Source organism: Actinoplanes flavus (genome assembly GCF_017592555.1).
Taxonomy (GTDB): Bacteria; Actinomycetota; Actinomycetes; order Mycobacteriales; family Micromonosporaceae; genus Actinoplanes; species Actinoplanes flavus.
The window spans coordinates 1-96,105 of the sequence record NZ_JAGFNS010000035.1; the positions used below are offsets into that span (position 1 = coordinate 1).

General features: G+C 71.9%; 78 protein-coding genes. 41 read left to right on the forward strand and 37 right to left on the reverse strand.

What is annotated here, in order from left to right; translation table 11 throughout:
• Positions 1 to 139: 139 nt before the first annotated feature.
• Positions 140 to 856 carry an SDR family NAD(P)-dependent oxidoreductase gene (locus tag J5X75_RS37145; RefSeq protein WP_208472293.1) on the reverse strand — a complete coding sequence of 239 codons (717 nt, stop codon included), beginning with the start codon at positions 854 to 856 and terminating at the stop codon, positions 140 to 142.
• A 160-nt stretch (positions 857 to 1,016) separates the two neighbouring features.
• On the opposite strand from J5X75_RS37145, the gene J5X75_RS37150 reads away from it, so the two are divergent.
• Together J5X75_RS37150 and J5X75_RS37155 are read left to right on the forward strand one after the other, a co-directional pair.
• Positions 1,017 to 2,393 (forward strand): serine/threonine-protein kinase, encoded by a 1,377-nt coding sequence (locus tag J5X75_RS37150; RefSeq protein ID WP_208472294.1) that lies wholly within the window; start codon positions 1,017 to 1,019, stop codon positions 2,391 to 2,393.
• Between the two features lie 123 nt (positions 2,394 to 2,516).
• On the forward strand, positions 2,517 to 4,094 hold the full coding sequence (locus J5X75_RS37155; RefSeq protein ID WP_208472295.1) for an MFS transporter: 1,578 nt from the start codon (positions 2,517 to 2,519) through the stop codon (positions 4,092 to 4,094).
• Positions 4,095 to 4,144: 50 nt separating this feature from the next.
• Here J5X75_RS37155 and J5X75_RS37160 read toward each other — a convergent pair whose 3' ends face one another.
• From J5X75_RS37160 to efeU, 4 genes are read right to left on the reverse strand one after another with little or no spacing between them, the layout of a single operon-like run.
• On the reverse strand, positions 4,145 to 5,554 hold the full coding sequence (locus tag J5X75_RS37160) for an MFS transporter (protein ID WP_208472296.1): 1,410 nt from the start codon (positions 5,552 to 5,554) through the stop codon (positions 4,145 to 4,147).
• Positions 5,555 to 5,607: 53 nt separating this feature from the next.
• Positions 5,608 to 6,855 carry an iron uptake transporter deferrochelatase/peroxidase subunit gene (gene efeB / locus J5X75_RS37165; protein WP_208472297.1) on the reverse strand — a complete coding sequence of 416 codons (1,248 nt, stop codon included), beginning with the start codon at positions 6,853 to 6,855 and terminating at the stop codon, positions 5,608 to 5,610.
• A complete protein-coding gene (gene efeO / locus J5X75_RS37170; protein ID WP_372451009.1) occupies positions 6,852 to 7,985 on the reverse strand; it encodes an iron uptake system protein EfeO in 1,134 nt (377 codons plus the stop codon). Before efeO ends, efeB begins: the two co-directional genes overlap by 4 nt.
• Positions 7,986 to 7,993: 8 nt before the next feature.
• Complete coding sequence (efeU, locus tag J5X75_RS37175) at positions 7,994 to 8,821, reverse strand: iron uptake transporter permease EfeU (RefSeq protein WP_208472298.1); 828 nt, start codon at positions 8,819 to 8,821, stop codon at positions 7,994 to 7,996.
• Positions 8,822 to 8,953: 132 nt separating this feature from the next.
• Here efeU and J5X75_RS37180 point away from each other — a divergent pair, with 132 nt between their 5' ends.
• The gene (locus J5X75_RS37180) at positions 8,954 to 9,880 is read left to right on the forward strand and encodes a M48 family metalloprotease (RefSeq protein ID WP_208472299.1); all 927 of its coding nucleotides are present in this window, start codon (positions 8,954 to 8,956) and stop codon (positions 9,878 to 9,880) included.
• Here the strand turns inward: J5X75_RS37180 and J5X75_RS37185 are convergent.
• Complete coding sequence (locus J5X75_RS37185; RefSeq protein WP_208472300.1) at positions 9,857 to 10,225, reverse strand: BlaI/MecI/CopY family transcriptional regulator; 369 nt, start codon at positions 10,223 to 10,225, stop codon at positions 9,857 to 9,859. The genes J5X75_RS37180 and J5X75_RS37185 overlap by 24 nt on opposite strands.
• A gap of 80 nt (positions 10,226 to 10,305) precedes the next feature.
• On the opposite strand from J5X75_RS37185, the gene J5X75_RS37190 reads away from it, so the two are divergent.
• From J5X75_RS37190 to J5X75_RS37205, 4 genes are all read left to right on the forward strand, one after another.
• Positions 10,306 to 10,860 carry a hypothetical protein gene (locus J5X75_RS37190; protein ID WP_208472301.1) on the forward strand — a complete coding sequence of 185 codons (555 nt, stop codon included), beginning with the start codon at positions 10,306 to 10,308 and terminating at the stop codon, positions 10,858 to 10,860.
• A 66-nt stretch (positions 10,861 to 10,926) separates the two neighbouring features.
• Positions 10,927 to 11,961, forward strand: coding sequence for an AraC family transcriptional regulator (locus tag J5X75_RS37195; protein WP_208472302.1), 1,035 nt, complete (start codon positions 10,927 to 10,929; stop codon positions 11,959 to 11,961).
• Positions 11,962 to 11,979: 18 nt separating this feature from the next.
• Positions 11,980 to 13,440 carry a flavin-containing monooxygenase gene (locus tag J5X75_RS37200; RefSeq protein WP_208472303.1) on the forward strand — a complete coding sequence of 487 codons (1,461 nt, stop codon included), beginning with the start codon at positions 11,980 to 11,982 and terminating at the stop codon, positions 13,438 to 13,440.
• Positions 13,437 to 14,591, forward strand: coding sequence for a zinc-binding dehydrogenase (locus J5X75_RS37205; RefSeq protein ID WP_208472304.1), 1,155 nt, complete (start codon positions 13,437 to 13,439; stop codon positions 14,589 to 14,591). The genes J5X75_RS37200 and J5X75_RS37205 overlap by 4 nt, the downstream gene beginning before the upstream one ends.
• An 85-nt stretch (positions 14,592 to 14,676) precedes the next feature.
• On the opposite strand, the gene J5X75_RS37210 is transcribed toward J5X75_RS37205, so the two are convergent.
• From J5X75_RS37210 to J5X75_RS37225, 4 genes are read right to left on the reverse strand one after another with little or no spacing between them, the layout of a single operon-like run.
• Positions 14,677 to 15,282 carry a hypothetical protein gene (locus J5X75_RS37210; protein WP_208472306.1) on the reverse strand — a complete coding sequence of 202 codons (606 nt, stop codon included), beginning with the start codon at positions 15,280 to 15,282 and terminating at the stop codon, positions 14,677 to 14,679.
• 45 nt (positions 15,283 to 15,327) lie between these two features.
• Entirely contained in the window at positions 15,328 to 15,687 is a 360-nt protein-coding gene (locus J5X75_RS37215; RefSeq protein ID WP_208472308.1) for a hypothetical protein, read from the reverse strand.
• 37 nt (positions 15,688 to 15,724) lie between these two features.
• On the reverse strand, positions 15,725 to 16,348 hold the full coding sequence (locus J5X75_RS37220; RefSeq protein WP_208472309.1) for a PadR family transcriptional regulator: 624 nt from the start codon (positions 16,346 to 16,348) through the stop codon (positions 15,725 to 15,727).
• A gap of 12 nt (positions 16,349 to 16,360) precedes the next feature.
• Entirely contained in the window at positions 16,361 to 16,522 is a 162-nt protein-coding gene (locus J5X75_RS37225) for a hypothetical protein (protein ID WP_208472310.1), read from the reverse strand.
• A 70-nt stretch (positions 16,523 to 16,592) separates the two neighbouring features.
• Here J5X75_RS37225 and fxsT (J5X75_RS37230) point away from each other — a divergent pair, with 70 nt between their 5' ends.
• From fxsT (J5X75_RS37230) to J5X75_RS37245, 4 genes are all read left to right on the forward strand, one after another.
• Positions 16,593 to 19,325, forward strand: coding sequence for an FxSxx-COOH system tetratricopeptide repeat protein (gene fxsT / locus J5X75_RS37230; protein ID WP_208472311.1), 2,733 nt, complete (start codon positions 16,593 to 16,595; stop codon positions 19,323 to 19,325).
• Between the two features lie 192 nt (positions 19,326 to 19,517).
• Entirely contained in the window at positions 19,518 to 19,712 is a 195-nt protein-coding gene (locus J5X75_RS37235) for an FxSxx-COOH-like cyclophane-containing RiPP peptide (protein ID WP_208472312.1), read from the forward strand.
• Between the two features lie 5 nt (positions 19,713 to 19,717).
• Entirely contained in the window at positions 19,718 to 20,923 is a 1,206-nt protein-coding gene (locus J5X75_RS37240) for an FxsB family cyclophane-forming radical SAM/SPASM peptide maturase (protein ID WP_307798505.1), read from the forward strand.
• Positions 20,920 to 22,164 carry an HEXXH motif domain-containing protein gene (locus J5X75_RS37245; RefSeq protein ID WP_208472313.1) on the forward strand — a complete coding sequence of 415 codons (1,245 nt, stop codon included), beginning with the start codon at positions 20,920 to 20,922 and terminating at the stop codon, positions 22,162 to 22,164. The genes J5X75_RS37240 and J5X75_RS37245 overlap by 4 nt, the downstream gene beginning before the upstream one ends.
• Positions 22,165 to 22,182: 18 nt before the next feature.
• On the opposite strand, the gene fxsT (J5X75_RS37250) is transcribed toward J5X75_RS37245, so the two are convergent.
• From fxsT (J5X75_RS37250) to J5X75_RS37270, 5 genes are all read right to left on the reverse strand, one after another.
• A complete protein-coding gene (fxsT, locus tag J5X75_RS37250) occupies positions 22,183 to 25,074 on the reverse strand; it encodes an FxSxx-COOH system tetratricopeptide repeat protein (protein ID WP_307798507.1) in 2,892 nt (963 codons plus the stop codon).
• Between the two features lie 137 nt (positions 25,075 to 25,211).
• Positions 25,212 to 25,700: a cupin domain-containing protein gene (locus tag J5X75_RS37255; protein ID WP_208472315.1), complete on the reverse strand. Its 489-nt coding sequence runs from the start codon at positions 25,698 to 25,700 to the stop codon at positions 25,212 to 25,214.
• A 10-nt stretch (positions 25,701 to 25,710) separates the two neighbouring features.
• Positions 25,711 to 26,751, reverse strand: a complete 1,041-nt coding sequence (locus J5X75_RS37260) for an NAD(P)-dependent alcohol dehydrogenase (protein ID WP_208472316.1) — start codon at positions 26,749 to 26,751, stop codon at positions 25,711 to 25,713.
• A 3-nt stretch (positions 26,752 to 26,754) separates the two neighbouring features.
• Positions 26,755 to 27,222: a DUF4334 domain-containing protein gene (locus J5X75_RS37265; RefSeq protein ID WP_208472318.1), complete on the reverse strand. Its 468-nt coding sequence runs from the start codon at positions 27,220 to 27,222 to the stop codon at positions 26,755 to 26,757.
• Positions 27,223 to 27,423: 201 nt separating this feature from the next.
• Positions 27,424 to 28,410: an ABC transporter permease gene (locus J5X75_RS37270; protein WP_208472320.1), complete on the reverse strand. Its 987-nt coding sequence runs from the start codon at positions 28,408 to 28,410 to the stop codon at positions 27,424 to 27,426.
• Positions 28,411 to 28,507: 97 nt separating this feature from the next.
• Between J5X75_RS37270 and J5X75_RS37275 the strand changes: the two genes are divergently transcribed.
• From J5X75_RS37275 to J5X75_RS37285, 3 genes are all read left to right on the forward strand, one after another.
• Positions 28,508 to 29,116 (forward strand): TetR/AcrR family transcriptional regulator, encoded by a 609-nt coding sequence (locus J5X75_RS37275; protein WP_208472322.1) that lies wholly within the window; start codon positions 28,508 to 28,510, stop codon positions 29,114 to 29,116.
• Positions 29,117 to 29,269: 153 nt separating this feature from the next.
• A complete protein-coding gene (gene ligA, locus J5X75_RS37280; RefSeq protein WP_208472324.1) occupies positions 29,270 to 31,282 on the forward strand; it encodes an NAD-dependent DNA ligase LigA in 2,013 nt (670 codons plus the stop codon).
• A 43-nt stretch (positions 31,283 to 31,325) separates the two neighbouring features.
• Complete coding sequence (locus J5X75_RS37285; RefSeq protein ID WP_208472326.1) at positions 31,326 to 33,167, forward strand: hypothetical protein; 1,842 nt, start codon at positions 31,326 to 31,328, stop codon at positions 33,165 to 33,167.
• 1 nt (position 33,168) lies between these two features.
• Here J5X75_RS37285 and J5X75_RS37290 read toward each other — a convergent pair whose 3' ends face one another.
• Entirely contained in the window at positions 33,169 to 35,424 is a 2,256-nt protein-coding gene (locus tag J5X75_RS37290) for an NB-ARC domain-containing protein (RefSeq protein WP_208472328.1), read from the reverse strand.
• Positions 35,421 to 37,658 carry an AAA family ATPase gene (locus J5X75_RS37295; protein ID WP_208472329.1) on the reverse strand — a complete coding sequence of 746 codons (2,238 nt, stop codon included), beginning with the start codon at positions 37,656 to 37,658 and terminating at the stop codon, positions 35,421 to 35,423. The genes J5X75_RS37290 and J5X75_RS37295 overlap by 4 nt, the downstream gene beginning before the upstream one ends.
• Before the next feature lie 317 nt (positions 37,659 to 37,975).
• Between J5X75_RS37295 and J5X75_RS37300 the strand changes: the two genes are divergently transcribed.
• Genes J5X75_RS37300 through J5X75_RS37315 form a run of 4 tightly spaced genes read left to right on the forward strand, consistent with a single transcriptional unit; the run spans position 37,976 to position 47,481 of the window.
• The gene (locus tag J5X75_RS37300) at positions 37,976 to 39,310 is read left to right on the forward strand and encodes a hypothetical protein (protein WP_208472330.1); all 1,335 of its coding nucleotides are present in this window, start codon (positions 37,976 to 37,978) and stop codon (positions 39,308 to 39,310) included.
• A gap of 53 nt (positions 39,311 to 39,363) precedes the next feature.
• On the forward strand, positions 39,364 to 41,538 hold the full coding sequence (locus tag J5X75_RS37305; RefSeq protein ID WP_208472331.1) for a CHAT domain-containing protein: 2,175 nt from the start codon (positions 39,364 to 39,366) through the stop codon (positions 41,536 to 41,538).
• Positions 41,535 to 46,475, forward strand: coding sequence for a hypothetical protein (locus J5X75_RS37310; protein WP_208472333.1), 4,941 nt, complete (start codon positions 41,535 to 41,537; stop codon positions 46,473 to 46,475). The genes J5X75_RS37305 and J5X75_RS37310 overlap by 4 nt, the downstream gene beginning before the upstream one ends.
• Positions 46,459 to 47,481, forward strand: coding sequence for a hypothetical protein (locus J5X75_RS37315; RefSeq protein WP_208472335.1), 1,023 nt, complete (start codon positions 46,459 to 46,461; stop codon positions 47,479 to 47,481). The genes J5X75_RS37310 and J5X75_RS37315 overlap by 17 nt, the downstream gene beginning before the upstream one ends.
• A gap of 6 nt (positions 47,482 to 47,487) precedes the next feature.
• Here the strand turns inward: J5X75_RS37315 and J5X75_RS37320 are convergent, their stop codons facing one another.
• Positions 47,488 to 48,417: an aldo/keto reductase gene (locus tag J5X75_RS37320; RefSeq protein ID WP_238490631.1), complete on the reverse strand. Its 930-nt coding sequence runs from the start codon at positions 48,415 to 48,417 to the stop codon at positions 47,488 to 47,490.
• Positions 48,418 to 48,581: 164 nt separating this feature from the next.
• On the opposite strand from J5X75_RS37320, the gene J5X75_RS37325 reads away from it, so the two are divergent.
• On the forward strand, positions 48,582 to 49,427 hold the full coding sequence (locus J5X75_RS37325; RefSeq protein WP_208472338.1) for a helix-turn-helix transcriptional regulator: 846 nt from the start codon (positions 48,582 to 48,584) through the stop codon (positions 49,425 to 49,427).
• Positions 49,428 to 50,173: 746 nt separating this feature from the next.
• On the opposite strand, the gene J5X75_RS37330 is transcribed toward J5X75_RS37325, so the two are convergent.
• Complete coding sequence (locus J5X75_RS37330; RefSeq protein WP_208472340.1) at positions 50,174 to 51,145, reverse strand: NAD(P)H-binding protein; 972 nt, start codon at positions 51,143 to 51,145, stop codon at positions 50,174 to 50,176.
• A 94-nt stretch (positions 51,146 to 51,239) separates the two neighbouring features.
• On the opposite strand from J5X75_RS37330, the gene J5X75_RS37335 reads away from it, so the two are divergent.
• A complete protein-coding gene (locus J5X75_RS37335; RefSeq protein WP_238490632.1) occupies positions 51,240 to 51,623 on the forward strand; it encodes a winged helix-turn-helix transcriptional regulator in 384 nt (127 codons plus the stop codon).
• Positions 51,624 to 51,942: 319 nt separating this feature from the next.
• Here J5X75_RS37335 and J5X75_RS37340 read toward each other — a convergent pair whose 3' ends face one another.
• The 3 genes from J5X75_RS37340 to J5X75_RS37350 form a co-directional block, all read right to left on the reverse strand.
• Entirely contained in the window at positions 51,943 to 52,578 is a 636-nt protein-coding gene (locus J5X75_RS37340) for a class I SAM-dependent methyltransferase (RefSeq protein WP_208472342.1), read from the reverse strand.
• A gap of 29 nt (positions 52,579 to 52,607) precedes the next feature.
• A complete protein-coding gene (locus J5X75_RS37345) occupies positions 52,608 to 54,830 on the reverse strand; it encodes a putative bifunctional diguanylate cyclase/phosphodiesterase (RefSeq protein ID WP_307798509.1) in 2,223 nt (740 codons plus the stop codon).
• 76 nt (positions 54,831 to 54,906) lie between these two features.
• Positions 54,907 to 55,731: an NmrA family NAD(P)-binding protein gene (locus tag J5X75_RS37350; protein ID WP_208472344.1), complete on the reverse strand. Its 825-nt coding sequence runs from the start codon at positions 55,729 to 55,731 to the stop codon at positions 54,907 to 54,909.
• 102 nt (positions 55,732 to 55,833) lie between these two features.
• Here J5X75_RS37350 and J5X75_RS37355 point away from each other — a divergent pair, with 102 nt between their 5' ends.
• Positions 55,834 to 56,766 (forward strand): AraC family transcriptional regulator, encoded by a 933-nt coding sequence (locus J5X75_RS37355; RefSeq protein ID WP_208472346.1) that lies wholly within the window; start codon positions 55,834 to 55,836, stop codon positions 56,764 to 56,766.
• A 190-nt stretch (positions 56,767 to 56,956) separates the two neighbouring features.
• Here J5X75_RS37355 and J5X75_RS37360 read toward each other — a convergent pair whose 3' ends face one another.
• On the reverse strand, positions 56,957 to 57,592 hold the full coding sequence (locus J5X75_RS37360) for a nuclear transport factor 2 family protein (protein WP_188125421.1): 636 nt from the start codon (positions 57,590 to 57,592) through the stop codon (positions 56,957 to 56,959).
• A gap of 282 nt (positions 57,593 to 57,874) precedes the next feature.
• Between J5X75_RS37360 and J5X75_RS37365 the strand changes: the two genes are divergently transcribed.
• Both J5X75_RS37365 and J5X75_RS37370 read left to right on the forward strand, forming a co-directional pair.
• Positions 57,875 to 59,251: an FAD/NAD(P)-binding protein gene (locus tag J5X75_RS37365; RefSeq protein ID WP_208472348.1), complete on the forward strand. Its 1,377-nt coding sequence runs from the start codon at positions 57,875 to 57,877 to the stop codon at positions 59,249 to 59,251.
• A gap of 132 nt (positions 59,252 to 59,383) precedes the next feature.
• On the forward strand, positions 59,384 to 59,521 hold the full coding sequence (locus J5X75_RS37370) for an SEC-C metal-binding domain-containing protein (RefSeq protein ID WP_208472350.1): 138 nt from the start codon (positions 59,384 to 59,386) through the stop codon (positions 59,519 to 59,521).
• 41 nt (positions 59,522 to 59,562) lie between these two features.
• Here the strand turns inward: J5X75_RS37370 and J5X75_RS37375 are convergent, their stop codons facing one another.
• Together J5X75_RS37375 and J5X75_RS37380 are read right to left on the reverse strand one after the other, a co-directional pair.
• Entirely contained in the window at positions 59,563 to 60,483 is a 921-nt protein-coding gene (locus tag J5X75_RS37375) for a hypothetical protein (protein ID WP_208472352.1), read from the reverse strand.
• A gap of 12 nt (positions 60,484 to 60,495) precedes the next feature.
• A complete protein-coding gene (locus J5X75_RS37380) occupies positions 60,496 to 61,263 on the reverse strand; it encodes an enoyl-CoA hydratase/isomerase family protein (RefSeq protein ID WP_208472354.1) in 768 nt (255 codons plus the stop codon).
• 192 nt (positions 61,264 to 61,455) lie between these two features.
• Between J5X75_RS37380 and J5X75_RS37385 the strand changes: the two genes are divergently transcribed.
• A complete protein-coding gene (locus tag J5X75_RS37385) occupies positions 61,456 to 63,408 on the forward strand; it encodes a GMC family oxidoreductase N-terminal domain-containing protein (RefSeq protein WP_208472356.1) in 1,953 nt (650 codons plus the stop codon).
• Positions 63,405 to 64,820, forward strand: coding sequence for an aldehyde dehydrogenase family protein (locus tag J5X75_RS37390; protein ID WP_208472357.1), 1,416 nt, complete (start codon positions 63,405 to 63,407; stop codon positions 64,818 to 64,820). The genes J5X75_RS37385 and J5X75_RS37390 overlap by 4 nt, the downstream gene beginning before the upstream one ends.
• Here J5X75_RS37390 and J5X75_RS46240 read toward each other — a convergent pair.
• Both J5X75_RS46240 and J5X75_RS37400 read right to left on the reverse strand, forming a co-directional pair.
• Positions 64,792 to 65,811: an OmpA family protein gene (locus J5X75_RS46240; protein ID WP_208472359.1), complete on the reverse strand. Its 1,020-nt coding sequence runs from the start codon at positions 65,809 to 65,811 to the stop codon at positions 64,792 to 64,794. The two genes, J5X75_RS37390 and J5X75_RS46240, sit on opposite strands and share 29 nt — an antisense overlap.
• Positions 65,808 to 66,167 (reverse strand): helix-hairpin-helix domain-containing protein, encoded by a 360-nt coding sequence (locus J5X75_RS37400; protein WP_208472361.1) that lies wholly within the window; start codon positions 66,165 to 66,167, stop codon positions 65,808 to 65,810. The genes J5X75_RS46240 and J5X75_RS37400 overlap by 4 nt, the downstream gene beginning before the upstream one ends.
• A gap of 430 nt (positions 66,168 to 66,597) precedes the next feature.
• Between J5X75_RS37400 and J5X75_RS46245 the strand changes: the two genes are divergently transcribed.
• On the forward strand, positions 66,598 to 69,195 hold the full coding sequence (locus J5X75_RS46245; protein ID WP_208472363.1) for a winged helix-turn-helix domain-containing protein: 2,598 nt from the start codon (positions 66,598 to 66,600) through the stop codon (positions 69,193 to 69,195).
• Positions 69,196 to 69,386: 191 nt separating this feature from the next.
• Here J5X75_RS46245 and J5X75_RS37410 read toward each other — a convergent pair whose 3' ends face one another.
• Both J5X75_RS37410 and rox read right to left on the reverse strand, forming a co-directional pair.
• Complete coding sequence (locus J5X75_RS37410; protein ID WP_208472364.1) at positions 69,387 to 70,094, reverse strand: DUF6193 family natural product biosynthesis protein; 708 nt, start codon at positions 70,092 to 70,094, stop codon at positions 69,387 to 69,389.
• A 73-nt stretch (positions 70,095 to 70,167) separates the two neighbouring features.
• Positions 70,168 to 71,595 (reverse strand): rifampin monooxygenase, encoded by a 1,428-nt coding sequence (gene rox, locus J5X75_RS37415; RefSeq protein ID WP_208472366.1) that lies wholly within the window; start codon positions 71,593 to 71,595, stop codon positions 70,168 to 70,170.
• 349 nt (positions 71,596 to 71,944) lie between these two features.
• Between rox and J5X75_RS37420 the strand changes: the two genes are divergently transcribed.
• A complete protein-coding gene (locus J5X75_RS37420; protein ID WP_208472368.1) occupies positions 71,945 to 72,388 on the forward strand; it encodes a recombinase family protein in 444 nt (147 codons plus the stop codon).
• 53 nt (positions 72,389 to 72,441) lie between these two features.
• Here the strand turns inward: J5X75_RS37420 and J5X75_RS37425 are convergent, their stop codons facing one another.
• Complete coding sequence (locus tag J5X75_RS37425) at positions 72,442 to 74,214, reverse strand: hypothetical protein (protein WP_208472370.1); 1,773 nt, start codon at positions 74,212 to 74,214, stop codon at positions 72,442 to 72,444.
• A gap of 97 nt (positions 74,215 to 74,311) precedes the next feature.
• Positions 74,312 to 75,163, reverse strand: a complete 852-nt coding sequence (locus tag J5X75_RS37430; RefSeq protein WP_208472371.1) for a YhgE/Pip family protein — start codon at positions 75,161 to 75,163, stop codon at positions 74,312 to 74,314.
• Between the two features lie 134 nt (positions 75,164 to 75,297).
• Between J5X75_RS37430 and J5X75_RS37435 the strand changes: the two genes are divergently transcribed.
• The gene (locus J5X75_RS37435; RefSeq protein ID WP_208472372.1) at positions 75,298 to 76,296 is read left to right on the forward strand and encodes a GNAT family N-acetyltransferase; all 999 of its coding nucleotides are present in this window, start codon (positions 75,298 to 75,300) and stop codon (positions 76,294 to 76,296) included.
• Positions 76,297 to 76,390: 94 nt separating this feature from the next.
• A complete protein-coding gene (locus J5X75_RS37440; RefSeq protein WP_208472373.1) occupies positions 76,391 to 76,717 on the forward strand; it encodes a hypothetical protein in 327 nt (108 codons plus the stop codon).
• Here the strand turns inward: J5X75_RS37440 and J5X75_RS37445 are convergent.
• Positions 76,705 to 77,580, reverse strand: a complete 876-nt coding sequence (locus tag J5X75_RS37445) for a UbiA prenyltransferase family protein (protein WP_208472375.1) — start codon at positions 77,578 to 77,580, stop codon at positions 76,705 to 76,707. The genes J5X75_RS37440 and J5X75_RS37445 overlap by 13 nt on opposite strands.
• A gap of 424 nt (positions 77,581 to 78,004) precedes the next feature.
• Between J5X75_RS37445 and J5X75_RS37450 the strand changes: the two genes are divergently transcribed.
• Positions 78,005 to 79,726, forward strand: coding sequence for a serine/threonine-protein kinase (locus J5X75_RS37450; RefSeq protein WP_208472377.1), 1,722 nt, complete (start codon positions 78,005 to 78,007; stop codon positions 79,724 to 79,726).
• Between the two features lie 74 nt (positions 79,727 to 79,800).
• Here J5X75_RS37450 and J5X75_RS37455 read toward each other — a convergent pair whose 3' ends face one another.
• Positions 79,801 to 80,550 carry an SDR family NAD(P)-dependent oxidoreductase gene (locus J5X75_RS37455; protein ID WP_208472378.1) on the reverse strand — a complete coding sequence of 250 codons (750 nt, stop codon included), beginning with the start codon at positions 80,548 to 80,550 and terminating at the stop codon, positions 79,801 to 79,803.
• Between the two features lie 101 nt (positions 80,551 to 80,651).
• Here J5X75_RS37455 and J5X75_RS37460 point away from each other — a divergent pair, with 101 nt between their 5' ends.
• Positions 80,652 to 81,497 (forward strand): helix-turn-helix transcriptional regulator, encoded by an 846-nt coding sequence (locus J5X75_RS37460; protein WP_208472379.1) that lies wholly within the window; start codon positions 80,652 to 80,654, stop codon positions 81,495 to 81,497.
• 333 nt (positions 81,498 to 81,830) lie between these two features.
• On the opposite strand, the gene J5X75_RS37465 is transcribed toward J5X75_RS37460, so the two are convergent.
• A complete protein-coding gene (locus tag J5X75_RS37465; RefSeq protein ID WP_208472404.1) occupies positions 81,831 to 82,061 on the reverse strand; it encodes a DoxX family protein in 231 nt (76 codons plus the stop codon).
• 26 nt (positions 82,062 to 82,087) lie between these two features.
• Here J5X75_RS37465 and J5X75_RS37470 point away from each other — a divergent pair, with 26 nt between their 5' ends.
• Complete coding sequence (locus tag J5X75_RS37470; protein ID WP_307798511.1) at positions 82,088 to 82,438, forward strand: MarR family winged helix-turn-helix transcriptional regulator; 351 nt, start codon at positions 82,088 to 82,090, stop codon at positions 82,436 to 82,438.
• A 208-nt stretch (positions 82,439 to 82,646) separates the two neighbouring features.
• On the opposite strand, the gene J5X75_RS37475 is transcribed toward J5X75_RS37470, so the two are convergent.
• The gene (locus J5X75_RS37475) at positions 82,647 to 83,588 is read right to left on the reverse strand and encodes a helix-turn-helix domain-containing protein (RefSeq protein WP_208472381.1); all 942 of its coding nucleotides are present in this window, start codon (positions 83,586 to 83,588) and stop codon (positions 82,647 to 82,649) included.
• A 71-nt stretch (positions 83,589 to 83,659) separates the two neighbouring features.
• On the opposite strand from J5X75_RS37475, the gene J5X75_RS37480 reads away from it, so the two are divergent.
• Positions 83,660 to 84,706: a saccharopine dehydrogenase family protein gene (locus J5X75_RS37480; protein ID WP_238490633.1), complete on the forward strand. Its 1,047-nt coding sequence runs from the start codon at positions 83,660 to 83,662 to the stop codon at positions 84,704 to 84,706.
• 39 nt (positions 84,707 to 84,745) lie between these two features.
• Here the strand turns inward: J5X75_RS37480 and J5X75_RS37485 are convergent, their stop codons facing one another.
• Positions 84,746 to 85,714 carry a hypothetical protein gene (locus tag J5X75_RS37485; protein ID WP_208472382.1) on the reverse strand — a complete coding sequence of 323 codons (969 nt, stop codon included), beginning with the start codon at positions 85,712 to 85,714 and terminating at the stop codon, positions 84,746 to 84,748.
• A gap of 77 nt (positions 85,715 to 85,791) precedes the next feature.
• On the opposite strand from J5X75_RS37485, the gene J5X75_RS37490 reads away from it, so the two are divergent.
• From J5X75_RS37490 to J5X75_RS37505, 4 genes are all read left to right on the forward strand, one after another.
• Entirely contained in the window at positions 85,792 to 86,319 is a 528-nt protein-coding gene (locus tag J5X75_RS37490; protein WP_208472384.1) for a PadR family transcriptional regulator, read from the forward strand.
• The gene (locus tag J5X75_RS37495; RefSeq protein ID WP_372451010.1) at positions 86,316 to 86,525 is read left to right on the forward strand and encodes an ATP-binding cassette domain-containing protein; all 210 of its coding nucleotides are present in this window, start codon (positions 86,316 to 86,318) and stop codon (positions 86,523 to 86,525) included. Before J5X75_RS37490 ends, J5X75_RS37495 begins: the two co-directional genes overlap by 4 nt.
• A gap of 78 nt (positions 86,526 to 86,603) precedes the next feature.
• Positions 86,604 to 87,698 carry a hypothetical protein gene (locus J5X75_RS37500; RefSeq protein WP_208472388.1) on the forward strand — a complete coding sequence of 365 codons (1,095 nt, stop codon included), beginning with the start codon at positions 86,604 to 86,606 and terminating at the stop codon, positions 87,696 to 87,698.
• Between the two features lie 26 nt (positions 87,699 to 87,724).
• Complete coding sequence (locus J5X75_RS37505; RefSeq protein WP_208472389.1) at positions 87,725 to 88,084, forward strand: hypothetical protein; 360 nt, start codon at positions 87,725 to 87,727, stop codon at positions 88,082 to 88,084.
• 160 nt (positions 88,085 to 88,244) lie between these two features.
• Here the strand turns inward: J5X75_RS37505 and J5X75_RS37510 are convergent, their stop codons facing one another.
• On the reverse strand, positions 88,245 to 89,762 hold the full coding sequence (locus tag J5X75_RS37510) for a plasmid pRiA4b ORF-3 family protein (RefSeq protein WP_208472391.1): 1,518 nt from the start codon (positions 89,760 to 89,762) through the stop codon (positions 88,245 to 88,247).
• A 426-nt stretch (positions 89,763 to 90,188) separates the two neighbouring features.
• Here J5X75_RS37510 and J5X75_RS46250 point away from each other — a divergent pair, with 426 nt between their 5' ends.
• From J5X75_RS46250 to J5X75_RS37530, 4 genes are all read left to right on the forward strand, one after another.
• Positions 90,189 to 91,613, forward strand: coding sequence for an LLM class flavin-dependent oxidoreductase (locus J5X75_RS46250; protein WP_307798513.1), 1,425 nt, complete (start codon positions 90,189 to 90,191; stop codon positions 91,611 to 91,613).
• 143 nt (positions 91,614 to 91,756) lie between these two features.
• Positions 91,757 to 92,008: a cobalamin-dependent protein gene (locus J5X75_RS37520; protein ID WP_238490634.1), complete on the forward strand. Its 252-nt coding sequence runs from the start codon at positions 91,757 to 91,759 to the stop codon at positions 92,006 to 92,008.
• Positions 92,009 to 92,237: 229 nt separating this feature from the next.
• Positions 92,238 to 93,719, forward strand: coding sequence for an McrB family protein (locus J5X75_RS37525; protein WP_208472392.1), 1,482 nt, complete (start codon positions 92,238 to 92,240; stop codon positions 93,717 to 93,719).
• A 116-nt stretch (positions 93,720 to 93,835) separates the two neighbouring features.
• Positions 93,836 to 95,935 (forward strand): DUF2357 domain-containing protein, encoded by a 2,100-nt coding sequence (locus J5X75_RS37530; RefSeq protein WP_208472393.1) that lies wholly within the window; start codon positions 93,836 to 93,838, stop codon positions 95,933 to 95,935.
• The last annotated feature ends 170 nt before the right edge of the window (positions 95,936 to 96,105 follow it).

Sequence of the window (96,105 nt, forward strand, 5' to 3'; positions counted from 1 at the left end):
CCAAGCCTTGATCGCCCTGGCCCGCCGCCTGATCGACGTCATCTGGGCCCTGCTGCGAGACGGCCGTGAGTTCCATCCCTCACCGCCGATCACGCCGTACGCGGCTTGACATGGTCATTGAAACTCCTTCTCGTCGTCCTCAACGGAGATTCAGGCCGCCGTCGAGCAGAATCACCTCGCCGGTCAGGTACCGGTGCCCGATCAGCATGGCGATCAGATCCGCCACGTCGGCGGGCTGCGCGGCCCGGCCCATCGGGCTCGACGACTTCCACAGTTCCTGCGCGGCCGTCCAGTCGGCGGTGAGCGGCGTGTCGACCAGCCCCGGCGCCACGGCGTTCACCCGGACCCGCGGGCCGAGGGCGGCGGCCAGCAGCTTCGTCACGTGGTTGAGGGCGGCCTTGCTCGCCGCGTACGCGATCGAACTGCCCTTGGGTCGCACCCCCGCGTGGCTGGTCACGTTGACGACGCAGCCGTCGGCGGCCCGCAGGTGCGGCAGCGCCGCGGTGCACAGCACCCACGGGGCGATCAGGTTGACGTCCAGCAGCTTGCGCCAGTCGGCGGGGGTCAGCCCGGCCAGGTCCGCGTGTGGCACCGGCCAGGAGATCCCGGCGTTGTTGACCAGCACGTCGAGCCGCCCGTGCCGCTCGACGACCGCCGGCACCAGACCGGCGGCCGCGTCGTCGTCGGAGAGATCGGCCTGGTGATACGTCCCGCCCAGCTCCGCGGCCAGCGCCACCCCGGCGTCCCGGCTGGCCCGCGAGTGCACCGCCACCACGAACCCGTCCGCCGTGAGCCGCCGCGCCGTAGCCTCCCCGATCCCCGAAACCGACCCGGTAACCAGTGCCACCCCACGCATCACCACAGCCTAGGCGAGGCGGCGCGGCCTCTCGGCGACCATGCCGTACCTCCGAAATGGATCCGTTCGGAGTCAGGCCTTTGGTGCAGGTCGGCACCATCCGGCCGGTCGATGCCCGAGGATTGGCCGGGACCGTGACGGGAGCCCTAAGCTGTCCGCCGTGTCGGCTGACGTGTTGCGGGCTGGGGTCCGGCTGAGCGATCGGTACCGTCTCCATCGGCGGCTCGGCGCCGGCGGGATGGGCGAGGTGTGGCTCGCCGTCGACGAGGTGCTGCAACGCTACGTGGCGGTGAAGGCCATGCTGCCGGGCCTGGACGCCGACCCGGATTTCGGGCGGCGCTTCACGGCCGAGGCCACCTCGATGGCCCGGATCAACCATCCGGCGGTCGCCTCCGTGCACGACTTCGGCCACAGCCTCGGTGTCGCCTTTCTGGTGATGGAGTTCGTCGACGGCGAGTCGCTCGCCGAGCGGCTGAAGCGCGGCCGTCTCGGGCCGGCGGAGACGATGCTCCTCATCGCGCAGGTCGCCGACGGGCTCCAGGCCGTCCACGGGCAGGGCCTGGTGCATCGCGACATCAAACCCGCCAACCTGTTGGTACGCCCGGACGGCACCGTGGTCATCACGGACTTCGGCATCGCGCGCCACGAGGACGCCGGCCGGCTGACGGTGTCCGGCGCGGTTCTCGGCACTCCCACGTACCTGTCGCCGGAGCAGGTCCGGGGCGAGCCGGCCGGACCGCGCAGCGACCTCTACTCGCTGGGCCTGGTCGCCTACGAGTGCCTGGCGGGGGAGAAGCCCTTCGTCGGCGACAACCCGTACGCCGTGGCGCTCCAGCGGCTCCAGTCCGGCCCCCGCACGATGAAGGTGCGACTGCCGATCCCGGTTCAGGCCGTGGTCGAGCGGGCTCTCGCCGTCGACCCGAAGGACCGCTGGCAGTCGGCGGCCGAACTGGCGGCCGCCGCCCGGGCCGCGGTGGCGGACCGTGCGCCGGTGACCGCTCCCGCCGTACGCCGCTCCCTGCTGCCGTTGGTGCTCTCCGCTGTCGCCGTGATGGCGCTGGCCGTCGCCGGTCTGGTGGTCCGGGGCAGCCGGCCGGACACGAACCCGGCCGTCACCCCGACCACCCTCGAGGAGGGGCTCACCCAGGAGCGGCTGCCGGTGCGTTTCACCACCTGCGCCGGCGGCTTCTGCCCGGTCGAGCCGATGTGCTGGGCCGGTCTGAACGTCAGTTCCGGGGTGCCCGAGTCGCCCCGGCGGCTGGACTGCGCGGCCGAGCACGTCTGGGAGACGTACGCCGCGGTCGACGTCCCGCCCGGCGGTGTCGTGATCGACGACGACGATCCGCTGATCGAGAAGTCGGAGATCGCCGTCGCCTGTGGCGAGGAGTTCATGGCGGCCCGCAGCCACCATCCGGACCGGACCCGCGGCTGGGTGCGTGAGGCCTGGCCGATCAAGGTCGGCGAGGACACGCTGCTGCACTGCATCGCCCGTCCGGTCGGCGGCGAGGCGACCGGAGCCTTCTTCAAGAGCGCATAGTGCCGACGGTCACATCGACGGCAAGCTGCTCCTCGAGGGGTTGCGGCCCGAAGGTCTCCTGGCTCTGATCCGGCCGGGGCGTTGTGCGAGATTACGGCCCCGGCCAGGGGTAATGATCGGGGCATGACCTCCACGTGGGCGCCGCTGCGGATCGGCGTGTTCCGGATGCTCTGGTTCGCCGTCCTCGGCAGTCAGATCGGCACCTGGATGCAGACCGTCGGCGCCCAGTGGCTGCTGCTCGGTGAGCCGAACGCGGGCACCCTGGTCTCGCTCGTGCAGACCGCCGCCACCCTGCCCGTACTGCTGCTGGCCCTGCCGTCCGGGGTGCTCGCCGACTCGTTCGACCGGCGGCGTCTGCTGATCTACGTGCAGCTCTTCCAGCTCGGGACCGGGGTGATGCTGACCGCGCTCACCATGGCCGGCGAGATGATCCCGCCGCTGCTGCTGCTCCTGACGTTCGCGCTGGGCTGCGGCACGGCGATGACGAGCCCGGCGTACCAGGCGGTGATCCCGGAACTCGTGCCCCGCCCGCTGATCCCGTCGGCCGCGGCGCTCGGTGCGATCAGCATGAACCTGGCCCGCGCCATCGGCCCGGCCATCGCCGGGGTGCTGGTCGCCCAGGCCGGGCCGGCCGCCGTCTTCGCGATCAACGCGGTCTCGTTCCTGGTCTTCGCGATCGCCCTGCTGCTCTGGCGGCGCGACCCGCAGGACGGCGTCGCCGAGCCGTTCCTCGCCGCGCTGCGCGCCGGCGGCCGTTACGTGCGCTATGCGCCGATCATGCGACGGCTGCTGCTGCGCAGCGTCGTCTTCGTGGTACCGGCGATGGCCCTCTGGGCGCTGCTCCCGCTGGTCGCCAGCCGCCGGCTCGGTCTCGACGCGAGCGGGTACGGCCTCCTGCTGGCCGCCCTGGGCGTGGGCGCCGTCCTCGGGGCGCTGATCCTGCCCCGGCTGCGGGCGGTCCTGTCCGGCACCGGCATGCTGGCCGTCGCGAGCGTCACCTACGCCGTCGTCCTGGCCGTCCTGGCCGTCGTCCGGGAGCCGGCGATCGCCGTGATCGCCCTGGTCCCGGCCGGCGCCGCCTGGATGAGCGTGCTGTCCAGCCTGAACGCCGAGGTGCAACTCCTGCTGCCCGGCTGGGTCCGCGCCCGGGGGCTGGCCGGCTACCAGACCGCGTTCTTCGGCAGCCAGGCCCTCGGCTCGCTGGCGTGGGGCGTGGCCGCCGACCGGATCGGCCTGGCCCCGACGTTCCTGATCGCCGCCGGCCTGACCGCGGCCGGTGCGGCCAGCCTGCCGTTCGCGCCGCTGATCCCGTCCGGCCACCTGAACCGGGACCCGGCCACCCCGTGGCCCGAACCCCGGCTCACCCACGAGCCGGACCCCGGCGCCGGGCCGGTGGTGGTCGAGGTCGCGTACACGATCCCACCGGACCGGGAGGCCGAGTTCCTGGAGGCGATGAGCGACGTCCGCCGGTCCCGCCTGCGTACCGGCGCGGTCCAGTGGGGCGTCTTCCGTGCCGGTGAGACCTCCGGCCGGATGGTCGAGCTCTACGTCGTCTCCAGCTGGGACGAACACCTGCGCCAGCACGACGGCCGTCTCACCGGCGCCGACGCCGCCTACGACGAGCGCGCCCGCGCCCTCTCGACCACCTCACCCGAGGTGGTGCACATGCTGCACGCGCCGGTCCGCCACCGCCGCCGCTGAGACCCGGCCCTTTCCCGGTACGGGTGACCCGTTCGAGACAGCGGCGCCTCTCAGCGGATCTCGGCGACGGGGACCGGAGGAGCGGTGGGCCGCGGCGCCGTCCGTGGGGTGCGGAGGTCGAGGGCCGCGCACGCCGCCGAGGCGGTCATCATGGTGAGGCAGATGGTCAGGGCCGCGGTGACGTCGTGGGCGGCCACCATGATGCCGGTGACGGCGGCCATCGCCAGGGTCGCCGAGATCCGCTGGGAGACCTGGAGGAAGGCGCCCGCCAGGCCGGCCGCTCCGGCCGGCGCGTGGGCCAGGGTGAGGGCCTGGTTGGGGGAGAGGACCAGGCCGCCGGCGACCCCGGCCGCGAACTGGGTGCACATCAGCGCGGCGCTCAGCCCGGACTCGGGAACCGTGTGCAGCACGGTGATCGTCGCCCCGACCGCCGTCACCGCGCCGGCCAGCGCGCCGACCACCGCGGACCGGCCGAAGCGGGCCACCAGCCGCCAGCTCTGCGAAGAGGCCGCCGCGAAGCCGATCGCGCCGGGGATCAGGGGGAGCGCCGCGTCCAGCGCCGACCAGCCGAGGCTCTCCTGGAGGTGGAGGACCAGCACCAGGTTCGCCGACAGCGACGCCCCGAACTGGAACATCGCGGTCAGTGTGCCCAGGCTGAACCCGCGCGAGCGGACCAGCTCCGGCATCAGCACCGGGGTCCGGCCGGAACGCGCGTAGCGGCGCTCCCACCAGCCCAGCCCGGCGAGCGCCACCACCGCGACCAGCGGCCACACCGCCACCGGCGGGCCGGATCCGCCGGGCAGCACGAACGGCAGCAGCAGGCACAGCGTCACCGTGCCGAGCAGCGCGAGCCCCGGCAGGTCGAGTGTGGTCCGGTGGGCGTGGTCCGGACGGCCGGCGGGCAGGAACATGATCGCCAGCGGCACGGTGAGCAGCCCGAACGGCACCCCCATCAGCAGCACGAGCCGCCACCCGTGGTCGTCGCCGAACGCGCCGAGCGCCAGCCCGCCGGTGAGCGGCCCGAGCACCGCCGCGATCCCGCCCACGGTCGAGTACGCCCCCAGCGCCCGGGCCCGGTCCCGGCCGGTGAACAGGTCCTGGATGATGCCGTACACCTGGGGGTTGACGATGCCCGCGCCGGCGCCCTGGGTGAGCCGCGCGACGGCCACCACCCACGCCTCGCTCGCGGTCCCGGCGACGGCGCCCGCCACGGCGAACACCGCCATGCCGCCGACGAAGAACCATCTGCGCCCGTGCGCGTCGCCGAGCCGCCCGGCCGGGACCATCGCCAGCCCGAAGGTCAGCGAATACCCCGCGATGATCCATTGCAGGGTGGCCGGGCCGGCGCCGAGCGACTCCCGCAACGCCGGCACCGCCGTGTTGAGACTGGCCTGGTCGACCAGGGTGGTGAACGCGGCGGCGAGACAGACGGCGAGGGCGAGGGCGTTCCGGCGGGGCACCCACCGAATCTATCGAGTACGGCCCATGCCCGGGTGGTGGCCGTTACCACTCCTCAGGTGAACAGGCCGCTGCCCCAGAAGTCGCCGGAGCCGGTGACGCCCGGCGGGCAGGCGAACAGACCGCTGGACACGTGCCGGATGTACTCGTTCATCTCGTCCTGGGCGGCCAGGCTGCGCTGCACCGGGATGAACGCCTTCGCCGGATCGCGCTGGTACGCGATGAAGAACAGTCCCGCGTTGAGCCGCCCCAGCCCGTCCGACCCGTCGACGAAGTTGTAGCCGCGCCGCAGCATCCGCGCCCCGTTGTTGGTGTCCGGGTGGGCCAGCCGCACGTGCGCGATCTTCGGCATGATCGGTTCGCCGTCGTCGCCGACCGAGGTGAGGTCGGGTTCGTCGAACTCGCCGGCCAGCCCGATCGGCGCGCCGCTGCCCTTGTGCCGCCCGACGATGGCCTCCTGCTCGACGAGCGGGGACCGGTCCCACGTCTCGACCAGCATCCGGATCTTGCGGGTGACCAGGTAGGACCCGCCGGCCATCCAGTCCGGCCCGTCGCCGGGCTGCACCCACAGGTGCTCGCGCAGCAGGTCGTCCTGTTCGGCCTTGAGGTTGCGGGTGCCGTCCTTGAACCCGAACAGGTTGCGGGGCGTGGCCTGCCCGGTGGAGGTGGACGACGTACGCCCGAAGCCCAGCTGCGACCACCGCACACTGACCACGCCCATGCCGATGCGGGCCAGGTTGCGGATGGCGTGCACCGCCACCTGCGGGTCGTTGGCGCACGCCTGGATGCCGATGTCGCCGTCGGACAGTGCCGCGTCGAGGGTGTCGCCGGTGAACCGGGGGAGCGGCGCGAGCGCCCCGGGCTGCCTGCCCGCCAGCCCGAAGCGGTCGCGCCCGTCCGCGGTCCGGAACAGGGTCGGCCCGAACCCGATGGTGAGCGTCAGCTGGGACGCCGGGAGGCCGATGGCCTCGCCGGTGTCGTCCGGCGGCGCCTCGGGGAGGCCGGCCACCGCCCCGACCTCGCCGGCGTCCTTTCCGGCGGTCATCCGGGTGGCCGCGACCGTCCAGTCCTTCAGCAGCTGGATCAGCCGGTCGCGGTCCTTGGTGACGACGTCGAAGGCGACGAAGTGCAGCCGGTCCTGGGCGGGCGTGACGATGCCGGCCTGGTGGGGGCCGTGGAAGGCGACCGCGTCGGAGAACGAGGCCGCCGGTTCGCCGCCGGAGAGGAGGGCGGCCGTGGCGCCGGCCGCACCGGCGGCGCCCAGGCCGCCGATGACCAGCGCCCGCCGGGAGACCGGGCTCACGACTGCTTGGCGACCACGGCCGCCACCCGGCTGATCGGCTCGGCCAGCGCGTTGATCGCGTCGGTCAGCTCCTTGAGGTCGGCCTGCGACAGCTCGTTGTGCAGCTTCCAGCCGTCCCCGTCGCGGTGCTTGCCGAGGGCCGCGTCCACGTTGGCGAACTCCGCGTCCAGCGTCTTGACCAGGGCCGCGTCCCGCTCCTCGAGGACCGGCCGCAGCGACGCGATCGCCGCCTTGGACCCGTCGATGTTGGCGTTGAAGTCCCACAGGTCGGTGTGCGAGTAGCGGTCCTCCTCGCCGGTGATCTTGCCGGAGGCGACCTCGTCGAGCAGGGCCTTGGCGCCGTTGGCGAGCTGCAGCGGGGACAGCTTCTCGGCGTTGGCCTTCCGCACGATCTCCTTGACGTCGGTGAGGAGCTGGTCGGCGACCGGGCCGGACTGGGAGATGTCGTTCTTCTGCCACAGATCCTGCTCGATCTTGTGGAAGCCGCCGAACTTCAGGCCCTCCTCGGTGACCTCCTCGCGGCCGTCGATGCGCGGGTCGAGGTCGCCGAAGATCTCGGCCACCGGCTCGATCCGCTCCCAGTACGTGCGGGCCACCGGGAACAGCGCCTTGGCCTTGGCCGCGTCGCCGTCCTTGACCGCCGTCACGAACTCGGTGGTCTTCACCTCCAGGGCGGCGGTCTGCGACTTCACGTACCGCGAGTAGCTGTCGGTGGCGGCGAGCAGGGCGGCGTCCTCGGTCAGCGGCGCGGCCGAGCCGGAGACGGTGAGCTGCCCGCGGATGCCCTTGCCGATCATGCCGGGCTTGCAGGCCGTCTCGTAGCTGCCGGCGGGCAGTTCGACGTGCAGGTCACGGGAGAGCCCGGGGGCGATGTTCTCGACCTCGGCCATCACCCGGTCGCCCGCGGCGTACACGTAGAACTCGGTGACCTTCTGCCCGCCGTTGGTGATGGCGAAGACGCTGGTCCCGGCGTCGACCTGGGTGCGGGCGACCTCGCAGGAGGTGTCGGTGGCCTTGACGGTGATCGGCCCGCCCGCGGCGTCGGGGGTGGTGTCGCCGCCGGAGGAGGAGCATCCGGCCAGGACGACGACGGCCGCCGTGAGGGCGAGTGGGCTATAGCGGTGGCGCACGATGTCTCCTAGTGCTGGGGGGCGGGAACCGCGGTCGTAGCGGGGCGAAGGAAGAGCACGAGCACGGGTACGGCGTACGCGATCCAGGCGACCGCCTCCAGGACACTGGCCGTCGGCGTCACGTTGACCATGCCGGTGAGCAGGGCCGTGTACCACGCGGACGGGTCGAGGGCGGCGCTCACGTCGTACGCCAGGGTGTTGAGCCCCGGGAGGACGCCGGACTCCTGGAGGTCGTGGACGCCGTACTTGAGGATGCCGGCGGCGACCAGGATGAGCAGGACCCCGGTGACGGTGAAGAAGACCGTCAGGTTGATCCGGACGGCGGTCGCGTACATCAGCCAGCCGATCGCGACGGCCGTGAGGATGCCGCCGGTGAGCGCGTAGAGCGGCTTGCCGTCGAGGTCGGCGCCCTGCACCGCGGAGTAGAAGATCAGCGACGTCTCCAGGCCCTCGCGGACCACGGCGAGGAACGCCATCACGGCGACCGCGACCGATCCGAGGGCGAGCGCGTCGGTGAGTTTCCCGCGCAGCTCACCGCTGATCGACCGGGCGGCCCGGCGCATCCAGAAGATCATCCAGGTGACGAAGCAGACGGCCAGGATCGACGTGATCGCCTCGAACAGCTCCCGCTGGTCGTAGTCGCGCAGCAGGGTGGTGGAGGTGTAGCTGAGCAGTGCCCCGAACCCGATGGACAGCGCCACGGCGGCGGCGACGCCGGCCCACACCTGGGGGAGGCGGTCGGTGCGCCCGGACTTGACCAGGAACGCGATCAGGATGCTGACCACCAGGGTGGCCTCCAGCCCTTCACGCAGGCCGATGAGGTAGGTGGCGAGCATGACCCTCTTCTCTGATAAGGATTGCCTTACCTTCGTTCTACAGACTGTAGATTAGGTTTGGCTGGCCTCACTGTCCAGGGTCACCGTCACCACGTGCGACACTCCGCATCGAGTCGGTGTAGGGGAGTCGCGGTGTTCGATCATTTCGTGTGGGAGATCCTGATCTGCCCGGTTCTGGTGGTGGTGGCGATCCGCTACCTGGCCGACCGGCTGCGCCCCGAGGCCGCCGCGTTCCTGCTGGTCACCTCACTGACCGCGGCCGCGGCCGGCTGCCTGGTGACGCTCGGCGCCTTCGCCCTCAAGGCCGTCGCGGAGCTTCCGCTCACCGCGTCCCTGCTGCACCTTTCCGACGCGTACGTCCGTGCCGACACCGACAGCGAACCCTGGGTGTCCTGGCTCTCCCTGGCGCTGCTGCTGGCCGCGCTCACCGGCGTCGCCCGGGTCTGGCGCACCCACCGCCGGGACACCGCCTACGCCCGCCGCTACATCGGCCTGCCCACCGTGGACGGTCAGGTCGTGGTCCTCGACGACGACCGCGCCGAGGCGTTCGCGGTCCCCGGCGGCGACGGCCGGATCGTCGTCACCACCGGCATGCGCGACGCCCTCGACGACGTCCAGTACGCCGCCCTGCTCGCCCACGAACGCGCCCACCTGCGTTCCCGGCACCACCGGCTGGTCCTGCTCGCCCACCTGTCGGCCGCCGTGCACCCGGTGTTTCGCCTGCTCACCCGGCACATCGACCACCTGGTGGAACGGGCCGCCGACGAGCGGGCCGCCGCCGAGCTAGGCGACCGCCGCGGGATGGCCCGGGCCATCGCCACGGCCGCCCTGGTCAGCGACAGCACCCATCGCGTCGGCAGTCTCCGGATGGCGCCGCCCTCACCCGACCTGAGCCGCGCGGGCGCCGTACCCCGTCGTGTCGCCTCGCTGATCACCCCGCGCCGCAACCATCCGCTCCCGGCCCTGGCCGTGCCGGCGGCGATAGCCGTCTTCTCCCTGGCCTGGACCGTCGAATGCGTCATCGACCTGGGCGAGCTACTGATCGCCGCCCGGCTCTAGCAACCGGCGCAGCAGCTCCTCGTCCCCCGGCTCCAGACCGGCCACGAACCGGCGCAGCACGGTGGCCCGGTCGGTGCCGGCGCCCAGGGCCGCGCTCATCCGCTCGGCCGCGACCGACGCCTCGTCGGTGAGCGGCGCGTACCGGAACGACCGCCCGTCGCGGAAACGGGCCGCCCGCCCCTTCTCGTGCATCCGGGTCAGGATCGTCACCACGGTGCTGTACGACAACGGCGCACCCAGCCGCGCCTGCACCTCCCGCGGCATCAACGGCTCGCTCGCGGCGACCAGGACACGCAGGATCTCGGATTCCAGGGCGCCGGCGGGGCGGCGTGCATCGGGCGGCACGCACGCAGCCTACTGATCGTTCCGGTTGCGAACCGAGGCTAGAGTGCCGACATCCATGATGATCGTTTCGAGAGGCTCGCATGCGCGGCGTTCTGATCCCCAGCCTTGTCCTCACGGCCCTGCTGCCGACGGCGTCCTGTGGATCCTCGCCGGACTCCGCCCCACCCCCACCTCCACCCGCACCCCCATCGGCGCCGGTCACCTCGTCGCCCGTCCCCGGTGGATCCGCCCCGGCACCGGTGCACAACCCGGCCCTGGCGGGGCTGTTCACGTCGGCGCAGGCGTGTGAGGTGGCGGACGGCGCCTACAGCACTCTGGACACCGAGCCGCAGCGGCACATCCGCGACGGCGTGGCGGCCGAGCGGCGCGGTGACAAGGCCGCCGTGGCCCGATCCCTGGAGGCGCTCCGCCCGCTGTTCTACGGCCTCGCGGCGACCTTCTCCGACGCGGCGGCCAAGGTCACCGACCCGGCCCTGCAGGCTGCCCTGGACGAGCTCGCCGCGGCGGCGGAGAAGGAGACGACGTTCACCACCTTCGCCGAGTTCGACCAGATGCAAGGGCTGACCGCGCCCGCCGAGGCGGTACTGAAGCTCCAGTGCTCCCGGGCCGGCTACACGCTGAAGAACCTCACCTGAGCACTGCCACCGCAACGGCGGCCGGAAAGTGTTGACGGGCCCCGCCCGGGTCCCGAGACTGCTGCCATGGCGACCGTCCGCGCAGCCGGGATCCGGGGCTTCGCCGGGGTCGTGCGCGGTCTCGGCGCCGACCCGGCGCCGCTGGTGCGCGCCGCCGGCCTGGACACCGCCGTCCTCGACCACGACGACGTGCCGATCGCCGACTGGCGGCTGGCCGCCCTCCTGCAACACTCGGCCGAGCGGCTGAACTGCCCCGACCTGGGCCTGCGGATGGCCGCCCGGCACGACCTCGACACCCTCGGGCCGCTCGCCGCCCTGCTGGCCAACTGCCGGACCGGCGCCGACGCCCTGGCCGCCACCGAACGCTACCTGGCCGTGCACAGCGACGCCCTGTCCGTCGACCGGATCGCCGACCCGGACGGCCGCCCCGGCGTCACCGCGCTGCGCTACCGGCAGACCCGGGCCGGGATCCGGCCGGTGCAGGCCACCGACGCCGGGATCGGGTTCCTGCACCGGGCGATGCGGCGGCTGTTCGGCGGCGACTACGGGCTGATCGACGTCCGGCTGGACTACCAGCCGACCGCGGATCCCGGCGCCTACCGGCGGTTCTTCGGGGCGCCGGTCCGGTTCGGAGCCCCCGAGACACTGCTGCGGGTGCCCGGCGAGCTGCTCACCCGGCCGGTCGCCGGCGCCCGCGAGGACCTGCGCGACCGGGCCGAGTCCTACCTGCGGATCATCCTGCCCCGGGCGGACGACATGATCGGCCGGATCCGGTCGGTGGTGGGGGAGTCACTGGACTTCGGGCCCGTACCCATCGAGGTCCTGTCGAACCGGCTCGCCCTGCACCCCCGGACGCTGCAGCGGCGCCTCGCCCAGCTCGGGACCACGTACGCCGGGATCGTCGACGACGTGCGGCGCGACCGGGCCCGGCTCTACCTGACCGGGACGCGCCTGCCGTTCCACCACGTCTCCTCCCGGCTCGGGTTCGCCGAACAGGCCACCTTCAGCCGGGCCTGCCACCGCTGGTGGGGCGTGCCACCACGCCGGGTCCGCGCACCCGGAAGCCGTATTGTCGGGCTGAGTCAAGTTTCCGGCGGGTGACCGGAGCACGATCACGACATGACGGACTCGCACGTCGACGTGCTCATCATCGGGGCCGGGATCTCCGGGATCGACATGGCCCACCGGATCAGCGAGCGATGCCCGGAGCTGACCTACACCATCGCCGAGGGCCGCGACCGGCTCGGCGGCACCTGGGATCTGTTCCGCTATCCGGGCGTGCGGTCCGACTCCGACGTCTACACGCTGTCCTTCCCGTTCCGGCCGTGGACCGGTGAGAAGTCCATCGTCGACGGCGGTGAGCTGCTCACCTACATCGAGGAGACGGCCCGCGCCACCGGCGTCGACAAGCACATCGAGTACGGCACCCGGATCGTCGCCGCCGACTGGGACAGCGCCACCGCCCGCTGGCGGGTGACGGCCACCCGGGACGGCGAGCGGTTCGCGTACGTGGTGCGGTTCGTGGCCTTCTGCACCGGCTACTACGACTACGAGGACCCGTACGACCCCGGCTTCACCGGCGACTTCGCGGGCCGGGTCGTCCACCCGCAGTTCTGGCCCCCGGACCTGGACCACACCGGCAAGCGGGTCGTCGTCATCGGCTCCGGGGCCACCGCGGTCACCGTCGTCCCGGCGATGGCCCGCGACGCCGCCCACGTCACCATGCTCCAGCGCACGCCCACCTACGTACTGGCCCAGCCGAGCGTCGACGTCATCGGCCGGGGCCTCGCCAAGGTGCTCCCGGCCGGCGCCGCCCACCGGATCACCCGCGCCAAGAACACCGTCATGCAATGGGCCCTGTTCCAGGCCTGCCGCCGCTACCCGGAGCGGATGCGGGCGCTGCTGCGCAAGGGGGCGGTGGCGCAGGTCGGCTCGGCGGACATCGTGGACACGCACTTCCGGCCGCCGTACGACCCGTGGCAGCAGCGGCTGTGCATCGCCCCCGACGGCGACCTCTTCCAGGCGATCCGCTCCGGCGACGCGTCGGTGGTCACCGGGCGGATCGACCGGTTCGTGCCGTCGGGTGTCCGCCTGGAGAACGGCGACATCGTGGAGGCCGACATCATCGTCACCGCCACCGGGCTGCGGCTACGGCTGCTCGGCGGCATCGCGATCAGCGTCGACGGGACGCCGGCCGACCTGTCCCGGTCGCACGCCTACCACGGGACGCTGCTCAGCGGGCTGCCCAACCTGGCCGTCTGCATCGGCTACATCAACCTGTCCTGGACCGTCCGCGCCGACCTGACCGCCCGGTTCGTGGCCCGGCTGCTGCGCCGGCTGCTCGACACCGGCGCCGACAGCGTGGTGCCCAGCCCGCCCGCCGACCTGGGGCCGACCGCGCCGTTCATGGACATGCAGTCCGGCTACCTGGCCCGCGCCGCGCATCTGATGCCCCGGGTGACCAGCCGCTACCCGTGGGCGTTCCGGCAGAACGTGCTGCTGGACTCGTGGGCCACCAACCGGGCCCGGCTCGACGAGGGGCTGATCTTCGGCCGGGCCCGGCAGGAGGTGGACGCGTGAGAGCCGTGATCCTGCACGACGGGCGGTTGACCGTCGGCGAGGTGCCGCTGCCGGAACCGGGGCACGGCCAGATCCGCCTCCGGGTCACCCGTACCGGGATCTGTGGTTCTGATCTTCATGTCCGTCTCGACGCCGAGCCCAGTGCCGATGTGGCCGCCGAGGTCGGCTATCCCGACTTCGTCCGCCGGTCGCACCACGTCGTCATGGGGCACGAGTTCACCGGAACCGTCGACGCGTACGGCCCCGGCTGCCGCCGCCGCTGGAAACCCGGCCGGGCGGTCGTCTCCCTCCCGCTGATCAGGCACGGCGACGACATCCACATGACCGGCATGTCGGAACACGCGCCCGGCGGCTACGCGGAACACCTGCTGGTCTCCGAGGCCGCCACCATGCCGGTCCCGGACGGTCTCGACCCCGATCTGGCCGCCCTCACCGAACCGCTCGCCGTCGCCTACCACGCCGTCCGCCGTGGCGACGTGGCCAAGGACGACACCGCCGTGGTGATCGGGTGCGGGCCGATCGGGCTCGCCGTGATCCTCATGCTCAAGGCCGCCGGCGTCCGCCGGGTCGTCGCCAGCGACTTCTCCGGGCCGCGCCGCGAACTGGCCCGCACCTGCGGCGCCGACGTCGTCGTCGATCCGGCCGTCCAGTCGCCGTGGGAGGTTCTCGGCGATGACGAACGCCTGGTCACCAAGGCCACGGCCCTCTACGGGGCGGGCATCGCCGCGATGGACGCCCTCCAGCGGATCCCCGGCGTTCCGTGGTGGACGGTGATGCGGGCCGGTCAGCGGTTCGGCGCCGGCCCGCGAGGCGCCGCCGTCTTCGAGTGCGTCGGTGTGCCCGGCGTCATCGAGGACATCGTCACCCATGCGCCGTTCCGTTCCCGCGTCGTCGTGGTCGGGGTCTGCATGCGACCGGACACGTTCCGGCCCACCATGGCCAGCAACAAGGAGGTCGACCTGCGGTTCTCGTTCTGCTACGACCCGGCCGAGTTCCGTGGCACCCTGCACATGGTCGCCCGCCGCCGCATCGACCCGCGCCCGCTGATCACCGGAGTCGTCGGCCTGGACGGCGTCGCCGACGCCTTCGACCAGCTCGCCAAAGCCGACAGCCACGCCAAGATCCTGGTCGACCCCCATGCGAAACCCTGATCTCGTACGACAGAGCCGCGCTCTTCCGCCACGCCGTCCTCTGCCGCGACCGCCGGGCTGAGCTGCCCCATCACGCACACCGCCGTCATTCCGCACGGAGGACGGCCACGGCCAGCGCCGCGACGGCGAGGGCCGAGGCGAGGCCGATCGTCCATCGCAACAACGAGTGCCGGACGTAGAAGTCCTCGGCTCGCTTCCGGAACCGCACGTGGGCGGCGATCATCAGCAGCAGGCCCGCTGCCGGGGCGCCCCACCGCGCTCCGGTGACGAAGCCGCTCCCGCCGGGCCCGTCGACGGCTTCGGCGAGCCCGCTGCCACGCAGCGGCAGGAGATTCCAGGCGGCGATCGCCAGGACCGCGGCCACCGCGCCGATCGTGCGGGCCCACGCTCGTGCGAGCCGGCCGCGGGTCAGGGCCAGCGCGAGGAGCGAGGACGCGGTGATGACGAAGAGCAGCCATCCGGCCACCGCCATGCCGCGCGGGTTCCCGGCGGTGGCCGATCGGGCCAGGCCGACGTAGGCATCCGACAACACGGAGAGCGCGACCGGGAAGACGGCGAAATACACGGCGAGGGCCGACGACAGGAGCAGGACGACGCCGAGACACCCGAGACAGCCGGTGGCCGTGCTGTCCTTCCGCTGAGGATGGACTTCGACGCCACGGACCGGCGCGCCGGGTTCATCGGGGGGCATCGCTCGATCATAAGACGGGTGTGCCGGCCGGCCGAGGGTCTTCGGTCAGGGGGCCAGGCGGGACTCGATCGTCCGGGCCAGGCCGTTCACTGCCTCGCGGACCGTCCGGCGGTAGCCGATGAACAGGCGGTTCGCCAGGGGAACCGCCCAGGCGGAGCGCCGGGCGATGTTGTAGACGCGGTAGGTCACCGTCGTCCCGTCCGGGGACGGTTCGGCGCTGATCTCACCGCGATACCACCAGTGGCCCTGGAAGCCGACGATCCCGGGCCGATGGTCGACGTCCACGTAGGAGCGCGCCTCCTCGCCGCCGAGGAACGCGTCCAGCACCCAGCCGTCGTCGATGAGCGCCCGCACCCGCTCGACCCGCGCGCTCACCGGCGCCGAGGCCTCGAACAGAAGCCTCATGACGGTCGTACCCCGGTGTCGTGGTGTGGTGTTCCGGTCATGGTGATCCTCTCCGGGACGCATCCGGTCCGCCGTCCTCGGTCAGGAGCGGCGTCACGTCGGCCACGTCGGCCATGTCGGCGGGCCAGGTGAGCCGGCCGGTCTCGATGTCCGCGGCGAGCGCCGACACCCAGTCGCGCTCGGCGGTCAGCCTGCTCACCTCGTACTCCGCCTCGATCAGCAGGACGCGCGGCAGCTCCGGCACGGCGCGGGCGGCGACCAGGCGCTGCTCCAGCCGGGCCCGGCGTTCGCGCAGCAGCCCGGCCACCGTCTCCGGCGGCAGGCAGCCGGCGAAGCTCAGGGCCGCGGTGAGCAGCGACGAGTCCGGATCCGGCTCGCGCAGCAGCACCCCGATCCACTCCCGCAGCCGGGCCCGCCCCCGATCGGTGAGCGCGTAGACGGTCCGCTCCGGCCGCCCGGCCGCACGCACCACGTCACTGACCCGGATCTCGCCGCCGCCGACCAGCCGGTTCACCGCGTGATAGAGGCTGCGCGGCAACCCGGTGACGAACGTCTTGTGGGTTCTCTCGATCAGGAGATGCATGTCGTACGCGTGCCGCGGTCCGGTCATGAGCAGGGCGAGCACCGTCAGCGATGCCAGATCCCGATCGGCCTTACGCACGTCCCCACCCCCCTATAGCAGGTTGCAGTATTGCAGATCGCCATAGCGGGACGCCACCCGTCGCCCGGCGCAGCGGTAGCGGGCGACCGGTGCGAGAGAGACGTCCACCCCGGACACGCCGGTGACGCTGCGGCCGCGGCGGCCGGGTTGTTGGCGGGTGACCAGGCATGACATTCTTGGTGGTCTCACAGCTGAACCGGCGTGCCATCTCCACAGCCATGCGACGTGCCTCGGAGCGTGCGGAGTGCCCATCGATCTGCCAGGCGTCGACCGAGTGCCGGAAGGCAATCACCGCAAGCTCCTGCTCCGGCTGCACCGGCTGTACAACGTGGCGGGCCGGCCCGCCACCCGGGCGATCAGCCAGATGACCCGCAAGAACCCGCGCCTGGAGCCGGTGTCGCACGAGACCGTGAGCGCCCTGTTCCGCGGCGACCCGCTGCCCGCGTGGAGCAAGATCCGGTCGATCATCATCGTGCTGTGCCGGGCCGCGGACCAGCCGGTCGATGTGGATGAGGAACTGTCCGTCGGTGTCGAACTGTGCTCATCGGCCTCCCGGAACCCGGCGCCCCGGCCGGAACCCGAGCCGGAGCCGGACCCGGAGCCGCACCCGCCGGTGGAGATCCGGCCGCCCGAGCCGGTGGCCGAGGTCATCGTGCATGGCCGGCTTCCCGAGCGGGACCCGTTCTTCACCGGCCGGGAACCCCAGCTCGACCTGATCCACGAGCATCTGACCCGGGATCCGCACGTGCCGGTGGTGGTCCACGGCCCGCTCGGCGTCGGCAAGACGCAGCTGATCGCGGAGTACGCCCGGCTGTACGCCCCGGAGTACCCGATCGTCTGGTGGGTGGACGCGCGGGATCTCGACCGGGCCACCACCTCGCTGGTCGAGCTGGCGAAACGGCTGGGGATCGTGCCGTCGGCGGACCGGCGGCAGACCCTCGACCGGTTGTTCGCCGCGTTCGGCCGGGCCCGCAACTACCTGCTGATCTTCGACGGCGTGCGCAGCAGCGACATCCGCGCTCTGATCCGCACCATCGGCGGCAGCGTCATCGTGACGACCCGGGACGCGACGTGGGCCCGCGACAGCGCCTACCGCGACGTCGAGGTGCCCGACTTCGACCCCGGTGAGGTCGCCCAGTACCTGCGCAAACGTGGACGGGACGCGGCGGCGCCCGGTGCGTTCGGGAGCATGCCGCTGGCGCTCGCCGAGTTCTGCCGGAACCCTTCGGCGCCGTCGGCCGGCGAACCGGTGCTGGCCGAGGTGCGGTCCGCGCTGTCCCGGCTCGGCCCCGACCCGGGCACGGTGCGGCTGCTCACGCTGCTGGCCGGGTTCGGGTCCGGCCCGGTCCTGGTGCCGCTGCTGGCGACGGCCGCCCGCCGGGAGGTGCCGGCCGAGCTGCGTGCGCTGCTCAAGGACCAGATCGCGCTGCGCCGCCGGCTGGCCGCGCTGGTGCAGGCGGGGCTGGCCCGGCGCAGCCCGGAGGACGGCATCGAGATCCCGGCGCTGATCCGCCTCGCGGTACGGGACCTGCTGCCCGACGCGGCCGGCGAGCGCAACCGCGACCACGTGCGGGAGATCCTGGTGGCGGCCGATCCGGGGCATCCGGAGGACCGGCGGACCTGGCCGACCCACCGGGCCATCGGGGCGCACCTCGGTCCGGCCGAGCTGGTCGACTGGCACCATCCGGCGGCGTACCGGACGGTGCGGCACCAGATCCGGTTCCGGTTCCTGGACGACGACATCGCCGGGGCGCGGCGGCTCGGCGAGCGGGTGGAGACGGCCCTGGCGGCGCGGTCACCCTCGGCCCGGACCGACGAGGCGGTGCTGCAGATCCGCCGGTACCACGCCAACGCGCTGCGGGCGGCCGGGCGGTACCCGGAGGCGGAGGCCCTGACCGCGGAGATGACGGCCCGGCTGGCGGCCGATCCGGCGTACACGGATCATCCGGTGGCGCTGGACCTGGCCCGGGGGCGGGGGCACGATCTGCGGATCGCGGGCCACTACCAGCGGGCACTGGAGCTGGACGAGGAGACCCTGCGGGGGCATCTGCGGTTCTTCCCGGAGGACGACTACCGGACCGCGGCCAGCCGGTACAACCGTGGGGTGAGCCTGCGGCTGCTGGGCCGGTTCGGTGAGGCCGCCGCCGACGACGAGGCCGCCTATCTGCGGTTGCAGGCGCGCATCGGCGTACCGGATGGGGCCTTTCATCGTCTTCTGAACGCCATCGCCGAGGACCTGTACGGGCTGGGCCGCTACCGGGAGATCGGGCGGCGGCTGACCGCGGTGCTCACCCACGGCGAGGGCCGGGAGCTGCTGCGGGCCCGCCGGATGAGCGGGGTGGCGGCGCGGCGGCTCGGTGACCCGGGCGGCGCGGCCGAGGAGCTGGCCGCCTGCCATCAGGCCTGCCTCGTGCGGGTCGGGGTGGCCCGCGAGCTGACCCTCGCGGTGGCGATGAGCTGGAGCGGGGCGCTGCGCGAGTTCGGCCGGCTGCGCGAGGCGCTGGACGTCGCGGAACGCACCGAGCAGCAGTACGAGCAGGCGCTCGGCGCCGACAACCCGCTGGTCCAGGTCGCCCGGGTCAACGTGGTGGCGACCCTGCTGGCGATGGGCCGCGCCGAGCCGGCCCGGCAGATCGGCACCGAGGCGTACGTGGCGTTGCGTGGCCGTCTCGGCGCCGAGCACCCGTTCACGGTGGCGGCCGTGACGAACCTGGCGTCGGCGATGGCGCTGGAGGACCCGGCGTCGGCGCGGGGCATCTCCGAGGAGGCCTGGCGCAGCGCCCGCGAGGTCTACGGCGAGTCGCATCCGGACACGCTGCTGGCGGCGGCCAACTTCGCCGCCGACGGCGGCTCCTCTCCGTCGCTGGACGCCGTGCTCGGCGGTCTGCGGCGCAGTCTCGGACCGGGTCATCCGGCCGTTCTGGAGGTGGCGCGGGGCGCCCGCGCGATCGCCCACATCGAACCGCCGTCAGCCTGATCCCGCCTGTCAACTCTTGTCAGAAGGCGTCCGACATCCGAACCGCGGACCGTCCCAGACCGTAGCCTGGGACGGTCGCCCTCGTTTCCCCAGGCGAGCGACATCAACCGCGAATTACCAGGTCAACCACATATTGACAGGGTTTGACAGGGCCTTCCGGCGCCGGAGCCGGGAGCGCCGGAGGAGGTCACCATGAATGCTGCATCGGCGGAGGCGCCCAGCGAGGATCGGTGGATCCCGCTAGCCGATGTGTCCGACCTCCCGATCGAGTCGCTGGCCGCCGAGACGTCCGGAGTGCTCGGCCGCTCGCTGCGGCAGGTGCTCGACGGTCTCGCCGACACCGACGGCGTGATCAGCGCGTTCGGTTCGTTCGTCACCGAGGACTGAGCACCGTGGCCCCGGCGCCGCACGCCGCGGCTCCCTGGCCGTACGCCGAACTGGATGTGGCCGCCGTGCGCGCGGCCGGGCACCGGCCGGTCCCGTTCCGGGAGATGGTGCTCAAGATCCATCAGAGGTGCAATCTGGCGTGCTCGTACTGCTACGTGTACGAGCACCCGGATCAATCCTGGCGTGAGCGGCCCCGGACCATGCCCGACCGGGTGCGCGACGCGGCGCTCACGCGCTTCGCCGCGCACGCGCGCGACCACGGACTCACCCGCGTGCGGATCGTCCTGCACGGTGGCGAACCTCTGCTGTACGGGCGGGAGCGTCTCGCCGAACTCGCCCGGTCGGCGCGGGCGGTGTTCCCGGACGGCTGCCGGGTCGACATCGGCATGCAGACCAACGGCGTGCTGCTCGACGAGCGCATCGTCGCCATGCTGCTGGCCAACGGCATCCAGGCCGGGGTCAGCGTCGACGGGGTGGCCGCCGACCACGACCGGCACCGCAGGACACCGGGCGGCCGGGGCAGCTTCGCCGCCGTCGAACGCGCCCTCACCCTGCTCCAGAAACCCGACAACCGGCCCGCGTACGCCGGACTGCTCTGCACCGTGGCGGCCGGAACCAACCCGCTGGCCTGCTACGAGCAGCTGCGGGCGTTCGACCCGCCGGCCATCGACCTGCTGCTGCCGCACGCCAACTGGGAGTCCCCGCCACCGCCGGTCGACGGGCGCGCCACGCCGTACGCCGACTGGCTGATCGCCGTCTTCGACCGCTGGTACGCCGAGGAGGCGCCACCCCGGATCCGGATCTTCGAGGACGCGATCAACCTGGTCCTCGGCGGCGCGAGCCGTGGCGAGCAGCTCGGCCTCAGCCCGTCCGGCGTGGTCGTGGTCGAATCCGACGGCGCGATCGAGCAGGTCGACGCGCTGAAGAGCGCCTACGAGGGGGCCTGCTCCACCGGGCTGGACGTGCTGCGGCACGACCTCGGCGAGGCGCTCGACCACCCCGGCATCGTGGCCCGGCAGATCGGCCGTGCGGCGCTCGCCGACGAATGCCTGTCCTGCCCGGCCGTCGCCTTCTGCGGCGGCGGCCACTACGCCCACCGCTACCGGCAGGGCATCGGATTCCGGTCGCCGTCCGTCTACTGCGCCGACCTGCTGGCCCTCGTCCGTCACGTCTACGACAGTGTCGCCGCGTCACTCGGGAGAAGATCATGACCGTCGCCGTCCACCGGCTGGCCCCGGACACCCTCACCGCGCTGGCGGGCGGGCTCGGCGGCGCCGAGGCGATCCACGAGCTGCGCCGCACCCGGCTCAGCAAGCACCTGCTGCTCATCCGGTACCTGCTGGGCTCCCACTCTGTCGAACTTCTGGAGCGTGCCCGGCAGGCCGACCCGGCCGCGTTCCAGCGGGTGATCGGGGACCCACTCACCGGCGGCTGGGCGGCCATCACCGGCCGGGCCGTGCTCCAGGGCGAGGCGTCGGCCGGGGACCTCGGATACCTGTCGGCGATCGCCGTGGTCGCGGCCGCCCGCGCCGGCGTCGACGGCTCGGTGACGGTCCCGGTGCACCATGGGCTCGCCGTCCTCCCCGGCGTCGGCGCCGTCGAAGCCGGGGACGCCGCCACGATCGAGGTGAGCACGACCGGGGGGCGGCTGTTCCGGCTCACCGCGGACGGCGTGGTCGAGCTGTCCGGCGGGCCCGGCTGGCTGCCGTTGCGGCGGCTCACCGCCGGCGCCCGGGGGCAGTCGATCGACCTTGCGCTCGACGACCTGCATCCGTACCGGCACGGGCACCACGTGCCGCCCGCGAACCGGCTGCCCGGCGACGAGGTGCGCCGCTGGCAGGAGACCTTCACCGGCGCGTGGACCCTGCTCGCCACCGCTCTGCCGGAACGGGCCGCCGAACTGGCCGCCGGCCTGGAGACGCTGGTCCCGCTGTTGCAGACCGACCCGCGATCGGCCCGCAGCGCCACCATCCGGCACGCCTTCGGTGTCTTCGGCCTGACCCGCCCCGGCACGCCCGCCGACTTCGCGGTCACCCTCGTGCACGAGTTCCAGCACTCCAAGCTGAGCGCCGTCCTCGACCTGGTCCAGCTGACCGATCCGGCCGACGAGCGGCGGTACTTCGCACCGTGGCGTACCGACCCGCGGCCGCTGCCCGGCCTGCTCCAGGGCGTCTACGCCTTCGCCGGGGTCGCCGACACCTGGCGGGCGCTGCGCGGCGTGGTCCCGGTGGCCGAGGCCCGCTTCGCCGAGACCCGGTTGCAGGTGGACCGCGGTCTCACCGCCGTCGAGGAGTCCGGGTCGCTGACCGCCGACGGTCTGCGCTTCGCGGCCGGGCTGCGCCGGACCGCCGACCGGCTGCTGGCCGAACCGGTCCCGGACGGCGTGGCCCGCGACGCGCGCGACACGCTCGCCCGGCTGCACGGCGCCTGGCGGGACCGCAACGGCCGCTAGCCCGCCGGGCCCGGCCGATCAGGTCGGCGGCGCCTCGATGTCGCCCTCGAGCCGCTGCCCCTCCGCGGCCGCCACCACCTCGGGATGGCCGGCGCCCAGCAGAGCGGTCAGCTGGTCCAGCGAATCGCGGAAGAGCCGCGCGCCACGCTCCTCGGCGCCGGTGGCACGCAGATCCAGGGACAGATTGACGGCCCGCATCAACACGTACGGATGCTCCTGGCCACCGCGTGCCGCCGTGCCCTTGGCGTCGGCCTCCCGGCTCAGGCGCAGCATCTCCTCGGACAGCTCCAGCGCCGCCCGGTGCCGGCCGGCCAGCGCGTGGTTGTTGGCCAGGGACGTGCCGGCGCAGATCGTGTACGGATGGTCCGGGCCCAGCTTCACCTGCAAACGCGGGTACGCGTGCTGGTCCAGGGCGAACGCCTCCTCGAACAGCCCGGCGGCCCGCATGATGATCGCCCGGTTCACCTCGGCGGCCAGGGTCAGCGGGTGGTCGTCGCCGAAGTCGTCGCGGTAGCGGGTCAGCGCGTCGTCGGCCAGCTCCGCCGCCTCCGGCAGCTCGCCGGCCTGCCGCAGCACGTTGGCCAGGCTCACCGTGGCCGCCACCGAGAACTCGTGGCTGCGGTTGAACGGCAAGTTGAAGCGATTGGCGGTGCGCTCGTGGTTGGTCCGCATCACCTCGAGCGCCTCGGCGAGCCGGCCCAGTTTCCGCAGGGTGATGGCGTGGGTCCGCTCGGACACCAGCACGAAGCCGTGCCGGGCGCCGAGCAGCCGCTCCTGCTCCGGCAGCCACTCCCGCAGCCGCTCCAGGGCGGCGTTGTAGTGGCCGAGACCGTAGAAGTCGCGGGCCACGTTGATGTGCGTGCGGATCACGTTGGCGTCGACGATGCCCTGGTCGGCCCAGTGCGAGACGATCTCCTCGTCGAGTTTCAGCGCCTGCGCGAAATCACCGAACAGCCGGTAGTCGACCGCCAGATTGCCCTTCACCCGCAGCGTGTACGTCTCCTCGTCGCCGAAGACCTCCCGGTGCAGCCGGTAGCTCTCCTCGTCGAACGCCATCGCCTCGCGGTACTGGCCGGCGATGCGCATGTCGTGCCCGCGCTGGTTACCGGTGATCAATGTGTACGGATGCTCGGGCCCCAGCAACGGACTGGCCAGGAACCGGTTGTACGTGTCCAGCAGCAGCTCGGACGCGGTGCTGCTGTCGCCGAGCGCCCGGATCGCGTTGGCGATCTGTGCCCGGGCGAGCAGGGTGGACTGCCCGTCCGGCCCCAGCAGCGGATCGGTCTCGTCCTTCGACCACTCCTCGGCGGCCCGGCTCGCCAGGGCCCGGCTGTTCTCGTAGTCGCCGACGATGTAGAGGTAGCGGGCGTGGTCGAGGACCGTCTGCCGGCCCTCCGGGGTGCCCGAGTGCACCATGTCCGCCGGCGTCAGGTGCGGGCCCATCTCGCTCTGCAGGGCCAGCTCACCGACCTCGTCCGGGTCGCCCGGCTTGGCCACCGCGAGCAGCCGCTGCACGTTGCGCAGGGTCTCCTGGCGCACCTCCGGGTTGAGCGTGTCGCGCAGCACCCGCTGCACCAGCCGGTGCACCTGGAGGCGCGGTGTCCGGTCGCCGGCCGCCATCGCCGACGTGGACCGGCCGACCTGTTTGGCCAGACCGTACTTCCGCAGCTCGCGAACCATCCGGCCGGTCGAGATCGAGTCGTTGAGGGCGGCCCGCAGCTCCGGGGTGAGCGCCGCGTTGGCGCCCCGGACCAGCAGTGACTGCCGGACCGGCTCACCACCGAGGAACGCGAACAGGGCGAAGAACTGGGCCGCGGCCCGGTCGTTGTTGTCCAGCTTCTCCAGTGCGACCGACACGAACGCGGCGACGGTCAGCGGATAGTCGGCGGGCTTGCCCTCGTTCAGCAGCTCGCTGCGCTCACCCAGCAGCTCGATGTACTCGGCGACCGGCATGCCGGTCGCCAGATACCAGGCCGCCGCCTGTTCCAGGGCCAGCGGCAGGTCACCGAGCGCCTCGGCCAGCTCGTCCGCCTCGTCATCCGAGATCGGCGCCAGCGAGCTGGAGTCCCGGGTCCGCCGGGTGAGCATCTGCACGCTCTCGTCCCGCCGGAACACGTCGACCTCGATCGGGATGCCGATGTGGCTCCACTCCTCGATCCGGGTCGTCACGATCACGTGGCCGCCGGTCGACGGGAGCAGCGGCGTCAGGTCGGAGGGCTCGTCGGCGTTGTCGTAGACGAGCAGCCAGTCCCGGTCGTCGCCACCGGCGGCCAGCCAGTTCAGCACGGTCCGGGCGGTCTCCTGCTGGTCGTCGGCGATCGGCAGGTCGATCCGCTGGGCCAGCTGGGTCAGCGCGGCGAGCACGGTGGACGACTGCTCGGCCGGGATCCACCAGATCAGGTCGTAGCGGTCGAGGTTCCGGTGCACGTACTCGATGACGAGCTGGGTCTTGCCGACACCGCCGAGGCCCTTGAGCGTCGGCGGGAGAACCGAGGTGGTCGACTCCTTCGACAGCGTGGCGCCCAGCCGTTCCAGCAGTTCCACCCGGCCGGTGAAATTCCTGTTCCGGATCGGGATGTCACCGACGATCCGCTCCTCCGGCCGGTAGACCCGGGGCCGGGACGGCCGGCTGCCCGCCGCGAGCGCACCGAACCGGGCGGACGCGTCACCGGGATGCCAGCGGATCACCGTCTCGGCGAACAGGCGCAGCCCGTTCGGAGCGGTGGAGGCCGCCTCCAGGATGGCGGCGAGATCCTCGGCGGCGTCGTCCGAGCGGCGAATGCGCAGCGGAGTGGCGAGCATGCCGTTCAGTTCCTCGACGCGGGCGTCCCGTGCGGAGCGATCGGCCAGGCCTTGCACTTGAAGAAGGGTCTCGAGGAGCTTTTCACGGGAAAAGGCCAGGTCCGACACGGCTTCTCATTTCCGAAGGCGCGGATGGAGGTCGAACCCGCAGGATATCGGAAACAGGCTGCTCGCGGGGGCCGCCGAAGCGCCGCATGGTGCCATCTCCGGCAAGCCGGCCGGGCCCCGCGGCGCTTCGGAAGACATCAGTGCTGGTCGATCCATATGTTGTCGTGTTCCACGTAGAACGCGGCCTTCTCGTCGTCGCTCATCTCGTCCAGATGAGCCAGTCCCTCGAAGTAGCCCTCCCGTGGTGCGCCCGGCGAGAAGTGCAGCAGCATCGAGACCGGCGCGCCCGACCGGTTCTTGAAGCCGTGCACGCCACCGATCGGGACATGCACCCAGTCACCGGGTTCCGCCTCGATCCACCGCTCCCCGTTGTAGATGCCCATCACCCCGGACAGGATGTAGAACGACTCGCTGATGGAACGGTGGAAATGCGGATCCGGGCCGGTCACCTCCGGCCCGCACTCCCACCGGTAGAGGCCGAACAGGCCACCCGTCGACGCGCCGGTGGCCAGATAATGCACGCGCGTGCCGTTCGGATAGACGAGTTCGGCCTTCGAGCCGGCGGGCCGGTGCCACGCGCTCTTCTCGCCGGATTCCCCGTGATATTGCGGAGGCGGATATGTCATAGGCCTCTGTCTACCCGAAAGTGAGCACCGGTTTGACCACCTTGCCGGTGGCGGCGTCCCGGGCGGCGGCCTCGATCTCGGTGAACGGATACTCGGTGACCAGCCGCTCCACCGGCAGACGGCCGAGCCGGTGCAGGTCGATGAGCTGCGGCAGGAAGGTGGCCGGCGCGGCGTCGCCCTCGATCACGCCCCGGATGCGGATGCCGTTGTAGATCACCGTCATGATGTCGAACTCGGCCGTCCCGCCCAGGCCGACCAGGGCCAGCGTGCCGCGCCGCCGCAGTGCGCCGATGGCCCGGGTGATCACGTCGGGGCGGCCGGTGGTGTCGATCGCGTGGTGCGCGCCGGTCACGCCGGTGTCGGTGGCGCCGAGGGAGAGCGCCAGGTCCAGGCGGGCCGGGTTCGGGTCGACGGCGACGACCGTGCAACCCAGCGAGACGGCCGCCATCACGGCGCTCAGGCCGACACCGCCGCAACCGAAGACGGCCACCGTCTCACCGGGGGAGGGGCGCAGCACATTGAGGACGGTGCCGGCGCCGGTCTGCACACTGCAACCCAGCGGTGCGGCGACCAGCGGTGAGAGAGCGGCGGGAACCCGTACCACATTGGATTGATAGGCCAGGGCGTGTGTCGCGAAGCTGGACTGGCCGAAGAAGTTGCCGAAGACGGCGGAGCCGTCGAGGCTGAGCGGGCTGCTCCCGTCGGCCCGCGTGCCGCGCATGTTCAGATCGCTGCGCAGGCAGTAGGCCGGATGGCCGCCGGTGCACAGGTCGCAGCCACCACAGCTGCGGTAACTGAGCGCCACCGTGTCGCCCACCCGGACCGAGCCGACCGCGGCGCCGACCGCCTCGACGACGCCCGCGCCCTCGTGGCCGAAAACCATCGGGGAGATCTTCTCCGGCCAGCGGCCGCGCATCGCCAGATCGGTGTGGCAGATGCCGGCCGCGGTCATCCGGACCAGCACCTCGTCGTCGCGGGGCGGCTCCAGGTCCACGTCCCGGATGGTGAAGGCCGCTCCGGCCCGCTCGACGAGAGCCGCCTGGATCCGCACCGGTCACTCCCGTTCGAGCACGAAGTAGTAGTGGCGGCCCTCGTCCAGGACGCCCTTGCCGTTCATCACGCCGAGCAGGACGCTCTCGCCGGCCGATTTGAAGTGGTCGAGCACGGGTTGGCCGTCGTAGACCATGGTGGCCGTGATCTCGCCACGGAACTCGACCGGCCACAGGCTGGCGCCGCCCTTGGCCCGCTCGACGTCGTCGAAGAGCTCGCCGCCGTCGCCGCGGCAGACCAGCGGGGCCACCTCGGTGAGAGAGTCGAACCGTTTGCCGTGCCAGCGGATCTTCGGCAGGTAGCCCTCGAAGCGGTGGCCGCTGGCGAACTCGCTCCCGCGCCAGGAACCGAGGATGTCCTCGGGGCGCACCGGTGGCAGGGCCGCCCAGAGTTCGTCGAGCTCGTCGATCGTGGTCTCGCCGCCGGCCGCGCGGATCTCGGCGAGGCGGAAGCGGGCAGCTTCGGCGTCCATGACCAGCCTTCCTTATTGGCGTCCCGCCAATATATGCCTCCGGGGCGCCGCGACGCGAGATCCGTTCTCGGTACGCGTGAGGCCGTTCCGCCCCGATCCGGCCGTCCCGCCGGACCCGGCAGCGAGCCCGCGCCGCGCGGACGGGACGGTCCGACGATGGCGGGGCGGGGTCTCGCGTACCGGGAAAGGGTTCGAGGGGATCTAGACGGTGACCGTGGCGGCTTCCCTGGCCGGTTCGGTGGGCGCCGGTGCCGAGCGGCGGGCGCGCAGGGCGCCGGCCGTGCAGAGCAGGGCGCCCACGGTGAGCCAGGCGAGCAGGACGATGATCGGGCGGGTGGCGGCGGCGCCGTCGAAGAAGGCGGTCGAGCGCAGCAGTGTTCCGCCGGCGCCGGGCGGCAGCAGCTGGCCGAGCTCGCCGGACCAGCCGGGCAGCATCTGCGGGGCGGACGAGGCGCCGGACAGCGGGTTGCCGATCAGCATCATGGTCGCTGCTCCGATGCCGACGCCGGCCATGCCGAGCAGGGATTCCAGGCCGAGTACGGTGAGCGCGGTGGCGGCGACGGCGAGTCCGATGGCGCCGGCGTTGGCGAGGTAGTCGCCGTTCAGTGAGCCCAGCCAGAACTGGAGGATCGCGGCCATCGCCAGGCCGCCGGTCACCGCGAAGGCGAGCGCGCCGGCCACCCGGCGGCCGGTGCCGCGGACCCGGGCGGTGAGCAGGACGGCGGCCAGGATGCCGCCCAGCACCAGTGGCAGTGCCCCGGCGGCCAGGCCGGCGCCGCGCGGGTCGTCGGCGGGCAGGGCGGCCAGATCGCGTACGGCGGTGGTGGGCGCCTGGCCCTCGTGGGCGAGTGCCGTGCCGAGGGCCTGAAGGGTCTGGGCGACCGCGGGGCCGGCGGCCGAGGCGGTGATCACCTGGGGCGTGCCGGAGGTGAGATCGATCGCGCCGTACGCCTCCCGGTCCTTGATCAGCCGCTCGGCGGCGGCCGTGTCGGTGACGGCGGTGACGTCGAACGCTCCCGGCAGGCGCTGCTCCAGCGCGCCGGTGACCTGTGCGACGGCGGGGGCCGGGCCGGCGACGGCGATCGGCACGTCGTGGACCGAGGACCGGACCGCCGGCCAGGCGAAGGCGGTGAGCAGGACGCTGACGATGACCGTGAGCAGCCCGACCGTGGCGGTGACCTGCTTCATGGCGGCTCCTTCGTTAAAGTGAACGGTGGTTCGTTTTAAACGATGGGCCGGTCGCCGGTGTTTGTCAAGAACGGTCGTTCGTTTTAGCGTGGGACGCATGCCACGCGTCACCGACGAACACCGGGCCGGCCGCCGCGCCGAGATCCTCGCCGCGGCCGCCCGGGTCTTCGCCGTCAAGGGATTCCACGGCGCCTCGATGGCCGACCTGATCACCGAGTCCGGGCTCTCCGCGGGCGCCGTCTACAGCTATTTCCGCAGCAAGGAGGAGCTGATCGCGGCGGTCGCCGACCTCGCCCACGCCACCGCCGACGACGTCTTCGGCGCGCTGCTCGCCGACCGGGCCACGCCGTCGCCGGCCGACGCGGTGGCCGCGATGATCACGGCGATCCACGAGCGGCTCGTCGACGGGCCGCTTCCCGGCGTGGACATCACCCGGCTCGGCGTGCAGGTGTGGGCCGAGGCGCTGCGCAACCCCGAGGTGTACGACCGGGCCCAGTGGGTGGTGCGGCGGCTGCGCGGGCACTGCGCGGAGGTGGCCCGCCGCTGGCAGGCGGCCGGCAATCTGCCGCCCGGCGCCGACCCGGACCAGATCGGCGCGGCGATGCTCAGCCTCCTTCAGGGGTACGTGCTCCAGCGCCTGCTGGTCCCGTCGACCGACCCGGCCGGCTACGTCGACGGCGTCGCCCACCTCCTTGGGAGGCGCTGAGGCTGTCTCCGCCACGGGAACGAGCGGGCCGGCCGGTGTGGCTGCTCATCGGACCGAACCCCAGCCGCGGGCTCCGAGCCGCCCATCCACGGCGGATCCGGGCGTTCCTCGGCGGCTGAGAAAATTGTCGGACCCCGGCCGTACCCTCCTGGCATGGTCAATCGTTCCCCTTCCCCGGGCATCGCCGCGTTCGCCTCCCGAGCCGAGTTCGACCAGGCGGTCGCGTCGGCGCGGCACGCGGCTCAGGCGTATTACGACACCGGCGACGCGGTGATGACCGACGCCGAGTACGACGTGCTGGCCGACCGGATAGCCGCGGCCCTCACCGAGCATCCGGACTGGGACGACATGGGCGTCACGACCGCCGTGGCCGCGGGGGCCTCGGCGGGCGGCGACGTCCGGCACCCCACCGCGATGCTCTCCCTCGACAAGATCAAGACGCCGGAGGAGGTGGCCGCGTTCGTCGCCACCCTCGGCGGCGACGGGTGCCTGGTCGAGGTCAAGCTCGACGGCCTCGCCCTCCGCGCGGAGTACGAGGCGGGTCGCCTCGTGCTGGCCGCGCTGCGCGGTGACGGCGCCACCGGCGAGGACGTCACCGCCCAGGTCCGGCGCGGTGTGGCCGGGCTGCCGGCCGAGCTGGCCACACCCTGGACCGGCGAGGTGCGCGGCGAGGTCTACATGACCGTCGAGGACTTCGAGGCGGCCAGCGCCAACCGGGTGGCCGCCGGCGGCAAGGCCTTCGTCAACTCGCGGGGCGCGGTCGCCGGGGCGATCCGCAGCATCGACCGGGCGTACGAAGCCCCCATGACCTTCGCGACCTACGAGATCACCGGCGAGGGGGTCGACGCGTCCGGCAGCCACCTCGGGCGGATGGCACGGGCCGAGGAACTCGGCTTCCCGGCCGCCTGCCGGCTCATCGACGGGGTCGGCGGCGAGCTGTTCACCGCCGACGAGGTGATCGCCGCCATCGAGGCGATCGGGGCCCGGCGCTCCGAGCTGGTCTTCCCGATCGACGGCGCGGTCATCAAGGCCGATGCCGAGAGCACCCGGCGGCGGCTCGGACTCGCCTCCCGCACGCCGTACTGGGCGACCGCGTTCAAATACCCCCCGGACACCGCCTCCACCGTGCTGCGCGAGATCGAGGTGCGCGTCGGCCGGACCGGGCGGATCAGCCTGCGCGCGATCATCGACCCGGTGCAGGTCGGCGGCACCACCGTCACCAAGGCCACCCTGCACAACCCACAGTGGGTCGCCGAGCAGGGCCTCGCCCTCGGGCAGACCGTCGCCGTGTGGCGGGCCGGTGACGTCATCCCACGGGTCACCTCGCCGATCGGCGAGCAGCCGCACGGGCTGACCCCGTGGGTGGCGCCCGAGGTGTGCCCGCAGTGCGGCGAGCCGTGGGACCGGAGCAGCCTGCTCTGGCGCTGCCACACCGCCTCGTGTGCGGCGGCGAACGCGCTGGCGTACTGGTGCAGCCGGGAGGCCCTCGACGTGGACGGGGCCGGCGACTCGTTCTGCGACGCCGTCATCGAGGCGGGGCTGGCCCGCGACGTCGCCGACCTGTATGGGCTGGCCGTCGACGACATCGCCGAGTTGCCGGTCGGCAGGACCGTGGCCGGCGGGACGGTCATGCTCGGCCGGGCCAACGCGGAGCGGATCATCGCGGGGCTGGCGGCCAGCAAGGCGCAGCCGTTCAACCGGGTGGTCACCGGGCTCGGCATCCGGATGACCGGCCGCAGCGTCGGGCGGTGGCTGGCGGCGCGGTTCAAGTCGATGACCGCGCTGCGGGCCGCCACCGTCGAGGAGATCGCCGAGATCGACAAGATGGGCCTCATCAAGGCCCAGCACGTGGTGGACGGTCTGGTGGCGATGAGCGACGTCATCGACCGCCTGACCGCGCACGGGCTGACCATGGAGGTGGTCGACGACGGTGGGGCGAAGCCGCTGGCCGGAAAGACGTTTGTGGTGTCCGGTTCGGTGCCGGGCTACACGCGCACGACGGTGAGTGAGCGGATCGAGGCGCTGGGCGGGTCGGCCAGCAGCAGCGTGTCGGCGAAGACCACCGCGCTGGTCACCGCCGAGACCACCACGGCCAAGGCCAAGAAGGCGGCTCAGCTGGGCATTCCGGTGATCGAGCCGGAGGAGTTCGCGCGCATGCTCGCCTGACACCCGGGTCGCGGCGAGATCATCAGGACTCTATCCTGGCGCGATGCTTACTGAGGGTTACCGGCTCGCGTGGGAGTCCCGGCGGGTGCTGGCGGCGGTCCTGTTGCCGGTGGCGGCGGTCGCGCTGCTGGTGACGGCGGTGCTGGGCCGGTTCGCGGGTGGCCGGCCGGCGGTCGCCTGGGTGATGCCCGGCGTGCTGGTGGCGGCCTGGATCGTCGGGCTGCTCGCCGGGGTCTGCGCCGTCGCGCGCGGCCTGGGTGTGATGGGCGCCCTCCGGCGGGCGGTCGCGTTCCTGCCGGTCTTCGTGGCGGGGCTCGTCGCCGTCGGCGGGGCGGTGTACCTCGGCATGGTGATGGTCGCCGGCACCGGCTCGGTGCCGTTGGTGCTGGCCGTGCTCGCGGCGGGCGGGCTGGTCGCATCCCGGCTGGTGCTGGCCGTGACCTCCGGGGCGAGCGGGGCGCAGGACCGGCCGGAGTCATGGCGCGAGTCGGCGACGTTCCTGCTGGGCGGGGTGGTGGCGCCGGCGCTTCCGGCCTATCTCCTCCCGGGCTCCGTGGCGTTGGCCGTCCTGCTGCCGATCATGCTGGCCGTGCAGGTGGGCCTGGCCGCTCACCGGCACATGCCGCGGAACCCGGCCGACGCGCCTGATCCAGCCGACTCGCCCGACCCGGCAGACCGCGCCACCGTGGCGGACGCGGCCGGCTCGGCCGACCGGGTGGAACCGGCAGAGCCGGCCGGAATGGGCTCGGAGCGGGTGGCGGGCCGCGGGGTCCGGGTCTGGCCGGGTGTCGCCATGATGGCGGTCGCCGTGCTGGTGGCCGGCGGTCCGGCGGTGGCCGGGCGGTTCGGTGGGCCGGTCCGCACCAACGACGCCGGACCGTTCCGGCCGGCCGCGGTGGCCTGGCCGGCCGGGCGGCATCCGGTGATCGTGACCGACGCCGGGGTCTGGTTCTGCGACGACGATCTGTGCGAGAAGTACACCGACGTCAGTGGCGGCCCGTCCCCGATCGGGGAGTACGCCACGGCCGGGATCGCCGCCGACGGGACGGTCGTCAAGACGGCCGTCACCGGGGGACCGGACAGCGGCGGGCCGTTCCTGCACTATGCGCGCTGCGTACCGGAAGGTTGCCGGAACGCCTGGCTGCCGGTGAGGGCGAGCGCCAAGGTGAAGCTCGACCCGATGGCGTCGGTGGAGGCCGTCGGCGCGATGGCGCCGGACGGCGCGCTCTGGTTCTTCGTGGCCGCGCCGGCCGAGGGCGGGGAGCTGGGGCGGTACCGGTTCTCGCTGATCCGCTGCGCCGACCTGGAGTGTTCCGCGCCTCAGCGGCACGAGGTCGGCGCCACCGACCGGAGCCCGGCCGACGGCTACGGCGACGGAGCCCGCGCCCGTCTCACGATCGGCGCCGACGGCCGCCCGGACGCGGCGTTCTGGACCGGCATGAGCGTCCTGCGGTTCAGCTGCGACCCGGTGACCTGCGCGAACCCGCGTGAGACCGCCAACGACGGCGTTCCGCCGCGAGGCGTCTGGACCACCGCCGGCGACCAGACCGTCGCCTACTTCGACGAGCGGCTGTTCCGGGGCACGGATCTCACGCCGGTGGCCACCGGCAGCGCGAACGGCACGGGCGGGCTGGCGGTCGCCGGACCGTCGGTCTACGTGGCCGCCGCCCTGCCCGCCCGACCGGACCGCGGCTTCCACGTGACCATCGGCGAACCGGCCCGCCACTGGCAGCAGACCGTGTGGCGATGCACCGACGGCGACTGTGACAGCGTGCCGATGGACCGGTACGAGGGCGAACCGTGGCGTGAGCTGGTCGCGGTCGCCGAGGACGGCCGCATCCTGCTGGTCCGCCCCGGTCGCATCGTGCTGCGCGAGGCGCCGTAGGTCAGCCGACGAGCCCGGGCGCCGAATACTGCGGATCGCCGATCATCAGGTAGGGCGGTGGCCGCCCCCCGTCCGCGATCAGCTTCTCGGCCAGATGTCTCTGGGTGCAGGCGTCCTCGTCGCGGCCGTGGGCGGTCAGCGCCCGGGCCAGCAGCAGCCGGCCGCGGGCCTGCTCCCAGCGGTTGCCGGTGCTCTCCGCGGCGAGCACGGCCAGCATCGCGTGCCGGGCCGCGGCGAGCAGGGCGGCGCCCACGTCCGCCCGGGACTGGTCGTGCAGTTCCCAGTTCGCCTGGGCGAGCCGCCGGTGCAGCATCGTCCGGCGGTGGTCGTCGCCCTGCTCCCGGCCGGTGACCGGGCACAGGTCGTCGATCACGTTGCGGTGGCGGTGGTGCACGTGATGCCGGGTCGCCGACACCATCGCCCGCCAGTAGGCGTCGTCCGGCAGCGGCCCGTCCAGGTACGGGTCGGCGAGCTGCCGTGCCGCCTCCAACCGGGACCGCAGCCGGGGCTCGCCGCCCGTCCCGAGCAGTGCCTCCCCCTCGGCCACGTGCCGTTTCGCCCGCTGCGCCCAGCCCAGCTCGCCGTAGACCTCGGCCGCCGTCAGGTGCATCAGCGCCCGGCCGCGCAGCAGTTCGGGCCGGGTCCGGGACCGGACGCCGTCGATCACCGTCTCGCACTGCTCGTAGCGGCCGGCGATCAGGCCGATCCGCACATGGGCCAGCAGATAGTCGAACGCCAGCACCGGCGACGGCGTGATCTCGGTCCACCCGGTCCGGGCGGCGACCGTTACGGCGGCCGGATGCGGGCGGGTGAAGCCGGTCACCAGCCGCAGGGCGAAGTCCCGGTCCCGCTCCAGCAGCGCCGGCACCTCCTCCCACAGGCTCTCCTGCTCGAACCGGATCCAGGCGAGGCATTCGGCGGCACCGGCGCGCGGCGACGTCTCCGGGATCCAGTGGTGGGCCACGTCCAGGCCGGGCAGCGGATGCTGGGCGCTGCCGTCCAGCGCCGACCGGGCCAGCTCCAGGTAGACGCCGCGCAGCCGGTCCAGCGCGTCCCGGCACGTCGAGGCCAGGTCGGCGTCCTGGTTGAGGTGCGCCTCGGTGAACGTCCGGACCAGCGGATGGAACCGGTAGCGGGCCAGCTCGAACCGGTCGTCGCGGCCGGCCGGTTCGAGCAGCCGGGCGCCGGCCAGGGTGGTGGCGATGACGTCGCTCTTCGCGGCGCTGACCCGCAGCAGCGGCCCCAGCACCCAGGAGGCGAACGACCGCGACCGTACCTGGGTGAGCAGGCACAGCGCGTCCCGTTCCAGGCGGCTCAACCGGCCGAACTCGGCGGCTATCCCGGCCACCGCCGCGGTCGCCCACCGCGGGCGGCTGGCGCGGCCCAGATCGGCCTCGATCGACTCGGGGCTCAGCAGGGCCAGGTCGGCGTCCTCGTCGGCGACTCGCGCGCCGAGGGCCTGCAACGCCGCGGGCAGCCGGCCGCAGGCCTGGACCAGGCGGACGCTCGACTCGATGGCGGTGAACCCGTCCAGGCCGGTGACCGAGCAGAGCAGGTCCAGCGCCTCCCACTCCGGAAGCGGGTCGAGCGCGAATCCGTGCACGTTGAGCTGCGGCGACAGGTTCCGGCGGCTGGTGATGATGACCAGGGAGCCGGGCGCGTTCGGCAGCAGCTCGGTCAGCTGTGACGGCTCCTGGGCGTCGTCGAAGACGAACAGGATGCGGCGCCCGGACACCCGGGCCCGGAACAGGGTGGCGCGTTCGCTGGGGTTCGCCGGGATCTCGTACGCCCACGCCAGCTTCTGCAACACCATGGTGAGCAGGTCGCCGCTGGCCACCGGCACGCCCGCGTCGGTGAGGCAGAGCCGGACGTGACCGTCCGGGTAGTGCTCCGCCACCGCGTCCGCGGCCCGCCGGGCGAGCGTGGTCTTGCCGACCCCCGGCATCCCGTGGATCAGGACCGCCTTGGGCGCCGGGGCGCCGGTCTCCCGCGGCTCACCGAGCAGGCCGATCACCCGGTTCAGGTCGGCGGCCCGGCCGACGAGCCGGCCCGTGGTGGGGCGCCGCGCCGGCCGGGGTGGCCGGTCGGGCCACACCAGCACGGTGGCGACGGCGGCGGCCAGCAGCAGCTGGATGACGGCCAGCAGCACCGACCACCAGTCGCCCTGCCACGCGCCGGTCACCGCGACCAGCGCGAAGAGCAGCGGGAACACCACCGTCGAACGGCGGCGCAGACGCCGTGACCAGAGCCGCTTCATCGCACCTCGGCGTACGGCGGCGCGAACCGTTCGCGGGCGCGCTCGGCCGCGTCGTCGCCGCACTCGGACAACTCGTCGCGGGCCACCTGCCAGTGCGTCTGTGCCCGTCGGCGGTGACCGTCGCCGTGCGCGGGCCATCGTTCGGCGTCGGTCCAGTGCAGTTCGGCCAGCAGCAGGGCGGCACGGCCCCGGCCGTACCGGTGCTCCATGTCGGAGAACGCGTAGAGCGCGTCGCGGGCGTAGCGGAAGGCCTCCTCGGAGCAGGCGTCCGTTTGGGCGAGTTTGGCCCGGTCGTAGGCGATCCACGCCAGCCGCAGGTGCTGGCCCCGCCGCAGGGCCCAGCGTTCCGCCTCGTGGACCGCCCGCTGAGCCTCGTCACGCTGGTGGGCGCGGCCGTGCACCCGGCCGTGAGCTCGGTAGAGGCGGGCCCGCAGATCGATGCCCTCGTCCGGCAGGGTGGCGCAGATCCGGGCGGCCTGTTCGACGGCGGCGCGGCCGAGTTCCACGTTGCGGCGGCTCTCCAGCCGGGCGGTCTGGAGGAGCGCCAGCACCAGTTCCTCGGCCTCGTCGGGTTCGGAGGCACCGCAGTTGTCGACGATCCAGGCCAGCGACCGGCGGGCGGCGTGCTCGTCGCGGCGGCGCATCGCCAGCACGGCGGCACACCGGTGCGCCCGGTAGGTGGCGAGGCGGGGCGCCGTCTCGTCGATCAGACCGGCCGGTACGAAGTCCCGCAGCGGCCCGGCCACCCCGGACTCCACCCGTACCTCGGCCAGGGTGGCCAGTGCGAGATCCATCCGTTCGTCGCCGGTGGCGCGGGCCAGTTCGACCGCGCGCCGGGCGGTGGCCAGCGCCCGGCCGAGATCGCCGGCCTCCAGCCGGGCCCGGGCCGCCGTGACCGCGCCGCCGATGTCGGCGGCCGGTTCCCGGCGCCGGCGCTGGAGCAGCCGGGCCCGGTCGTCCGGTTTGCTCTCCTCCTGGAACTTCTGCCGGGCGAACAGCAGCACGTCCTCGCTGACCCGGTAGACCGGCACGCCGAGCGGGTCGCTGCTGGTCCGGGACAGGAAACCGGCGACCAGCAGCCGGTCCACCACCCGCTGCGTCTCGGTCTCGTCGGTGCCGGTCAACGGCACGAGAGCGGACAACGGGAACGAGGTACGGCCCAGGCAGCCGATCAACCGCAGCCCGCGCCGCTCGTCGTCGCCCAGCAGGTTGTAGCTGACCTGGATCGCCACCGTGACGGCGGCTCCGTGGCCGCGGCGCTGGCGCAGGACCGACAGGGTGGTGGCCGGATCGCTGTAGATGCGCCGGATGGCGTCGGCGTGCGAGCCGCTGCGGCTGGCCAGCTGGGTGGCGGTCAACCGCAGCGCGTTGGGGTGGCCGTGCAGGGCGCGGACGATGCGCCGGCAGGTCTCGTCGTCGTCCACCCAGGTTTCCGACACCATGGCCCGGATCAGGTCCATCGACGGTTCCTCGGCCAGCGGCTGGAGGTCCAGAAGGGGCCAGCCGCAGTCCTCGAAGGCCGCGCCGTCCGCGGTGGTGACCAGCACCGCGCATCCGGCGCCGTCCGGCAGCAGCCGCCGGACCAGTGCCGGGTCGTCGGCGTCGTCGAGCACGACCACCGGCCGGTGCCGGGCCGCCAGCGCCCGGAACAGCGCGGCCCGCTCGCCGAGGGTGGCCGGCACCTCCAGGTCCGGGTCGCCGAGGCCGGTGATGAAGACGCCGAGGACGTCCGCCAGGATCCGGTCGTCGTCGCGTTCCCCGCCGGAGACGTGCGGTTCCCGGCTCAGATCGCCGAACAGGGTGCCACCCGGATAGCGTGCGGCGAGCCGGGTGGCGGCCACCGCGGCCAGAGCGGTCTTGCCGATGCCGTTGGGACCGGCGATCACCGCGACCCGGATCCCGCCCGCGCCGTCCAGAGTGGTGTCGAGCTGGTCCATCTCGTCCTTGCGGCCGACGAAGACCGGGGGCAGGGCGGCGAGCGCGGACGGCACGAGATAGTCGCGGGCCGGGGGCCGTCTGCGGTGCAGGAACGGGATCAGCACGAGGACGCCGACGGCGATCACCAGCATCCCGAGGGAGAACCACTGGATCGCGCTGGGCGCGGACCGGGTGCGCACGAGAATCGTCGCCACCGCGCCGGAGGCGAGAATCAGAGCCGTCCACCGGGAGCGGATAATGACGGCGATGATCCCGTCGGTGTCGTGCGAGAAATTCTCACGCCACGTTGGACTCATGAATTCCCTCCAGCTCACGTAGCGGACATAGCTGAAGCGACGGCTTGGTCCCGCGGAATTTCATGATGACGTATACGGGTGGCACCAGGCCATAGTTCGCCCACCGACGGGCACATCGCAATGTCACCGTTTGTGATGATCATTCCTGGACCCGTTCCGACCTCACCTTTTTGGCCTGCCGGGCAACCTTCCTGGAACTAATGGGGCCTTCACTCGACCGGAATGTTTAACCCATAGTGGGGAACGTTCGGCAAGTCCCGGAACGACGGACAAACAGGCCGTTCACCCTCCCCGTACCGGACCCTATGGTGACCAGCGTGCAGGAGGCAGCCACCCGGTTCCGACTCGAGGAATCCATTTCCGATCTCGACCAGTTGCGGGACGACCTCGCCGATTGGACGGTTTCCGCCAAACGGCTCGGACCGCAAGGTCAATATCTCGACCAGCTGTCGTTGCTGGCGGAGATAGCCGGAGCCGGCATCGATCAGGTACGTCACGACCTGCTCGACCGTGCGGCCGTGGCGGCGGGCGGCGAACTCTACGAGGAGTGCCGCCGGGCCGACCACCGGACCGCCCTGCTGCGACGGTTCTGGCGGTGGTACGCCGACCGCCTCGACCAGCGGCTCGAGGACGGCTACCGGCCCACCCTGGCCGCCGCCGACGAGATCGTGCGCAGCACCTGGCAGGCGCTGTACCCGGACGACGAGACCCGCCCGCCCACGCCGCTGCCGCACGTCGCCCCGATCGACATGGCCGTCTCCACCGCCCGCGACGAGGTGCCCCGTGACCTGCGCGCCCCGTCCGAACCGGTGCTGGCCCGATGGACGAAGCTGATGCCGCTGTCCACGATCGCGCTGCCGTCGACGGTCACCCGGCGGCCGTGGTGGCTGGTGGTCATCGCCCACGAGTGCGGGCACCAGGTCGCCGCCGAGGCGGTCGAGGACCGCGACGGCTCACCGTCGGCGGCGCTCGAGGCGGCCGCCGCACGGGCCGGCGCCGGCGACGACGAACAGCGGGACTGGCGGAACTGGGCGATCGAACTGTTCGCCGACGCCACCGCGGCCGTCACCAAGGGCACCGCCCCGACCTGGTCGGTGATGGAGCTGGAACGCGGCACGCCCGGCACCCTGCTGCGGCCCGACGTCGGCTACCCGCCGCCGGTGCTGCGCTGGTGCGTGGCCGACGCGGTGGTGGCCCGGATCGGGCTCACCGGGGTGGTGCCGGACGCCGACCGGGAACTGCTGGCCGCCTCGCCGTTCGCCGGGCACGCGGCCCGCGCCGAGGCGATCGCCACCGCCCTGCTGGACATCCGGTTCGGCGGCACCACGCTGCGCGAGATAGGCGTCCGCAGCCGTGACTGGGAGCGGACGGCGTGCCGATGGCGCGACGCGCTGCTGGGCGTGACCGAACCCGCGGCCGGGACGGCGCCGGAATCGGCCCGGCTCTGCGTCGCGGGCGGCACCATGGCATGGCGCCGCACCACGGCCGGAGCCAGCGGAAACACCGATCGGGAACGGCTGCGCCGCCGGCTCCTGCGGGTGCTGCCGCAGAGCCGGCCGAAAAGCGTCCGCCACGCCACACCACGACCGGAGCGGCGTGCGGTGGCGGTGACCCGGCAGGTACTGGACGACCTGCGGAGCGACGCCTGGTGAGGGCGATCGTGACGGTGGGACGCCGGCCCGTCAGCGGCGTTCCACACTGGCCGGTGCGCGTGACCGCGCCGGGCCGGGAGGACCTCGTCCGTACCATGCCCGCGCACCCGGACGAGACGGGCCGGTGGTGGCCGGCCGCCACCGAGGACGAGCTGGACCTGCTGCTGCGGCTCACCGACAGCCTGACCGGGGACACGCCGAGCCTGGCCACGACGCGGGCGTACGGTCGCTTTCTGCTCCTGGCACTGCTCGGCCCGGAAGGCTGGGAGCTGCTGTTCGGCGGTGACGACCAGCCGGCCGAGCTGGACCTGCGGTTCCCGCCCGACGACGCCGACCTGCACCTGCTGACCTGGGAGTTGCTGCACGCCCCGCAGGACGACGGCGAGTTCCTCGCCCATGATCCGGAACATCCGGTCATGGTGGTCCGTGGCATCGCGGCACGCGCCGGCGGCGACCGTGAGGTCCGCCCGGTGACCGGGACCGCCCGGATGCTCTTCGCGGTCGGCAGCGAACTGCACGATCCCCAGGTGCGCGCGGGCACCGAGGTGATGACCATCATCCGGGGCTACGACCGGACCTGCTCCCTGATCGACTTCCGGATCCGCGCCCAGGTGACCCTGGACGGCCTGGAAAGTGCCTGCGGCGAGGTCCGGCCGCACATCCTGCACCTGATCGCCCACGGATCCTGGCACCCGGATCTGGCCGAGAACACCGTGCAGCTGCGTCCCGAACCCGGCTCGGCGAACGGCGAGATCGACGCGCACGTCAACGCCCGGGCGCTGGCCGGCGCCATGCGGGCGGCCGGTGAACTGCCCCTCATGGTCATCCTCAGCGCCTGCGAGAGCGGCAGCAGCCGGCCCGGTGGCGCGGCGATCGCCGCCGAACTGGTCGACGCCGGCGTGCCGATCGTCGTCTCGATGACCGGCCGGATCTCCAACACCGCGTGCCGGACGTTCGCCCGCGCGTTCGCGGCCGCCGTGGTCCGGGGCAAGCCGTTGCCGCAAGCCACCGCCGAGGCCCGGCAGCTCACCTTCTCCCGGCTGCGCGGAGGCGAGATCGACTGGGCGCTGCCGGCCGTCTTCATGGCCGGCGACGTACCGGACGGCTTCCAGGTCGTCGACGACCGGGAGACCCGGCCGCTGCGCGACTTCCTCGGCCGGCTCGGCCCGGTGTGCGCACCCGTCTTCCACGCCCGGGACGAATTCTTCGACCTCCTGGACCACCTGCTCGACCCGGGAGACCAGCTGGCCGTGCTGATCGCCGAGGGCCCGAGCGCGGCCGCCCGCCCGGGCGGCACCCGGCTGCTGCGTGAGCTGGCCGGGGCCTCGCTGCGGGCCGGCCACCTCCCGTGCAACGTGACGTTCGGTCCGGGCGGGGAACCGCGCAACGCGGCCCAGCTCGCCGTCGACGTGCTCTGGGCCATCGGCACCACCCGATCCGAACTGAACCTCGACGTGGACTTTCCCAGCGCCATCCTCACCGGCATCGAGAACCAGCTCGGCCGGAAACTGGTCGAGGACACCGTTCCGGACCGTCCCCTGTGCCCGGCCGTGCGCGCGAAATGGCTCCGTCCCGTGATCACCGGGGACTGCCCGGAGGCCTTCGTCGACGAACTGGCCGGATGGATCCGCGAGGACCTGCTGAGAATGGCGACCGCCGCACAGAAGGCCTACCCCGCCCTGTTCCCCGCCTCCGGGCGGCCGATCCTGCTGCTCGACGACCCGCGACAGGTGCCGGATCTGTTCGTGCAACTGGGCACCCTGCTGTCCACACGCGGGGTGTCCGCCGACACCATCGGCCCCGAGTCCCGCGACAAGATACCGGTGGTGGTCTTCACGAAGGACCCGAGAACCCGGTCCGACGGGCGGGAGTCCCGGCTGACCCGGGCGCTGCAGGATCAGGCCTGGGCGCGGACCGCGTCGGTCATGCTGTTCAAGCAGATGACCCCGGACGGGCACCCGGACTTCGTGGCCGCGGTCTGGCGGTCGCTGATCATGCATCCGCTGCCCACCATCGAGGGCCGGTTCACGCGGCCGCTCACCGTAGTGGCCGAACGCGAATCCGACTGGGCGCACCTGGTCCGAGAGCTCACCAACGGCAGCGAAGAGATCTACTCGGCCAAGCTGATGGCCGAGATCACCCGCGACGGCGTACGGCAGAAAGTACTCGAAGAGGACAACGACGACGCCGCCCTGGACAACCTGCACGGCTCCGGGAGCCGGGTGTGAGCGCCGACCCGGAGCTGTGGCTCGCGCTGGCGCCGTCCTGGACGGGCGAGTCGGCGCTGGCCACCGGTCTGCCCGCCACCGACACCGACGATGTGGACGCCTACTACCAGCGGCTCAGCGAACTGGTCGGCGCCTGGCAGCAGCAAGGCCTCGCCGAACGCAACGGAACCCTGCGACCGGACCAGATCCGGTTCACCGAGTTCTGGCACACCACGGCACAGCGCCGGACCGCATTGGCGTCCGCGGTCGCCGCGCTGGGGCGGCCCGCGCTGGCCACCGAAGCACGCCGGATCGCCACCCGGCTCCACGACTGTGATCTCGACGTCCCGCTGGACCGGGTGATGCGGAACTGGATCGACCTGGCCATCGCCGACGCCGCGGGCCATCCCGAGCGGCGGTTCCTCGACCGGGTCCGCGAACTGTGCCGCTCCCACCACGTGTCCGAGGCTCAGGAACAGATCACCGCGGCGGAGATCTACGAACCGGTGGCCCGGCCCGCCTTCCACGAGGCGGTGGAAGCGGCCCGGCGGCTGGTGCGCCTGACCCACCGGCGGGCCCACGACCGGCACTCGCTGCGCGAGTACCAGCCACGCTCGGCGTGGACCGCCGAGCTGCGCACCCTGCTCAACGGCGACGGCCGAGAGTGGGCGATGCATCTGATCGGTACGGGTGGGACCGGCAAGACCTCCTTCGTCCGGTACGTCGCGTCCGGAGAGTTCGCCGAACACAGCGGCCTGCCGCCGATCACCGTCGGGCGGGTCGACTTCGACCTGCTCAGCCCGGAGTACCCGGCCCGGCGGCCGGCCCACCTGCTGACCGAGTTTGCGCACGAGCTGGCCTCCGAGGTCCGCACCGGCCCCGCCGAGGAGGCCCGGGCCACCTTCTACCGGCTGGCCTACGCGGCGGACGAGGCCACCGGACCGGCCCGGGCGGCCGCCACCGCCGACGCGCTGAGAGCGTTCGTCCGGTTCCTGACCGAACTGCCCGGCCGGATCCTGCTCATCCTCGACACCTGCGAGGAACTCTCCCGCGCCGATCCGGCCGGCACGCCGGACGCGGCCGTGGCGGCGACCTTCGAGGTGCTGGCGGCCGTGCATCAGGGCCTGCCCAGCGTGCGCGTGCTGCTCTGCGGCCGCCGTCCGATGGACCCCGGCCCCGGCGTGGCCCTGCGGCGGGTCCCGGCGCGAGGATTCACCGAGGAGGAGGCGAAACGGTATCTGACCCGGCCCGACGACGGCGTGGTCATGCCGGAGTCCCTGGTGGAGGCGATCCTGACGCTCTCGCCGGAGCGCGCCGAACCACCCGACCAGGCCGCCCGCCGGTTCAGCCCGTTCGACGTGCGGCTCTACCGCCAGTGGTGGGCGTCGGAGAAGGACATCACCGCCGAACAGCTGGGCAGATCGGGGCGGTCGGCCTACGTCCAGGAGCGCATCGTCGGCCGGCTGACCGAACCCTGGTCGAAATCCGCCCTGCCGGCCGTCGCCCTGCTCGGCACCTTCGACGGCTGGACGCTGGAGTCGGTGATCCGGGACCGCAGCGACATCGAGGCGGTGATCGCCGAGTTCGCCCGGCAGGACTGGATCGACACCCGCACCGACCCGGCCGGTGAGGGCCAGGTCCTGGAAGTGCACGCCTCGATGCGGCCGCTGCTGCTGGTCTGGGCGCACGGCCTGGCCCATGAGAAGGTCGCCACCGTCCGGCGCAGCCTCGCCGCGGCGCTCGGCGAACAGTTGCGGTCCCGTCCACTGGACCAGCTCAGCGTCGCCAACGTGGTGTCCGCGCTCCGGCTGGCCGCACCGGTCCCCGCCGCGCAACTGTGGGAACTGCTCGAAGCACGGATGGGCACGCCGGGCGACTGGGCCTGGATGAGCCGGCTCTGCCCCCGGGTGCTGGGCGCTCTCGCCGAGGCGCGGATCCCGGCGGGACAGCGCCAGGAAAAGGCGCCCGAGGGCACCTCCCCTCCCGGTGACCTGCTCATCGCCGCGGTCCGCGCCACCGCCGTGGCGGTGGCGGTGCGCTCCGGCGCCGACTTCGACCGCGCCGCCGAGTGGCGGGCCGTGCTGCGGCTGATCGACGGCCGTAACGGCGCCACCGCCGAGCGACTGCGGCTGCGGGCGCGACTCGGCATCCTGGCCGCCACCGCCCGAGAGGCCATGTCCGATCCGGGCGCCGTCGCGGCCACCGCCGCCCTGATCCGCGACGCCACCGAACACGAGCGCCTGGCCGGCGCCGTCGTCGCCGCTGTCGAGGCCGTCGCCGAGACGACGGCGCCCGGGCCCGACCTGGAACCGATCGCGACGGCCGTCCACGACTGGCTGGCCAACAGCGATCCGGTGACGAGCATCTGTGTGCGGCTGGCCGTGCACCGCCTCATCCCGGGTGGGTTCGAGGACCCCATGCTCATCCGCGACCTGGACCGGGCCGCCCGGGACGCTCCGGTCGGCGTCGACCCGTGGCCGGACTGGATCGCCCCGCCCAGCGTCCTGATCCGGCTCGACCTGCACCTGGCGGCACGCGCATATCTGACCGGCGAGCCGCTGCGGAAACTGCCGTTGCAACAGTGGGAACGCGACGCCGAGGCCCGGTCGGCCACCCTGGACAGTGATCGGCTGCTCTCGGTCTGCCTGCACCTGCGACTCGGCCACGGAACGGTGGCTCGCGACCACCTGGACAGCCTCCTGCCGCTCGCCGGGCCGGCCGACCGGACCGCGCACCGGCTGCGGGTACACCGGCTCATCCCACCGCTGTTCCAGAGCCTCAGCTACGCCTACCTGGTGCTGGGCGACATCGCGACGGCCCAGCGGATGCTCGACGATGAACTGCGACGGGCACGCGAGCAGGGCGACCGGGAGACCGCCCGGTCCGCCGCCGACGGGCTGCTGTGGCTGGGCCGCCGGATGCGCCGAACCCTCCGCGCCGACCTTCCCGAAGCCGCCGAACCGCATCTGGCCGGCCGTGAGTGGGTGTCCCGTGCGCTGACCGACGGGACGCCGCCGCCCGCGCAGGTGTGCGCCTCGGCGGCACACTGGCACCGCCGCTGGCAGGCGCTCAGCGTCGACCCGCACACCGCGACGGTCACCCTGCCACCGTTGCCGGAGCAGCTCGGACCCGTCGATCACGGACTGCGCAAGCTGCTCGTCGCCGACCTGCGGGAGGCTGCGGCGGCCGGCGCGGGCGCCGCCGCGGAACAGATGCTGGCCAGGGTACGGGAGCTGCCCACCGCCGAGCGGGTAGACCCCGCGGCCGGGCCGCCGATAGACGCCGTACACCTGGCGCTCGCCGAAGCCGGCCCGGCCGACCTGGGCTCGTTCCACGACACCGACACAGCACACCCGCCGCTCTTTCTCGCCGTGGCGGCGCTCGAACTCGGCGAACAGCGGGCACTGCGGGATCCGGCCGGGGCGAAACCGCTGCTCGCACTGGCCGCCGCGCTGAGCGAGTCGCGGAGTCCGGTGCTCGGTTTCCAGGCGACGACCCTGGCGGCGCTGGCCCACGTGCACGCGGGCGCCGGGCAGAGCGACCTCACCACCCGCTCGCTGGTGCTCGGGCTGAACACCGCCTACACCCGGATGCGGGAGCACCTCGGCGGCACGCTGCCCGAGTGGGCCGCGCTGACCGGCGCGCCGCTGAAACCGGACGACCCCTGGGCCGGCTGGCTGGCCCGGGTGCGGGTGGCGATCACCGCGCTGGCGGGCCGGTCCGACCCGGAGCCACCGGCCGAGATCGCCCCTGAGCCACCGGCCGAGATCGCCCCTGAGCCACCGGCCGAGATCGCCCCTGAGCCACCGGCCGAGATCGCCCTGGAGCCACGGGCTGAGACCGGCCTGGAGCCACGGGCCGAGACCGGCCTGGAGCCACGGGCCGAGACCGGCCTGGAGCCACGGGCCGAGACCGGCCCGGAGCCACGGGCCGAGATCGCCCCTGAGCCACGGGCCGAGACCGCCCTGGAGCCACGGGCTGAGACCGGCCCGGAGCCACCGGCCGAGACCGCCCCGGGACCACGGTCGGTGGAGCTGCATCCCACCCGGTTCGGCGCGGCCGACCAGGCCATCCCGAAACGCGATGCGGTGAAAGCCGTCGTTCCCCGCCTGGACGCGCCGTCCCGGCTGCGGTTGTCCCTGGTCGCCATGCAGGCACGGTGGCGCCGGATCCCGCAGCTCACCGTGCAGGTGCTGCCGCGGCCCCGCAAGCTCCTGCTGACCACCGGACGGGAACCATGGCGCGGCCCCGCCGATCCGACCGGCTGGTCCGTCGCCGGCATGAGCCCGTTCGGCGCGGTGCGCATGGGCGCGGGCGACTCGGTGCCGGACCTGTCGGCGTCGATGGGCGCGGTGACCGGGGAGAATCTGCCCCGGCTGTGGCGCCTGGTGCTGCCGCTCGGCGACCAGGTGCGCTTCTGGGAGGCCGAGATCACCGAACGGCTCGGCATGCCCGACGGATCCGCGATGCCGCGTTGGTACCGGGAGTGGGCCACGGTCCGGACCGCACCCCACTCCGGGAACGGCCAGGGCGGCCCCTCGGTTTACGTCCTCGAGGGCCGGGTCGGCCGCGACCGGTCGGAGTTCCAGTTCCTGGACCGGGCGTCGGAGCGGGTGATGACCCCGGCCGACATGGCCCGGCTGGACGCCGCCGCCATCGTCCTGCGGACCGCACCGGCCGGCGGTGGTGACCCCGGTGGGGTCCGGGACATCGACGCGCTGCGCCTTGCCGTGCGGTGCATGGCCGCCGGTGTCCGCAACCTGCTGTTGCTGCCCCGGCTGTCGCCGTCGGCCGCCGCCCGGGTCGGGGAACTGGCCGCCGAACTGAACACCCGGGCAGGCCCTCCGCACGCCAAGGACCTGATGGCGCTCGCCGACAGCGCCCGAGACAGAGCCGAACCGAATAGGGGACACGTCGTCCTGTTTCTGGGAGGAAAGCCTGATGACCGCATTGGATAACCTGCGAGCCCGGGCCCGCCATTGGTGGAGCCGCGACGCCGAGCACCTCGTCTATCACTTCCTGCCGACCGCCGGTGCCGCGCCGGTGCCGCGTGACAGTTATCTGCGACTGTGGGTCGGCGACCTGTTCGTCGCCGAGGCCCGCCGGTACGGCGCGGACGTGCTGCCGGCATTGCGCGCCACGGTGGCCATGACGCAGCCCGACGGGCTTCGCGGCGTCCGGTCCACGGTGTGGCAAGCCGAACCCGGGCAAGAGGCGCAGGGTGTCCGGTCCGGCGCGCTGACCGGCTGGTTTCCCTACAGTGGCGGGACCGTGTCGGTGCAGGCCTGCCTCTACGCGATCAAGGCGAACGACTCGCTGCGCCTCGCGATGGACGTCATCGGGGCCCTCACCTCCGCCGTCGTCCCGTCTCTGGCCACGGTGGCCGGGCTCGGTGAACAACTCGCCAAGGGCATCGACCGGGTCGAGGCGGCGATCGAGGACGCCGGCTCCGGCCCGGTGCTCGTCCTGGACAAGGACTACGCGGTGGGCAGCTCCACCGGCGCGCTGCACCCCGGGCACATCGTGGTGATCAACACGCCGGCCCGCTCCTTCGACGTCGGCGGGCTGGCTCTCACCGACGGCCGGCTGACCCACGAGGGTGCTCCACTGGACGGTCTCGACTACCTCCTCATCGAGATCCAGGCCACCGCGAACCGCGACGACTGGGCCTTTCCCCGCCTGGACGAGTTGTTCCAGAAAGCCAAGGAGGCCGCCGTCCGGCGGGAGACCCCGACCCTGGAACGCCTCCGAGCGGAACTGCTCGTCCTGGTCTACACCTGCGCCGACCTGACCAGCACTGACCAGAGGCGTGTCGCCGCCCAGCTGAAGGAGGAACTGGAGGAGGTGGGCCGTGGCGTTTCCGCTCGTGACACCGTCACGTCCATCGGCCGGATGGTCGCCGAACGCGGTCTGCCGAACGCCCGTCAGGTGGCCCATCTGACTCTCTCCGATCTGCTGCGCTGACCGCTGTCAGCTGTCGGTGCCCAGGTTGGACATGAACGCCGCCGGGTAGCGGTCGCCGCGGGCCGCGCCCACCGGCGCCGCCTTCTCGATCTCGGCGAGATCCGCGGCGTCCAGCCTCACCTCCAGCGCCGCCAGGGCCTCGGACAACCGCTCCCGGCTGCGGGCGCCGACCAGCGGAAGGATGTCGGTGCCCTGCGCGGCCACCCAGGCGATGGCCAGCTGTGCCACGGTGCAGCCCTTGGCGTCGGCGACCCGCCGCAGATCCTCGACGAGAGCCAGGTTGTGCTGCACGTTGCCGTCAGCGAACCGGGGGCTCATGCCGCGCATGTCGCCGGGCGCCGTCGGCTGCCCGGCACGCCAGCGGCCGGAGAGCAGCCCGCGGCCGAGCACCCCATACGCCGTCATCGCGATGCCCAGCTCCCGCAACGTCGGCAGGATCTCCGCCTCCACGGCCCGGGACAACAGCGAGAACTCGATCTGCAGATCGGCGATCGGATGCACGGCGTGCGCCCGCCGAACCGTCTCCGCGGTCACCTCGGAGAGCCCGATCTCACGGACGTGGCCGGCATCGACCATCTCCTTGATCGCGCCGACCGTCTCCTCGATCGGCACCGCCGGGTCGAGCCGGGCCGGCCGGTAGACGTCGATGTGGTCGACGCCCAGCCGGGTCAGTGAATACGCCAGGAAGTTGCGCACCGCCTCCGGCCGCCCGTCCATCCCACCGAACACCCGCCCCGGCCCCCGCAACTGACCGAACTTGACGCTGAGCCGATAACTCTCCCGTGGACGGCCGCGCAGCGCCTCGGCCAGCAGCAGCTCGTTGTGGCCCATGCCGTAGAAGTCGCCGGTGTCGATCACGATCACGCCGGCGTCCAGCGCGGCATGCACCGTGGCGATGGACTCGCCGCGGTCGGCCGGCCCATACACCTCCGACATGCCCATCGTGCCCAGTCCCAGAGCCGGTGTCCGCATCGTGGTGCCTCTCGTTCGTCGGTGTGCCCTCCACGGTGCGGGGTGGGCCGTTGCCGGAAAAGCGGAGCGCTGATCCTGGGACAAGCGCTCCCTGGCTACGTGCAAATGCGGAGAGCAGCATGGACGTCATGCAACGTGAGCAACTCGCCGACTTTCTGCGCCGCCGCCGCGCGGCGATCCGCCCCACCGAAGTGGGCCTGGCCGACAGCGGCATCCGCCGGACCGTCGGGCTGCGCCGCGAGGAGGTGGCGATGCTCGCCGGGATGTCCGTCGACTACCTCGTGCGCCTGGAGCAGCGCCGCAGCAGTCAGCCGTCGGTCCAGCTGCTGGCCGCACTGGCCCGGGCGCTGCGCCTGTCCGACGACGAGCGCGACCATCTGTTCTACCTGGCCGGGCATCAGCCACCGCCGGCCACCGGGGTGGCCCGCCTGGCGCGGGCTGGGCTGCTGCGCGTGCTCGACCTTCTCGATGACACCCCGGCGCTGGTGATGTCCGACCTGGGGGAGGTGCTCGCGCAGAACCGGGCGGGCCTGCTGGTCGCCGGTGACCATCGTGGTCGCACCGGTGACCGCCGCTATCTGGTCTATCGCTGGTTCACCGAGCCCGCGACGCGCGCCGCCCATCCACCCGAGGAGCACGGTCAGCAGGCCCGGCAGTTGGTGGCCGATCTGCGTGCGACGGCCGGGCGTCGGTCCGGGGACGAGGAGGTGACCGGGCTGATCGAGCGGTTGGCGGCGGTGTCCGACGAGTTCCGTTACCGGTGGGCCGAGCATGAGGTGGCGGTGCGCCGCGCGGATCGTAAGACGTTGCTCCATCCACAGGTGGGCCGGCTGCGGATGGACTGCGAGACGCTGATGACCCCCGACCAGGGGCAGATGCTGCTCGTGTTCACCCCGGCCGACGACGAGACCCGCGAGCGGCTCGCTCTGCTGATGGTCGTCGGTGTGCAGGAGTTCGCTGACCCGGCTGGGTGAGCCGGCGATCCGGAGCGGGCGGAGAAGCGCGCGCCGCCGATCGGGAACAAGCCTCGCCGGTTGGGAGGTGGCTTGGTTGGGCTGGGCGTGAGGGTTGCGGTTGGGAGGTGGCGTGGTTGGGCTGGGGGTGAAGGCTGCGGTTGGGAGGTGGCGTGGTTGGGCTGGAGGTGAGGGCTGCGGTTGGGAGGCGGCTTGGTTGGGCCGGGGGTGAGGGTTGCGGTTGGAAGGTGGCTCGGTTGGAAGGTGGCTCGGTTGGAAGGTGGCTCGGTTGGAAGGTGGCTCGGTTGGAAGGTGGCTCGGTTGGACGGGGGTGAGGTTTGCGGGTGGGAGGTGGTCTGGCAGGGCGGGGACGAGGTTGTTGGGTGGGAGGCGGCTTTGCCGGGACGGGGAGGTTCGGCGAGTAGGGAGGTGGTTTTGGGCGGACGAAGGAGGAGCCTTGTCAGGGTGGGAGGTGGGGGCTACCGAGAGGCGGGGAAGCGCTGTCTGGGGACCTTCGTGGATTGGGTGGCATGCTGCCTGTCCGCAACCACCACACCGGGCGATCTTGGACGCCTTGCCGCCGGGAGCGGTGGTGACGCGTCCAAGATCGCCGTGTTTGCAGGTGTGCGTCGTGGGTGTGGCCTCGCTGTGCATCGATTGGCGGTCGATCTTGGACGGTTTGCCACCGGTGTCGGTGGCTGAGCGATCAAGATCGCGGGGTGTGGCGTGCGGGACGCGTGGTGGTTTGCCTCAACGTGAAGGGATCTCTAGCGGAAGGCGTCGATGTTGGTGGACAGCCACTCGGAGAAAGTGCGGGGTGGGCGGCCCAGTACTCGTTCCACGTCAGGGCTGATTCGCTGTTCCTCGGGAGTGGGGGCACCGATGATGTCCAGCGTGCCGTCGACGACCGGTGCGGGCATGAAGGTCAGCATCTGCTCGCGGGCCTCCTCGACCGACTGGTCGATGAAGCGGACCGGCTCGCCCAAGGCGGCCGCTAGATCTGCTGCTCGCTGGCGGGGGCTGGTCAGCTGCGGGCCCGTCAGGGTGAACACCTGCTGGGTGTGACTTTGATCCTGGAGTGCCGCTGCGGCGACCTCGGCGATGTCGCCCGGATGGACCAGCGGTAGGCCGACATCGCCGAAAGGTGATGAGACGGTGCGTGAGGTGCGTACCTGCTCGGCCCAGGCGAGGGTGTTGGAGGCGAAGCCTCCCGGCCGTAACAGCACCCATTCCAGGCCGGAGGCGCGCACGGTGTCCTCTAGCGCGCGCAGCGGGGCGTGCGACACCGAACCGGGCCTGGTCCCGGCCGCCTGCGAGGAGAGCGCCACGATCCGGCGGACGCCTCCCGCCCGGACCACGTCGAGGATCGCCGGGATGTCGAGGTGCGCGCCGGCACCGGAGACGAGCAGGAAGAACGCCTCCGCTCCGGACACCGCCTCCCGCAGGCTTTCCGGATCGGCGAGGTCGGCGCAATGATGCTCGACCCCGACGGGGAGTGCGCCGGAAGCGGGTGCTCCGGTGGGGAGTGTTCCGGGGGCAGGTTCGCCGGAAGCGGGTGCTCCGGTGGCAGGTGCTCGGGCGGGGAGTGTTCCGGTGGCGGGTGCTTCGGTGGGGAGTGGATCGGTGGGGAGGGCTTTCGGTGCGTGTCGGGAGATTGCGTGAACCTTGGCCCCGGCTGCGGCTAGGGCGTGGATGAGGGGCCTCCCGACATTGCCGGTGGCTCCGGTGACGGCGTACATGTTCGACTCCCTGTCGTCGATGGGTCAACGCAGGATTGGACGCTACATGCCTGGTGATAGTAGGTACCTAGGAGAAAGTGACTACCCTGGGAGGATGCATGGGACCGATCCCGAACAGGCCTGCCCGATCGCTCCGGTGGTCGACATCGTGTTCAGCCGCTGGACGACGCCGATCCTGTGGGCGCTGCACGAGTTCGGCCGTCAGCGTTTCGTCACGCTGGAACGCCGCATTCCGTCGATCACGCCCAAGGTGTTGACCCAACGGCTGCGCCAGTTGGAACGCGATGGTCTGATCACCCGGACGTACTATCCGGAGGTGCCGCCCCGGGTGGAGTACGAGATCAGTGATCTGGGCCGCAGCCTCGGGCCGCTTTTCGCTCACCTGTCGACGTGGGCCTCCGACAATCTTCCGGCGGTGGACGCCGCCCGGGCCGCCTACGACGCCACCGGGTCGAGATCTCCCAGCGCCGTGTCGTAGCGGGCCGCTATGGAACTGCGTCGAGTCGTCCCTATTCCGCGTGAGCTGGGCCGTGGAAGGGCGTGCCGGATCTCTTGCCGTTCGGCGTGAGGTCGTGGAAAGGCGCGTCTTGCCGTCGGAGTGAGGTGGGTCGTGGAAGGGCGCGTCGGGTGTCTTCCCGTCCGGCGTTTGCTGGTCGTTGGGGTCGGGGAGGCCGGTGGGCGCTTCGGGAAGGCCGGGACGGATTGGCGCTCTGGTGGGGGCCGATCTGACGCGGCAGGCGTGGCTTCGTTGCTGGCGGGATGGTGTGGGAGGGGGAGATCGGTGTGATCCGTATCGGTCATCCGTAGTGGGAGTGGACGGCCGGCTGGCCGGTGTAGTTGGGGCCGGCGTGATCGTCCGCGCCGAGGTAGGCATACGGCAGGGCGAGTTCGCGAGGGCCGGTGCAACTGATCCGGTGACGGAGGGCGTCGTACTCGATCCCGGCTTTCCGCAGCAGTGTGGTCAGCCGCCGGCCGGCGGGTCGGCCGTTGGACGTCCGGACGCTGGTCAGGTCCAGGCCGGCGACGAACCGTCCGCTCGGGTTCAACCATGTCAGGACACGCTGGAGAACCCCGAGCTTGTCCCCGACGTAGTGCAGGCCGTGCACGCAGGTGATCAGGTCGAACGTCCGGTCCGGGGTCCACGTCTCGACCGGCGCGGCGATCAGTTCCGGTCCGTCGCCTGGGGCGAACGCGTCGACCAGGTCGACACCGACCAGCGTGGCCGTGTCCAGGCGGGCGGCGGCCCGGATCAGCGCCCGTCCACTGCCGCAGCACAGGTCGAGCCAGGAACGCTTCGTGCCGGCCAGCAGTTCCACCGGATCGAACCCGAGCACCTTGGCGTAACTGTTCACCCCGGACAGTTGCCGTTCCCGGTTCATCGCGTTGTTCGCGACCACCGAAGACGCGTGCAGGGCCTGATCGTCGAGCAGCATGCGCCTACGCAATCACACCGGTGCGAGCCTCAGGCGGCGACCCGGTTCTGCTGGGCGGCGAGCATCTCGTCGATGGCCTCGGCGGGCAGCGGCCGGGCGAAGTGGAAGCCCTGCGCCTGACGGTAGCCCAGCTCGTACAGTCGCTGGGCCTGCTCGACGGTCTCGACGCCCTCAGCCACCGTGCGCAGCCCCATGGTCTCGGCGATGCCGGTCAGCGCGATCGCGATCGCCTCCTGCTGCGGGCTGCCGCCCAGGCCGTCGACGAACGACTTGTCGACCTTGATGGCGTCGACCGGGCAGGTGCGCAGCAGGCCCAGCGACGAGTGGCCGGTGCCGAAGTCGTCCAGGGCGATGGCGACACCCAGGTCGGAGAGCGCGGTGACGCTGGCCAGGGCTCGGCCGCCACCGAACACGGCGGTCTCGGTGATCTCGACGGTGAGCTGCCGGGCCGGCAGGCCGTGCCGGGCCAGGGCGGCCGCCACGATCTCCGGCAGCGCCGGGTCGAGCAGTTGGCGGGCGGACACGTTGACGGCGACCGAGCGCAGCGCGTCCGGCCCGTGCCGGCGCCGCCACTCGGCGGCCTGCGCGCACACGGTGTCCAGGATCCAGGCGCCGAGTTCGACGATGAGGCCGGTGTCCTCGGCGACGGGGATGAATCCGGCCGGCGGGACGTCGCCCCACCGAACCAGCGATTCCACGCCGATCAGGCGGCCGTCGGGCAGGTTCACGATCGGCTGGTAGAGCAGGTGGAACTCGCCCGCGGCCAGGCCCCGGCGCAGGTCGGCGGCGACGGTCGCCCGGCGGCTGAGCTGCCGTTCCAGGGTGGCGTCGTAGCGGACCACCCGGCCGCCGGCGCCGGCCATCGCCTCGCGCAGCGCCAGTTCGGCCCGCCGGTACGAGTCGGGCGCGTCGGCGGTGTCGCCGTCGGTGAGCCCGATGGAGACGTCGACGAGCAGTTCGTGACCGGCGGCGGACAGCGGCTCGGCGCTGGCCGCGAGCAGCCGGTCGACGGTGCCGGGCGCGGCGGTCAGCAGCAGGCCGAACTCGTCGCCGCCGAGCCGGGCCACCACGGCGTGGCGGCCGGCCAGGGCGGTGAGACGTTCGGCGTACGCGGTGAGCAGCGCGTCGCCGGCGGCCGGTCCGAGGCCGTCGTTGATCGCCCGGAACTCCTTGAGGTCGATCAGTACCACGGTGTGCGGTTCGGTGGTGGACGCGACGGCCGCGGTGAAGTAGCGGCGGCTGAACAGGCCGGTCAGCTCGTCGTGCATGGCCTGCCGGGCGACGGTGTCGAGCAGGCTGTTGTTCTCGGCGAGCGCGATCGCCTGCCGGGCCACGACGAGCAGCAGCAGCATGGTGGTGCCGGCCACCTGGACGGTGCTCAGGTGCCCGGTGCGCAGGAAGACGGTGGCGACCAGGAGGCTGATCAGGCCGGAGGCGACCAGTGGCACCGCGCTGCCGCGCCGGCCGGCCGACGGGTGGGCGATCCGGGAGGAACCGCCGGCGGCCAGCCGCCGGTGCTGAGCGTGTGCGGCGAGCGTGCCGCACAGGCCGACGAACGGCAGTACGGCGGCGCTGCCGTTGAGGTGCGGCCAGGGACGCAGCGCGGTCATCAGCAGGGTGGACAGCGGTCCGGCGAGCCCGATCGGGGCCAGCCACCAGAGCGCGGCCCGGGGGATCGGGCTACGCCGCGCTGTCATGATCTTGACGACGACCACGGCGCCGGCCACCGCGATCGCGATCATGGCGATGTTCAGCCACCAGGCCGATTCGCTGACCCCGAACCGGTTCATGAACCAGCCGATGTACTGCGACGTGGCGATGCCGCCGGTCACCACCACCACGGCGACGTCGAGCACCGCGGTGAGCAGTTGACGCCAGGTACGCCCGCCGGCCGGCAACCGCAGCAGGGCCGTGATCGCCAGGATGGTGCCCACCACGTACAGGCAGAGGGTGCGTGTGCCGATCGGCGGCATCCCGGACCAGGGCAGGGTGACGACGTCGAGGGTCTGGCTGATCCCGGCCAGCAGCACGAAACCCATGGCGACGGCCACCCGCCGCCAGAAGGCGCGCAGGTCGCCGCCGGTGCGGACCGCGGCGCCGCGGAAGGCGGCGACCGCGGCCGCGAGCCCGGCCACGGCCGGGACCCACACCAGCAGCACCGGGTACGCGCCCCGGGTTCCGGCGAGTACGAGCACGACTTCGGCGACGGCCATCGACACGGCGAACGGCGTCAACCATCCAGGTCGAGCCACCTGGCCTCCCCTCACCTCGGTCGGTCCGACGTATCGCACGATCGGCGCGCGCCGGGGCGAGTTGAGGGTGGTGGGGCTAACGTGCGAGCAGGTCCCGCAGCGTCTGCTCCAGCTCGGTGACGCAGGGCACCCGGCGGTCGCCGCACGGCCGCAGAATGCCCCGGTTGTCGGCGTCGTACAGGGCGGCCAGCTCGGACGCGAGGGCCGGGGGCAGGCCGGCGTCGGCCAGGGCGCCGAGCCACGCGGGCTGCGGGACGGTGACCACGGTGAGCTCCCGGCCGAGCAGTTTGCCCAGGATCTCGGCGACCTGCCGCTCGGTGTAGGCGGGCGCCTCCAGGTCGACGGTCTCGCTCGCCGCGGGCGGGGCGAGCAGTGCCCGTGCGGCGGCCGCGCCCACGTCGACGGTCGCGACCATCGGCAGCGGCACGTCCGCCGAGTCGGCGAAGACCGGGTAGACGCCCGACTCGACGGCCCCGGTCTCCAGGGCCTTCTCCTGGAAGTGCGGCGACCGGATCGCGGTGAGCCGCGCGCCGGTCGCGTGCAGCGCCCGCTCCAGGTCGTGCAGCCAGCGGATCGGGCCGGTGCCGTCGGGCAGGTCGGCGCCGATCGACGACAGCATCACCACGTGCGGCACGCCACTGTCGGCTACCGCTCCGGCGATCGCCTCGATCATGGTGGGCTCGGCGCCGCCGGTGAACGGCAGCATCACGAATGCCCCGCGGCAACCGGAGAACGCGGTGCTCAGACCCGTACGATCGGAAAGATCCGCAACCGCGACGTCTCCGCCGGGGTGGGCCGACGCGGGGTTGCGGACGACGGCCCGGACCGGCGCGCCCGCGGCGAGAAGCGCTTGTGCGGCCGCGCCGCCGACGCGGCCGGTGATCCCGGTGACAGCGAACATGTGTGCCTCCCTCGATTGGTGATGACAGTCTTTCGGCGAAGAGTGAGACGATCCATGTTCGGTGGGCTCGTTCGCATGTCTGAGCGTCTACGCTGCGTCCTCATGGATCCGCTGGGAGATCTCCTCGACGGGGTACGGGCGCACACCGCCGCCTTCTGCCAGGCCACTCTCGACCCGCCGTGGGGGCTGCGGATCGTCGACCGGGCGCCGCTGGCCCTGGCCGCCCCGCTGCGCGGACAGGCGTGGGTGGTGCCGGACGAGGGCGAACCGACACTGCTGCGGACCGGGGACGTGGCGATCGTGCAGGGCCCGGAGCCGTACACGGTGGCCGACGATCCCGGCACGCGTCCGGATGTCTTCGTGCACCCGGAGAACCGCCTGATGACCGCCGACGGCTGCGACATCACCGCGGACACCAAGACGCGTACCCTGGCGGCCCGGCTCGGCGGCCCCGACGACGGCGCGACGCTGCTGGCCAGCGGCACCTACCAGGTGTCCGGTTCGGTCAGCGGCCGCCTGCTGGCCGCGCTGCCGCGAGTCGTGCACGTGGAGCGCGAACACGTCCAGTCGTCGATCATGGACCTGCTCTCCGCCGAGGTGGAACGGGACGAACCGGGTCAACAGGTGGTGCTCGACCGGCTGCTCGACCTGGCGCTGGTCGCCGCGCTGCGGGGCTGGTTCGCGCGCCCGGCCGCCGACCCGCCCGGCTGGTACCGCGCGCACGGCGATCCGCTGGTCGGCACGGCGCTGCGGATCATGCACGAGGATCCGGCCCGGTCGTGGACGGTCGCGTCGCTGGCGGCCGCCACCGGTGCGTCCCGGGCGGCGTTCGCGCGCCGGTTCACCACGCTGGTCGGGCAGCCGCCGATGACCTATCTGACGCAGTGGCGGCTGGATCTGGCCGCCGGGGCGCTGCGGGACACCGACGCGACGATCGCCTCGATCGCCCGGCAGGTGGGGTACGCGAACGCGTTCGCCCTGACCGTCGCGTTCAAGCGGGAACGCGGTTCCACGCCGCAGCAGTTCCGGCGTTAGCCCGCGGCGCGGCCAGCGTCTCACGCACCAGCGCCGGCGTGCGCCCGCTGGTCGTGCGCTCCGCGCCGACCGTCCACCGAGCCGGCGAAACGGCCGGGCCACGCGGGTGGCGTCCTCGACCGCCGCCACTGTTCGAGGTGCGGAACGCGACGGAGCCGGTGCCGCCGGCAAACGGCACCGGCCCGCCGGGTCAGTGGGCGACCGGGCAACCGCCGGTCAGCTTGCTGAGGAACTGGTTGGGGTCGTAGTAGTGCTCGACCTCCAGCAGCTTGAGGTCGTCGTCGACCTTGGCGACGCTCAGGCCGTACATCTCGATGGTCTTGCCGTTGGGCTGGTGGCCGTGGTACTCGCCGTCGAAGGAGCCCCAGTGCCGCCACTTGAAGGTGACCACCGGCGGCGGGCTGAGGACCTCGAGGACCTCCCAGTAGAAGCCGTTCGGGAACGCGCCGTGGAAGACGTCGTGCTGGCCGTCGAACGACTCCGGCTTGTAGAACGGGCTGTCGCCGACCAGCACGTTGTAGCTGCCGGTGTCGGCGATGTCCTGCGCGGACGCCCACGGGCCGCCGTTGACGTTGGTGCGGAAGTGTTCGGTCACCATCGAGACCCAGGTGGACGGGTCCTTCTTGTGCGAGACCTCCATTTCGAAGACCTGCACGATCGATTCGACGATCGCCTCCAGGGAGCCGGGGGCGTGCTCGGTGGTCCGCTGGCCGGGCATCACGGTGTGCGACAGGTGGTAGTCGGGGGTGCCGTGGCGCCACTCGGCCTGGTCGGCGGCCTCGATCACGGCGGTGCGGCCCTGCAGCCACAACGGGGTCTCAGACAACGTCCGGTGTCCTTCCAGAATGAGGGGCAGGGGGCTTCGACGTGTTGCGCTCTGATTACCCCCCGTAGTTCAAAGCGTTGATCACGATATCCACGTAGGACCGGCGGCAAAAGACCTCATCGGTTAACACCTATTTGCATAACGACTCATCTATTAACGAACGGCAAAGCGTCGATTCCATTGTCAATAATCGCCGGGCGGCGCGCCGAGGGATAGCCTACTAAGTCAATGGGAGATGTGGTTAGCTGGGAGCAGGTCGGATCCCACCGGGAGGACGTTCACATGACCAGCACCGTCATCCGCCGATCGGGCACGGCGAGCGATCCGGCCACCCACGCCGGCACCGTCGTGATCATCGGCGGCGGCGCCGGCGGCGTGCTCGCCGCCTGCGCCCTGATGCGATGTCCCGACTACCGCGTCATCCTGATCGGGCCCGGGACCACCCCGGGACCCGGCGTCGCCTACGGCACCGCCCGACCATGGCACCTGCTCAACTCCCGCGCCGCCGCGATGAGCGCCGACCCCGGCGACCCCCGGGACCTGCTCCGCTGGAGCCACGCCCGCGGCCGGCCCCTGGACCCGGCGGACTTCCTGCCCCGCGCCGACTACGGCGCCTATCTCGCCGACCGGTTCACCCACGCCCTCGGCAGCGGCCGGCTCGACCACCGGCGGGCCACCGCCACCGCGGTACGCCCCTACGGCGACGGGCACCTCGTCCTCGACGACACCGGCACCGCCACCTACGCCGACCACGTCGTGCTCGCCCTCGGCAACCCGCCGCCGCACCGGCTCCCCGGCATCAGCGACGCCGCCCACGACAGCGGCGCCTACATCGCCGACCCCTGGGCGCCCGGCGCGCTCGACGCCGTACCCCACGATCAGCCGGTCCTGCTGCTCGGCGCCGGCCTCACCGCGGTCGACGTGGCGCTCACCCTCACCGAGCGGGGACGCGGACGGCGTACCCCGCTGGATCTGATCTCCCGCCGCGGCCTGCTGCCGCTCGCCCACCCGGACCGGCCGCCCGCCCCGCTCGACCTGGACCTGCCCGCCTCGAGCGACCTGGCCCCCCTGCTGCGCGCCGTGCGCGCCGCCGTCGCCGCGGGCGCCGACTGGACCGCCGTGGTCGACGCCGTCCGCTGCCGGGCCGACGACCTCTGGACCGGCCTCGGCCACCCCGCCCAGGACCGCTTCCTGCGCCACTGCCAGCGCCTCTGGGAGATCCACCGGCATCGCATGGCGCCCGCGGTCGCCGCCCGCGTCGACCGGCTGCGCCGCGACGGCGACCTGCGCGTCCGCGCCGGCCGGATCAGCTCCGTCGAACCCCGTCCGGCCGGCGGCCTCACCGTCACGATCAACGGCGAGACCCCACAGCGGTACGCGACGGTGGTCGCCTGCACCGGCCCCGCCCCGGCGTTCGCCTCGCCCGGCCCGCTGCTCGGCGCACTGCTCGGCGAGGGGCTGCTGCGACCCGGCCCGCACCGGCTCGGCGTCGACACCGATCCGGACGGCCGCGCCGGGCCCGGACTGTGGGTGATCGGCCCGCTGCGCCGCGGGCACCTCTGGGAGACCACCGCGATCCCGGAGATCCGCGGTCAGGCCGAGCGGCTGGCCACCGCGGTAAATGCGTCGCGGGTCCGTCCGGCGCCCACTACGGTCTGATCCACCGATCCGCCGACGAGGGAGGCCATCATGTACCGCGACGACGAGACCGACTTCTCCTTTTGAGCCGACCAGCAAGCGCCGCCGGGGGTTCCCTCTAGCGAGTCGCAGGTCAAACGGGGGCTGCGAGTCGTGGGGCAGGACACCGAGCTGATCGAGAAGCTCGGTGGCAACGACCCCTGCCCGTGCGGCACCGGGCGGCGGTTTCCGTCGCTGCTGCCGCCGGGGCGGGCGCTTCGACGACAGCAACGGCCACTACTACTGCCGTGACTGACGTCCATGGGTGGGGCCGGCGGCCCCACCCATGCCTGTCACGGCGTCGCGGGCCCGACCAGCAGAGCGTCCCGTTCGGTCTCGATCGCGCGGAGGCGGTCGCGGACCTCGGCGGTGCGGGCGGTCAGCGCGGCCCGGACCTCCCGGACCCGGAGGAACGCCTCGACGATCTCCTTCTGGCCACGGTTGATCCGGCTGCGGACCGCCAGGTCGGTGACGATGTTGTCGAGCATGACGTCGAGGAACCTCGTGGTCCCGTTGATCTCCAGCGAGATCGGCGCGGCCTCCCGGTCGTCGCCCAGTTCGTGGCGCATCACGTCGACCTGATGCTGAGCGGCGGCCACGTGGTCGTCGGCGCTCTCGATGCGCTGGTGCTTGAAGTGGCTGCTGAACGCGCCGCCGCCCATGAACGTGTCGTAGGCCGACCACTTCCCGGCCGATCCGAGCAGCTCGTCGGCACGGCGGAAGCCCTCGGCGGCCTTGCCCGCGGCGATCTCGGCGCGCTGGAGCCGGGCCAGTTCGGCGACCAGGTCGCTGCGGAGCCCGGCCAGTTCGGAGAGGCGTTCACCGGTGGGGTGGCCGGTGGCGCGCAGGTGTTTCTCCTTGGCGGCGAGCGCGGCGGCGTACGCCGAAGGGGTCGATCGTGCCTCGTCGAGCCGTGCGCCGAGATCGGCGAGCTGCGCGTGCAGCGCGGCGAGCTCCTCCCGGGCCGCCGGAAGCCGGGCGCCCGCGGCGGCGACCTCGGCCCGTCCGCCGCGCAGTGACGCCAGCAGGCGGGCCGGACCGGTGGCAGTGGCGCGGTCGGCCAGCCGGGTCAGGCTCGCCAGCTCGGCGTCGGCCTTCGTGATGGCGGCCTGGAGGGCGGTCCGCCGCGGCATGAGCTGGTCACGTTCGGTGAGCAGGGTGGCGAGGCGGGCGATCTCCCGGTCGAGCTCCTCGAGCGACGGCGTGTTCGGCAAGGGAACTCCTGATCATTCGCCGGTGAAGACCGGGGTCCGCCGCTGGAGGCTGGCCAGAATACCCTCGGCGCTGTCCCGGGTCGCCCAGTGGATCTTCTGTTCGGCGAGTTCGTGGTCGAGCGCCTTACGGACGCGATCGGCCAGGTCGCCGCGGAGGGTGGCGCGGATCGAGCGGACCGCGAGGGGCGCGGACGCGGCGATCTCGGCGGCGAGCCGGTGCGCGGTCTCGCGCAGCCGGCCGGGTGCGGCGAGGCGGTCGGCGAGACCGAGCCGGAAGGCCTCCTCCCCGCCGACCCGACGGCCGGTGAGCAGCATGTCGGTGGCGGCCTGCCGGCCGATCAGCTCGGGCAGCGTGACACTGACGCCGAAGCCCTGGTGGAAGCCGAGCCGGGCGAAGTTGGCGACGAACCGGGTGTCGGCGTCCGCTACGCGGAAATCGGCGGCGCACGCCAGGCCGAGACCGCCGCCCACCGCGGTGCCCTGCACGGCCGCGACGATGGGGGTACGGACGTCGAACAGTTCCACCGCACGCCGGTAGAGGCGTTCCGCCGCGTCCACGTGGTCCCGGGCGAACTCGCCGCCGCCGAAGTCCGCTCCGGCGCAGAAGTGGCGGCCCTCGGAGGCCAGCACGATGACCCGGCAGCCGGGGGTGTGGTCGAGTTCGAGGGCCGCCTCGACGATCCGCCCGATGAGCGCCTCGTCGAAGTGGTTGGCCGGTGGGCGGCGCATCTCGATCACGGCGATCCCGTCGTCGACGGTGACGGACAGATCGGTGCTCACCACATGCCTCCCGGTGCGGAACTCCTTAACGAGCCCTCATGGTCGCACGGCGCTGATCACCGGGGTCGTGGCCGGTCTGGTGGCCGCCCGCTTCGTCGCAAACGCGACGAGGCGCGGCAGAAAGTAAACCGGAAATCACAACGGCCGACATCGACTGACCTAGATTGAGGGATCAGGTCAAGGAGGACCGGCATGCTCTCATCCGCACAGACTCAGGTGTTGCGGCTGCTCTGCGACACCATCGTCCCCTCCCTCCCGCGTCCCGGCGACACCGACGGGTTCTGGGCCCGCAGCGCCACCGACGTCGGCGCCGACCAGGGCGTGCTCGCCCTGCTCGCGACCATGCCCGACGAGCAGCGGGCGGCGATCGGCGGCCTGCTCGACATCCTCGCGCTCCAGGGCTTCGGCACCGCCTCACCGGAGTCCCGCGAGCAGATCCTCACCACACTGTCGCTGGCCTCCGCCCCGGCGGCGGCCGGCATCGGCTCGCTGACCAGCCTCATCCTGCTGATCACCTACGGCGCGGTCGGCCCGGACGGCCGCAACCCGAACTGGACCCGACTCGGCTACCCCGGCCCGGTCACCGCGGCGCCGGCCGACGGGCGGACCATCACCCCGGTCCGGCCGGACGGCGGCGACCTGGACCTGGAAGCCGACGTCGTGGTGGTCGGCTCGGGCGCGGGCGGCGGCCTGATCGCCGGCCGGCTCGCCGCCGCCGGGCGCCGCGTGGTCGTGCTGGAGGCCGGCCGCTACCGCACCGAAGCCGACTTCCACCAGCTCGAACTCGCCGCCTACCAGAACTCGTACTGGCGTGGCGGCCCGCAGCCGACCGGCGATCTCAACGTCACCCTGATGGCCGGGGCCGGGCTGGGCGGCGGCACGGTGATCAACTGGACCAACTGCCTCAAGACCAGGGATGGGGTACGGCGTCAGTGGGCCGACGAGCACGGCCTGACCGACGTGGCGACCGAGTCCTTCGACCGGCACCTGGACCGGGTGTGGCGGGAGCTCTCGGTCACCGATCAGTGCTCCGAGCTGAACCGGGTGCACGAGGCCATGCACCGTGGCGCCGAGGCGCTGGGCTGGTCGTTCGCCACCATTCACCGCAACTGGGACGAGAAGCGTCACGACGCCGCGATCGCCGGGCACCTCGGGTTCGGTGACCCGTCCGGCGCCAAACGGTCCACGGTGAAGGTCTACCTGGAACCGGCCGTCGCCGAGCACGGCGCCCGGGTGGTGGACGGCTGCCGGGTCGAGCGGGTGCTGGTCGAGCGGGGCCGGGCGGCCGGCGTGATCGGCCGCTGGACCAGCGAGGACGGCGCCGGCACGGCGACCGTGACGGTCCGTGCCCCGGTGGTCGTGGTGGCGGCCGGCGCCCTGGAGACGCCCGGTGTGCTGCTGCGGTCCGGGATCGGCGGCCCGGCGGCCGGCGACTACCTGCGGCTGCACCCGTGCACGGTCACCATGGGCGACTACGGCACGGACATGCAGGCGTGGTGGGGCGCGCCGCAGGCCGGGCTGGTCGACGAGTTCGCGACCGTCGAGGACGGCTACGGGTTCCTGATGGAGAGCGTGCAGTACACCACCGGGCTGGGCGCGTCGGCGCTGCCGTTCACCACGGGCGCCGAGCACAAGCAGGCGATGGCCGACTACCGCAACAACGGGTCGTTCATCGGCCTGATCCGGGATCGCGGGCACGGCCGGGTCACCCTCGACGCGTCCGGGAACACGGTGCCCTGGTACGCACTGACCGACGAACGGGACGTGCGCACCATGCGCCGGGCCGTGGAGGCGGAGATCCGGCTGCACCACGCGGCCGGGGCACGCGGCATCCGGGTGCTGGGCCGGGGCATGCCGGGCTGGCGGTTCGGCGACGACCTGGAGGCCTACATCGACCGGGCGCGGCGGCTGCCGTTGCGGGCCGGCGGGGCGACCCTCTTCTCCGCACACCAGATGGGCAGCTGCCGGATGGGCGCCGACCCGGCGACCAGTGTGGCCGACCCGCGCGGCGAACTGCACGACACCAAAGGGGTGTGGATCGGCGACGCGTCGGCGTTCCCGACCCCGTCCGGCACCAACCCGATGATCACCATCATGGCCCTGGCGTCGCGGACCGCCGCGACCATCGAGGAGGTGGCACGGTGAGGACGGACCGGTTCTACATCGGCGGGCGGTGGGTCGCGCCGAGCACCGGCGAGACGATCGAGGTCGTCGACCCGTACACCGAACAGGTTTTCGCCACCGTCCCGGCCGGCGGCGCGGCAGACGCCGAGGGCGCGGTGAGCGCGGCGCGCGCGGCCTTCGACGGCTGGGCCGAGACCCCGCTCGCCGACCGCGTCGCCGTCTGTGACGAGGTGTCGCAGCGGTTGCAGGAGCGGCAGAACGAGCTGGCGGCGCTGATCTCGCGGGAGATGGGCTCGCCGTTGCCGTTCTCGGTCATGGTGCAGACCGGGCTGCCGATCGCCACGTTCACGTCGATGCGGCATCTCGCCGAGGACCTGCCCTGGCAGCAGCGGATCGGGAACTCGCTGGTGGTACGCGAGCCGGTCGGTGTGGTCGCGGCCGTCACGCCGTGGAACTATCCGCTGCACCAGGTCGCCGCGAAGGTGGCGGCCGCGCTGGTGGCCGGCTGCACGATCGTCGTGAAACCGAGCGAGGTGGCGCCGCTGAGCGCCTTCGTGCTCGCCGAGATCTTCGACGGGCTGGGGTTGCCGGCCGGGGTGTTCAACCTGGTCACCGGCTACGGTCCGGTCGCCGGGGAGGCGCTGGCCGGGCATCCGGGTGTGGACATGGTGTCGTTCACCGGGTCGACGCGGGCCGGGCGGCGGGTCAGCGAGGTCGCCGCCGGCACGGTGAAACGGGTCGCGCTGGAGCTGGGCGGCAAGTCGGCGAACGTCATCCTCGACGACGCCGACCTGAAGCAGGCGATCGCCGACGGGATCAGCAAGTGCTATATCAATTCCGGTCAGACCTGTACGGCCCTGACCCGCATGCTGGTGCCCCGGGCGATGCTGCCGGTGGCCGAGGAGATCGCCGCCACCGTGGCCGGGCAGGTGACCGTCGGTGACCCCGGCGCGCCCGGCACCGTGCTCGGCCCGCTGGTCTCGGCCACCCAGCGCGACCGGGTCCGGGAGTACATCGCGCGCGGCGTCGCCGAGGGCGCCAAGCTGGTGTGCGGCGGCGCCGAGCCGCCCGGCGACCGGCCGCACGGCTATTTCGTCCAGCCGACGGTGTTCAGCGACGTCCGCCCGGACATGACGATCGCCCGGGAGGAGATCTTCGGCCCGGTGCTGGCGATCCTGCCGTACGACGACGAGGCCGACGCCGTGCGCATCGCCAACGACAGCGACTACGGGCTGGCCGGCGGTGTCTGGTCGGCCGACCGGGATCGGGCGATCCGGGTGGCCCGGCGGATGCGGACCGGGCAGGTCGAGATCAACGGGGCGGCGTTCAACCCGCTCGCCCCGTTCGGCGGCTACCGGCAGTCGGGCCACGGCCGGGAGCTGGGCCCGTACGGCATCCTCGAGTTCACCCAGACCAAGGCGATTCAACTCTGAGTTCCACCCGCCGGTTCGCGGCGCGGTGGGCCGGGGTGTCACCGGGTACGGCGGGGCGGGCCTCGCCGTACCCGACGGCGGTCAGCCGTCCGGCGGCGATCCCGTCGCCGCACAGAACATCGCGGACCGCGCCGGCCCGTTTCCGGCTGAGCGCCAGGTTGGTGTCCCGGGCGCCGGACGCGTCGGTGTGCCCCTCGATGCGCAGCCGGGCGCTCGGGTTGGCCGCCAGCACCGTGGCGACCCGGCTCAGCACCGCCCGGGATTCGCCACTCAGCTCGGCGCCGCCGGCCGGGAAGGTGAGCGCCGGCAGGACGTCGAGCCGTTCCTGCGGGTCGGCGACGGTCAGCCGGTCCAGGACGATCGCGCCGGTGTCGCGGGCCGCCGTGGTCAGCGCGGCGCGGGCGGTCTCGTCGCGGGCCGTGCCGGTGAGCGTGAGGGTGCCGTGACCGAAGCGCATCGACGCGTCCGGCGGCAGCGCCCGGACCAGGGCGGGCAGCCGGTCGAGCATCGGGTCGGCGGAGACCTTGGCGGCCACCGTGATCCGGTCGTCGACGGTCCCGAACGTGCCGGCGGCGGCGTCGTGCAGGGCCGTCCGGGTGGCGGCGGCCGCGACCCGCCCGCTGAGGTGGGCCCGGCCGTCCACCGCGACCAGCAGGAACGCCGGGTCGATCGGGGCCGCGGCCGGCACCACCTCGGTATGCACGGCACGCACCCCGGCCACCGCGGCGAGCACCTCGCGGGCGTGGTCGGCCTGGCTCTGCGATCCGGTCACGACGGTCGCGTCCCGCCCGGAGAACGACACCCGTACGCCGGTGTGCCCGGCCGTGGTCAGCGCGGCTCGCGAGCGGGTGGCCAGGTCGTGCTCGATCCGGTGCCGGTTCGGTCCGAGCTGGAATCCGGCGATCGCGGTCAGCCCGAACAGCAGTGCCAGGCCCGCGAACCAGCGCCGGGTCGCGGCGTCGGTGAACGCCCCGCTGACGGCGCCGGTCACCGGGCCGCCGTCTCGGCGTCGCGGTCGGCGACCAGCCGCGCCTGCCGGCTCCAGGTGGACAGGCTGGGAACGAAGCCGAGCCCCGCGGCCCGCATCGCCTCGCGCATGGCGTCGTCGTCGCTGTCGGCCAGCTGCGCGATGGTCCGGATCCCGGCGGTGCGCAGCGCGGCCGCCACGGCCGCGTCGATGCCCTCGATCCGCTGCAGTTCGTCGCCGTTGCTTTCCGGCGCATTATCGGCCTGCCGATGCGCATCGGTTGACACATTTCCGAAACGTGCGGAGAACCTGCCGACGGCGACGCCCAGAATGAACGCGAGCACGATGACGACGAGCGACTGGCCGACGAACCAGGCCACTGTGACCTCCGGAAACAGCTGTCCTGCGATGCGGCACACAGTAGCTGTCCTCGCGCCATTTGCAAAATGGACCGTGGCGTCTGTCGGTGCGTGACCGGGTGCTCATCGAATGTCATTTCGCAGGTTTGTTCACCGTCCACACCGGCCCGCCCCGGGTCTCGTGACGGTGTGGCGGATTGCCCAGGCACGCGGTAGGGATTGATGCGGCCGCCAGGCTGGGCGAGGATACGGACCGGCGGGTAACCGGCGGAGGGCGGGACGTCATGGCTGCACCGGGGTGATCCACACCACGATCAAAATCGGTCACTTGCGATGGGTGTGCCGGTATGGACTTGAATGAACCATGATGTTTCGCTGAGGCATACGGCATTTCCCGGGGGGAGCGATGGACGCGAGTCGGATCGGAGCGGCTCTCCTGCCCCTGATTCCCGTGAAGACCGCCCAGCCACGGGTGACCCGCGCCGGCGTCGACCGGCAGCGACTGTTCGACCTGCTCGACGCGGCCATGGACACGCCGGTCACGCTGGTCAGCGCGGGTGCCGGCTGGGGCAAGACGATGCTCGTCTCGGCCTGGGCGCGGGCCGCGGCCACGCCGGTCGCCTGGCTCAACCTGGATCGCCACGACAACGACCCGCAGACCTTCTGGGCGTACGTGGTGGCCGCCCTGCGCACCGCCGACCTGCTCGCCGCCGACAACCCACTCGCCGCGATCACCGCCGTCCCGGCCGACCAGCGGGAGCGCATACGCGTCGTCGCCGACGGCCTCAGCCGTCTGCCGGACCGGTCCGTGCTGATCATCGACGACTTCCACGAGATCGACGACCCGCGCGTGCTGGCCGAGATGAGCGACCTGCTGCGGCACCCACCCGAACCGGTTCGACTGTTCCTGATCAGCCGGGCCCGGCCCGCCCTCAACCTGCACCGGCTGCGTGCCGCGGGGCTGATCACCGAGATCCGGGCCAGCCACCTGGCCTTCACCGAGCCGGAGGCCGCCGACCTGGTGACCGGGCACGGGGTCGACCTCACCGCCGCTGACCTCGCCACCCTCCTGGACCGGACCGAGGGCTGGGCCATCGGCCTGCACCTCGGCGCCGGCTTCCTGGCCGGGCACCACAGCCGGTCGGTCGCCGAGTTCGCCGGCGACGGCCGTGGCATCGACGAATACCTCACCGAGGAGGTGCTGGCCAACCGCAGCCGGCGGCAGCGCCGGTTCCTGCTCCAGACCAGCATCTGCGAGCGGATCTGCGCCGGCCTGGCCAACGCCATCACCACCGGCCGGGACGGCCAGCGCATGCTCGAACAGTTCGAGCACGAGAACGACTTCGTGATCCGGCTCGGCGACCGTCCGCTGTGGTTCCGCTACCACCATCTGCTCCGCGACGCCCTCGGCCACCGCCTCCAGGTGGAGAGCCCGGCCGTCGTCACCGAGCTGCACCGGCGGGCCGCCCGCTGGCACGCCGCCAACGACTCGGTCATGGAGGCGCTCACCCACGCCGTCTCGGCCGGCGACTGGACCTACATCGGACGGCTGGTCACCGGCCAGGCCGCGCCGCTCGTCCTCTCCGCGCACCGGTCCGCTCTGGTCCGGCTGCTGCGGCAGGTGCCCGCCGACCGGTTCGACTCCACCGCCGAGCTGATGATCTGCGCCGCCGTCCTGCTCTTCCACGACGGCGACTTCGAGGCGATCCCGGCCCGCCTCGACCACGCCCGCCGGCTTCTGCGCCGCCGCCCCGGCGACGAGCACCGGCCGGTCGAGCTGATGCGCCTCACCCTGCAACTGGCCGCCGACCGTGCGGTCGGCGACATGCCGGCGGTCCGGGCCGGCTGCGACGAACTGCTCGACCTGCTGGCCGGCGACGGCGCCGTGGGGGGCGCCGCCGTCACCCAGCAGCGGGCGATCGCGCTCAACAACCGGGGCCTGGCCAACCTGTGGTCCGGCGACCTGGACGCCGCCGTTCGTGACCTGTGGGCTTCGGCCGGCGCCTCCCGCGCCGCCGGGCTGGAACTCGCCGAAATCAACGCCGACGGCCATCTCGGCCTGCTCGAGGTGATGTGCGGCTCGGTCGCCGCGGCCCGGCAGCTCGCCGGCGACGCCCGCGAACGGGCCGCCAAGAACGGCTGGCAGCACACCGTGCAGTCGGTGGCCGCGCATCTCGCCATGGTCCTGGTCCACCTGGAACGCGGCGAGTTCGCCGACGCCGAACAGGCCCTCCAGGACGGGATGCGGGCACACCACAGCGAGCCGGAGGCCGCGCAGCGCGTCGTGATGCTCGGGGCGCAGGCGAGATTGGCCGCCACCCGCGGCGAGCCGGCCAAGGCACATGTCTTCCTGGAAGCCGCCCGCGCCGACCGGAGCCCGCGCACCCGGATCCCGTGGCTCGACCGCTGGCTCGCCACGATCGAGATCGAGGCCGACCTCGCCGCCGGCCACATCGGCGCGCCCCCGACCGGAATCACGGTGGCCGACGGCGATCTGGCCCAACAGGTCGCCCACGCCCGGCTCGCGTTCGCCCACAAGGACTTCCGGCGGGCCGGGCATCTGCTCGACCCCCGGCCCGCGGTCCTGCCCTACACCGCCGCCACCGTCGAGGCCGGCCTGATCATCGCCCTGATCGCCGACCTCCGCGGCCAGGCCGGGCAGGCCGTCGACCTGCTCAGCGACACCCTCCACCTGGCCGAACGCGAACAGATCCGCCGCCCGTTCCTGGTCCACGCCGACGGGCGTCTCGACGACCTCCTGCACCGCCTCCAGCTCCTGCGCCCCGGCGACGGCCACGCCACCTTCCTCGAAGAGCTGCGCTCCGCACTCCGCGCCACCCGCAAGACCGCGGCCACCGAGGTGCTCAGCGAACGCGAAGCCGAGGTGCTGCTCTTCCTGCCGACCATGCTCGGCTCCGCCGAGATCGCCCGCGAACTCAGCATCTCGGTCAACACCGTCAAGGCGCACATCCGTGCGATCTATCGCAAGCTGGGCGTCTCTCGGCGCAGCGAGGCGGTCGCCCGGGCCCGCGACCTCGGCCTCCTTTGACCCCATTCCGGTACGCCGTCCGCGGGCCCCGGACGGGATCTCGCCCCGGCGCCGCGGCCTCCAGGCCGCCGTGCCCGCGCCGGGCCTGACCGGTCCGTCGCGCTCGGATCTTTACGCGCCCGGATCTTTACGCGCCCGGATCTCTATGCGCCCGGATCTCTATGCGCCCGGATCTCTACGCGCCTGGATCTCTACGCGCCCCGGTCCAACGCGGCCAGGACCAGGGCGACCGCGTCGTGGGCCCCGACCGGATCGGCGATCCGGTCCAGGTCGCCACGGTCGCGGCCGGCCACCAGATAACGGTCGCCGACCGGCCGGACCCAGGCGACCGCCCGGCTCGCGGCATCGGCGACGCCCGGCCGCAGACCGAAGTCCCAGTGGCTGGTGAACGGGTACAGCGCCCGCAGCCGGGGCTCCTCCGCCGCCGCCCGCAGGAAGCCGTCCAGCCCTCGCCGGTGCGGCGGCGCCGTCCCGTCCTTCGCGAGGAACCGCCGCCAGGTGAGCGCGATCGCCTCGGGCTCACCCCGCTCGAACGCCTCGGCGAACTCGCCGTAGGTCACGAACCCGTGGGTGGCGCCCAATACGGCCACCGCCGCACCGGACAGGAACGTGCCGATCCCGGCGGCGACCTCCCCGAGATCGGCGGTGCGGCCCCGGGCCATCGCGACGCCCCGCATCCAGAAATCCAGCAGGAAGGCGCGGTCATCGACGGCCATCAGCACGGTCACCTGCCGGTCGCCGGTCTCGACCCGGGCGCCCACCCGGATCCAGCCCGGCGACGACGGGACCTCGGCGCGCAGTGGCACACCGGACTCCTCGAACCGGGCCTGGAGGGCGGTCCGGAGATCCCCGGCGGCGACGATGTCGGGATAGTGCAGCGGATCGGGCGCGGCGCTCACCGGATCGAGGGTACTGACTGCGGCGCCCCCACGGAGTACCAGATCACCTGTCCGGTGCCGATTCGGCCAACTGTCACCCGACCGCCGCACCCCACCACCGGCGCAGCGCCGCCGCCAGGCCCGCCGGCTCGTCACCGGCCCACGCCACGTGCCCGTCCGGTCGCAGCAGCACCGCCGGCACGTCCAGTTCCTCGCTCACGTCGACCACGTGATCCACACGATCCGTCCAGCCGGTCACGTCCAGCCGGCCGGTCTGGTCCAGCAGCAGGCCACGGCCACCGCGGGTCAGCTCGTACAGCCGGCCGCGCTTCAACCGCACGTCCCGCAGCCGTCGGCCCAGCAGGTCGTGGCCGGGGCCGAAGTCGTAGCGCACGTTCAGCGCGGTGATCTTCTCGATCAGGTGCCGGTTCACCTCCTCGAAGCCGATCAGCTCGGCCAGCAGCCGCCGCACCGCCTGCGGGCCCGGCTCGGTCGACATCAGCTCCATCTGGGCGCGGGTGTTGTTCAGGACGTCGGCCGCGACCGGGTGCCGCTCGCTCTGGTAGGTGTCGAGCAGGCCGTCGGGAGCCCATCCCCGTACCGTGGCCGCGATCTTCCAGCCCAGGTTGAAAGCGTCCTGTACGCCCAGGTTCAGCCCCTGCCCACCGGTCGGCGGGTGGACGTGCGCGGCATCGCCGGCCAGGAACACCCGGCCGTCCCGGTAGCGTTCGGCCAGCCGGGTGGCGTCGCTGAACCGCGACAGCCAGAGCGGTGAGTGCGCCCCGAAATCGGTGCCCGCCACCTTCTGCAATTGCTGCCGCACCTCGTCGAGGGTGGTCGGGGCGGTGCGGTCCTCGGCGACCCCGGCGGCCGGGACCACCACCCGGTACACCCCGTCACCGAGCGGCCCCAGTCCGAACCTCTTCTGGGTACGCCGGACCTCGGCGACCACCTCCGCCACCGTCTCCGGCGACGCGGTCACCCGGATCTCGCCAAGCAGCGTCTCCACCCGCGCCGGTTCACCGGGGAAGGCGACCCCGAGCAGCCGGCGTACGGTGCTGCGGCCGCCGTCGCATCCGGCCAGGTAGCGGGCCCGCAGCCGGGTGCCGTCCGCCAGTTCGGCGGTCACCCCCTCGTCGTCCTGGCTCAGGCCGGTCAGCTCGGCGCCGCGGCGGATGTCGGCGCCCAGCGCGGCGGCGTGCTCGGCCAGCAGCCGGTCGGTGATCGTCTGCGGGATGCCGAGCACGTAGCCGTGCGCGGTGTCGAGGCGCTCCGGCGCGGGCGCCTCGATGCCGGCGAAGAAGCCCGCCAGCGGATGTGTGCGCCCGTGTGCGAGGAAGCGGTCCAGCAGGCCGCGCTGATCCATGATTTCGATGCTGCGCACATGCAGACCCATCGAGCGTACGAACGGCGGCGGCTCCGGCTCCCGCTCCAGCACCACCACCTGCACCCCGTGCAGCCGCAGCTCGGCCGCCAGCATCATGCCGGTCGGCCCGCCCCCGGCGATGATCACATCGATCATTTCCGCCCCCCTTCTGGCTGTGGACCGCGATTCTCGCCCGATTCCGCCGTCTTGCCGCAAGTCCCCCCGTGCGATATAGGTTGAAAGTGGCCCCACCGTCACTGGCCAGAAGTCGTAGGGCGCGGTCGTCGATTCTGGACCGCAGGTAGAGGACCGGGCTCGCCGAACAGCGAAGTCTGTGGGCCATGACTACGGCTCAGCGCCCGCCGGCCGCCCCCGCCCGCCCGACCGGGACCGGACGGATCGCGCCGCTCGACGTCCTTCGCGGATTCGCCCTCTGTGGGATCCTTCTCGCCAACGTCAGAGGTGCCGAACCCAGCTACATCGGATCATGGGGGAGGAGCCGGGCATGGCTGACGAACGTACGGGGGTCGCCTACATCCGCGTTTCCAAGGTGGGCGGCCGCGGTGATGACCTGATCTCGCCGGAGGTGCAGCGCCACACAATCGACTGCTGGCGCGTAGAGGAGGTCATCAAGGGTGTTAAGGACGGGCGCTGGTCCTATGCGATTCTCTGGAAGTGGTCGCGGTGGGGCCGCAACCTGAAGGAGTCCCAGATCCACCTGGCGGCGGTGGAGGAGGTCGGCGGCATTGTGCGTGCCACGACCGAGGATGTGGATCCGAGAACGACGATCGGCCGGTTCACGCGCGACCAGCTGCTGTCGATCGCGCAGCTCCAGTCCGACTGGATCTCGGACAACTGGAGAGAGGCGCAGGACAAGCGCCGACGTGATGGTCTTCCGACGGATGGCAAGCCTCCAGGGCGATTGCGCAGTCTGATGGCAAGGCCTTGAAGATGCCGCAGGGGACCGGCGCTGCCGGGCCCCTGCGGGTGGTGCGGTCGTGCTCAGCTCGCGGGCCGGACCGTCACCGTTGCCTTGCCGGTACCGTCGCCCTGGAAGTGCAGGTTGAGCCGGAAGTCGCCGGACTCCTTCAGCGCGGCCGTGGTGAAGGTGCCGGTCGGGCCGCAGTCCGTGGAGTACGGGCTGTCGACGAACGCATCGCTCGGGCTGGTCAGCATCAGGAAGGCGGATCGCGGCGCTCCCGTGACGTCGCACGACACCGTGTACTTCTGGCCCTCCACGCCCGGGAAGCGGATGAGCGCCCCCTGACCGGCCACCGAGGTCTCCACCGTCGCCGGGGTGCCGTCCGTGGTCGCGGTCGCCTCGGTGACGGCCGGGATCTTGTACGCCCAGAGCGTCACCGAGTTCGTCTCCGCCATCCGCATCCGCACGGTCAGCGTGTGCTTTCCGGCCCGGACCAGGGGGATTCCGTACCCGAAGAAGACCTTGGGGTAGTCACTCTGGTCAGGCTTTTCGCAGCTACCGCTGTCGCCGAACTGCCCGGCCGGGTGGGTGAAGCCGACACCGGCCGGAGCGTCGTAGGTCCACGGGTTCGGCTCGCGGTAGGTGCCGAGCCGGCAGCCGATGAAGACCCGTTCGCCACCCGCGGCGTTGACCGTGAACTGGGCCAGCTGGCCCGGCGTGATGGTGTGCAGGGTGACCGGGGTGCCGTCGAGGGGCAGTTCGGCCGTCACAGGCGCGGGCACGGTGTGCACCTGGAGGGTGAACTCGTTGGTGCTCGTCCCGTCGGGGTCGGCGACCATCGTCCAGGTGCCCGCGGGCAGGTTCAGTCGCTCGCCGAACGCGGTCGCCTCGGTACCGGGTCCGGCGTACTGGCACGAGCCGAACTTCTCGCTCACGCCGGTTGGGCGGTACAGCGTGATGAAGGCGGAATCGTCGCCCTTGCGGGCGCAGGTGACGTACACCTGGGTGGGTGCCGCCAGCGAGAACGTCGTCTTGACGCGCTGGTAGGCGCCCGTCGTGGCGAGGGTCAGCGGGGTGCCGTCCGTGGCGATCGGGCCGGTGGCGTCGGCGGCCACCCGGACGGCGGCCGCGGTCACGGTCTTGACCTGGCCCGAGAACATCGGGTGAATCACGAACTGGTACATGCCGGTCTCGGTGGCGGTGATCAGCGGGCCCTCACCGACGCTGAAACTGGAACACGAGGCCGCGTTGGTGCCCAGATCGGGCTGGACGACAGTGCCGCGCGGGCCGATCACCGTGATGTCGGAGGTGGCACCGGTCGCCTGGCAGGTCAGCTGCACCCGGTCGCCGTCCGTCATCGCCAGGGCGAGGGAGACGTTCTGCTTGGCATCGGCGGTTTTCACCGTGATCGGCTGGGCGCCGGCCATCAGGGTGCCCGCGGCGTTGTCGAACTGCTGGACCTTGACGGTCGCGCCGAAGGTCTGCGCGTTGCGGTCAGTGACCAGCAGCCGGTAGCGGCCGTCCGCCTTGAGCAGGTTGATGTCGGTGGGCCGGGTGGCGTCGCAGGTGCGCGAGCCCTCGACCTGGCTGCCATCGAACGCCTGCAGCACGTACGTCGGTGTGCCCGCGCTCTTCTCGCACGAGATGGTCAGGTGCCGGCCCACGGAACCACTGAAGTAGACGTACGCCTTCTGGCCGGCGGTGGTAGTGGTGATGCTCACCGGCTCGCCGTTGGTGGTGGCCCACTCGACGACGTCATCGGCGGCCGATGCGGCGGTGCCGGGTATCAGTGGGACCGTGGACAACCCGAGGGCTGCCGCAGTGATGATGGCTCGGATGCGAATGAATCGCAACGGTGCTCCTTGAGATGGTGGAACGTTGGTGGCAGCGCGCCGGCTGGACAGGTGCAAGTGGACTGTGACCGCAGTCCGGACACAATCCTGCGCCACACTAGAAAACCTGATCAAGTGACGAAAGTCGATCACTGGGCGTCTTGACGGCGTGCCGCTCGTGTGCCGCTTGCCGGATCGCCTCGACCACGCACGTCATCGGCAGCAGTGGATGGACGGCCTGGAAGAAGCTCGGTGACGTCTGGACCGGATAGGTGCCCCCGGACGAGGTGAGCTGCACCATCAGCAGTGCCAGCGCCATGACCCGCCCGGCCGGTCCCAGTGCCGCGCCGATCAGCTGCATGATCCCGGCGAAGACGGCGGCCGTGCCGAACATCAGCGCCAGGGTCGCTGCGGCGTGCACCGGCGTGAGCCCGAGCACGAAATGCACCACGGCGTAGAGCAGGCCGGCCTGGACGGCGCCCATCACCACCCCGGGGAGCAGTCCCGCGAGGGCCACCCGCAGCGGTGGTGCGCCGGACATCAGGTAGCGCCGGTTCAGCGGCCGCAACAGCATGTAGTTGATCATTGCGCCGACCCAGAGGGCCAGGGCCAGGAAGTACGGCGCGAATCCGACCCCATAGGTGCCGGCCGGATGCCGGACGTCACGGTCCAGCGAGACCGGGTCGGCGAGCACGTCGGCCCGGTGCGCGGCGTCGTCGTAGCCGGGAATCTCGGCGGCGCCGTCGGCCAGGCCGTCGGCCAGCTGACCCGCCCCGCTGCGCAACTCACCGAGACCGGTGGCCAGTTCGTGACCGCCCTTGGACAGTTTCGTCAGGCCGCCGTCCAACTGCCGGGCCCCGCTCGCCAGCCGGAAGATGCCGCCGGGCAGCTCGGTCGCGCGACCAGCGCCGACGGTCCGCCGTGGTTGGCGCCGGGCTGTGCCCAGCCCCGTGTGGTTGGCGTCGGTCATCGCTTGGATCCGTGCGGTCGGTGTCGGTCAGTGCCCAGCCCCGTGTGGTTGGCGCCGGTCATCGCTTGGATCCGGGCGGTTGGCGGCCCCGAATTCGGTTGACCCGCGCGGCCGCCGGGTCAGAGGGTGGCCCGATGCAGTTGCGTGCGCTCGACCCCCATGGTCCCGATGCAGGCCCGTGGTTCGCGGCGTTTCATGCCGGAAGCGTCGCCGGCCGCGACCATCCGACCTTGGCCGGCGCCGATTCCACGCTGACCTCGCTGCGCACCACCGCGGGCAACGCCCACCTCGAACGCCGTGCCTTCGGGGCCTGGGACGGCGACGAGTGCCTCGGCGGGATCATCGTGAACCTGCCCAGGGTGGCCAATTCACACACCGTCGAGGTGGAACTCGCCGTGGCGCCACGGCATCGGCGGCGCGGCGCCGGAGCGGCGCTGTTCGAGACGGCGGTCGCGCTGGCGAGCGAGCGGGGACGCCGAATCGTCTCCACCGAGGTCAACGTGCCGCTGACGGCCACCCTCACGGAGCATGCCGGTGGCCGGTTCGCGCTGGCACGCGGCTTCGAGAGCAAGCTGACCGAGTGCCGCTATCTGGTCGGCCTACCGGCTCCGGTCGTGCCGGCCGAACTGCCGGAGGGATACCGCCCGCACACCTGGACCGGCCCGGTGCCGCCCGCGACGGCCGCCGACTTCGCGGCCATGCGAACACTGATGGAGCAGGACGTCCCGATCGGCGACCGCGACCACGAGCCGGCCACCTTCACCGCGGCCGAGGTGCTGCGCGGCGACGAGCGGCTGGCCGCAGCCGGGTGGGGCATCGTCACCACGCTGCTGCGCGCCCCGGATGGCAATCCGGCGGGGTACACGCGGATATTCGTCAACTCCGACGGCCGGCACGCGCAGCAGGACGACACGTTTGTGCTGCGTGCGCACCGCGGCCGGCGTCTCGGTGCGGCCTTGAAGTCGGCGAACCTCGCCGAACTGGCCGCGCGGTTCCCCGACGTGTCCCATCTGCACTCCTGGACGGCCGACGACAACGCCGCCATGATCGCCACGAACCGGCGATTCGGATTCCGGCCGGTAGAGAGCATGCACGTCATGGAGGCGCCGATACGGCCTTCGCCGCCAGCATGATCCGCGGTGAGGCCTTCGCCCGCAGCGTGTTGCGCGGTGAGGCCTTCGCCCGCAGCGTGCCCCGCGGTGCGTTTTGCCGTCGGCATGGTCCGCGGTGCGCCCTTTCGCCCTGAGCATGATCTGCGGTCCGCTTTTCGCCCTGAGCATGGTCCGCGGTCCGTCCTTCGCCCTGAGCATGGTCCGCGGTGCGTCCTTCGCCCTGAGCATGATCTGCGGTGCGTCCTTCGCCCTGAGCATGGTTCGCGGTCTGTTCTTCGCCCTCAGCATGATCTGCGGTGTGCCCTTCGCCCTGAGCATGATCTGCGGTGCGCCCTTCGCCGTCGGCATGGTCCGCGGTGCTGTCCGATTCGCTGTCGTAGACGGGCTTCCGGTCGTGGCCATCCGGCGGCCCGGATGGCCAGCGCCGGATCAGCCGACATAGGCGAGAGCGAACCCGGCGGTCGGCACCGCGAACAGCACCGACAACGCCGCGAGGCGAGGAATCGTCGGCCGCCGGGTAAGCGCCGCATAACCCGCTACCAGCATCGGCGCGACGATCAGTTGCGGCACCAGGGTGGACCGGGGCACGACCACGTCGAGACTCGCGCAGATCAGCGCCACGGCCATGGCGAGAATCCAGAGAACCACCCCGATCCGGTACGCCGTACGCGCCCCGAAACGAGTCGCGAACGTCGTATAGCCGGCCGTGGCGTCGGCGGCCAGATCGGTGACCGTGGTCGGCACGTAGAAGGCGGCCGCGAACAGCACCCCGATCAGCGCGAACTGCCACGGGAACGCCCACGGCTCCCGGGTGATCGCCCAGCCGGCGGCCGGCGCCACGGCACCCACCACGAGCGCGTTGACCGCCACGTCCCAGCCGGGCCGCGTCTTCAGCCGCAGCGGCGGCACGCTGTACGCCCACCCCAGCCCGAGCACGGCCGCCACACCGAGCACGAACAGCGGCCCGACAAACAGCGCGAACCCGAGTGCCGCCACCGCGAAGCCCCGGTACCACCAGCGCAGTCGCCCGGCGGTGACGACACCGGTGACCAGCGGCGCGTCCGCCTTGCGCGGGTTGGCCCGGTCACTGTCCAGGTCGTACAGGTCGTTCTGGGCCAGGACCGCACCCCACACCAGCGGCCCGAGGATCAGCAACGCCACCGCCGCGCGTGGCGGGTCAGCGGGCATCCACGCCTTTCCTGCCAGGACGGTGCCGAGATAGGCGGGGACCCAGGAGACCGGCCAGAACCACGGCCGGGAAACGGCGACCAGGACGACAGCGGATCGTTCCGACAGGCGAACCATTCCCGCATTCTCGGTCCCCACCGCTGTGCCCGCCCTGAGAGAAGCGTGAACTCGGATCGTCCGCGATCATCCTCGTGCCGGCCAGGCGCGGTCGGCGGCCCCGGCGTTCGTACCGAAACCTCTCCCGCACGCCCTCCAATCGCCGCTGGCGGCCGGTGCGCTTCGGCCGGCCGATGGATGCGACCGTGACGGTCCGCGCCGATCTCGCCGGACAGCGCTGAGCCGGGTGGTCGAGGGTCCGGGACTCGGTAGCCCGTGACCGAAACCCCGAGAACCTGAGGTACAGCGGAGGCGTGATCCCGGCGTCGTGATAGTCGGCGCTGACATCGTTTCCACCCACCTCCTGATCGGGCTTTCACCGGGTCGGGGCATTGCCGCCGGTCGACACGTGCGGGGTGGCGAGAAGGTGTGCCAAGGTGTCGCGATGGTGCGATACGTCCTGAACAACCGGTATGAACTGCGGTCGATGTTGGGAAGCGGCGGAATGGCCGCGGTCTGGCGGGCGACCGACCGGTGGCTCGGGCGCATGGTGGCGGTCAAGGTGCTGCACGAGCGGGTGCTGGCCGACCCGACCGTCGCGGGCCGGTTCGAGCGGGAGGCCCGGATGGTGGCCGGACTCGCGCACCCGAACATCGTGGCGCTCCACGACGTCGGTACCGACGGTGGCGTCCCCTATCTGGTGATGGAACTGGTGCCGGGCCGCAGCCTCGCGGCACTCCTGGCGGGCGGTCCTCTCGACATCGCCGGAGCGGTCGGGATCGCGGCCCAGGTGTGCGCCGCGCTCGAGGCGGCCTCTGAGGCCGGAATCGTGCACCGTGACATCAAACCGGCCAACATCCTGATCACCGACGACGGTCGGGTCAAGGTCTGCGACTTCGGTATCGCCCGCGTGGCCGGGGCCACGCGCAGCGAACTGACCGGTTCGGCGCAGATGCTCGGAACGAGCACCTACATGGCACCCGAACAGGTCGCCGGTGGTGCGGTCGACGTCCGCACCGATCTGTACGGGCTCGGCTGCGTCCTGTACGCCATGCTGACCGGAAGCCCGCCGTTCACCGGCGACAGCCCGATGCGGATCGCCTGGGACCACGTCGAACGAGTCCCGCCTCCCGCCTCCACCCACCGGCCCGTGCCGGACGAACTCGACCTCCTGGTGCAGGCCATGCTGGCGAAATACCCCGCCGACCGGCCATCGGACCCGGCAGCCGTGCGCGCCGCCCTGGAGAACATGAGCCTCGCCCCCGATCCCACACCGCTCAGCATGCTTGCGGAGCCGCCGCGATCTCGGCGGGGGACCGATGACACGCCCGCCGGAGCATCGAATCGGAAGCCCGCCCGCCGAGAGGAAGAGGCCGGGGGCGGATCAGCTGCGCTGGACGGGCTCCCGGTCCGTCGTGGGCGAGCGGTTGAGGATGCTTCCGCTGTGGCGGTGGGTTGTGGGGCGACCCGGCCTTTTCGGGTGGTCGAGAGTGGCGGGGCCGTTGCGGGGGTCTCCGGTGTGGCCATGGACTGTGGGGCGACCCGGCCTTTTCGGGTGGTCGAGAGTGGCGGGGCCGTTGAGGGGGTCTCCGGTGTGGCCATGGACTGTGGGGCGACCCGGCCTTTTCGGGTGGTCGAGAGTGGCGGGGCCGTTGAGGGGGTCTCCGGTGTGGCCATGGACTGTGGGGCGACCCGGCCCTTTCGGGTGGTCGAGAGTGGCGGGGCCGTTGAGGGGGTCTCCGCTGTGGCCCTGGACTGTGGGGCAACCCAGCCCTTTCGGGTGACCGATGGCGGCGAGGCCGATTCGGGCGTGGATCCGAAGACGGCTGGCCGCGAGGCGGCCGGCCGGTCCGGACGAAAGGGTGGTGGGCTTCTTCTCACCGGGCTCGGCACCGTCGTCGGTGCCGGGGTGCTCGTGACGGTCGCAGCCACCGGGGCCGGCAGCCCAGGGCCGCAGATGGCGCCCCCGCGAAGCAGCCCACCGAGCATCGCCGTGATCTCGCCGCCCGCCACTGCACCGGACGACGTGGCGGCGCCTGAGGAGACCGCGCCGGCCGGCGTCGCCGTCCTTGACGAGAAGGCGGCCCGCAAACGTGCCAAGAAGCTCGAGAAGGAGAACCGCGGCAAGACCGCGCGGAAACTCCGAGGCCCGGCGAACGCTCAATGAACTACGCCGGGCCGGAACTCAAGGAGTCCGCCTACCGGGCCGTCCTCGCCGACTCCGACCCGTCGGCGATGTGATTACATGCCACCGTCCACGGCGATCACCTGGCCGGTGATGCCGGTGTTGGCCGCCGAGGCGAGGAACACCACCGGGGCGGCGATCTCCTCGGCCGTCAGCAGCCTGGCCAAGGGGATGGTGTCCAGGTAGGCCTCGGGCAGCGTCTCGGTGATGTGCGTGTTGGTGCGTGTCCGGGTGAGGCCCGGTGACACCACATTCGTCAGGATGTCGCCGGAGCTGCCCAGCGAGAACGCCGCCGATCGGTTGAAGCCGCTGAGAGCCGCTTTCGCCGCCCCGTAATACTCCCCGCCGGCCATGCCGTGCGAGGCGATCGACGATGACACGTGCACGAGGCGACCCCAACCGCGCTCGCGCATGTGTGGGGTGACGAGCCTGGTCAGGGCCACGGCGCCTTCGATGTTGTCGCGCAGCACCCGCAGCCACAGATCGTCCGGTGCGCTCTCGAACCCGGCGGTGTGGTCTGGTGCCGCGGAGCCCCAGCGGACCGCGTTGTTGACCAGCACGTCGACCCGGCCGGTCCAGGCCAGCACGCCCTCGACCAGGTCACGGGCCGAGGCTGGATCGCCCAGCTCGAACCGGAATGCGCGCCCGCCCAGGTCGGCGGCGAGTTTGGCGGCCGCGTCGGCGGCATCGTGGTAGGTGACCGCCACGTCGGCGCCCTCGGCGGCGAACCGACGGGCGATCGGCTCACCCAGCCCGCCCGTCGCGCCGGTGACGATCACGGTTCGGCCGTTCAGTCCCAGATCCATGGGAACCACCCTGCCCCGGCCGGCTGCCGGGAGGGAGGCCCGGTCGATCCTAGCCTCGACAGGGCCAGGCTGCGGAAGCCGAAGGTGGCTAACGTCGAGGCGTGAGCGACAACGAACTGGGGCGATTCCTGCGGGAGCGGCGAGAGGCGACCACGCCGGCGGAGGTCGGGCTTCCGACCGGGCCACGTCGGCGGACGCCGGGGCTGCGCCGCGGCGAGGTGGCCACTCTGGCCGGGGTCAGTGTGGACTATCTGACACGGCTCGAGCAGGGCCGTGACCAGCATCCGTCGCCCGAGGTGCTCAACGCGCTCGCCACCGCGCTGCGGTTCAGCCGGGCCGACCGGGAGAATCTGCGCTGGCTGGGCAAGGCCGCGTCCGGGGTGATGTGCCCAGCCGGGCACATGCCGGCCACCGAGGTGCGGCCGACCGTCCGTGCGCTGCTGAGCAGACTGGAGCCAGGTCCGGCCGTGGTGCTCAACCGGCTCGGCGATGTGCTGGCCGCCACCAGTGGTTACGACGCGTTGTTCCGGCCGGTCGGGCTCTTCGACGGGCGCCGGCACAACATTCTTCGGTTCGTCATGGTGGATCCGCGGGCGCGTAACGCGTACCCGGACTGGGACCGGGTGGCCGAAGGGCACATCGCCCAGCTCAAGAGCGAGGTGCGCCGCGGAGATCCGCACGCGGTCGAGCTGGCAGGCGATCTCACGGTGCTGGTCGGGGCCGAGTTCACCGATCGGATGGCGGCGCCGGGTGGTTTCCCGGAGCGGTCCGGTGTGGAGTTGCTGGCACATCCCGAGGTGGGTCTGTTGCGGCTCGCGTTCGAGGTGCTGGACCTGCCGGATGCCGATGAGCAGCGGTTGATCGTCCATCTCCCGGCAGACGAGGCCACGAGGGTGGCGCTGGACCGGCTGTCTGGCCGCCGACCAGGCGCGCTGCGCGCCGTGTGACCGGTTAGGAACCCCGTAGGGCCCGGCGCCGTTCGGCCACCGCTTGCCCGAACCCCGCCGGGCCCGGCGCCGTTCGGCCACCGCTTGCCGGCCGGACCGGGTTGGGCACGCCCTTGCCGGCGATTCCGTCGAGCAGATCGTCGTGATTTGCGGTCGAGGTGACCGGCCCAGGTCAGGAGTGCCGCAACTGGATACTGCATGCTTCGAAGGAGCCGCGCAGCAACGGCGAGTAGTGCCGGTCGGCCGTGACGCCGACGATCCCGAGCTGCATGCCGTAGCCGTCGACGCCGGTCGAGCGACCTTGCGCGGCGCGACCGCACGACGGACGTGAGCTCAGAAGGAGTACCGACCGAACCAGCCCCACGCCACGACGACGGCGAGGATCAGCAGGACCACGTTGCCGCCGATGCTGGAGTATTCCTTGCGTCGGGCGTGCACGACAGCCGCGCCGATCATGGTCAGGACCAGGCCGGTCGCGGCGAGGGGGACCAGCACCGGCGCGACGCCGAGCAGCGCGGGCAGGATCAGCCCGACGGCGGTGAGCAGTTCCAGCGCCCCGGTCAGCGGGCATCAGTCACTTCGAGTACCAGGTGCTGGCCGGGCTGTCGATGTCGCCGGAGCGCACCTTGCGGATGAGCGTGCTGGCCGCCTTCGTCGAAGGATCACTGTCGCGCCTCTCCCCGGTCGTCGCCCGGCTGGAGAAGCGCGACTGGGTCCGGCGTACCCCCGACCCGGCTGACGGCCGCTACACCCTCGCCATCCTCACCGACACCGGTTGGGACAAGGTCGTCGCTGCCGCCCCCGGACACGTCAACGAGGTGCGACGACTGATCTTCGACGCTCTTACCAAAGCCCAGCAGCGCCAGCTCGGTGAAATCGGGCGCCGCATCCTCGCCAGGATCGACCCGGACGACCCCTGCGTCACCGGCCGCCTGCCCTGACCCGCCGCGATGCCCACCTACCGGCTGCCTCCGGGGGCCGGCCAGTGCGGTGCCGGAAGCACGGCGGCGGTCTCGGCCGGCGTGCCGATCAGGTGCAGAACTCCGGCCTCTGCGGCGTCCGCCGCTGCGGAGCAACGACGGATCGCCGTACCGGAACGAAGCGGAAACGTGGATGTCGCCGGACCGGGCTGGCTGAGCGCGGACGGGGTCAGGGGCTGGTGCGGAAGGTGCGGCGGTAGACGTCCGGCGGGACGCCGATCGTACGGTGAAAGTGGCGGCGCAGTGTGGTGGCCGTTCCCATACCGGCCGCGATGGCTATCGACTCGATGCTGTCGTCGGTGGACTCCAGGAGTTCCTGGGCCCGGCGGATCCGCTGGGTGTGCAGCCACTGCAACGGGGTGGTGCCGGTGATCGCGTGGAAGTGGCGGGCCAGGTGGCGGGAACTCAGGTTCGCGCGGCGGGCCAGGTCCTCGACGGTCAGCGGCTGGTCCAGCCGTTGCATCACCCAGGCCAGCAACTCGGTGAGGGGATGGCCGTCCTGCGAGGGCACCGGGGTGGACACGAACTGGGCCTGACCTCCGGCCCGGTGCGGTGGGACGACGAGGCGGCGGGCCACGACGTTGGCCACCGCCGAACCGTGATCGCGCCGGACCAGGTGCAGGCAAAGGTCCATGGCGGCGGCTTTGCCGGCGGAGGTGAGGACCCGGCCGTTGTCGACGTACAACACGTCGGGGTCCACCTCGATCTTCGGGTAGCGGGTCGCCAGTTGCGTGGTGTGTGCCCAGTGGGTGGTGGCGCGCAAGCCGTCGAGCAGTCCGGCGGCGGCGAGGACGAAGACGCCGGTGCACAACGAGACCACCCGGGCGCCGGCCTCGTGTGCCGTCCGGACCGCGTCGACCAGGTCGGCGGGCGGATCCGCCTCCACGTCGGCCAGCGCCGGGACGATCACCGTGTGGGCGGCGGCCAGGCGCTCCAGGCCGTGGTCGGGTTCGACCAGGAAACGGCCGGCCCGTACCGGACGGGTGCCGCAGACGGTGACGTCGTACCACGAGCCGGGGATGGCGTCCGGTTTAGAACCGAAGACCTCGTACGCCAGCGCCAGCTCGAAGTGCAGCATGCCGTCGGTGGCGGCGACAGCGACAGAGTTCATGTCGGAAATTGTACGGTGCCTGTCGTTCCGGACACTGGTTCGGCTCTCTGTTCCGGGACAGGATTCTGGGCATGGGAAACGGGATGAACGCGAATGTGGCGGTTTTCGGGGCGTACGGGCACACCGGGCGGTTCGTGGTGGCGGAGCTGCGGGAGCGGGGATACGAACCGCTGCTGGTCGGTCGTGATCTGAACCGGCTGCTGGCCATGGGGCAGGGCGCGGCGCGGCAGGCGACGGTCGGTGACCCGGCCTCGCTTGACCTGGCGCTGTCCGGCGCGGCCGCCGTGATCAATTGCGCGGGCCCGTTCGCGGAGACCGCCGGGCCGCTGATCGAGGCGGCTCTGCGGGCCGGCATCCCCTATGTCGACGTGGCCGCGGAGATCGAGGCCAACGCCGACACGTTCACCCTCTTCGCCGAACGGGCGCGGAATGCGGGTGTCCCGGTGGTTCCGGCCATGGCGTTCTACGGTGGCCTGGGCGACCTGCTGGTCACCGCCGCGATGGGGGAGTGGGATGCCGCCGACGAGGTGCACATCGCGTACGGGCTGAGCAGCTGGCACCCCACGGCCGGGACGTTGGCCTCGGGCACCGTCTCGGGACAGCGCCGGGCGGGCCGCCGGGTCCGGTTCACCGAAGGCGAGTTGCGGTACCACGACGACGTCCTGCCAACCTTGGAGTGGACCTTCCCCGGGGCGCTCGGCACGCAGCCGGTGATCGGCGAGTTCACGATGGCCGACGTGGTCACGGTGCCCAGCCACCTCGACGTCCCGGAGGTTCGCACCTACATGACCGCGGTGGCGGCCGCCGACCTGGCCGCCGCCACGTCGGCACCGGTCGCCGTGGACGATCGCGGCCGGTCGGCGCAGACGTTCGTGGTCGACGTGGCCGTACGAAACGGTGGCGAGGAACGCCGGATGTCGGTTGCGGGCCGGGACATCTACGCCATCACCGCACCGCTCGCGGTGGAGGCCGTCTCCCGTCTGCTGACCGGCCGGTCGAAGGCGGTCGGCGTGGTGTCGGCAGGCGCGGCCTTCGACGCCCGAGACTTCTTGGACGCCCTGGCGGACCACCTGACCATCCAGGCTCCCGCCGCAGGAGTCGGCCGCCGTGGTCGGTAGACGGGTGGGTGCCGCAGCGGGCCGCCGGCGGGAACGGCGTCAAGCCGGGTGGAGGGGGATGTCCACACAGGCGTCCAGGAGGCCCGCCGTCGGCCAGGCGATCAGCAGGGTGAGGGTGTCGCTGCCGGGCCGGTCCAGCAGGAAATCGGCGGTGGAACGGAAGTCCGTGTCGCCGCCCGCGGCTGAGCTCTCGTGCGCGGGCAACCAGACCGCCTCCCGGTCGTGCAGGACCGCCACCGCGGCGCCCGGGTCGCGTGGTGGCGGACCTCCGCCCGGGAAGGCTTCGGCGCTCGCCGCCCGTGCCGGTTCCCCGTGGGCCACGCTGAGGATCTCCAGCGACAGGATCCCGCCGACCGCGGTGAGCCGGTTGAGGATGACGGCCACCCGGCGGTCGCGGTTCAGGACCCGGGGCCCGGCGATGATCCGCCCGGCTTCGACATGCGGACTCTCGTGACAGAATTCGCCGGCCCGGCTTCGCAGCGGTGAGGGCGGCCGCCGGACGTCGAACGGCGCGGCCCAGATCGGGACGGTGCCGTGCCCGACCGTCGCCCGGTCCGGCAGCGGCAGCTCGACGATCGTCTCCGGGAATCCGATCTCCGGCCACGCGAACACCACCGGCGCCCGGTCGAACAGGGGCGGCAGTGTCAGGCCGGCGCGGATGCCCGGTCCTTCGGCGCCTTCATAGTGGTCACCGCTCCAGGACGACCGCGAGCCGCCGAACTGCCAGTGCGCGTGCCCGGACGAGTCCAGCCAGGCGATTCTCAGGTCCATGCCCTCGTCGTGGTCCGGCAGCAGCTGGCGCGGGGCGGGCGGGGTGAACCGGCCGGCCCTGATGTCGGCCTGCCGTTCGGGGGCGCTGCGCCGGTCCAGCGGGCGGCGTGCCAGGAGGTCCAGCTCCAGGCCGGTGGGACGGGAGATCGCGCGCACCACGCCGATGGTCATCTCGGGCCGGTCGACGATCAGGCCTCCGCGGTGCGCGAGCACGCCGAGCGTCTCCACATGCGACACGCGCCAGCCTAACGCATTGACGGAACAGAGGGATAACCGTTAGACAGTACGGATAACGGTTATCCCCAGGGGGTGCCATGCAACAGGAAGTGGTTCTGGCGATGCTCGCCAAGGAGCCCTCCCACGGTTACGAGTTGCGCGCCCGGCTGCGCGACGCGCTCGGACCGCTCGGCGAGGCGATGAACGCCGGCCAGGTGTATGTGACGCTCACCCGCCTGGAACGGGCCGGCCTGCTCACCGCGGAGCGGTCCGCCGACGGCGCCGACCGGGCGGATCGCAAGGTGTACGCGCTGGCCCCCGACGGCCAGCAACGGGTCGCCGCGTGGATCGCCGAGACGAGCTGGCCCAAGCCCGACCTGGCCGAGTTCCACCTGAAGCTGATCGCGGCGGCCGCCGCCGGACTGGCCGACCCGCTGGCCATCGTCGACACCCAGCGCCGTGAGCTGCTGCGGCGGCTCCGCGACGCCCAGCGGGCGGCCGTGGCCGAGCCGGAGCACTCGGCCGCGGCGCTGCTGCTCGAGGGCATCGTCCTCCGGTTGCAGGCGGACCTGCGCTGGCTGGAGGCGTGCGAACGGGCCTGGACCCATCGAAGGAGCGGATCGTGACCGTCGTGTTGAGCGCCCGCGGCCTGCGCCGGCATATCGGTGGTGGCGAGAGAGCGGTGGACGGGGTGGATCTGGACATCATGGCCGGCGAGACCGTGGCCGTCATGGGCCCCAGCGGTTGCGGCAAGTCCACCCTGCTGCACCTGCTCGGCGGCCTGGACCGGCCGTCCGGTGGCCGGATCACACTGCACGGCCGGCGGGTGTGACCTCAGGGGCGATCATTCGGGTCTACGCCGGACCGGACCTGTATCGGGTGCTGGCGATGCACCGCTACCGTGTCGGGCATGGTCCGTGAAGATCCTCGCACGTTCCGTTACGGCGTCCTGATCACGGTTCTGATCACCGGCGGGTTGCTCTGGCCGGTGGCCCTGGCCGACTGGTGGACCTCGCGCACCGACGCCACCGGGTTCACGCTCGTCGAGGAGAATCTGACCGGCATCGGGGGCGGCGCGTTCCTGTGGTTCGCCGGTGCGGCGCTGCTGGCGTACGCGGTCGCGGCATTTCCGGTGCGGTTCCGCCGCGCGGCGACCGTCGCGGGTCTGGTCGCCTCGGCCGGCACCCTGATCGTCTGGACGGTGCTGCTGCTGCGGATGCTTCGCCGTGAGGAGCAGACACACCAGGGCTGGGCCGCGCGGGTGTGGGAGCGCCGGTCCGATGTGTCCGGCCGGATGCTGGCGGAGACCGGTGCCGACGGGTTCACCTCGGCGATCATGGTGCTGTTCCTGCTGGCGCTGATCGGTTGTTTGCTGGCTTTTGGCCGGCGGCACGAGCGTACGGTCCTGATCGTCGCCACGATGGTCTGTGCCGTGGCCGGTGTCCTCACCGCCCGGGTGCGGCAGTGGGTCACGAGCGGGCCGGAGACGGCCGAGGTCGTCGGGAGCTGGCCGGACGGCTGGTTCACCGGACGGGTGACGGTCGTCGTCCTGGCCGTGCTGGTCCTGATGTTCGCCGTGAGCCTGCGGCTGCGGCCGGGACAGCGCGGCGCCGCCGCCTGGGGCATGGTTGTGGCGGCCTGCTCCCTCGCCGCCTTCTACCTGATCATGTTCGACACCGTCGAGAAGCCGCCGCTCTACCCGTATTCCGCCGACGAGACGACCGCGTTACCCACCAACCCCGGCGTCAACGTGGCCGGATTGCTGCTCCTGGCGATGTACCTGCCACTTCCTGTCGCGATCCGGGTGGCCTGCATCGACCGGTTCCGGAGGCCGCCCGAGCCGCCCCGGCCGGAACCGGTGCCCGATGACGTGGTGGCCGGAGACGTGGTCGCCGATGACGTGGTGGCCAAAAACGTGGTGGCCGACGATGTGGTGCCCGATGACGTCTTGCCGGACGATGTGGTTCCGGTAGATAACGACACGCCGATGGGGCGGCCGGTTTGAGCGGCGAAGGGTCTAACTTCTCGATCATGCGCGGTGATTCACATTACAGTCGGGACCTCCAGCTCGGCGCCGCCATGGGCGCCTGGGCCTCGGCACGGGACAGTCCGATCCAGACCGAAATCGACGGTCCGCGCAGCGGCGACGAGCTGGAACACATCTGGATGCTGACCATCTCCGGAGAACACCTCGAAGCCGTCGTGACCCTCTTCCGCGGTGCCCGCGCGGAGGTCACCGTGGTGTGGTTCTCCGCGAAGGAGGACGGTGTCTACACCGGCCGGGAGACCGGGCTGACCCCCGGCCGGCTCACCGAGATGCTGGACGGCATCGCGGTGATGGAGCGCGGTGGCGCGGCGCCCGCCTGGCTCCGGCCGGTCGCCGAGAGCTGATGGCCAGCGCCTTACCCCGCCGGCGCCTGCATCCCGCCAGCGCCTGCATCCCGCCAGCGTCTTGAACCCCGCCGGCGCCTGCATCCCGCGAGCGCTTGCATCTCGCCAGGCGGCTTGAATTCCGCGAGCGCTTGCATCTCGCCAGGCGGCTTGGACTCCGTCAGCGCTTGAACCCGGCGGCCAGTGACCGGGTCACCTCCGCGGCGTCGAATCGGGCCGGCCGGAACTCGTCGGTCTGGTCGAGGCCCAGCCACTCGCGCATCTCCGCGTGTTCCGGGTGGGCGGCATCGTCGAGGATCTCGATCAGCCGCTGGTAGCCCCAGATGCCGCCGCAGTCGTCCGGCGGGGCGGCACGGCGGCCGCCGGTGCATCGCGGGTACTGTTCCGAGCCCCGTTCCAGCACCTTCTCCACCAGGATGTCGTGCTCCCAGCCGTCGCCGAAGTCGTAGGTGTACCGGATCCGGCCACCGGCGCCGGCCGCCACCTGTTCCAGCGTCACCGGCCGTTCGGCCTGATGGCCCAGTTCCGGGTCGGCGAGGCCGAACGTGCCGTACCCGGTCTCGAAGGCGTGCAGATGGCTGTCGTCCCAGTCGAAGGCGATCTGGATGATCGTGTGCAGGTCGGCCAGGCCGGTGTCGGCCGGAACCTCCAGGCGCCGCCAGATCGGCGGTTTCGCGTCCCGAAGGCTCACCTTGAGCTGGAAGATCGGCGCCGGGCCGTCGGACTTCTTCCGTTTCGCCGGCAGCTTCGCGCGCGGCGCCCGCCGTCGCGGTGAGGCCTCCGTGGCGATGCGGGTGAACAGTTCGATCTCGTCGTCGAGGTGCTCGGCCGCCGGGCGTGACGGCTCGGGCAGGGTACGCACCCGCGCTCTCAAGAGCATGGCGACATGGTGGTAGCCGGGTTCGTCGCCGTCCTCGTACTCCGCGGCGATCTCGTCCGGCGCGAGGTCGTCGTCATGGGCGGCACGGGCGGACAGGGCCCGCTCGACCTGCCAGCGGAATTCGGCCGGATCCAGGTGTACGCCGGTGATCGGCAGTTCGTGCTCGCGGGCACTGCCCTCGATCGTGGCGAGGACCTGATCCAGTGCCTCGCCGGGGAACAGCACGACGTCGACGGCGGCGTGGCAGTCGCTGTCGTCGACGTTGACGGCGAAACCGTCGGCGCGCCCGGCCCGCTCGAACGTCCCGATCAGCACCGACGACGTCTGCCCGGACGGTTCGGCGAAACGCCGGTAGACGCCCGGCGTCACCGGCATGCGTGCCTCCGCCAGCCACCGTGGCGCGGCCAGACCGGCCGGTTCCAGGCGGGCGACGGCCTCGGCGGCGGCCGGGCCGTCATCGACCAGGGCGATCGCGTGCAGTACGGCGAGGGCGGCCGGGGTAGCGGTCCGTTCCAGCTCCGGCACGATGACGGAGGCGACGGCCTCGGCGAAGCCGGCACCGGCCAGATGGCCCATGGCCAGCAGGCCGGCGGCGAACATCTCCGCCTCGACGGCCTCCTCGACCTCGAGCAGGGGGTTGCCGTCGTCGAGAAGGTCCGCGACGAGATCGAGCGGTTCGAGTCGCTCGCCGGAGCAGTCCGGACAGTGGCAAGTGGCCGGACCGGCCACGACCTGGCGCACGACGCGCTGTCCGGTGCTCCGGGATCTCTTCTTGCGGCCACGGCTGGCAGGACTCATCCGATCATCCTGCCGGATCGCGAGATCCCGGGTCGCGGGGTGTCACCCGGACGGGGTGAACCGCCACGGCCATGCCGCGGATCACGGCGTCCGACCCTTGGCGCTCACCCGCATCACGCCATCCGGGGAAACATCCATGGACAGGTCAGCCCGTTCGAAGGGGCATCCCGATGAGCTGAGGCGCCGCCACCGGATCGGTGCGCTCGTCACCTCCGGCGCCGACGACCCGGCCGATCTGCCGGTCCGCTGGGGACGGGCGATCGAGCAGGCGCCCCGGGACCTGTCCGGCCAGCTGGTTAGGGGCGGTCCGAGCCGTGGCCGGCCGAGGAATGCCCAGCTCGCCGCGGTCGTGGACGCCGACGATCCGCAGACCGTCCTCGACAGCTCCGGCCGATCGCCTCGGTCGGGCCGTTCTACGATCAGAACGTGGTGCTCACCCCGTACGCCGGGATCATGGCCACCGTCTCCCCGGCCGGCCACGACGGGCCGGGCGAGCCGGTCTCCCGGTTGGCGCTCGTCGACCACCCCACCCCGGAATTCGCCACGGCGGCCGCCCGGCTGCGGGACGGCGGCACCGTCCACCGGTTCCCGATCCGCACCGTCGGCGGAGCGGTCGCCGACGTACCGGCCGACGCCACCGCCTACGCCCACCGGCCGGCCGACTTCTCGCTCGCCGCGATGGGCGCCGACGAGTGCCGCGTGGACACCGCCTGGTCCGCGGCGCGTGACCATTTCGACGGCCTGCACCTGAGTTTCGAAACCGGCCGGGGCGCGCGGTTCCTGGACGCCGGGTTCCCGCCCGCGAGGCCGGCCCTTCATACGGCGCGACCAATCGCTGAGCCTCCATGCCGGGATCCCGCCCGCGAGGCCGGCCCGCTTGCGGGAGCTTCAGCGCCGCTACGACCCCGGCAACCCGTTCCGCGACAACTTCGACATCGAACCTGGGGGTACGCGATGACCGACTACGGTCACGATCTGCTCTTCGGCGTCTTCGTCACGCCCACCGCGGAGCCGGTGCGGCAGGCGGTCGACGCGGCGGTCGCCGCCGACTGGGCCGGGCTCGACCTGGTCACCTTCCAGGACCATCCGTACGTGCCGCGGCTCGCCGACACGTGGACGCTGATGTCGTACGTCGCGGCGCGCACCGAGCGGATCCGGATCAGCGGCAACGTGCTGAGCCTGCCGATGCGCCCGCCCGCGGTGCTGGCCCGCTCGCACGCCGCGCTGGACCGGCTCACCGGTGGCCGGATCGAGTTGGGCCTAGGCGCGGGCGCCTTCTGGGACGGCATCGAGGGCATGGGCCAGCGCCGCCTCACCGCGGGCCGGGCGGTCGACGCCATCGACGAGGCGATCCAGGTCATCCGTGCGGTGTGGGACGCCGGGCGGCCGGGCGGGATCCGGTTCGACGGCGAGTACTACCGGCTGGCCGGCGCCAAGCGGGGTCCCGCCCCGGCGCACGACATGAGCATCTGGGTCGGCGCATACAAGCCGCGCATGCTGCGCCTGATCGGCCGGGCCGCCGACGGGGTGCTGCCGTCGCTGTCCTACCTGCCCGGCGGGATCGGCGACTATGCCACCATCAACCGGCACATCGACGGCGCGGCCGTCGAGGCGGGCCGTGAACCGGCCGCGGTACGCCGTCCGCTCAACATCGAAGGCCCCTTCACCCCGGCCGGCACCGGTTTCCTCGAGGGCCCGCCCGAACAGTGGGCCGAGGACCTCGCCGGGGTGGCGCTGGAGCACGGGGTCAGCGCGCTCATCCTGGCCACCGACGACCCGGCGGTGATCGCCACCTACGCCGAGGAGGTGGCCCCGGCGGCCCGCGAACTCGTCGCCGCCGAACGCCGCTGAACCTCCATCCGGCGGGCACGGATTCTCACCGTCGGCTCATGCAAGTCACGATGATCCTCCCTGCGCTGACCGAGGGCGAGGAACCCGCTGCTCCGGCCAATCAGATACTCGCTGTTTCCTAGCCACCCTCGCGGCCTATTTGAATGACGACGACGAGGTGCGGATCCGGCGACGAGCACGTCGAGCGCACCGACGACACCGTGGCCGCCGTCCAGCCGGACCTCGTTGTCATCCAGGTCTACACCACTTCGGCGCGGCGCTTGTACGAGCTCGCCGACACCTACCGTGCGCGGGGCGTGTTCGTGGCGCTCGGCGGGCTGCGCGTCACATCCCCGCCAGACGAGGCGGCTGCGCACGCCGACGCCATCTTCCTGGGGTCGGGGGAGGACACCTGACCGCGTTTCCTCGGCGACCTGCGGCGCGGCGAGCCGATTTCGCCGCGTTGAGTGCTACCGCGAAGGAGAGGTCCATGCCGAGGTGATGTATTGATAGGGGATGGACGCGGAGCAGCCAACGGTCTGGTGGGTCAACCAAGGTGCAACGTATAGCAAGGCGCGTCGCACCGGTGTCATCTGGGCTCCGAAGCTCAACAAAGCCGGTCGACCCCAGCACCATTGGGAGGCCATGAACGACGTTCGCGAAGGCGACATCATCCTGCATTACAGCCAAGGAAGCCTGCGAGCCATCGGGACGGCGCTTGGCAGTGCGGAGTCTGCGGAGAACCCATTCGGGACTGCGGAGTGGAATCAGGACGGTCGACTGATTCATGTGCAGTACCAGGATCTTAGTGAGGGAATCCCGCTCGGATCGATTCCCGCGGCCGTGCGAACTCGGGCCGGAGGCCCGTTCACCAGCGTTGGTTCGGTGCAGCAGGGGTACCTGTTCAAGGTCAGCAACGCCGTCCTGGATGTTCTGGTTCGGAAGTTCCCCGAATTTGGTGCCGCATTGTCCTGGTATCAGCCGTCGTCGCCGGCACCGACCGGAGGCGAGATCGACCTCCAGATTGCGGCCGAAGAGTTCCAACGAGCAGTCGAAAAGTCGGGGCTATCTTTCGCCCCCGAAAGTAAGCTCGTGCGCGCCTTTCTCGCCGGTCTCCTAGCTAAGCCGTTCGCGATCCTGACCGGGTTGTCGGGCTCTGGGAAGACTCAGCTCGCCATGCGCCTGGGCGACTGGTTCGGTCACGATGACGATGGGCGCCCGCGTTATCTGGTGGTGCCCGTCCGGCCGGACTGGACCGGTCCCGAGGCGCTGCTCGGCTATGAGGATGCTCTGCGGAGCGCCGAAGCTAAGGTGCCCGTCTGGTTTGTGCCCGAGACATTGCAACTAATCCTTCGGGCGATTGACGAGCCAACGGTGCCGTATCTGCTGGTCCTCGACGAGATGAATCTCGCCCACGTTGAGCGCTACTTCGCCGACTTTCTGTCTGGTGTTGAATCGCGCCAACCGATCCTGCCTGATCTGGTTCGGCGCGACGACGATTCGCCCTGGGAGGTGCGTAGCATTCCCGGCGAGCGGCTACCGCTGCCCCGCAACCTGTTCGTCATCGGCACGGTCAACGTGGATGAGACGACCTACATGTTCTCGCCGAAGGTTCTTGACCGGGCCTGGACCTACGAGTTCCGGGTGGACGCCGACACGCTGGACCCCGATCGTGGTCGACCCGCACCGGCACCAACCGCGCCGCAGTCGCTGATTCAAGATCTCTGTGGGCTGGTCGAGGATGATGACTGGCAACGCCGGCATCCGTATGTATTCCGGGACGAGCTTGTCGAACAGTTACGCGCGTTGCATCGCTCGCTCGCCCGAGTGGGATTTGAATTCGGCCATCGGACGATGTTTGAGGCGGTCCGCTTCGCTGCTATCTACGCGGCGATGGGAAGGGCTGATGAGACGCCCTCCGTGGATGACCTTCTGGATCTCATTCTGATGCAGAAAATCCTGCCCCGCCTGCATGGTTCTCGACGGCGGTTGGAGCCATTCCTCGTTGACCTCAGCGCGCAAGCACGGCCTGGCGCCGGAGCGATCCGTTGGCCGCTAACGTACGCCAAGATTGAGCGGATGTTGGAAATCGTCCGAGCTAATCAGTTCGTCAGTTTCGCTGAGTAGCCGTGGCTTCCATCGCATTACCGCTCCGCGATGACGGTGGCCAGGACCGGGGATCGCTCGTGGTGTCCGAACTCCCCGGTGGACCTCGGCTTGCGACGGGGGATCCCACAGCGCTGATGGAGGGTCAGCGGTATCGGTATGAGTTGCAGGGTTTCGATCGGATCGTGCAGCTTGAGCCGGCAGAGATCTTCGACGCAGACGACGAGACGATGCGCAGTGGCCGCATTCTCCCAGGTCAGTACGTTGGAAAGATCACCGTCGTGGTGCGCTTCGACGGCTCAACCCCCTTGTCAACGACGGTCGAGGTGGTGCCTGCCAAACTAACGCAGGCCCACGAGTACCGACAGATGCTCGCCGATATCACCGCCCACGCTGCCGAAGCGGTCCTGCAGGGCTTCGCGCCGGCGACCGTTGAGGCGGTGGTCACGACCCGCAATACCGACCTGCTCTATCAACAGTTCGCCGTCCTTGAATCCCAGGTGCGTTCCGACGAGTTTGGCGCCGCTGTGGGGCGGATTCTCGGCAATCCGCACGTCGACTGGCGATCGGCGACGGAGCGGCGAAGGCCGGGAGGCGCGCATCCAGCCGGATCGCACTTTGGTAGAGCCCTCGCCGCTCCCGGTCCGCGTCAACCGTGGCTGCCTGGGCGAGGCCGCGCCGCACTAGCAACAATGCCGACCACGCTCGAGCGGCAGAAGCATGAGAGCACAACGGATACGGCGCCCAACCGGTTTATCAAGCACGTCCTGGAGACCTGGCGAGCTATCGCGCAGCAACTATTGACTGGCCTCGTGCGTGACGACGGCGGCACCCCCCAACCTGGCCCAGCTCGCCGCGGGGTGCAGGCCGCGGAAGAGGTGATTGAGATTCTCGACGAGATTCTCAGCCATCCCTTCTTCCGGCATGTGGGTATCCTCGATCGCTTTCCGGCCAGCAGTCAGGTCCTGCTTAAGCGGGAGGGCTACCGGCAATTGCTCCATATGTCCGTGCTTGTCCTAGCCGGATTGGACCTGTCCTTCGAGTCGGGCATTGAGGATATTTACCGCCCATCCCTCCGCAATGTGGCGACATTGTATGAACTCTGGTGCTATCTGGCCTTGGTCGATATCGTCGGGATGGTGTGCGAACAGCCGCAGAGCGGGAGCGCTTTCACGTTAAGTAAGAATGGGCTATCGCTGCGGCTGAAGACTGGTGAGGATTCCGCGGTGCGATGGCAGACGATGCGCCGCGGCCGTTCTCTTGAAGTGCAACTACTATTCAACCGGCAGTTCAATGCGGGTGGCGGCTCGTGGACGGCATCGATGCGACCAGACTGTTCCGTCCTTATTCGGCCTCTGGACTCGACACTCGGCGGCGCTGGTGAACCGTTTGATGTCTGGCTTCACTTCGATGCCAAATATCGGGTCAGCGGTGCGTCATCGATCGAACTCTGGGAGGAGAACGGCGAATCGTCGTCTCGAGGGGCTGCGAAGAACGACGATCTTCTCAAGATGCACGCCTATCGCGACGCCATCCACCGTACCGCCGGTGCATATGTCCTCTATCCGGGTGACAAGACTTTCGACAAGCGACAGTTTGCCGAGACGCTGCCCGGACTTGGCGCCTTTCCCCTGCGCCCGGGCGCCACGGAGAGGCATGGGGTCGAGGCGATCTCAAACTTCCTGGCAGAGGTCCTAGACCACGTGGCCGACCAGGCTACGCAGCATGAGCGGGAGAGATTCTGGCGGTCCCGGATTCACGCCTCGCCGGTTCACGCGCACCCGAACCTGTCGCCCGTGCCCTTCCTGGATAAGCCGCCCGCGGATACCGACGTTTTGGTGGGCTATGTGCGAGGTTCGCAGCACCGAGCCTGGATCGATCAGGCTCGCAGTTACAACGTCCGCGCCGATAGTCGTAGTGGGTCGGTGCGGCTGGGAAGTCGGGTCCTGAGCGCCACGATGGTGTTGCTGTATGAGTTGGCGGACGGAACTGAGCGCATCGTGGGGCTCGCTCGTGCGGGTGAATGGCGGGCCGTGGATCGGCAGGAACTTATCGATACCGGCTATCCCGCGCCGCGCGGAAATCTGTATCTGGTGACTAGTCTGGAGGTCGTTTCGAGGCCACCCGACTGGCTCCCGCTGGTTCGGGTCAGTTCCCTCCGTCCTCCCGGCCACGTGCCCGGAGCGCCGTTTGCGGTGACGTGGCTCGACCTGATGTCGAGCACCCTGCGCACCTAAGGCGTGTTCCAGAAGTCGTGGTGGCCGGTGAAGGTCACGGCGTGGCGGTGATCGATATTTGAAGAGGTCTCCGGTAAACGGTTCAGCGACCAAGCTCGAACTTCATACCGGAGACCTCGTGGCCACCTTAGCGGTGACGAGGCGGCATGACCTCACCGACGCCCAGTGGC

Bases quoted from the DNA above. Each gene is read 5' to 3' on its own strand.
- J5X75_RS37145 (WP_208472293.1), bottom strand. From the start codon at position 856: ATGCGTGGGGTGGCACTGGTTACCGGGTCGGTTTCGGGGATCGGGGAG.
- J5X75_RS37155 (WP_208472295.1), top strand. From the start codon at position 2,517: ATGACCTCCACGTGGGCGCCGCTGCGGATCGGCGTGTTCCGGATGCTC.
- efeU (WP_208472298.1), bottom strand. From the start codon at position 8,821: ATGCTCGCCACCTACCTCATCGGCCTGCGTGAAGGGCTGGAGGCCACC.
- J5X75_RS37190 (WP_208472301.1), top strand. From the start codon at position 10,306: ATGCGCGGCGTTCTGATCCCCAGCCTTGTCCTCACGGCCCTGCTGCCG.
- J5X75_RS37195 (WP_208472302.1), top strand. From the start codon at position 10,927: ATGGCGACCGTCCGCGCAGCCGGGATCCGGGGCTTCGCCGGGGTCGTG.
- J5X75_RS37200 (WP_208472303.1), top strand. From the start codon at position 11,980: ATGACGGACTCGCACGTCGACGTGCTCATCATCGGGGCCGGGATCTCC.
- J5X75_RS37210 (WP_208472306.1), bottom strand. From the start codon at position 15,282: ATGCCCCCCGATGAACCCGGCGCGCCGGTCCGTGGCGTCGAAGTCCAT.
- J5X75_RS37215 (WP_208472308.1), bottom strand. From the start codon at position 15,687: ATGAGGCTTCTGTTCGAGGCCTCGGCGCCGGTGAGCGCGCGGGTCGAG.
- J5X75_RS37225 (WP_208472310.1), bottom strand. From the start codon at position 16,522: ATGTCATGCCTGGTCACCCGCCAACAACCCGGCCGCCGCGGCCGCAGC.
- J5X75_RS37235 (WP_208472312.1), top strand. From the start codon at position 19,518: ATGAATGCTGCATCGGCGGAGGCGCCCAGCGAGGATCGGTGGATCCCG.
- J5X75_RS37245 (WP_208472313.1), top strand. From the start codon at position 20,920: ATGACCGTCGCCGTCCACCGGCTGGCCCCGGACACCCTCACCGCGCTG.
- J5X75_RS37255 (WP_208472315.1), bottom strand. From the start codon at position 25,700: ATGACATATCCGCCTCCGCAATATCACGGGGAATCCGGCGAGAAGAGC.
- J5X75_RS37265 (WP_208472318.1), bottom strand. From the start codon at position 27,222: ATGGACGCCGAAGCTGCCCGCTTCCGCCTCGCCGAGATCCGCGCGGCC.
- J5X75_RS37270 (WP_208472320.1), bottom strand. From the start codon at position 28,410: ATGAAGCAGGTCACCGCCACGGTCGGGCTGCTCACGGTCATCGTCAGC.
- J5X75_RS37275 (WP_208472322.1), top strand. From the start codon at position 28,508: ATGCCACGCGTCACCGACGAACACCGGGCCGGCCGCCGCGCCGAGATC.
- ligA (WP_208472324.1), top strand. From the start codon at position 29,270: ATGGTCAATCGTTCCCCTTCCCCGGGCATCGCCGCGTTCGCCTCCCGA.
- J5X75_RS37285 (WP_208472326.1), top strand. From the start codon at position 31,326: ATGCTTACTGAGGGTTACCGGCTCGCGTGGGAGTCCCGGCGGGTGCTG.
- J5X75_RS37290 (WP_208472328.1), bottom strand. From the start codon at position 35,424: ATGAAGCGGCTCTGGTCACGGCGTCTGCGCCGCCGTTCGACGGTGGTG.
- J5X75_RS37295 (WP_208472329.1), bottom strand. From the start codon at position 37,658: ATGAGTCCAACGTGGCGTGAGAATTTCTCGCACGACACCGACGGGATC.
- J5X75_RS37315 (WP_208472335.1), top strand. From the start codon at position 46,459: ATGACCGCATTGGATAACCTGCGAGCCCGGGCCCGCCATTGGTGGAGC.
- J5X75_RS37320 (WP_238490631.1), bottom strand. From the start codon at position 48,417: ATGTCGGAGGTGTATGGGCCGGCCGACCGCGGCGAGTCCATCGCCACG.
- J5X75_RS37325 (WP_208472338.1), top strand. From the start codon at position 48,582: ATGCAACGTGAGCAACTCGCCGACTTTCTGCGCCGCCGCCGCGCGGCG.
- J5X75_RS37330 (WP_208472340.1), bottom strand. From the start codon at position 51,145: ATGTACGCCGTCACCGGAGCCACCGGCAATGTCGGGAGGCCCCTCATC.
- J5X75_RS37335 (WP_238490632.1), top strand. From the start codon at position 51,240: ATGCATGGGACCGATCCCGAACAGGCCTGCCCGATCGCTCCGGTGGTC.
- J5X75_RS37340 (WP_208472342.1), bottom strand. From the start codon at position 52,578: ATGCTGCTCGACGATCAGGCCCTGCACGCGTCTTCGGTGGTCGCGAAC.
- J5X75_RS37350 (WP_208472344.1), bottom strand. From the start codon at position 55,731: ATGTTCGCTGTCACCGGGATCACCGGCCGCGTCGGCGGCGCGGCCGCA.
- J5X75_RS37355 (WP_208472346.1), top strand. From the start codon at position 55,834: ATGGATCCGCTGGGAGATCTCCTCGACGGGGTACGGGCGCACACCGCC.
- J5X75_RS37365 (WP_208472348.1), top strand. From the start codon at position 57,875: ATGACCAGCACCGTCATCCGCCGATCGGGCACGGCGAGCGATCCGGCC.
- J5X75_RS37385 (WP_208472356.1), top strand. From the start codon at position 61,456: ATGCTCTCATCCGCACAGACTCAGGTGTTGCGGCTGCTCTGCGACACC.
- rox (WP_208472366.1), bottom strand. From the start codon at position 71,595: ATGATCGATGTGATCATCGCCGGGGGCGGGCCGACCGGCATGATGCTG.
- J5X75_RS37420 (WP_208472368.1), top strand. From the start codon at position 71,945: ATGGCTGACGAACGTACGGGGGTCGCCTACATCCGCGTTTCCAAGGTG.
- J5X75_RS37430 (WP_208472371.1), bottom strand. From the start codon at position 75,163: ATGACCGACGCCAACCACACGGGGCTGGGCACAGCCCGGCGCCAACCA.
- J5X75_RS37435 (WP_208472372.1), top strand. From the start codon at position 75,298: ATGCAGTTGCGTGCGCTCGACCCCCATGGTCCCGATGCAGGCCCGTGG.
- J5X75_RS37445 (WP_208472375.1), bottom strand. From the start codon at position 77,580: ATGGTTCGCCTGTCGGAACGATCCGCTGTCGTCCTGGTCGCCGTTTCC.
- J5X75_RS37450 (WP_208472377.1), top strand. From the start codon at position 78,005: ATGGTGCGATACGTCCTGAACAACCGGTATGAACTGCGGTCGATGTTG.
- J5X75_RS37455 (WP_208472378.1), bottom strand. From the start codon at position 80,550: ATGGATCTGGGACTGAACGGCCGAACCGTGATCGTCACCGGCGCGACG.
- J5X75_RS37475 (WP_208472381.1), bottom strand. From the start codon at position 83,588: ATGAACTCTGTCGCTGTCGCCGCCACCGACGGCATGCTGCACTTCGAG.
- J5X75_RS37480 (WP_238490633.1), top strand. From the start codon at position 83,660: ATGGGAAACGGGATGAACGCGAATGTGGCGGTTTTCGGGGCGTACGGG.
- J5X75_RS37490 (WP_208472384.1), top strand. From the start codon at position 85,792: ATGCAACAGGAAGTGGTTCTGGCGATGCTCGCCAAGGAGCCCTCCCAC.
- J5X75_RS37500 (WP_208472388.1), top strand. From the start codon at position 86,604: ATGGTCCGTGAAGATCCTCGCACGTTCCGTTACGGCGTCCTGATCACG.
- J5X75_RS37505 (WP_208472389.1), top strand. From the start codon at position 87,725: ATGCGCGGTGATTCACATTACAGTCGGGACCTCCAGCTCGGCGCCGCC.
- J5X75_RS37510 (WP_208472391.1), bottom strand. From the start codon at position 89,762: ATGAGTCCTGCCAGCCGTGGCCGCAAGAAGAGATCCCGGAGCACCGGA.
- J5X75_RS37520 (WP_238490634.1), top strand. From the start codon at position 91,757: ATGACGACGACGAGGTGCGGATCCGGCGACGAGCACGTCGAGCGCACC.
- J5X75_RS37525 (WP_208472392.1), top strand. From the start codon at position 92,238: ATGAACGACGTTCGCGAAGGCGACATCATCCTGCATTACAGCCAAGGA.
- J5X75_RS37530 (WP_208472393.1), top strand. From the start codon at position 93,836: ATGGAGGGTCAGCGGTATCGGTATGAGTTGCAGGGTTTCGATCGGATC.